We start from the raw sequence: 113,177 nt of genomic DNA on the forward strand, positions 1-113,177 counted from the left end.
ACCACCACCCCTCCACACCCCCTTCATCACCGGCCCGGGGGCTCGGAGATGCGACAAACACACACACTAAGTCAACACGGGCCCGCCCGTATGCGGCTGATCCTTTCGGATCAGCCGCATGGCACGACTTCAACAAAGACGCGTAGTCGATTGTCTTAACTGCAAGTTTGTTGGGACTACGTCTCACCTGATGTTGGCCGAACCTGTTGGTCCGCCATGCGACGTCGGAGTTCACAGGAGCGATTTTTGCCGAGCAGATGCTCTACGTTGCGCTAGGGGCCGAAAGCGAAACGTCCGCTTTTAGGGCGCTGCGCCACGGCGGCGACGAGCCCGACACTGTACCGAAGGCGATCGACGCGACGGGCGCCAAGGGCCTTACCTGACTCTATGTTCCCTTCACGATTCTCGGTTTAGTCGGTCGGCGGGATTGAGCCGCGCTCTCGAGGGCCAGGGCCAACCGCTTCTCGTCTTCGATGGCGCGATCGACTGCCTCAATTTCCTCTTGGAGCACCTTCAGCTCGGCTCCGTAGCTGGAGCCGTCGCTGTCCCCGATCTGAAAGCCACTTGCCCGCATTGCGTCGCGAGTATGGTGCACGTTACGGACTCCTTCGCGCCGCGTCGCGACCAAGATTTCCCTAAACTCTCCAAGACGTTCAACGTGATTGCGAGCCATTGCGTTCTCCTATTTCGTCGTCATCGTCGCCGACGGCGATTCAGAACGGCTAAAACTTACGGAGATACTCTCGACAAAGCATGAGTGCGGAAGCTCAAATTTGAATGTCTTGCAATAGCGTGAAGCGCAGCAGGCGGAAATTGGCTTCGACCCGATCGATCTCAGACCAAATGCCAGACACCTTCGGCCGAGCGCGTCTGCGGCTCCCCCAACGGGGCCATCCGCCCATGTAATCAGTAAAAAGTCGAGTGCGAGAATGACCCGGGCCATGGACGTCCCGCCATTCTGGAAAGCGCGTTGAGTAATGCTCCTCGACAAACAATCATGCTGGCACACTGGCGTCGAAGGTCCGAGGCGAGGCCGGCTAATTCGTGCCGTGTTCGCTGGAGGTATCACTCCTCTCTGAATCCTGCAGTGAGGCGTGGCGAAATCCGAACTCGCCCCGTAGATGCTTGACGTGGGCTTTCACCCCGGCCTGACCCATGGTCGCCGGCCGCTTTATGCCCTTCGGCGGTGGCCCGGCGTGCTCTTGGACACGCTTCCACAGCCGTTCGCGCATCTCCTGGTTCAAGGTGATGAAGGCCGAACCGGCATATTTTCCGGTACCGGGCTTCGCCAGCAAGGCGAATGCCGCCTTGCCCGGCTCGCGCTCGACGCCCAATAGTTCGTATTCCTGGACTGTGAAGCTCTTCGTCTTCAGCCAATTCGTCGTCGGGCCGCTTCGATACGGGCTGTCGGCGCGCTTCGAGACGATGCCCTCAAGGCCCGCTTGGTCGGCAAGATAGGCGGCGGTAAGTGCAATGAGGCTCGCAATCCAAACACCGCGCATCACACGCTCGGGCGGCCTGCGCATTGTAAACACTGAGAACGCGTTGGCTTAAGCGCAAATCCTAGGGAACATGCTAGAATGTGCGGCTTCGCTCAACTTGAGCAAATGTCCCCAACGACATCTAGGACGCGCTGATTTCCGCTTCTTGAAAGCTTGTTATCATGATAATTTTCAGTCTCCTCGCTTAAGAATATATAGACATGTCAGTCAAACCGGCGGGGGATGGGGAGGATAGGATGAAACTGTTATCGCTTGTTGTCGCAGCTACGTTTTCACTTGCTATGTCCGCTTGGGCCGAGGATCTACCAAGTAGCGCGAAGAAAGCATCGATGGAAGAATTTAAGACTTTTGCTAATGGGAAAAAGGTAAATGTAATTATATACGACGCTGGAGCTGCCATAACTGCCACTCTTGTCTGGAACTGGAAGAAAAAACAGATCATTGGCGAAGCTTTGGTGAACAACAAAACTAAGATAAAGGTCAAAGTTCCCTTGACTTTCGACGGTGACAAGGCCTGTTCACAAGACCAAGGTAAACCAGTTTGTCATCTTATCTACATTGACAACGACAAATTTTACGAGGTGCGCGACGACGGCAAAGTCCACGCGACTTCGACGTTGGTTCAATGAGACGGACCACGTCCGAATGGTTTGGTCGGCGTTTGCACGGACCCGCAAATGCCGGCCCTATTCAGTACGCTTGTCAAGTCTTACGACACCTGCACACTCGCCTCCGACTCGAGAAAACTCACCGCTGCCTTTCGCACCTTGAAGCCTGCCGATGATATGGTTTTGCCTTGGCGCACCATCGTCATCGACGAAACTTAAATAGATGTCGAATGCCCCGTCGGCGGTGATTGTTCCGGCCAAAGGCACCATCGCGGAAATTTCCGTTCCATCGATAAAGATTGTCGTTGACTGTTCAGTGTAATCGCAGGCGGAATTACCTGCGCGCCGCGTCAGTGCCCACGCGCCATCAAAAGCCTTTACCTTGACCGGAGCGCAGACACGTTCTGGGATATTCTTGATTGCGCGCAACACCTCTTTCGTCGGCTCCAGGCTGGCAAGCTTCAATCCCCGCTGCTCGGCAAAGGCTTGAAGAGCTTTCCGACTTCCCGGTCCCCATTTGCCGTCTGCCTGTCCGACAAGGCAGCCGACTCGCGTTAGCTCTGTTTGCGTTGCCTTTGTCAACGCGCGCGGATCAGCCAAAGCTTGCGTCACATCTAAATCAGGATGAGCTTCTGCAACCTCCACGCCCTCGATGGAAATCGAGGGGGCTTTGCCACGATCTGTTGCTGCCTGTTCGATCTCGTCGATCTTCAAGCTGGCTAACGCCGCAAAGGCGCCGCTTGGATACTGTCTGAGATAGGCCTCAAAGAAGCGCTTGTCCGTTTTTTCCTTGATGGTCTCCCAATAGGCGACTTCTACGTCCCCTCCTTTCGCACCCGCCGTGACAGCGGTGTTTCCGGACAACGGTTGCAAAATGACGTCGCCCGTCAGCGAGGAGTTGTCCCATGGCACTTGCTTGCCGTCGGTTGCTTCAAGCACATCCCTACGGACGTTGATGAGGTCGCGGGAGATGTCCTGGCCAGGCGTACCAAGATTCTTCAGCAGCGCAGATGTGAACGGCGAGTTCCTTCCCTCGCCGTCCAGCGCAACGTTCCCGGGCTGCGTTGCAAAGGCTATGAGCGATCCAACGCCCGTGCCTAGCTTTGCCAAGCCCCGACCGACCGACCCTGATCGCGTACCCATCGAGCGCCCAAGGTTCTGTGAGAAAGGACTGTCCCGGCAAGCATCCAAAAATACCAGGTTGACCTTCGTGGTTCGCTCCATGGCCGACAAGACGAGGTCCATGGGCACGGCTTCGAAGTCGAGGTCGTTATATGTGGATAGCCGCGCATCAACGGGAGCCATGTAGTTGGTGCCGTTCACCTGGACGCCATGGCCGGCATAGAAGAGAAGCGCCATGTCGGCACCATCCAGCTTGCCGATGAAATCTCGAACCGTGCCGCGCATCCCGCTCAGATCGAGGTCCTCGCCTGCAACCACCTCAAAGCCCAACGCCTGCAGTTTTGCGGTCATATCCACCGCATCATTTTTTGGATTGGAAAGTGGAACCGCGTATCTATAGGCAGAATTACCGATGACCAGCGCGACGCGCCGTTCTGCCCACGCTTGGGCGCTCAGCGAAACTAGAAGAAGCGCAATGGCGAAGCGAAGCGCCATCATGGCTGTATATCCTTAGTCTCAGCTCATGCAGCGGATTCACCAGTCGATGGACAGGATAAAACCGGAGCAGTCTTGCGAGACTGAGCCCGGTGCTTCGCAGTGTCAAGTCCAGCGGATCTAGCGAAGGGCCCACCGCTAGCCCACAGTTCGTCAGCGGTCTATGCTGTGTAGATTCACGCCGATAGACACCGAAACGAATTGCACGCAGCTTGGCCGTCTTCACGCCGATCGGAATGGTTCAAAAAGGGCGCCTTCTCGCGTCGCTCGGATTCTTTTTCATTCTGGGCGCCTGCATTGCCACATTCTCTCCCTCAGGCGAGAAACTGCTGCGCGACGTCTTGATGACGACCATCTCGCCCTTCGTCGCGCCCCCGACAGACATCGTGATCGTAACGATCACAGAGCAGACATTGGAAAGGTTTCCCTATAGATCGCCGCTGGATAGGGGTGCCTTGGCCGACCTTGTGCAGAGAATCGATAAGGCTCATCCGAGAACAATAGGCATTGACTTGCTTTTCGATCAGCCAACCGAGGCAGAAAAGGATCGGCGCCTAGCTGAGGTTATCGAGGCGGCCGAAAGTCCGGTAATTGTCGCATCTGCATCACACGACGACGACCTTACCGACAAGCAACTGTCGTATCTTAGTCGCTTCGCGCCAAGCGCCATCCGCGGACTGGCCGCCCTGTCTCATGATAGGGTCGACGCGGTTGTGCGGGAAGAATTTCCAGGGCGCGTGGTGAATGGCAACTGGCAACCTAGCTTTGCATCAGCGCTCGCGCAGACCGCCGGCATATCGGCATCGCAAGCTGCGGAGAAGATGGTCTACTATCGGGCTACAGGCATTCATCCGGCACGATGGACAATATATCCGGCACACGCCGCCGCTTTCGCGCCCCCGGCCTGGTTCGCCGGGAAGTTCGTTTTGATCGGCGTCGACCTCCCGCTGCAGGATCGTCATGCAACCCCCTTTGCCGTGCTGAACGGCTCTGTTGCCGGAGCGCTGCCGGGTGTCGTTATTCATGCCAATGCGCTGGCGAGATTGATCAAGGGCGACAAAATCATTACGCCAGGGGCGGTGGCGGCGTTTGGGCCCTTCGTTCTCGCGACGGCGCTCTGCATCTGGGTCGCTTGGCTCCGCATATCAGTGCTGGTGAAACCTATGGTCATCATCGGCGCAGTCGTTTCGGTTTTGATCTTAGAAGCAACCGCGTTTGCCAAGGCCGGGATTCTGTTACCAATGGTCGCGCCGTCGATGCTGCTGCTAGGGCTCTCCGGATTCGTCGCAATTCTGGCATGGCACCGGGACTCGAAAGAAAGGCGTTTCGTCCAGAACGCGTTCTCTCAGTATCTCAGCCCGGCAGTCGTGGCAGAGCTAGTCAGCAAGCCGGCGTCACTGCGCCTCGGCGGATCCGAACGCTTGATAACGTGCGTGTTCACCGACCTTGAGGGGTTCACCAGTTTGGGCGAACGGACGGAACCAGAGGTATTTGCTGCGGTTCTGAATGAATACCTCGATGCGGTTTGTGGTCTCTTCATTGAACATGGAGCCACGATAGACAAACTGATAGGCGATGCAGTCATTGGTTTTTTTGGTGCACCGGGTGTGCAGGAGGACCAAGCCGAAAGGGCCCTAAAACTAACGCTCGCTACCGTCGCGATGTCTCGAAGATTTCGGACAGATGTAAAGTCTAGAGGCCACGACGTTGGCGTCACTCGTATCGGCGTCCATCGAGGACCTGCAGTTGTCGGAAATTTTGGGGGCAATCGATTCTTCAACTACACGGCCATGGGCGATACGGTGAACACCGCTGCCAGGCTCGAAGGCGCGAACAAGTTTCTAGGTACCATGAACTGCATCAGCGAGGAGGTGGCGAACTCTTCCGATGACTACCTGCTTCGGCCATCCGGTGTGTTGTGTCTGAAAGGCAAGACTGAGTGGATCTCAGCCTTCGAGTTGCTGGAGGACGGGCGTATGAATCGTGAGATGGTGGAGGCTTACTCGCAAGCTTATTTGCTGATGTCCGCGCGTGACAAGACTGCCGCTGCTGCCTTTGCATCGCTGGCCATTCAATATCCCAACGATGGCCTCGTTGCTTATCACCTTGGAAGACTGAAGCAGGGTGAGGCTGGCGATAGGATCTATCTTGAAGGCAAGTAAAACAAGCGTATGGTTGAACGTGCGTCATGTATCGGCAACCCAAAATCATTTTCCTACTGGCTGCGGCCATCGCAGCAGTTGGTTCTTGCTCGAGCGCTCTTGCGGCCAGCGAGTATGTCGTTGTCGCTGTCGATCCTCCCGCGGACAGGCCTCAGCTCGGCAAACTGTTCAGACTGGGCGACCTCGTGCATATCGAGGGTGGATCGACTGTCACTTTGATGGGTGACGATGGCTCGGTCACTGCGTTGCCGGGACCTGCGGATGTTGTGGTGACTGACGACGCATCGGGTTCTGGATCAACCTCTAACGGGGCGGCGGGCGCTTCTTCGAGTTTGACTGCGATTTCGGATCTATTGGGGAATGCCGCTGGTCAGCTCCAAACCATAGGTGGGTCTCGTGGCGTTTCCGACACGACGGCCGCCACCTTGGAACCTTGGATGGTGCCGGTCGAAAATCGTCTGACAGGCTGCGTTTATGACCTCAAACTGGAGCTTTGGCGCCCACCGGGGCACAGGGCGGATGTTTCGGTTGCCTATAATGAAGAGTCGCTGGCGACAAGCTTGGTCTGGGACAAGGACACCCCAATTTTGGCAATTCCCGGAAACGTGCCACCGGATCTTCGATCCGTTGAGTTGGTGATCGACGATGAGTCGGTTCGAATGCCTATCGTGCATTTGCCCACCGGCCTCAGCCCGTCGGATCATGTGGGACTGTATGCCTGGATGATAGAAAGCGGTTGTCTTCTTCAGGCATCCGCACTGATCCGGAACTTGGCTAACCGATAGACCACCAGGGGCGGTCACTTCACGGCGCACTGGAAGCGGTAGAGGCGCGCCTTCGCGTCAACCACCGCCATATCGAGGCAACTTCTCGATGGCGCGCTAAGGAAAGCGATCGCCTTGTGCCCAGCGGGTACGCCGACTGAAAGTTTGCGGCGCACGAATTTAACGCTTTCGTTGACGTAGACTTGGACGGTTGCCGAATAGCGGCTGAAGTAGATACCCAGGTGGCAAAACGTCGTGCTCTGTTGCGAGGCTATGCTGGATCAGGTGGTCCGTCCAGAAGAGTTCTTCCTGCAGAACCGGCGATCTCGAGATGCCACCGACCCTCCGCATGCCCCCTCGGAACGCTGGAAGAGGGATGGTGCGTCGCACAAAAATATTGCAATGCACTATAAATGCCGTAACGTCAGTTTCGTAAATGAACGAGACGGCTTTTGTGAAAGGCCGTCCACCGGAAAGGATGGAAACTATGGCCAAGACCGCTGACACCGTTGAAAATACCTCATTCCCCACCTTCGACGCGTCGAAGGCTGCCGACCAGGTCCGCGCTGTCGCCGAAAAGGGCGTCGAGCAGTCGAAAGAAGCCTATGCGAAATTTGCGTCAGGCACCGAGACGACCCAGAAGGCTCTGCAGTCGAGCTTCGAAACCGCCAAGACCGTCGGCAACGAGTTGTCGCTGAAGACAATTGCTGCTCTGCGCGCCAATGCCGAAGCCGGCTTCTCGCACCTCGAAGCCCTGGTTGCCGTGAAGTCGCCGTCCGAGTTCATCGAACTCCAGACTGCCTTCTTGCGCACGCAGCTCGAAAAGACCGTCGAGCAGGCCAAGGAATTTCAGGCCGTGACGACCAAGGCTGCCGAAGATGTATCGAGGCCGATCAAGGATGTCGTTGAAAAGGCGATGAAAGATCTCAAAGTCGCCTAATTGAGTCTAAGCGATCGGAAATAACCGCGAAACAACACCTTCTCCAGCCGGTCTTTTTCCTTTTGGCTGGATGCTCTTTGGTGCCTGCGTTGCCATGGCGGTGCGGGCATAGCTCTCTCGGCTGCGATCATCCGCACAATCTGACGGCGGCGAGCGACGAGCCCGGCCAGGGCCTCGGCTTCGGTGCCGCGCAACGGGCACTTGCCGCTTGCTCGACCCAACGAAGGCAGCGTTACAGCAGCATCGGTGGTGTCGGTCCTGGCCCGCTTGCCGAGCGCATTGGCGTAGGCTGTCACCTGCCCCGGATTGACCACGACAACCGCCAGGCTAGACTGGCACCCTGTCCAAAGCGGCAACCGCTAAGCGCGATATCCTGCCCCATTCTTGGCACGTCGAGCCTGCCAGCCGTGATCCGTGGACATTCGCCTGCGGCAAATTCAGCTGGGCCTTCGTTGCACGGATGGCGGTGCGATGCGGCCTTTCGTCTGTGAGTGGCTGCGCGGACGCCGTCAAACGGCAGAAACTTCAAATCCATCATGTTGGCTCATTGCCAAAGCACCGCTTCAAGACAACAATGACCTCGACGCCGGCGCGCCAGACGCGCACAAAAAAGAGCGTTGGAGGAAATGGAGGAGGAAGCCGCTGGCTAAGTCACGGACGCGCTATGCATGCGGCCTTTCGGTGCTCACGACCGACGAATCTGACGCGGATGCGTTCGCCCGGGCGGTGGCAGCGGAAGCAGCGGCCATTGACGCCGGGTTTGCCCTCCTGTTTTTCTCGCAGAGCCTCATAGAGGCCGTCGCCCTGTCGGAAGCGCTGAAGACCCACGCGCCGGCGCTCCACTATGCCGGCTGCTCGACAGCCGGTGAGATAACGCCCAAGGGGCTGGAGGAAGGCCAGATCCTGGCTATGCTGCTTCCCTCCGTATCGTTTTCGGCAGCCAGCACCATGATCGAAAATCTGTCCTCATCAGGCATGGACGGGATTACCGGCGAAGTCGAGGCGCTGAGGCGTTCGTTACACGAGCGCCTCGGGCACGAGCGAGCCGACACCACTTTCGCGCTCTGCTTGATCGATGGCCTGTCTTATGCCGAAGAAGCGGTGACCTCCGCCATCCATTGGGGGCTCGACGACATCCCACTGATCGGCGGGTCGGCTGGCGATGATTTGAAATTCGAGACAACGCGGCTGATCTCGAACGGCAAAGTGACCTCCGACAGCGCCATCATCGTGCTGATCACCACGGAAATTCCTTTCCACGTGTTCAAAACCGACAATTTCGTTCCCACCGACGAGAAGCTGGTGGTGACGGCATCCGATCCCGACCACCGCATCGTGCGCGAATTCAACGCCACCATTGCCGCCGAGGAATATGCCGCCTCGGTCGGCGTCGTCGCGCAGATGCTGACGCCACTGAGTTTTGCCTCACACCCGGTGGTGGTGAAAGTCGGCGGCGAATTTTACTGCCGTTCAATCCAGAAGATGCACGCGGACGGCTCGCTGTCGTTCTTCTGCGCCATCGACGATGGTGTCGTGCTTGCCGTCGCCCAGCCTAAGGACATGGTCGAGGCGACCCGCGCCGCGCTCAGCGACGTCAGCGAAAGGCTTGGCGGCATTGACCTGATCCTCGGTTTCGACTGCGTGCTGCGCCGGCTCGACGCGCGCAATCGGCAGGTCTATCGCGAGATTTCGGAACTCTACAAGGTCAACAACGTCCTCGGCTTCGGCACCTATGGCGAACAGTACCGTTCGATGCATCTGAACCAGACCTTCACCGGCATCGCCTTCGGCGAACGCAAGGCGGCCGAAGCGGCGGAGTAGGAAATCCGGGATGCCGCTCAGGAACATCGACGACCTGGAAAGGCTGAAGAAGATCAACGCCGCGCTGATCAGCCGCGTCGAGCGTTCCATGGACCAGCAAGGCAATGCCTTTTCGCTGTTCCAGACCGCCATTTCGCTTGAAAGCCGGGTGCGCAGCCGCACCGAAGAGCTGCATTCGACCTTGCGCCGGCTGGAGCAGTCGAACATCGACTTGAACGCAGCCAAGGAAAACGCCGAGCTGGCGAACCTGTCCAAGACCAGGTTCCTGGCGGCCGCCAGCCATGACGTGCTGCAGCCGCTGAACGCCGCGCATCTGTCGGTCTCGGCGCTTGCCGAAGTACAGACCAGCGAGGAAGGCAGAAAGCTGGTCCGCCAGGTCGAGCGATCGCTGGAGACGATGGAGGACCTGCTCCGCACCTTGCTCGACATTTCCAAGCTCGATGCCGGCGTCGTGCAGCCCGACATCACCGATGTCAGCCTGGAGACGCTGTTTTCGTCTCTGCGCTCGGATTTTCAGCCGGTCGCGGAGATGAAGGGGCTGACGCTGAAGTTCCGGCCGGTCGATGCGCTCGTTCGTTCGGACCGAACCTTGCTGCGCCGCATCCTGCAGAACATCCTGTCCAATGCACTGCGCTATACCCGCTCGGGCGGCGTGTTGGTCGGCACCAGGCATCGCGGCGACACCATCCGCATCGACGTCGCCGATACCGGCTGCGGCATCCCCGACGACCAGCGCGAGGCGGTGTTCGAGGAATTCCATCGCGGCGTGATCCCGACCGATGCCGGGCTTGCCGCCGGCGGGCTGGGGTTGGGGCTGGCCATCGTGCGCCGCATCGCCGCGGCCCTCGGCCATCCCGTCACGTTTTCGTCGAAGGTCGGACATGGCACGATTTTCCATATCGACGTTCCGGTCGGGATCGGCGACACGGCCGATCCAATCGCCAGCACCGTCGACATGGAACGGCCGCGCGGCTACGGTCTGTTCGGCACAAGGGTGCTGCTGGTCGAGAACGACATCGACGTGCTGCAGGCGATGACCTCCCTGCTCGAGCGCTGGCAATGCCTGGTGCGCCCCGCCACCTCGACCGGTGACGCGCTCGACATGCTTGGCGATACCGACTGGTTGCCAGATATTGTCATAGCCGACCAGCATCTCGACGGCGGCGACCTCGGCACCACCACAATCGCCGAGGTCCGTGATTATCTCGGTCGCGCCGTGCCGGCGCTGATCGTCACCGCCGACGGTTCGGAGACAGTCGCCAACGCCGCCCGCGCCGCCGGCATCGAGCTGATGCGCAAGCCGCTGAAACCAGCGCAATTGAGGGCGTTGCTGGCACATCTGCTGGCTTGAACTGGTCGTATCTTCCCAGCATACGGGTCACCGTATTCCAGCCATTACTTGTGCCTAGGCGGTAATTCATATGAAGCAGATTCACTTCTTCGCGCTAAAGGACGATCTTCTTCCCGTATTGGAGGCAGTAGAACGTGAAATTTCGATAAAATACATCCTCATGGGTCATTTTCCCAAGATGGAATTCGACTCTTTTAGCAATAGAATGCAAATTCCAACTCTTGGGCAATCAACCACTGAATCGGCTTCCAGCGGTCGATCATTTCTTGTCACTGGCCACGCTGTGCCCATTGAGGTGAGGCCGATAAAAACACCTTCCGGCATCCGGTATTCGTTAGATCAGCTTGGCAATCCGGACACAGTAACTTTTTCCCCTGGTGGGCGATGGGCTGAAGATGTTGTGATAAATGGCCGCGTGGCTACGGTCTCCGACACGCCGCTCGCTCAAGAGCTAATGAAGACTTTTAATAGAGCATTCAAAAAGCAATTTAGTAAAATTAAAGCATTCTACGTTGGACCCGGGGCCGCTATTTTACTAGACGCGGGAAAGCGGCTAACTGCTGCAGAGCAATCGCCGCGTGAATTTGATCTGACTAGGGAGGCGCGGGTTGCTTAGCTGGTGTCGGGAACGTGAGAGCCGTGGCTAGTCTAGTCCGATTGCGGTGACACGAGTGCGGTCGACTACGGTGACAGTGCGCTTTTTAGCGAGCGCTCTCAAAACCCCGCCGGATCGCGAAAAAGCTCGGCATTGTCGAGCTTCGAGACCTCGATCACCGCCTGTGTGCGGCTGTAGACGTTGAGCTTGCGCAGGATTTCGGAGACATGCGCCTTGACGGTGGTCTCGCCGACCTGCAGTTCATAGGCGATCTGCTTGTTGAGCAGGCCCTGGCGCAGCATCTGCAGCACTTTGAGCTGCTGCGGTGTCAGCGTAGCCAGGCGCTGCACCATTTCGGCGCGGTCGGTGCTGTCGGCGTCGCGCGGCCGGCCTTCATAAGTCTCGGGAACATAGATCGCGCCTTCCATCACCGAGCGGATGGCGGCCGCAAGGTCGCTCTTGCGCGCCGATTTCGGGATGAAGCCGGCCGCACCGTAGGACAGCGCCTCGGAAATGATCTTCGGTTCCTCATAGCCCGAGACGATGACCACCGGCAGGCGCGGATAACGCGTCCTGAGCTGCAGCAGCCCGTCAAACCCGTGCACGTCGGGCATGCTGAGATCGAGCAGCGCCAGGTCGAACGGCTTGGCATCCGTCAGAAGCTCGAGCGCCTCGGCAATCGAGCGTGCCTCGACCGTGTCGACTTCCGGATAGGCCATCTGCACGGCACTATGCAGCGCCTCGCGAAACAGCGGATGGTCGTCAATGATCAGGAACCTGGCGCGATCGGTCATCAGCTTCATTTCGGTTTGGTCTGGCCTAGAATAGTCCTGCAACCATGGCCAGCTTATTGGCAAATAGTACATTGCCATCTTGGCCGGCTAAAGCAGAATGTGCCCATGATTTCCGCGGCGCCACGCGGCAGATGTGGCCGTTCTGAAATGCAATGCCTTGCCCGGTGGCCCAAATCGGCCGAATGTGCCGGCGACAGATCCATTGAAACAGAGACAGGTCGTGACCGACTTCCGGCTTCGCGTGACAGCCAGTGACCGCCGGCTTTCGCACTGTTGCCGGCCGCCACACGACGCTTCCCCGACGCCCGCCTTGTTCGCGGCCGCACCGATGGTATCGGCTGGTCTGGGGTCGCGCTGGCATACGGGCTGGTTTCCTGGACAAAACGCAGCAAGCTGATGGTGCTGCCGTTCAAGCCCCGCTAGGCGCTCGATATCGTACTGGTAAGGAGCACCACCTTGCCGTCATCGCGCTTTGGGCGCGACTTTGCCCGCGATATCCAAGCTAGTCCACGATCTGGGCCGCGCCAAGCCAGAACCAACTGATCGCAGTCGCTGATCTTGAAGCTGTACGATCCGGTTGGACCAATTTCAGCGTATTCCCGTTGAGCCCAGCGCCCCCCGAGGCTGACAGCACGTCGGCAATGACTTACGAAGCGTGTCCGTCTACGCGCTCGCCTGCGTTCGTTCCAACGCCTGGGACCGGGCGATTTCGTCCGGCCCCAAAGATAGTGTCTGATCACTCGTTAGGCCGGCAACGCGCCGGATCTCTTGGCCGTCCAGGTGGCGATATAGTCCATCAGTCCTGGATTGAGGCAATCATAAGGTTCGAGCCCGATCGACTTCAGCTGTGACCTTATGCCGTCCATGCGGCTCGGATCGACACCGGACTCGATGATCGAAGAGACAAAGGCGGTGAAGCCCGGCGGCGACCAGCCGTCTTCCTGGAAGCGCTCGGGATGGATGAAGGACAGCCCCTTGAAAGCGTGGTCGCGCTCGACCGGGCCGTGCATGTGGACGCCGCAGCCTGTGCAGGCATGGCGCAGGATCAGCGCGCCCGGATCGACGATCTTCAGCTTGTCGCCGTTTTCGGTCACCGTCACGTCGTTTGTACCGGCAACCGCCACGACCGAGAACAGCGCGCCTTCCGGCTTCCAGCATTTGGTGCAGCCGCAGGCATGGTTATGGGCGATCTGGCCCTTGACCTTCACTTTGACCGGGTTGCTGGTGCAGGCGCAGACCAGCGTGCCGCCGGCAAAGTCGGCCTTTTCCCTGGGCAGTCCATTGTCGATTTTAGGATGCAGTTTTTCCGGCATTTTTGTCTCCTCCCTTGTTGAACATCTGCATTTTTCGGCCGTTGGCTGGTTAGCCGGCGGCTTTCTCCTCCTCAGTAAACCACCACGCTCCTGATCGACTTGCCTTCATGCATCAGGTCAAAGCCCTTGTTGATGTCCTCGAGCTTCAGCGTGTGGGTGATCATCGGATCGATCTCGATCTTGCCGGCCATGTACCAGTCGACGATCTTCGGCACGTCGGTGCGGCCGCGCGCGCCGCCGAAGGCGGTGCCCATCCAGGTGCGGCCGGTGACCAGCTGGAACGGCCGCGTCGAGATCTCCTGGCCGGCGCCGGCAACGCCGATGATGACCGACTTGCCCCAGCCGCGATGCGACGATTCCAGCGCCTGCCGCATCACCTTGGTGTTGCCGGTGCAGTCGAACGTGTAGTCGGCGCCGCCGATCTGGTCGGCGCCGCGCTTGGTCATGTTGACGAGATGAGCCACGACATCGCCGTCGATCTCCTTCGGATTGACGAAATGCGTCATGCCGAATTTCTCGCCCCAGGCTCGTCTGTCGTTGTTCAGGTCGACGCCGATGATCATGTCGGCGCCGGCAAGGCGCAGGCCCTGGATGACGTTGAGGCCGATGCCGCCGAGGCCGAAGACGACCGCGGTCGCGCCTTGCTCGACCTTGGCCGTGTTGATCACAGCACCGATGCCGGTGGTGACGCCGCAGCCGATGTAGCAGATCTTGTCGAACGGGGCGTCGGCATTGACCTTGGCCACCGCGATCTCGGGCAGCACGGTGAAATTGGAGAAGGTCGAGCAGCCCATATAGTGGAACAGCTTGTCCTTGCCGATCGAGAAGCGCGAGGTGCCGTCGGGCATCAAGCCCTGTCCCTGCGTGGCACGGATGGCGGTGCACAGATTGGTCTTGCGCGACAGGCAGGACGGGCACTGCCGGCATTCCGGCGTGTAGAGCGGGATGACATGGTCACCCTTCCTGACCGAGGAGACGCCCTTGCCGATGTCGACGACGATGCCGGCGCCCTCATGACCGAGGATCGCCGGAAACAGGCCTTCCGGGTCGGCGCCCGACAGCGTGAACTCGTCGGTGTGGCAGATGCCGGTTGCCTTGATCTCGACCAGCACCTCGCCATCACGGGGACCTTCAAGGTCGACCTCCATGATCTGCAGCGGCTTTCCGGCGGCGACGGCGACAGCGGCGCGCGTTTTCATCAGGCAATCCTCCCATGACGACCCATAGAGTTTCTCATTCCGCCATTGCTGCGGATGAGACCGCAACACGCTCATTCATCGCCGCATCCTCGAAAAGGCATAGGACTAAAGCAGACACGTAAGTCCACTTGCAGGGCTTTGATAAATCTTGTGGCGTCCGCTAAGCTCATTGTGGGCACCTTGAATTCGCGCTGGTCCGGGAACAATCGGACTTTAGTGCAAGAATGGGCAGTTTTATCGATGACGAGCGCGGTGCCAGGCACTCTCGCGGCCTTTTTGTGCTTTTTTTTCCAGACCGCCAACGTTACAGGCGTGATGGCCCAGGAAGTGACGGGCAAGCAACCGGTCGCAGCCGACAGGCCGGAAAGAAAGATAACCGAAATCAGAATAGGTTATTTGCGGGCCTACGCGCCGCAACTGGCGCTTTCCCTGCTGGACCTGCCGCCACGCGACGAAGGTGTCGCCGGCGCCAATGTGGCGATCGGCGACAACAACACGACAGGAAAGTTCGTCAGCCAGAAATTCAGCCTCGACATAGCCGAGGTCAAGCCGGACGCCGACGCGGTTCAGGCGTTCAACGATCTGATTGCCAAAGGTGACCGCTATGTTGTCGCTGACCTCTCGGCCAGGCAATTGCTGTCGATCGCCGACATCGCCCGCGACAAGGGCGTTCTGGTCTTCAATGTCGGTGCCACAGACGACAGCCTGCGCGAGGAAGACTGCCGCATAAACATTTTCCATGTGGCGCCGACACGAAGCATGCTGGCTGACGCGCTGGCGCAGTATCTCGTGATAAAGAAATGGCCGAATTGGGTGCTGCTCTATGGTTCGCATGAGCGGGATCATCTCTATGCGGCCGCGTTGCGCCGCGCGGCGGCTCGCTTCGGCGGTCAGATCGTCGCCGAGAAGGAGTTCAAAGACACTGGCACGGCGCGCCGCACCGACACCGGCGCCACGCAGATACAGCAGCAGATTTCCGTGTTCACGCAGGATCTGCCGGAGCATGACGTGGTGCTTGTCGCCGATGAGAGCGAGGTGTTCGGAACCTATGTGCCCTACCGCACCTGGACACCGCGGCTGGTCACTGGCACGGCCGGTCTTGTCGCATCGTCCTGGCATCCCGCGAGCGAGCAATGGGGTGGCATTCAAATGCAAAGCCGTTTCCTGAGGACGACCGGCCGGCGAATGCTGTCCAAGGATATGTCGGCCTGGACGGCGGTGCGGGCGGTGGGCGAAGCCAGCACACGGACCAATGGCGACGATCCGAAGAAGATCAGCGACTACATCCGCTCGGACGATTTCTCGGTCGCCGCCTTCAAAGGACAGAAGCTGACCTTCCGCAAGTGGAACCATCAGCTTCGCCAGCCAATCCTGCTCGGCGACACCAAGTCCGTGGTCTCGACATCGCCACAGGAGGGTTATCTCCACCAGATCTCCGAGCTCGATACGCTCGGCGTCGATCAGCCGGAAACGAAATGCGTCCTTAAGTAGAACCAATCGGGAGGAATTTTCGTGCAGAGACGAGCTTGCGCACTCGCCATTCTCGGCTTCATGGCCAATCCGGCGTGGGCTTACACCGTTTATGTCTCCAACGAGAAAGACAATACGATAACGGTCGTCGACACGGCGACGATGCAAGTGGTGAAGACCGTCGAAGTCGGCCAGAGGCCGCGCGGTATCACCATCTCGCATGACGGCAAGTTCATCTATTTGTGCGCCAGCGATGACGATACGATCGAAATCATCGATACCGCGACGCTGCAGATCGTTGGCACGCTGCCATCAGGCCCCGATCCCGAACTGTTCGTGCTTTCGCCCGACGGCAAGACGCTCTACGTCGCCAACGAGGACGACAATCTCGTCACCGCGATCAACGTCGAGAGCAAGCAGGTCATGACCGAGATTCCCGTTGGGGTGGAGCCTGAAGGCATGGCCGTCAGTCCCGATGGCAAAACCATGGTCAACACCTCCGAAACCACCAGCATGGCGCATTTCATCGACACCGACAGCCATGAGGTGACCGACAACGTCCTGGTCGACACGCGTCCGCGCTTTGCGCAATTCAAGCCCGACGGATCACAGATCTGGGTCAGTGCCGAAATCGGCGGTACCGTCAGCGTCATCGACAGTCTCAAACGCGAGGTGGTGAAGAAGATCCAGTTCGCGATTGCGGGATTGCGGCCCGAAACCATCCAGCCGGTCGGCATCGCAATCAGCGCCGACGGCAAGAAAGCCTATGTCGCGCTCGGCCCGGCGAACCACGTCGCCGTCATCAACACCGAAACCTACGAGGTGGAAAAATACATCCTGGTCGGCCAGCGCGTCTGGCATCTCGACTTCACCCCCGATCAGAAGACGCTGATCACCACCAACGGCAATTCCAACGACATCACCTTCATCGACACGGCGACGGACGAGCCGGTTCAATCGGTTACGGTGGGCCAGCAGCCTTGGGGCGTGGCCATATCGCCCCATTAGACCGCAGCGATGATCAGGGAGGCCGACGTGATGAATATTTGCCGCCGGGATGTTGCAAGTGCACTAGATGACCAGCGCGCCCCGAAGGAGCCAGCGGCATGCAGCATGTGAGGACAAGCGGAGCTGGAGAGGAGGTGGCAGCGCTCGATGTTGCCGGCATCAGCCATTCCTATGGTCCGAAGCGAGCGCTCCAGGACGTCTCATTCTCGATCGCGCCGGGAACTTTCACCGTTCTGCTCGGCCTCAATGGGGCCGGCAAGACAACTTTGTTCTCACTGATCAGCCATCTTTACGGCACCCGCCGCGGATCGATCCGCATCTTCGGCCATGACGTCAGCCGCGCTTCGGGCGAAGCGCTCAGGCGTGTCGGCATCGTATTCCAGGCACGCACGCTCGACCTCGACCTCAGCGTCTACCAGAACCTCTCCTACCACGCCTCGCTGCATGGCATTGGCGGACACCAAGCCCGGCAGCGCATTGCCGCGCTGCTCGATACAGTCAACATGCAGGGCCGTCAGCATGACAAGGCACGCAGTCTTTCCGGCGGCCAAATGCGGCGCATCGAGATCGCGCGGGCGCTGCTCCACCGCCCTTCCCTGCTGCTGCTCGACGAGGCGACGGTCGGTCTCGACGTCCAGTCGCGTGCGGGCATTTTGGCCACCATCCGCAAACTCGTAGAAACCGAGGGCATCGGTGTGCTGTGGGCGACGCATCTGATCGATGAGGTCGAAGACGGCGACCATGTCGTCGTGCTGCGGCAGGGCGACCTGGTTGCCAAGGGTAAGGTGGCCGATGTCGTTGCGACGAGCGGTGCCAGTTCGATCCGCGACGCCTTTTCCAGGCTCAACCGCATCGAAACAAGCGGCATCGCGGAGATGTCGCCATGAGCGCTCCCGCAATGCCCGCAAAAGTCGCAGCCCTCACGCCGGTGAAGTTCGAACAGTTTGGGCTCCACCACTACCTCGTTTGCCTCAAAGGGATCGTCGTGCGGGAGTGCCTGCGCTTCCTGCATCAGCGCGAGCGCTTTATATCCTCGCTGGTTCGGCCGCTCGTCTGGCTGTTCATTTTTGCCGCCGGATTCCGGCAGGTGCTCGGCGTATCGATCATCCCGCCCTACAAGACCTATGTGCTCTACGAGGTCTACATCACGCCGGGCCTGTGCGGCATGATTCTGCTGTTTTCGGGCATGCAGTCTTCGCTGTCGATGGTCTATGATCGCGAAATGGGCAACATGCGCACCCTGCTGGTCAGCCCCTTCCCGCGTTGGTTTTTACTGATCTCGAAGATGCTCGCCGGTGTCGCCGTGTCGATCGCGCAGGTTTACGCGTTCCTGATCGTTGCCTGGTTCTGGGGCGTCAAGGCGCCGCCGCTTGGCTATCTCACCGTGCTGCCGGCGCTGTTCCTGTCAGGCATGATGCTGTGCGCGCTCGGCATGCTTCTGTCCTCAATGATCAAGCAGCTCGAAAACTTCGCTGGCATCATGAACTTCGTCATCTTTCCCGGCTATTTCGCTTCTCCGGCACTCTATCCCTTGTGGCGTATCCAGGAGGCTAGCCCCCTGCTCTACAAAATCTGCCTCGCCAATCCATTTACTTACGCCGTCGAACTGATCCGCTTCGCCTTCTACGGCCAGGTTGACTGGCTGTCGCTGGGCGTCGTTGCCGGCTGCACGCTGCTGTTCCTTGCCGCCGCCATCATCGCCTACGACCCTTCGCGCGGCCTGATGACCCGCAAACAGGACACGGGAGGAAATGCCTGATGGCGCGAATGATCCATGTTCGCAGTCTGGCTCTGGTCGCCATGCTCGCGCCGGGCGTCAACGCCATGGCAGCCCCCGATCCAGACTGGCCCTGCATGCAGCGCAAGGTGCCGCAACTCTCGCTCGGCCAGATCTGGAGCGGACCGGACCTTCCTTCAGCCGCGAAGGACTGGTCGAAGGACCCCACCATCTCCGCCCTGATCGAGGAAGTGGCAGCTCGCCGGATGCCGATTGCGGAAGCTCAAAAGAAGATCAGGGATTTCGCGGCCTCCTTGCCGGCCGAGCAACTTGCACCCAAAATGGCGATGATGGTGCAAGGCATGTTCGACCACCTGGACGCCGAGCGCTCGCAGGTGATCTCCGGCATTTCCCGCTACGCCCACAAGCAGCTCGAAATGGCCGCCGCGTTGCGCAAGGAAGCGTCCGATGTCGATGCATTGCGGGCAAAGCCGGATGCAGATCCCGAAGAGATCGATCGGCGAACCGAACAGCTGAAATTCGCAACGCGAATTTTCAATGAACGCGTCCAATCACTGACCTACGTCTGTGAAGTGCCGACGATAATCGAGCAGCGGCTTTATCAATTGTCCAAGGCCGTCTCGGAAACGCTCGCCGCGAAGAAATAGAACCTCATTCGATCTTCGCGGCGGATATCACGATCCACGGCCGGGCAGCACGCGCCAGCGCTGAACGAAATAACCGGGATGCGTCTCGATCCACTGGGCTACCAGCGATTGCGCCTGCATGAAGGCGGTCCCGGGATTCATCGCCAGGCCATCCACCATCTGTTCGCGTTGTTCACAGGTCTGCGGCACATCCGTCAGGCAGACCATCATAACGAGCGTGTAGAGCATTACCCCTTGTCCCCTTCGATTCCCGAACCCCATGCCCGGGAGTTTCCGTGATACCGACCAGTCTGCAGGGATCGCACATACGGATCACTTACGGGTGTGAAAGGAACGTGGCCCCCGCTCTTTCGCGCCGCAATATAACATGGCGCTAATCTAACGCCAACGACCGCAGGGCTCGGTCGCGGACGCGCGCGCATCGAAGATGCGCGTCCGGCTGTGCCAGTGCCAAAAAATGTGACTCCTGGAACGCGCTCTCGCATGGGCTCGACCGAAACAGGAATATCATTGTTGTCGACCTCAGACCGGCAGTCCGTTCTGCTTTCGCAGGCTCTTGTCGAAAGCGGATGCGGGGACGAAACGGCGCAGGAAACTGACCTGGCGCGCCATTTTTCCAGCCGCATAGCGCCTCTTCGGAGCGGGATCGGTCGCAGCCACCAAAACGGTCCTGGCCACCACTTCCGGCGCATCGCCTTTTTCCATCGCTTTCCGCACAGCTGCGTTCATGCCGGCGCGCGCAGAGTCATAGATGTCAAGCAACTGATCCGGCCTGGCGAGATTTTCTTCAAATGAGGTGCGGGTATAGGCGGGCTCCACCAACACGACGCGAATTCCGAAAGTACGCAGTTCGTGGTCGAGCGATTCGGAATAGCCCTCAACGGCATGCTTGGTCGACGAATAAAGCGCGAAATAGGGAGCTGGAATGAACCCCTGCACCGAGCTCAAATTGACGATTCTGCCCTTGCCTTGGCGGCGCATTGTCGGCAACACCGCTTTGGTTACTCGCATAACGCCAAAGACGTTCACGTCAAACAACGACTTGGCCTGGGCCATCGAGGACTCCTCCGCGCCACCAAGCAGGCCAACGCCGGCATTATTGACAAGCAGGTCAATGCGCCCGGTCTCGGCCAGCACGTCCTGGACAAGTTTCGCCACGGAAGTGTCATCGGTCACGTCACAGGCCAGCATGGTAACGCCATCGGATCGGTCGACGACCGCGCGACGGCTGGTTCCGAACACGCGAAAGCCCGCGTTCTGCAGGGCTTTGGCCGTTGTGTGCCCGATACCGCTGGATGCCCCCGTCACCAGGGCGACGCCTAGATTGGTCTTGTTCATGGAGGTCACTTCTTTCTTCGTTTTGGATTGGCGTGGGAGAAGCACGACAGGTCGGAGCGAAAGGCGTCAATCATGAGCGCCTCCGGTACTCGCGCCGGCCAGATCATCCGTCCAGCGCCGGAACAGCGCGCTGGCATTAACGCCTCCGAAGCCGAAGCCATTGGAGATTGCATAGCCCATCGCCATCGGCCGGGCCCGGTTTGCGACGAAGTCGATCCCGTCGCCGGCCGGATCGGGAGCGCTCAGATTGAGGGTCGGCGGTGCCATCTGATCCCTGAGTGCCAGGATTGCGAAGATTGCTCCGAGCCCGCCGGCGGCTCCGAGCAGGTGTCCGGTCGCCGATTTCGTTGCACTGACAGCTATCGCGAAATCGCGCCCGAACACGCTCTTGATCGCTTCGATCTCACCCAGGTCGCCCACCGGCGTGGAGGTCGCATGGGCATTGAGATGACGAACCTCGCGGGGCGAAATCCCTGCTTGGGCGATTGCGATCTCCATGGCCCGGCGCGCACCGTCGCCGTCCTCGGGACCGGAGGTGACGTGATGAGCATCCGCCGTCGTGCCGTAGCCGACAAGCTCGGCCAGCGGTCTTGCGCCGCGCGCCAGCGCGTGGCTCAATTCCTCGATGACCAGCATGCCGGCTCCTTCGCCCATGACGAAGCCGTCCCGCGACTTGTCGAACGGTCGGGAGGCCTCATCAGGACGGTGATTAAAGGACGTCGAAAGAGAGCGTGCCGCGGCAAACCCACCGAGGCTGACAAGATTCATGCATGCTTCCGTCCCGCCGCACACGGCAATATCGGCCTCGTTGGCGCGGATTAGGCGAGCCGCATCGCCGATCGCCTGAATGCCGGCCGCGCACGCCGTCACGGGTGCACCGAGCGGACCTTTGAAGCCATAGCGGATCGAGACGTGGCCTGCCGCGAGGTTCACCAGGAAGGACGGCACCGTAAAAGGTGATAGACGGCGGACGCCGCGCCGGTCGACCGTGCGCACCGCCTCGGTTATGGCCGGGAACCCGCCGACGCCCGAGGCGATGATCGTGGCCGTGCGCACGCGATCCGCTTCCGAGACGGGGGCCCATCTTGCTTGGGCGAGCGCCTCTTGTGCCGCGGCCAGCGCAAAGAGAATGAACCGGTCTACCTTGCGCTGATCCTTCGGCGGAAGGATGGCTTCCGGATCGAAACCAGCGTCCGGATCTTCTTCTGTGGAGGGCACCACCCCGCCGACCTTCGCCGGCAGGTCGCACACCACATCATCCGCAAGCCTCCGGATGCCCGAGCGGCCGGCCAGGAGACGCGACCAGGACGTTTCAACATCGGCAGCAAGGGGCGTAACCGCTCCCATGCCCGTAACAACAATCCGTCGCATCTATTTTCCTGTCAGTTTGGGCGCGCCGCAGGCGCCGCGACGCCGTTCAAGTGCCGGCTGATTCACGAACTTGATTGGCCGCCGCATCCAGAAAGGCCTGCGCGAGGTCAGGATCGTTGATGACGCGCGATAACATCAGCGCACCGACCATCGTCGAGAGAATGGCCATGGCCCTGCCATCGAACTCCCCGTCACTGGTCTCAGCAATGAAACGGCCGAGGATCTCGAGATGCTCCTTGATCCCGGCTTCGAACGGCGCTTTCACGTCCTTGCCCTGTCTGGCGGCATCCGAGCCGAGCGCCACGATCGGGCAGCCGTCCATCTTTTCTCCGCGATGGTCCATACTGAGGTAGAACGCGATCACCGCGCCAAGCGGATCATCAGGGTTTGCCGCAGTCGCGGCCGACCATCGACGGGTGGCGCTCTCCATCGCCCGCCTGGACGCCTGCGCCGCCAGGTCGTCCTTGGATGCGAACTGCTTGTAAAACGCGCCTTGGGTCAGTCCGGCACCCTTCATCAGATCCTTAAGGCCGATACCATCAAAGCCGCGCTCCCGAAAAAGGCGGCTTGCCACGTTGATTACGGTTTCTCGGTTTTCCGCTGCCTGAGTACGACTTACGCGCATTGTTGACCTCTTTTTTAGATTGCGTTCGTAATCTATAGCCTATATAGAGTTCGAACGCAATCTAAAAAGGAGATACGAAATGATCCGCAAAACCTTAAGCGCATCGCTCCTGGCTGCGCTGTTTCTTGCGGCCCCGGCTTTTGCCGAGGAGGCCACCATCGGACGCCCGATCGAGGGCGGCAGCCTGCACGAGGGACACCTTGACATGGTGGTCTACTACGTCCCGGTCGACGGCGGCCTCCTGGAGGTCACCGCCACCTTCGCGCCGAAGACCGGGGGCGATCCGCTGCGCGTCGTCATGGGTCTCGCCGACGACGACTCCGTGGCCTTTTCCATGCCGGGCCACCAGGACTCGCTCTACGCGTTCTCAAGGTCCGGAGATGAGGTGACGGTCTCGACCGAGACTGACATGCATCTGCGAGCCGACGCGACAATACGCTGAGCCGAAGTTCAGACCGCAGCCGGCGTGCTGCTGGCCGTGGGCTCTCGCGTCCGCTCGGCTCGCCACACGGTGCCTCGATCACGCCATCGAATAAGTTTGGGGAGAGGTCAAATGCTATACAGTTATTTTGTCGAGAAATCGATCCGAGAGAGCTTCGACCACGTCAACAACCATCGCTGGGATGAGGCGGTGAAGGCACTCGCGCTGCATGTCCATCACCGCGTTTCCGGCGCCCACGCGCTTGGTGGTGAGCGCCACGACAAAGAAGCCATGCGCCGCTGGTTTGAGCGCCTCGGCCGCGTCCTGCCCAATCTCCATCTCACGGTCAACCACATCTGGGTGAAGGGCTGGCCGTGGCATACTACCGTGTTTGCCCAGTGGGACGGCACCGCAACGCTGCTCAATGGCGACGCGTCGTACGTCAACCGTGGTCTCCACGTGTTCACCCTGCAGTGGGGCAGAGTCTATGCACTTGAGGAATTTTACGATTCACAAGCAGCGGCCCGCGGTCTTGCCGCCCAAGCGGCAGCTGGCCTCGAAGAAGCTGTCGCCGAACCAATTGTAGGCTAGCAGACGCTCAGTCAAAGCCCACCCGTTCCGTGAACGCGGGGGCGCTACCCCGTGGCCCAGCGCTTGGAGGGCGGTCGCCTCGGCTCCGCAAATGCGTGCCACCAGCGATGCCTCGGCTCGTGAACATCGGTCAGGAGGTCACAGCCGATCAGCCGCTGATACACACCATCGTTTGTCTGAAGCGTTTGCCTGGACCGCGCGCCCTAACTCGCGCGACCTCTACTGTTCAGTTCCTCGTGCGGATAGAGCTTGCCGAACAGTGGCAGGTACATCGCGCCCTTGCGCATCAGGAAATCGTGGAAGGTCGCCATCGCCGGCGAGATCGCGTGATCGCTGCGCATCACCGAAAACCATTGCCGGCGGATCGGCATGCCGACGACGTCGAGGATGACCAGCCGGCCAGCCTCGATTTCCGCGGCGATGGTGTGGGCAGAGATGAAGGCGATGCCGAGCCCGGCCATCACCGCCTGTTTGATCGTCTCGTTCGAGCCCATCTCGACGCCGAGATCGTCGATGCGGCCAGGCACGTCGCTCAAAAATATTTCCAGCGAGATGCGCGTGCCGGAGCCGGACTCGCGAATGAGGAAATGTTCCTCGGCGATCCGCTCCTTGGAAATGTCGCGTGCCGACGCCAGCGGGTGGTCGGGCGGTGCGATGATGACCAGCGGGTGATCGCCGAAGACCGAAGCACGCACCGGGACTTCCTTCGCCGGGCGTCCCATCAGCGCGATATCGATGTCGTGGTTCTTCAGATTGTCGATCGTCTCGGCGCGGTTGCCGATGGCAAGGCGCATGTCGATATCGGGATGTTCCTTCATGAAGGCGGCCATCAGCCGCGGTGCGAAATATTTGGCCGTGGAAACGACGCCGAGCCGCAAGCTGCCGGCGCGCACGCCCTTGATTGCATCCATCTTGTCTTCGAGCAGACGAAGCCGCTCCTCGATGGCCTGTGCCGTCTCGACGAAGGCCAGACCTGCGGCAGTGGGACGCATGCCGTCCGACGTCCTGTCGAACAAGGCCAGTTGGAACTCCTCCTCCACCTGCCGCAACTGGATCGTTACCGCTGGAGGAGACAGGCCTAACACCTTGGCCGCGCTGACGATTTTTCCGTGGCTGATGATTGCCTGAACGGTCTTGAACTGCTTGAGCGTGAGGTTTCTCATATGGCATACTAAAATTTTTTTACTGCCTGAGTAAAGTTATTGAATTTTACTTATCCAGCGTCGTTTGTTCTCCTTTCCCAATCCGGCCGACCCGAGGAGAGGCGGCTGGATCGGGAGGTTACGATGCCAGCGGCAACGCTCGACGCTTTTCTGAACTCCTATCTTGGCGAGCCGGACGAACTGCGCTCCGCCGTCGTAGCGACCATCCGTCAGCTGACGCAGGCGGCCACCACGATCCGTAACACCATCAATCAAGGGGTGCTCGGCACGGCCTTTGCGGGAACCCGCGGCGTCAATGCTGACGGCGACATCCAGAAGGATCTCGATGTCTTCGCCGATGACATCTTCCTCGATGCCATGCGCCACGCTCCGATCGCGCTCTACGCTTCCGAGGAACTGGAGCAGCCGGTGCTGCTCGACAGGCAAGCGGCTCTTGCCATCGCCATCGACCCGCTCGACGGCTCATCCAACATCGACACCAACGTGTCGATCGGAACGGTCTTCTCGCTTCTCCCTGCAATTGGCGCGCCGGATGGGGATCCGGCCGCCTCGTTTTTGCAGGCAGGGGTGAACCAGCTGGGCGCCGGTTTCTTCATCTACGGCCCGCAGCTGGCGCTGGTTCTGTCGCTCGGCAGCGGCACCCATGTCTTCGTTCTCTCGACCCGGCTCGGCACCTTCGTCCAGGCCTATGAGAGCCGGGTCATCCCCCAGCGTACCCAGGAGTTCGCCATCAACGCCGCCAACTACCGGCATTGGGACGAGGCGGTGCGGCTCTACATCGACGACTGCCTTGAAGGCACCGAAGGCCCACGCGAGAAGGACTTCAACATGCGCTGGATCGCCTCCCTGGTCGCGGACTGTTATCGCATATTGATGCGCGGCGGCGTGTTCCTGTATCCAGGCGACAAGCGCAAGAGCTACAGGCAGGGGCGACTTCGCCTCGTCTATGAGGCAAACCCGATCGCTTATCTCGTCGAACAGGCGGGCGGTGCCGCCACCGATACGGTCACCCGCATCCTCGAAATCGAACCCGAGAGCCTGCACCAGCGCGTGCCCATGGTTTTCGGATCGGCGCGGGAAGTCGCGCGCATCACCCGCTACCACACCGAGCCGAGCGCCATCGGCGAGCGCGCGCCGCTGTTCAGCCGCCGCGGCCTTTTCAGGGCCTGAAGACCATGTCGGCAAAGCACCCCATCATTACCATCACCGGGTCGTCGGGCGCAGGCACCACCTCTGTCAAGCGCATCTTCGAGCTGATCTTCCGGCGCGAGAACATCGGGGCCGCCTTCATCGAAGGCGATGCTTTCCATCGCTACGACCGCGCCACGATGAAGGCGAAGGTGGCCGAGGAGGAAAAGGCGGGCAATCCGAATTTCACCCACTTCCATGCCGAGGCCAATGAACTGGCAATCCTCGAAGAGGTATTCGAGGAATATGGCCGCCGGGGAACCGGAAAGACCCGCACATACATCCATGATGAGGATGAGGAGAAGCAGTACGGCACGCCGCCGGGACATTTCACCGAATGGCGCGAATTTCCGCCGAGCGACCTGCTCTTCTACGAGGGCCTGCATGGCTGCGTCGTCACCGACAAGATCAACCTGGCCAGGCACGCGGATCTCAAGATCGGCGTGGTGCCGGTCATAAATCTCGAATGGATCCAGAAGATCCATCGCGACCGCGCAACGCGCGGCTATTCCACCGAGGCGGTGATGGACGTGATCCTGCGTCGCATGCCGGACTATGTCCGCTACATCGTCCCGCAGTTTTCGCAGACCGCCATCAACTTCCAGCGCGTGCCGATCGTCGACACGTCCAATCCATTCATCGCGCGCTGGATACCGACGCCCGACGAATCGATGCTGGTCATCCGCTTCGCCAATCCCCGCGGCATCGATTTCCCCTACCTGCTTTCGATGATCCACGACTCGTTCATGTCGCGGCCGAATTCCATAGTGGTGCCCGGCAACAAGCTCGACCTTGCCATGCAGCTGATCCTGACGCCGCTCATCCTGCAATTGATCGAACGCAAGAACCGTGTGTCGTGAGGAGGACGCCATGAACAGCCAAGCAGCAGCACTGAAGCCCGTCGCCGCCGTCTCGGAGCGCGACATGGCCAACGCCATTCGCGCACTGGCGATGGACAGTGTCCAAAAGGCCAATTCCGGTCATCCGGGCATGCCGATGGGCATGGCCGATGTCGCAACGGTGCTGTTCAGCCGCTTCATCAATATCGATCCGTCGGCCCCCAACTGGCCCGATCGTGACCGCTTCGTGCTGTCGGCCGGGCACGGCTCGATGCTGCAGTATGCGCTGCATTACCTGCTAGGCTTTGAAGACATGCCTATCGAAGAATTGCAGCGGTTTCGCCAGCTGGGCAGCCGCACCGCCGGACATCCGGAATATGGCCATGCGCTTGGCATCGAGACGACGACCGGCCCGCTTGGACAAGGCATTTCGACCGCTGTCGGCATGGCGCTGGCGGAGCGCATGCTTGCGGCCCGCCACGGCGCCGATCTCGTCGACCATTTCACCTACGCGATCGCCGGCGACGGCTGCCTGCAGGAAGGCATCAGCCACGAGGCGATCGATCTTGCCGGTCACCTGAAGCTCTCCCGGCTGATCGTCTTTTGGGACGACAATGCGATCTCGATCGACGGGCCCACTTCCCTGTCGACATCGATGGACCAGCCGGCGCGGTTCAAAGCCGCTGGATGGCATGTCCAGTCGGTGAACGGCCACGACACCGAAACCGTTGCGGCGGCAATCGAAGCGGCGCAGCAATCGGACCAGCCGTCTCTGATCGCCTGCCGCACGGTGATCGGCAAGGGAGCGCCCAATCTGGGCGGTTCGGAAAAGACGCATGGCGCGCCGCTGGGCGATGCGGAGATCGCCGCGACGCGCGAAAACATCGGCTGGGCCTTCGCGCCGTTCGAGGTGCCGGACGATATCCTTTTCGCCTGGCGCGAGATTGCCGGCCGCGGTCAAGCGGCACGCCGCGCCTGGGAGCAGCGGCTTGCCGCCTCACCACGGCGGCAGGCCTTCGAGAGCGCGGTCGCTGGCGCCCTGCCCGACGCGGTCTTCGAAGCGCTCGGCGCTTTCCGCAAGGAGCATGTCGGGAAGGCCACCAAGGTTGCAACGCGAAAAGCCTCGGAAATGGCACTCGCTGCGATCAATGGCGCAACCGAACTGACCGTCGGCGGCTCCGCCGATCTGACGCATTCGAACCTGACGATCACCAAGGGTATGAACCGCATCGCGCCGGGCGACTACGCCGGCCGCTACATCCACTATGGAATCCGCGAGCACGGCATGGCCGCAGCCATGAACGGCATCGCACTGCATGGCGGCTTCGTGCCTTATGGCGGCACGTTCCTGTGCTTCGCCGACTATGCGCGCGGCGCGATGCGGCTCTCGGCGCTCATGGGCCAGCGCGTCATCTATGTGATGACGCATGATTCCATTGGTCTCGGCGAGGACGGCCCGACCCACCAGCCGGTCGAGCACCTGGCGATGCTGCGGGCGACGCCAAACCTCAACGTCTTCCGCCCGGCCGACATCATCGAAACGGCGGAGTGCTGGGAACTGGCGCTGAGAAGCGAGAAGCGGCCGAGCGTGCTGGTGCTCTCGCGCCAGAACCTGCCGATGCTGCGCCAAGCACCTAGCGGCGAGCCACACAGCGACGAGAACCGGTCGAGCCGGGGCGCCTACATCCTGCGCGAGCCAGCCGGGCACCGCGCGGTGACGCTGATCGCCACCGGCTCGGAGGTCGAAATCGCGGTTGCCGCCGCCCTACGGCTGGAGACCGAGCACGGCGTCGCCGCCGCGGTCGTCTCGATGCCGTGCTGGGAGCTCTTTGAGGAACAGGATGCGGACTACCGCAAGGCCGTCCTCGGCTCGGCGCCGCGCATCGCCATCGAAGCCGCAGCACGGCTCGGCTGGGACCGCTGGATCGGCGACACCGGCGCTTTCGTCGGCATGGCCGGTTTCGGCGCCAGCGCCCCTGCCCCGGATCTCTACCGGCATTTCGACATCACGCCCGAAGCCGTCGCGGCAGCGGCGCTGAAGCTCATTATCTAGGAGGACGACCATGGCCCGCATCACCCTTCGCCAGCTTCTCGACCATGCCGCCGAGTACGGCTACGGGGTGCCGGCATTCAACATCAACAACATGGAACAGGGCCTCGCCATCATGGAGGCGGCCAGGGCCTGCGATGCGCCGGTCATCATCCAGGCCTCGCGCGGCGCCCGCTCCTATGCCAATGACATCATGCTGGCCAAGATGATGGAGGCTTTGACCGAAATCCATCCGGCCATTCCGCTCTGCATCCATCAGGATCACGGCAACAACGAAGCCACCTGCCTGTCGGCGATCCGCCACGGCTTCACCTCGGTGATGATGGACGGGTCATTGATGGCGGACGCCAAGACGCCGGCGAGCTACGATTACAACGTCGCCATCACCGAACGTGTCGCACGCATGGCGCATTGGGTCGGCGCTTCAGTCGAAGGCGAGCTTGGCGTGCTCGGCTCGCTGGAAACCGGCCAGGGCGAGGCCGAGGACGGGCACGGCGCTGAAGGTGCGCTTTCCCACGACCAGCTTTTGACCGATCCCGACCAGGCGGTCGACTTCGTGACCGCCACCCGGGTCGACGCGCTGGCGATCGCCTGCGGTACCTCACACGGTGCCTATAAATTCAGCCGCAAGCCTGACGGCGGCATCCTGGCCATGCAGGTGATCGAGGCGATCCACGAAAAGCTGCCCAACACGCATCTGGTCATGCACGGGTCTTCCTCCGTGCCGCAGGAACTGCAGGACATCATCAACAACTATGGCGGCGAGATGCCCCAGACCTTTGGCGTCCCGGTCGAGGAAATCGAGCGCGGCATCCGCTACGGCGTGCGCAAGGTCAACATCGACACCGATTGCCGAATGGCCATGGCCGGGCAGTTCCGCCGCGTTGCGACGGAGGACCCGCGCGAATTCGATCCGCGTAAATTCCTGAAACCCGCCATGGACGCCCTGCGCGACCTGTGCCGCGATCGCTTCGAACGCTTCGGCACCGCAGGCCACGCGTCGAAGATCAGGGTGATCGCCATGGATGAGATGGCGAAACGTTACGCCGCAGGAAAGCTCGACCCCCAAATCGCAACCGCGAAAGCCGCCTGAGCGGCAAACAGGAGACCTGCCATGAACAAGATCGACATGCCCTCAGCAGGCACGCTCAAGGAAGGCAAGGAACGCTACAGGTCCGGCGTCATCCCCTACAAGAAGATGGGCTACTGGGAGCCGGACTACCGGCCCAAGGAGACCGACCTGATCGCCATGTTTCGGATCACGCCGCAGCCCGGCGTCGACCACGAGGAGGCGGCCGCCGCCATCGCCGGTGAATCCTCTACCGCGACATGGACCGTGGTGTGGACCGACAGGCTGACCGCCTGCGAGCTCTACCGCGCCAAGGCATTCAAATCCGAGCCGGTGCCGAACACAGGTCCAGGCACCAGGATCGAGCAACAGTACTTCGCCTATATCGCCTACGACCTCGACCTGTTCGAGCCCGGCTCCATCGCCAACCTGACTGCATCGATCATCGGCAACGTGTTCGGCTTCAAGGCCGTCAAGGCCTTGCGGCTCGAGGACATGCGCATCCCGGTGGCTTACCTCAAGACCTTCCAGGGCCCGGCGACCGGCATCGTGGTGGAACGTGAGCGGCTCGACAAGTTCGGCCGGCCGCTGCTCGGCGCGACGACGAAGCCGAAGCTTGGCCTGTCAGGCCGCAACTACGGCCGCGTCGTCTACGAGGCGCTGAAGGGTGGCCTCGACTTCGTCAAGGACGACGAGAACATCAACTCACAGCCCTTCATGCATTGGCGCGACCGTTTCCTCTACTGCATGGAGGCAGTGAACAAGGCGTCGGCCGCCACCGGCGAAGTCAAGGGCCATTACCTCAACGTCACCGCCGGCACGATGGAGGACATGTACGAGCGCGCCGAATTTGCAAAACAGCTTGGCTCCTGCATCGTCATGATCGACCTCGTCATTGGCTACACGGCGATCCAGTCGATGGCCAAGTGGGCACGCCGCAACGACATGATCCTGCACCTCCACCGGGCCGGCAACTCGACCTATTCGCGCCAGAAGAACCACGGCATGAATTTTCGCGTCATCTGCAAATGGATGCGGATGGCCGGCGTCGATCACATCCATGCCGGCACGGTGGTCGGCAAGCTGGAAGGCGACCCGCTTATGATCAAGGGGTTTTATGACACGCTGCGCGAGGAGCGCACGCCGCAGAACCTCGAAACCGGGCTGTTCTTCGATCAGGACTGGGCCTCGCTCAACAAGGTGATGCCCGTCGCCTCCGGTGGCATCCATGCCGGCCAGATGCACCAGTTGATCCATTATCTCGGCGAGGACGTCATCCTGCAGTTCGGCGGCGGCACGATCGGCCATCCGGACGGCATCCAGGCCGGCGCGACGGCCAATCGCGTCGCGTTGGAGGCGATGATCCTCGCCCGCAACGAGGGCCGCGACTATCTGCGCGAAGGGACCAAAATCCTCGAACAGGCGGCCAGATGGTGCACGCCGCTCAAGGCGGCCCTGGAGACGTGGAAGGACGTCACCTTCAACTACGAATCGACCGACACGGCCGACTTTGTACCAACCGCAACGCCGAGCTTCTAGACGAAAGGAACCGTCGCCATGATGACCAATCCCGGAAACAAGGTCACGCAGGGACAGTTTTCGTTCCTGCCCGAGCTAACCGATGAGCAGATTTCAGCGCAGATCAAATACGCACTGAAAAACCACTGGGCGGTCAGCGTCGAGTACACGGACGATCCACATCCGCGAAACACCTATTGGGAAATGTACGGCAACCCGATGTTCGACCTGAGGGACCCGGCGGGCATCCTGCTTGAAGTCAACAATTGCCGGAAAGCTATGCCCAACATGTATGTCCGGGTCACCGCCTTCGATTCGACCAAGGGCTGGGAAGCACCGCGCATGTCATTCATCGTCAACCGGCCACCCAATGAACCCGGGTTCCGGCTGCTGCGCCAAGAGCGTGACGGCCGCAGTCAGGGCTATTCGATCGTGCCTTATGCGACCGACAGGCCCGAAGGCGAACGGAGCTAGGCGAACCATGCTGGACGCGATAGCAAAGAGCGCTGCCGCGCAGGGCGAATCGGTTGATCTACAGGCCGAGTTCGAGGCGTCCAACATCGACGAGGTGATGGACAAGCTCGACCGCGAACTCGTCGGCCTGAAGCCCATCAAGAACCGCATCCGCGAGATCGCTGCGCTGCTCCTGGTCGACCGGCTTCGCCGCAAGTTCGGGCTGATCTCTGGCGCACCGACGCTGCACATGAACTTTACGGGAAATCCCGGTACCGGAAAGACCACCGTGGCGCTCAGAATGGCCGAAATCCTGCATCGTCTTGGCTATGTCCGCGAAGGGCACATGGTCGCGGTGACGCGCGACGATCTCGTCGGCCAGTATGTGGGCCACACCGCGCCCAAAACCCGCGAAGTGATCAAGCGCGCCATGGGCGGGGTGCTTTTCATCGACGAGGCCTACTATCTCTACAAGCCCGAGAACGAACGCGACTACGGCCAGGAATCGATCGAAATCCTGCTGCAATGCATGGAAAACAACCGTGACGATCTGGTTGTGATCCTTGCCGGCTACAAGGACAAGATGGACCGCTTCTTCGACAGCAATCCCGGCATGCGCTCGCGCATCGCCCATCACCTCGATTTTCCGGACTACGGCGTCAGCGAACTCAAATCAATCGCCGAGATCATGCTGGCGGAACAGAATTACCGTCTCAGCGAAGCGGCGGCCAAGGCGCTCGAAGAGTATCTCCCGATCCGCATGCGGCTGCCGCATTTCTCCAACGCCCGCTCCGTTCGCAATAGCCTCGACCGGGCGCGGCTTCGCCAGGCCAGCCGGCTTTTCGCATCGCGCGACCGGGCGTTGACGAAAATCGATCTTATCACCATTGAGGAATCCGATATTCGCGGCAGCCGCGTGTTCGCGGAAGGTAAGCTCGAAGGCGAACCGGAGACGAAGGCGCGCTGACAAGATGACGGCGGTTGGTGTGCAGCGACCGGAAACGGACGACAGAATGGGAGCCGACGACCATGGATACCAAGACAATCATCGCGCCCTCGGTGCTTTCCGCGGACTTCTCGCGGCTCGGCGACGAGGTCGAAGCGGTCGTCCGGGCGGGTGCCGATTGGATCCATCTCGATGTGATGGATGGCCATTTCGTGCCCAACATCACCTTCGGTCCGCCGGTGGTCAAGGCGATCCGTAATCGAACGGACAAGGTCTTCGACTGCCACCTGATGATCGCGCCGGCCGACGCCTATCTCGGCGCCTTCGCCGATGCCGGCTGCGACATCATTACGGTGCATGCCGAGGCCGGACCGCATCTCGACCGTTCGCTGCAGGCAATCAGAAATCTCGGCAAGAAGGCCGGCGTGTCGCTGAACCCGTCAACGCCGGAAAGCGTCATCGAATATGTACTCGACCGGCTCGATCTGGTGCTTCTGATGACGGTCAATCCGGGCTTCGGCGGCCAGGCCTTCATTGCGGCGGTCGTCGATAAGGTCAGGCGGGTCAAGGCGCTGGTCGGCCATCGTCCGATCGACATAGAGATCGACGGCGGCGTCACGCCCGAAACCGCTCCGCTTGTCACCGCGGCCGGTGCCAGTGTGCTGGTCGCCGGCTCGGCCATCTTTAAGGGCGGCACCGAGGCGGCCTATCGCGCCAATATCGGCACCATCAGGCAGGCGGCCGACGGGGCGATCCGGAAAGCGGCGTAAACCATTTCATCGGAGGAAATCTTGGCGGCAATCCCACCTGTCTGCGATTTCGGCTGGCGAGCCATCGACGCCGTTTTGCCCGGCGTCGACGGCACATCGCATTCGATCTTAAGCCACGCCGGCCCGAACGGGCTGGTGGTGGCTTTCATCTGCAATCACTGCCCCTATGTGAAGGCGGTGATTTCACGGATGGTGCGCGACGCCAATGACCTCAAGGCCGAAGGCATCGGCTTTGTCGCGATCAACTCCAACGATAGCGACGCCTCTCCAGATGATTCGTTCGACAACATGAAGCTCTTTGCCAGGACGAACGGCTTCACTTTCCCCTATCTCCACGACGAGCACCAGACGGTGGCGCGCGCCTACGGAGCCGTTTGCACCCCGGATTTCTTCGGGCTCAACAGCGAGTTGACGCTGCAATATCGCGGCCGGCTGGACGCGTCGCGACGCGACGCCGAATTGCCCGGGCTGAGGCGCGACCTGTTCGAGGCGATGAAGCAAGTTGCCCGAACCGGGGACGGACCGCTTGACCAGATCGCTTCGATCGGCTGTTCGATCAAGTGGAAGGGTGCCGCATGAACGTCGGCGCAGGCAGGCCGTTTCGCTCGCCCAAGGCGATCCTGTTCGATCTCGACGGCACACTGGTCGATTCGGCGCCTGATATTGCGGCCGCCGTCAACGAATTGCTGGCCGGCCGCGATCTGCCGCCGCTGCGGCTGGATCAGGTCAAGGCCATGATCGGCGGCGGCATCAGGAAACTGGTCGAAAGGGCCGTCGCGGCTTCCGGCACGCCGCTCCTCGGCATCGCACTCGATGAGGCCAACCGCGTCATGGCGCCGATCTATCGCAGGCATCTGACCGGCCGCACGAGGCTGATGCCTGGCGTCAGGGAGGTTCTCACGCACTTGCATTTGAGCGGAATAGCCATGGCCGTGGTGACCAACAAGCCGCAGCTGGCGGCTCGCGAAATCCTGCTGCATTTTCGGCTGACGGAATATCTCGGCGCGATCGTCGGCGGAGACGCGGTGACATCATTGAAACCGGCGCCAGACGCGCTGTTGCTGGCGCTCGACCTGCTTCAGGTCGAACCTCGTGACACGCTGATGGTCGGAGACAGCAGCGCCGACGTGGCCGCCGCCCGCGCCGCCGGCATGGCCGTCATTCTGCTGCGTGGCGGATACAGCCAAATTCCCGTTGAAGAGCTTTGCGCCGACCTCGTTTGCGACAGCCTGTTCGATCTGCCGTCAGCGATGCAGAGGCTGCAAGACGCTGCGTGACCCCATGCGCAAAGCCGAGCCAACGCCGGCCGAGCGCAGTCCAACGGCCGGCGGTACCGCGTTATTTTGAGAATTGTTTCAGATAAGCAATGACGTTGGCGATGTCCTCGTCTTTCTTGAGGCCGACAAACGCCATCTTGGTTCCTTTGACCATCGCCTTGGGATCGCGAAGGTAGGTCGTCAGCGTGGCCTCATCCCATTTGACGCCGGACTTGCCGGCCTCGGTCATGGCCTTGGAATAGCTGAACCCCGGATGCGTCCCGGCCGTTCGGCCGATAACGCCGTTCAAGGACGGACCGATCTTGTTCTGATCCTTGTCTGCGACGTGGCAGACCTTGCATTTGGCAAACACCTTCTCACCCGCCGCGGCATCCTGTGCCTGAGACTGGGTAGTGACAAAGGTGGCGACGGACACGGCGGCGAAAAATGCGACTGCGCGCATGGCATTTCCTCATTGATCGTGTGAGTGCCCGGGACACTTTACGCGTGTCGATGCCTTGATCGCCGGCATTCGTTTTAAAGCGGGAGAGCGAACTATTCGTCCTTCCTCCCCGGACTGGCAGCACCTGCACGCCTCGAAAAGCTAGACTGCCGATGAAAGAAGTCAATCGTACAAAGGTCCTGTTTCGTTTCCCGACTGCGCGAAGGGAAGTGTGTAGCGACACGCGGTCCACATCATTGACGCCTGTTGGCCGAACGCGTAGCCTCACTCCAACCGGTTTGCTGTTTGGGCACCTTCAGGAATCCGCGCAACTCCAAAGCACGAACTCTGGAGAGTTCGCCGCGCAGGCGACGATAAGTGCCAAATGGACATGGTCGATCTCATATTAACGGTGTGCCTTAGCGCCAATCCGGGCAATTGCCGAGATGAACATCTCTATTTCGAGAGCCGCGGCTCTCTGTTCCAATGCATGTTCCTGGCGCCCGCCGAGATCGCAAAATGGTCTCAGGAACATCCGAGTCTCAAGGTCGTGCGCTGGAAATGTGCCGTTCCGAGCAAGGAACGAGCAATTTGATCGACATTCCTGGTTCGTCAAGACCCTAAAAGAGGAGACGCCATGATGATTTCGCGGCGCACGACGCTGCGCTTGGCGGCTCTGGGGGCCATCCTCGCCTCAAAGCCGGTTGCCGTCTTTGCGGCCGCTAAAGTCCGAATTGGTGTCCTGAAGTTCGGCACCGTGAGCTGGGAACTCGATACGTTGAAACGCCACAAGCTCGACGAGGCCAACAGGATCGATCTGGAAATTGTCTACTTCGCCGGGGAGGATGCGACCAACGTCGCGCTGCTGGCCGGCGCGATCGACATGATCGTGACCGACTGGCTGTGGGTCTCGCGCCAGCGCTCCGAGGGCGGCGATCTTACATTGGCCCCTTATTCGACCGCCGTGGGGGCAATCATGGTGAAGGACGAATCGCCGATCCGGACGCTCGCCGACCTCAAGGAAAAGAAAATCGGTGTCGCCGGCGGCCCGCTCGACAAGAGCTGGCTACTGGTCCAGGCGCTGGCCAGACGCGATCACGGCCTCGACCTGCCGACAGCCTGTGACGTCGTCTTTGGCGCGCCGCCGCTGATTTCTGAAAAGGCGATGCAAGGCGAACTCGATGCCGTGCTCAATTTCTGGCATTTCTGCGCCCGGCTCGAGGCCAATGGCTTTCGTCGGTTGATCGGTGCGGATGACGCGACGAAAGCGCTTGGTGCCTCAGGCCCCGTGTCGGCACTCGGCTACGTCTTCCACGAACATTGGGCGAGCGACAATCCGGATGCCGCCCGGGGCTTCGTCAAGGCATCCAAGCAGGCCAAGGACTTGCTAGCCAAATCCGATGATGAATGGCTGCGCCTGGCGCCACTCATTCGCGCAGAAGGCAAGGAGCTGGAAAAACTGCGCGACCGCTATCGCCAGGGCATCCCAAGACGGCCGGTCGCCGAAGAAGCGGGCGATGCGGGCAAACTCTATCACGTGCTGGCCGCGATAGGCGGCGAGAAGCTGGTTGGCAGGGCGCCCGAGATGGCGCCCGGCACGTTCTGGCCGGAACTCGCGAAATGACCGCAACGGAAGACAAGTCGGGTCGATCCGGCTTTGCGACGGCGCTGACGGTAACGGTTTCCCTGATTGGACTTTGCCTGCTGTGGGGCCTCGCGGCTCATCTGTGGCAAAGCCGTGCTTTCCCCCCACCAGGGCAGGTCTGGCAGGTCCTGCTCAGGGAAGCGGCGAGCGGTGACCTTTTTTATCATCTTGGCGCGACGCTCGGACGAGTTGCTGCGGCGTACGTCGTCGCAATGATTATCGGCTCGGTCATCGGCGTCATCCTCGGCAGCTACCGCGGTGCGGACCGGTTCTTCAGTCCGTGGGTGGTCCTGTTTCTCAACATTCCAGCGCTGGTGGTCATCGTGCTCGCCTATATCTGGTTCGGCCTCAACGAGGCGGCGGCGATTGGCGCAGTTGCCGTGAACAAGATCCCGAATGTCGTGGTGACGATGCGCGAAGGCGCCAGGGCGTTTGATCCGCGTTATGCCGAAATGGCCGCCGTCTACCGCTTCGCCCCACTCGAGCGCATCCGCCATGTCCTGCTGCCGCAACTGCAGCCCTATTTTGCCGCGGCCTCGCGGTCCGGCATCGCCCTCATATGGAAGATCGTCCTGGTGGTCGAACTGCTCGGCCGCTCCAATGGCGTCGGTTTCCAGATCTATCTCTATTTCCAGCTCTTCGACGTCGCCGCCATTCTTGCGTACACGCTGGCTTTCGTGGCGGTGATGCTTGTCATCGAACTTCTCCTGGTGCAGCCCATTGAACGACATGCAACCCGTTGGCGCCGCCGTCCCGCTTAGGGTCGACATCGCCGAAAAGACCTTCAGGTCCGCGCAAGGCGTGTCGATCACGGCGCTACAGGGTCTGTCCTTCGAGGTCCGGCCGGGCGAATTCGCTTGCCTGTTTGGGCCGTCGGGCTGCGGCAAGACCACGACGTTGCGCATCCTGCTTGGACTGGACAAAGACTTTTCCGGCTCTTTCCAACTGCCGCAAGGCGGCTCGAACCGCATCGCCGCCGTGTTCCAGGAGCCTACTTTGCTGCCATGGCGCACGGTGGAGCAGAATGTCAGGCTGGCGCTGCCGAAAAGCCTAAGAGCGAAGAGTCTCGACGAGCTGTTTGACACTCTCGGCCTCGCTGGCATGCGCTCGCTCTATCCGGCGGAGCTTTCGCTCGGCCTTGCGCGCAGGGCAGCGCTTGCCAGGGCCTTCGCCACCGAACCGGCGGTACTTTTCCTGGACGAACCCTTTGCCTCCCTCGACGAACAGACCGCCGAGCGGCTTCGGCAATTGCTTTTGACCGTGTGGTCGGCGCGGCCTACGACCGCCCTGATGGTAACGCACAATCTGCGAGAGGCACTGATGCTGTCGGACCGCATCATCGTGCTTGAGCAGCGCCCAGCCCACGTGCTCGGCATGTTCGACGTAAGAGTGCCGAGGCAGCATCGCAATCCACTGGTGATGAGCGACCTTTTGCGGTCATTCCAGCAAAAATTTCCGGGTGTGGCCTGATCGCCTTACGGCTCGAATGCGGATTGCAAGGTATTTTGCAGCCAATAGCCAATAGAAACGGCGAGACTGTGAGGCACCGCCACGCGCGCCTGTTTCGCCTGATTAAAAGCAACGTACGTCGGCTTCAGCCTGCGCGCGTTTCAGTTCCGTGCGCGCCGCCTTCGCTGGCGCGCTTTCGCGAAACAACCCTGCGGCCTCCCCTGTCGTCAGCGACATGCTTTTGAAGGTCTCCGCCCTCTCATAGTGATCGTAGGGAAGGATCGAGGCGATAACATCGATCGAGCAGGAACAGCTTTCAAGCGCCTGACGTGTCTGGCCATTTGTTTGCATGCAGCCGAGCACGTAGTCGGCAATCGTTGCCGTCGGGTAGTCTCCCGCGGCGTTGGCCAAGTTCGCAAAAGCCAGCGTCGCCGCAAAGGCCACCGGCAAGGTGAGAGATCCAACAGACCTTATCATGAGGAACCTCCAGTTGGCCTGGACACCATGCGTCCAGACGGGATCATCGCTCCAATTGGCGACGTGCCGCAAAGCCAGTCAAGCTCCCATGGCCTGCGTATAGGACCAAAGGAGGAATGCCCTATCGACCGACAAGAGCCAGCTTCATGCCCCCCTGCGCACCCTCCTTCACGCGTTCATTTCATGCGTCGCTCACTATCGGCAGCCAGCGAGACGCCCGCATACTTACTCGTAGGTGCCCCGCAGAATATATCGAAATAAAGTCAAATGTGTATCACCTCGAGAATACGCGAACAATATGTTTGCTATATATATCGCGGCTGGCGGTCATCCTCTTATTAGTTTTTCACGCGGCGCTTATTTTAATTATTTCTAAATATTGCATCGCACCATATCGATATTGCAGCGCAGCGACCCATTGTAGGTTTTTGCTTGCCTGGCCTTTTACGATGACATAGCTTTTTCCTGTTTCCGGCTTCAAGAGCGCCACCGTCATCAGGGAGCGGCGGCAGTCTTTCGAAGACCAAGGGGGGCGGGCGGTAACGGTGCCCTCTGCTTCGGGGTAGGTCGTGACAGCTGCCGGAAAATAACTTCCCAACATGAATTGCTTGGGCAAGCCCTTGTGGGGCTTGACGGTCGATTCTTCACTGCGAACCCGGGAGGATTTTGGATGCGTGTACTTGCGAAAACTACCTACATTCTGACGACCGCGGCGTTTTTATCGCTCGGCGCTGCCTATACGGCTTCGGCCAATGAAGACCTTGCAAAGCTCGCATCGGATGCGAAGAACTGGGCGATGCAGACGGGTGACTACGCCAACACCCGCTATTCCAAACTCAACCAAATCACTGCCGACAATGTGAAGAACCTGCAGGTCAAATGGAGCTTTTCCACCGGCGTGCTGCGCGGTCACGAAGGCGGGCCGCTGGTCATCGGCGACGTGATGTATGTCCACACGCCTTTCCCAAACAACGTCTATGCTCTGGACCTCAAGAATGACGGCAAGATCCTGTGGAAATACGAGCCCAAGCAGGACACGAACGTCATTCCGATCATGTGCTGCGACACGGTCAATCGCGGTGTTGCCTATGGCGACGGCAAGATCATTCTCAACCAGGCCGACACCACCGTCGTCGCGCTCGATGCCAAGACCGGCAAGGTCGTCTGGTCTGTCAAGAACGGAGACCAGACCGACGGCGGAAAGGGCGAATCCGGCACGTCGGCACCCGTAGTCATCAAGGACAAGGTGCTCGTGGGCGTCTCCGGTGCTGAATTCGGTGTTCGCGGCTGGCTGGCCGCCTACAATCTGAAAGACGGCAAGCTCGCCTGGAAAGCCTATTCGGAAGGTCCTGATGCAGACACCCTTCTCGATCCCGAGAAGACCACCCATCTCGGCAAGCCTGTCGGAAAAGATTCCGGCACGAACACCTGGGAAGGCGAACAGTGGAAGACGGGCGGCGGCACGACATGGGGATGGTATTCCTATGATCCCAAGCTGAACCTGGTCTATTACGGCACCGGCAATCCCTCGACGTGGAACCCGGTCCAGCGCCCAGGCGACAATCGCTGGTCCATGACAATCATGGCTCGCGATGCGGATACCGGTGTTGCCAAATGGCTCTACCAAATGACCCCGCATGATGAGTGGGACTATGACGGCATCAACGAGATGATTCTCGTCGATGGCATGGAGGTCAACGGCGCCAAGCACGACGTGCTGGTGCATTTCGACCGCAACGGCTTTGCCTACACAATGGATCGAGCCACCGGCGAACTTCTCGTCGCCAAGAAATACGATCCGGCAGTGAACTGGGCGACGGAAGTCAACATGGATCCCAAGAGCGACCAGTATGGCCGCCCGCAGGTCGTCGCCAAGTATTCGACCCAGCAGAACGGCGAAGACACCAACTCGACCGGTATCTGCCCGGCCGCGCTTGGAACCAAGGACCAGCAGCCGGCCGCCTACTCGCCGAAGACCGGGTTGTTCTACGTGCCGACCAACCATGTCTGCATGGACTATGAGCCTTACAAAGTGAGCTACACCGCCGGTCAGCCCTATGTGGGCGCCACCGTGTCGATGTATGCGGCGCCTGGCGGTGACGGTAACATGGGCAACTTCATTGCCTGGGATGCAGCCAAGGGTGAGATCGTCTGGTCGAAGCCCGAGCAGTTCTCGGTGTGGTCGGGCGCATTGGCGACAGATGGCGACGTCGTCTTCTACGGTACCCTCGAAGGCTACATCAAGGCGGTCGATAAGGACGGCAAGGAACTCTACAAGTTCAAGACCCCGTCCGGCATCATCGGCAACATCACGACCTACGAGCATGACGGCAAGCAGTACGTCGCCGTTCTGTCCGGCGTCGGTGGATGGGCGGGTATCGGTCTGGCAGGGGGGCTGCTTTCGCCCGATAACGCCGCTGCCTGGCATGGCGCCGTCGATCAGGGCCGTGCGCAGGGCGACGAGACCGCGGTCGTTGGAACCGCTGGTCTGGGTGCCGTCGGCGGTTACGCGGCACTTGCCGACTATACGACGCTGGGCGGCCAGCTCACCGTCTTCGGCCTCCCGGACTAATAACCGGGAAGAGCCTTACGACTAGGTTCGAAAACGAGAGCCCGGGTCACCCGAAGCCGGGAACCGGGCTCTCGATTGCGCGCCCACCCAACACCGATTAATGCCGAGCACGACGGCAGCCAGTGTCCCTGGCAAATGAAGGAAGAGTCTGAATGATCGTTCGCATTGCAGTTTCCGCTCTCGCTCTGGTCCTGCTGCCTCTGGCCAGCTCAAGTCTGGCAAGGGCCGAAGACAGCATGGAAAAAGCCAAGGCGGTGAAGCAAGAAGGGGGCAAATATTTAGATGCGGACGGAAATCCGACCTACAAGATCGAAAACGGAACCGTCGATTGGTACACGTTCAGCGGGTACCGTCGGTATCACTCCGATTGCCATGTCTGTCACGGACAGGACGCAACAGGTTCGAGCTATGCGCCTGCCTTGGTCAATAGTCTGAAAACCATGGATTACGCCACGTTCCTGTCGATCGTCGCCGAGGGCCGCAAGAATGTCGGCGGCGGCAAGGAAAACGTCATGCCTGCCTTTGGCGACAACAAGAACGTCTATTGTTACCTGGACGATCTCTACGTCTATCTGCGCGCGCGCGCCGATGGCGCGGCACCCCGCGGCAGGCCGCCCAAGCACGAAAACAAGGCTCAGGCAGCCAAGGATGCCGAAGCATCCTGCATGGGTGGATGATATGACCGGCTGCACTGCATCGAAGCTGCGCGTCGTTCTGCCGATCCTCGGCGCGCTCGCCTTGCTGCCGTCGAATGTTCTGGCGCAAAATGCCGGGCTTGGCGCTGCGGGCGAACTGGTCGATCCCGACATTCTGCGCGTCTGCGCCGATCCCTCGAACATGCCCTTTACCGACAAGAACGGCCAAGGCTTCGAAAACAAGCTGGCTGAACTGGTTGCCAAGAAGACGGGGCGGAAATCAGTCGCTTACACGTGGTTTCCCACTGTCACCGGCTTTGTGCGCAATACGCTGGGGGCCAATCGATGCGACATCATCATGGGCTACGCCCAAGGCGATGAACTGGTGCAGAACACCAACGCCTACTATCGCTCCGCCTATGTGCTCGTATACCCCAAAGGCAACGGCATGGAAGGCATCGAGACGCTCGAAGACCCGAAACTTTCCGGCAAGAGAATCGGCGTCGTCGAAAGCACGCCGCCAACCGCCAACATGGCCGCCAACAAGCTTCTGCGGACCGCCAAGATCTATCCACTCGCGGTGGATACGCGCGTCACTCCTTCCATGGGGGAGGTCATGATCAGGGACATGTTCGCCGGCGAGATTGACGCGGCGGTCCTGTGGGGGCCGATGGCAGGTTACTATGCCAGGGAACTCGGAGCCGATGTCACCATTGTTCCGCTGCTGAAGGAAAAAACCGGCTCGCGCATGTCCTACCGCATCACCATGGGCGTACGTCCGTCCGACCAGGAATGGAAACGGACGCTCAACCGGGTGATCAGGGAAAACCAGGCGGAGATCACCAAGCTCCTGCTGGGTTACAATGTGCCGCTGATCGACGAGCACGACAATCCGATTACGCAATAGTTGGGATGGGTCAGGAGGAGGAAAAACCTACGCGATGAACAATTGAAGAGAAGACTACAGCTACTTTCGATAGTTTTGTTTTTCGGTCTTTCAAAACCTTGCGTTCATTTGTCCATTTTGAGAACGTGATGGACGAGCCATTGCTTCGGTGCGCTGCAATGGTTGGCTAACCACCGGATCGGCCCCTTCGGGCTGGTAGAAGAGGAGAAATGTTATGAAGAAGAGCTGGACAAAACCGACCATGTGTCAGGTTGCTGCGGGCTTTGAAATTTCGCGCTATCTGCCTGCTGAAATTACTCCCAAGAAGTAGGCCGCAGAGGTGCGTGTCCCTGGCAACAGGGGCACGCATCCCCTTGCCGCATGGGATTTTCGTGAAAGAGTTTGAGGCGCGCAAAGCGGGCGGGCCGTTTTTTGCGGCTGCAAATTGGCTGCTGGTCAGAGAAGCCGCGGGGCGGGCGTTTTCATGCGCTTGAGAATCATCGGATCGGCGGCCGGCGGCGGCTTTCCGCAATGGAACTGCAATTATCGTCTGAGCCGTGCGGCTCGCACCGGGGTGGCTGGTGTGCATTCACGAACCCAATCGAGTGTCGCCGCGTCGGCGGATGGACTCGGCTGGGTTCTGTTCAACGCCTCGCCCGACATTCGCCAGCAGATCGCGGCAACGCCTGAATTGCAGCCCGTGCACGATGCGCCGCTGCGCTCGACACCTATTCGCGCGGTGGTGCTGACCAATGCCGATGTCGATCATGTGGCCGGCCTGCTCAGCCTGCGTGAGCGGCAGCCTTTCGCTATCTATGCAACGACACAGGTTCTGGCGACGCTGAAGGCGAATTCGATTTTCAATGTCCTCGATCCGGCGCTCGTGCCGCGACGCATCTTGCCGCCGGCGCAAGAACTGTCGATCTGCGACGCAGACGGCCACGACACCGGGGTGGCTGTCGAGAGCTTTCCCGTGCCCGGGAAGATAGCCCTCTATCTCGAAGAAAGAGGCCAGCCGGATGCCAATTTCAGCTCCGATGCCGGCGACACGATCGGCGTCCGTATCGCCGGTGCCGGCAGTCGCGGCTCCGTCTTCTACATCCCCGGCTGCGCCCGCATCGATGCGACCCTGCGCACGCGTCTGGCCGATGCCGCATGCCTTCTGTTCGACGGCACGGTCTTCACCGACGACGAGATGATTGCTGCCGGCGTCGGCCAAAAGACCGGTGCGCGCATGGGGCATCTGGCAATGTCGGGAGACGCGGGGTCGATCGCCGGCTTGGCCGATGTGAGGATCGGCCGCCGTGTCTTCGTCCACATCAACAACACCAATCCTGTTCTGGACGAGAATTCTGCCGAGCAGGCAGCAGTCAAAGCGGCTGGCTGGGAAGTGGCCCGCGACGGGATGGAGATGGAATTTTGAGTGATTTCCACGACGCAGCCAGCAACGGCCTGTCCTCAAGCGAGCTCGAAGCCGTGCTGCGGCAGGTCGGTGCCGAGCGCTATCACAACCACCATCCTTTCCATCACAGGATGACCAGCGGTGCGCTGTCGAGGACCGAGATGCAGGCCTGGGCGCTGAACCGCTATTGCTATCAGGCTGTCATTCCGCGCAAGGATGCCATGATCCTCGCGCATGCCGAGGATCCGGCGTTTCGCGCCGCCTGGCGCAAACGCATCGAGGATCATGACGGCGAAGACGGCTGGAGCGGCGGTATTGCGCGCTGGTTGCACCTGGCGACCTCGCTCGGTCTCGATGCCGACGCGGTGAAGAGCGAGAGGCTGGCCCTGCCGGCGACACGTTTTGCGGTTGGCGCTTACCTCTCCTTTTGCACGAACCGGACCCTGCTGGAGGCGGTCGCGTCGTCGCTGACCGAGATGTTCTCGCCGCTCATCATCGGCGAGCGGGTACCCGCGATGCTGGCCAGATACGATTATATCACCGAGGACACGCTGGCCTATTTCACCCGACGGCCCGAACAGGCCTCGCGCGACGCCGACTTCGCCCTCGCCTATGTGCTCGAACATGCCGACACGGCGGAACGCCAGCAGCAGGTGATCGATGCACTGGTGTTCAAATGCGATATACTCTGGGCCATGCTCGACGCGCTTCAACACGCCTATGGCGAGCCGGGCAATATCCCGCCCGGCGCCTTCCGTCCGGAGGCAGCCCAATGATGGCACTGCGCGAAAGGGCCATGGTGTCGCTGCAGTCGGTTCCATCGCTGCCGAAGCACGTGCGCATACAGTATGACCCCGTGCGCCAGGCGTTCGCCGTGCTGTCGCCCGAAAAGGTGTTCTGGCCAAACGAGATCAGCCTCGACATATTGCGCCGCTGCGATGGGCGGTCCACGGTCGGCCACATCATTGCCGGCCTTGCCGCAGATTATGATGCCGAACAGGAGGCTGTGGCGGCCGATGTCGCCGCCTTCCTGCAGGAATGGTCTGACAAGCTGCTGGTGAAGCTATGAGCGAGCCCCGTCTCCCCCCGATCGGCATGCTGGCGGAACTGACGCATCGCTGCCCGCTGCAATGCCCCTATTGCTCCAATCCGCTCGAATTGCTGAAGGCCAATCGCGAACTCGACACGCAGAGCTGGCTCGACCTATTCTCGCAGGCCACCGATCTTGGCGTTCTCCAGGTGCATCTGTCCGGCGGTGAACCGACGCTGCGTCGCGATCTCGAGCAATTGATCGCCGGGCTTTCGGCGCGCGGCGTCTACACCAACCTGATCACCGCCGGTGTCGGCATTGCGGATGGCCGCATCGAGGCATTTGCCGAAGCCGGGCTCGACCATCTGCAACTGAGCTTTCAAGGTGCACGGCCGGCGACCACCGAGCGCATCGGCAATCACAGGGGCAGCCACGAAAAGAAGCTGGAAACGGCACGCCGCGCTCACGCGGCCGGCTTGCCGCTTACCATCAACGCGCCTATCCATCGCCACAACATCGAGGAGGTACCGGAATTCATCGATCTGGCCCTTTCGCTGGGTGCGGAGCGTCTCGAGATCGCCAACGTGCAGTACGCCGGCTGGGCGCTGACCAATCGCGATCAACTGATGCCCGAGCGTGCTGCCGTCGACCGCCAGGCGGAGATCGTCGCGGCGGCGCGCGAACGGCTCACCGGCATCATGAACATCGATTTCGTCACGCCGGATTATTTCGCCATCTATCCCAAGCCGTGCATGGGCGGCTGGGCGCGCGACGCCTTCATGGTGACGCCGGACGGCACCGTACTGCCATGCCATGCCGCCCAGACCATACCGTCGCTCGGCTTCGAGCGTTTTGGATCACGCAGCCTGGCCGCGATCTGGACCGATTCCCCGGCATTTAATGCCTTTCGAGGCACGGACTGGATGCAGGAGCCCTGCCGCAACTGTGAGCGGCGCGAGATCGACTGGGGCGGCTGTCGCTGCCAGGCGATGGCAATCGCCGGCGATGCCGCCGCGACGGACCCGGCTTGCGCGAAATCGCCGATCCATGCGCGCATGGCAATGCTGATCGACGAGGCCCAGCGCGCTGCGACGGTTCCTTCGAAGGACGAACCATTCGTCTACCGGCGCATCGGCGTCGTCACCGAGCCCGCCTGACTGCCGACTATTCCTACGGCCTACCCTCGTGAAAGCCGTTCGGCATGCCACGTGATATGGTCATGCATGAATGTCGAAATGAAAAAATAGGAGTGATCGTATTCGTCCTGCATCCGCAATTTCAACGGAATGCCTGCCTTGGAGCAGGCGTCTTCGAGCAGCCAAGGCCTGAGGCCCTCCTGGAGGAAACCGTCTGACGTTCCCTGATCGACCAGGAATTCCGGGAAACGGTGTCCATCCTCGATGAGCGAAGTGGCATCGTAGCGCCGCCACGAGGCCTCATCCAGGCCGAGATATTTTTCGAAAGCCGGCTTCGACCAGCCGGCTGTGCTTGGCTGCACGATCGGCGCAAAGGCCGAGCAACTTCTGAAACGCGCGGGATTGTTCAGTGCGATCGTCAGCGCGCCATGCCCGCCCATCGAATGGCCGAAGATCGACTGGCGCGCCATATCGGCGGGAAATTCGCGCCCGATCACGGCTGGCAGCTCCTCGACGATATAGGAATACATGCGATAGTTCTTGGCATACGGCTCTTGCGTCGCGTCGAGGTAGAAACCGGCGCCGCTGCCGAACTGCCAATTGTCCTTTTCATCCGGAATGTCGGCACCACGCGGGCTGGTGTCGGGACAGACAACGATCAAGCCAAGTTCGGCGGCAATACGTCTGTATTCGCCTTTTTCCATTACATTCGCATGGGTGCAGCTGAGTCCGGAGAGGTACCACACCACGGGGCAACGGCTTTCCCGTGCCTGCGGAGGCACGAAAATGGCAAACGTCATTTCGCACGAGCAGCTCGTCGAGAGATGAGAGTAAACATGCTGGGCGCCGCCATGCGACTTGGCAGTCGAGACGAGTTTCGGGTGCTCTGGCATATATTCTTCTCCACCAATTTTAACCGCCGACCGTAGGCTCTACGACATCAAGGGTGATCGCGGCAACCTTGGTGGGCCGGCTGGCGCGCGGGGCTCTTGATCGGAGCCGGGATGGCCTGCCGTCGCCGACCGTCTTGGCGCAGCAAGGCGCGAGAGGCCACTCGCTGGCGCACCGTTGCCCAGCAAGCCATACGGGCCAGGCTGGGCGACTGTTGGCGATGCTGGCTATAACAAGGACGCAGTCACTGCGCAGGCATCGGCGATGCTTCCGGAGCGCCGAACTCTGCGCAAATGCACTTGCCATGGCTTTCAGTGGCGACAGCCGCTTCGACGCGGCTATGGCGGACGAGCACGCACGCGTCATCGCGTGGGCTCGCAGCAAGCGCGCCAGGGTACCGAGCAAGAACTGGTGGAACCGACGGCTATTCCCGACCGTCGAAAGCCACGGACAGGCCCAGGGCAGTTGCTGCCTCGACGCTCGCCTCGGTTAGCTCTTCGTCGGATGCGACCAGATATGGGGCGGCTTGCCGTGCTGCGTTTAATGTCGCTGTGATCGAGATGGTGTCACCACGATCCTCCCTATTGAGGACTGCGCCGATTGCTTGCTCTACTACCGGACTGACCCTTTTCACCTTACTCATCCACCCTCCCCATACGCGGCCCAGGGCGATGGTAATCTATCCACGGTTGTGTTCAATTCGATGTACGGAACGTACAGACTCGGCCGGCTGGACCGCGACGGCCAAACATCTCTAATTCCGACGGCATTCTAGATCGACCAAGCCTCCCTACCGGGCCTCGACCGGGTTTCTCAGCAGATGGCCCGCACGCTGCGGAGGGCAATTGCCAGGTTCGTATGTGAGCCCGGTCCAGGAGCTCGGCTCGGCCCACGGGCGCGCCCCCTGCGCTGGGCGAAGATGTCGCCTAGAAATAGCCGAGGATGGATTTTACCTCGAGATACTCCAACATGCCCTCGATTCCATATTCGCGTCCGTTTCCGGACTGCTTGAAACCGCCAAACGGGGCGTGCGGATCCCAGGCCGGGTAGTTGAGATGCACCTGACCGGAGCGGATCCGCGAGGCCACGTCCCTGACGGCGTCCACATCCTTGCCCTGCACATGAGCCCCCAGACCGTAGACCGTGTCGTTGGCGATGGTGACGGCCTCCTCGATTGTGTCGTAGGGGATGATGCAGAGAACTGGCCCGAAGACCTCTTCCTGGGCAATACGCATGGTTGTGCGCACGTCGGAAAAGATGGTCGGCCTCACATAGAACCCGACGTTCAGATCGTGCGCACGGCCCGGTCCGCCGGTGAGGAGCCTGGCGCCCTCAGAAATGCCGACGCCGATCATGGTTTGGATGCGGTCGAATTGGGCACGGTTTGCGATTGCACCATGAGTTGTGGCTTCGCAAAGCGGATCGCCAATGACGATCTGGGCTGCTGCCCTTTTGGCGATTGCCTCGATCTCGGAGAGCAGCGAGCGTGGCACGATCATGCGCGTCGGGGCGCTGCATGACTGGCCGAGATTGCGGAAGGCGGCGGCTACGCCCAGAGAAACGGCGCGATCGAGATCTGCGTCCGGCAGGATCACGTTCGGCGACTTGCCGCCCAGCTCCTGCGCGACACGCTTGACCGTGGTCGCCGCCGCCTGGGCCACAGCAATGCCCGCGCGGGTGGACCCGGTAATGGAGATCATGTCGACATCCGGATGGGAGGCGAGACCCATACCCACGCCTGGACCATGACCTTGCAGGAGGTTGAAAACCCCAGCAGGGAAGCCGGCTTCCTCGATTGCCTCGGCGAATAGCAGGGCGTCCAAGGGAGAAAGCTCACTCGGCTTCAGCACGATCGTGCAGCCTGCAGCGAGCGCCGGCGAAACCTTGGCGGTGATCTGGTAAAGTGGCCAGTTCCACGGAGTGATCAAGGCGCAGACACCGATCGGTTCGTGGGTGACGGCGGTTTGCCCCCGTTGCTTGACGAAGCGAAAGTCTGTCAGCACATCGCGAGCGACCTTAACATGCGTGATCGCCAGCGGCACCTGGGCGCTGCGCGCATAGCCGATCGCCGCGCCCATTTCGAGGCTCAGGCATTGAGCCAGCAGTTCGCCGCGCGCCTCGAGCAGCGCTCGCAGGCGATCGAGCAGACCCGCGCGGTCTTCTGGCGTAGTCCGACTCCAGGTGGCGAATGCCCGGCGAGCCGCTGCAACGGCCGCGTCAACGTCCTCGCCATTTCCAAGCGGAAACTGGCTCACAACCTCTTCTGTGGCGGGATTGACGACGACGCCCGTCGCGGTGCCGCTCGGCTCAACCCATTGACCGTCGATGAAGAACTTGTCCAGGTGGCCGTTGCGGGCCAGGCGTTCGAGGGGCGTCATCACCCTACAAGGTCCTTCATGCGGTAATAGGCGCCGAGAATCGGCAGGAACCAGGGGCGCCCGAAATAACCGGGGATCGCTGGCCAGTCGAAATCCTTCCAGGGATTGAGCTCGGGGTGCCCGTCCATGACGTCGGCCATGATGGTGCCCATCAACGTCGACATTTGGGTCCCGTGTCCGCTATAGCCCATCGAGTAATAGATGCCATCGCGCTCTCCGGCGCGCGGCAGGCGATCGCGGGTCATATCGACCATGCCGCCCCAGCAGTAGTCGATGCGGGTGCCGGCCAGTTCCGGAAAGACCTCGACCATCGCCGCCTTGAGTATCCGGCCGCTTTTTTCGTCGGATTGAGGGTTGGACACGGCAAAGCGCGCCCTCCCGCCGAACAAAAGGCGATTGTCCGGCGTGAGCCGCCAGTAGACAACGAGATTGCGCGTGTCGACGACCATGCGCCCAGTCGGCATGAGACGCCTAAGGTGGTCGGGCGACAGCGGCTCGGTCACGATCAGAAATGCGCCGACCGGGATCATGCGCCGGCGGATCCAGCCGAGCGGGCCAACCTGGGAAATGCCGCTTGCCAACAGGACCTGCCGCGCGACGATCTTGCCCTTTGGCGTCGTTACCTCATGCCCGCCTGAAACCTTGCGCATCGCCATGACGGGCGAGCGTTCATGGACCTCTGCGCCACGCCGGGCAGCGGCGGTCGCGAGGCCCCGGACGAACCGGCCGACATGCATGCCCGCGCTCTTGGGAAAGAGCAGCCCGCCATGGTAGCGGTTGGTGCCGACTTCGGTTCGCAGGTCCTCGCGCGCGATCATCCTGGTGTCGGGATCGATATTGGCAGCCAGTAGTTCCTGGCTGCGCGCCAGCATGTCGTAGTGTTCGGGCTTGGCGGCAAGCTTGAGCTTGCCGACGCGGGAGAAGCTGCAGTCGATCTTCTCTTCCTGCACCAGCCGCTCGACCATATCGACGCCGGCGTCAAAAGCCTTGTAGAGCGCATTTGCGGCCGGCTTGCCGTGCTTGCCAGCCATGATTGCATAGTTCTGGGCAAAGCCGTTGTTGCACATGCCGCCATTGCGGCCGGACGCGGCATTGCCGATCGTTTCGGCCTCCAACAGGGCAACCCGGGCGCCCTTTTTGGCAAGGGCCAGCGCGGCGGAGGAGCCGGTCAAGCCGCCGCCCACAATCGCCACGTCGTAGTGGCCTTCGAGCGGTTTGGACGACCCTTCATTGAACGGCTGAGACGTATCCAGCCAGTAAGAGGTAAACATCATTTTCTTGACCACCAGTGTTGATTTGAGTGGGGCGACATCCGAGCGTAGTCGCGCGCCTACCAGCCGCGCATCCGCTCCCAACGCGCTTCAATCTTGGGGCTGTCCCCGTTGACAACGCTGTAGAAATCATGCTGGGCGGCCATCGCACACGCATGGTTGGGCAGAATGCGGACCCGAGTCCCGAGCGGCAGCTCGGGCATGGACTTTCCAGAGCCGGCACGAATGGCGAGAATACCGTGTTCCTGGCTGGCCTGGGCCACGATCACATCTTCAAGCACCCGCCCCTTTTCGTCGCAGACTACGCCGTAACCCCGGTCGATCTGCTGGTTTGCGGTTCCCCGGTCGCGCGAAAGCGCCATCCACCCTGCATCGACCAGCACCCATCCCTTTTCCGGCTTGGACCCGATCACCGTGGCCAATACGGAAATCGCGATATCGTCGAGTTCGCACACCCCAACGCCGTGCTGGACCAGGTCGAAGAACATGTAGACCCCGGCGCGCAGCTCCGTGACCCCCTCAAGATTGCTGGCGAAATGCGCTGTCGGCGTTGAGCCGACGCTGACGATCGGGCAGGCATGGCCATGGGCGCGCAGGATTTCAGCGGCGCGCACCGTGGCTGAACGCTCGTTCTCGCCTGCCTTGACCAGCGCATCGGGCGTGTTCAAGCCATAGGATTCGCCTGCATGGGCGAGAACGCCGACGAGATTGGCACTGGCCGCGACGACACTGCCGGCCACGTCGAGCAACTTCGGGTCGTCCGGCCTCAAGCCACCGCGATGGTCATCGCAGTCCAGTTCGATGAAAACAGATGGGGTCATACCGGTGGCTTGGCGGACGCTGGCCAGGGCATCGGCCTGCCCGACCGAATCGAGCAACAGCTTCACATCAGCGCCGGTGCGGCGACAAAGCTCCATGGCCCGCCTGGCCGAGGCCGGCGAGATGCCGACCGCGTAGGTCATGTCTCGAAAGCCATGGCCCGCGAAATACTCCGCCTCGGCGATGGTCGAGACCGTGATCGGACCGCGTTCGCGATGGAACGCGTATCGGGCGACATCGATGCTCTTGGCCGTCTTCATATGCGGGCGCAGCACCACGCCAAGCTTCCTGGCGCGCTCAGCCAGACCCTTGATGTTGTGCTCGAGCCGGCCACGGTCTAGAAGCAGCGTCGGGGTGACCAAGGCGTCGATCGTCCTAGCCGTCTCGCTCACCGCCAGGCTTGCCGCCATCTTATTCATAGTCTCGTTTCCTAAGTGAACGACTGGTTTGCCAACGCATACATATGGGCTGGCCCCTCGGCGACGGGTCGTTGTCCTTTGACCATGGCGGTCGCACTGCCGGACCGCTGCAGGCCAAGGCTCGCAAGCCAGTCGCCCAATCCATCCTCGGCATAGACGTCGATGCGAACGAATTGATTGTGAAGCTTCGAAAGCTGGGCCAGGATCAGAAGCCGCGCGTCGTGGTCGCTCTCGGCTGCACAAGGGCCGACGACATAGCCGCGGCCAAACCTCCTCGCGACAGCGTAGCCTGCAATCCGTCCCCTGCGCTCAATGACCAATGCGTTGCCCACATTGGCGAGCGCAGCCACCATCGGCAGCCGGGGCATGCCCGTGGCCCGTTCGTCGAAGGCCTGGATTGCCGCGAGGTCAGAGGCTGTCGCTTGACGGATGTCGTCGCGGGTACTCCGCGTCACGGCGACAGCCAGCGAGCCCTGGTGCTGAAGCACCGTGCCCCATGCAGTGAAGCCGCGTCGCTTGTAGAGCGCCAGCCCCTCTTCGGTTGAGTTGAGCAGCAGGTTGCGACCGTGTGTCGCCTCAAGCAATCCATCAAAGAGCCGGGCGCCGTTGCCACCGCCTTGCGCGGAGCCAGTAACTATGATCATCCCGACCGAGGCATAGGACTGTCCGTAATTCCAGGACATGGCCGTGCCAATCACCTGTCCTGCCCGCTCAAGGACCAGGCCATTGCCGACCATCAGGGCAAATTCCCAATCCTCCTGACGGTAGGGCCAGGCCATCTCCTGCGACAGCTTCAGTGCGCTCGGCAAATGGCGGGTTTCCAATTTCATCAGCTCGATCGGGGCGCTGACGATATCTCTGTCATGCTCAAAGGCCATAAGGTGCAACGCTGTCAGTTGATCCAGAGTCGGATTGAAGTCGGATCTTAGAGTCGCGCCCGGCGGACAGATTTCGCTGCTGTTTTGCCCCTTCAAATCAGCGGTATTATTCGTTTTATGCAGTTCCTCGGCATGCCAAATCGTGCAAATCGGGCGAGGAATACCTGGCACCTTGAATCGCCGCTTCGTGGTTGCCCGATCGGCGATGCCCAGGAGGAATTTTGGATGATCTACATCAGCGAAGAGGAGTCAGCCGCCCTCGTCACGCATGAACTTGCTTTCGAGGCGGCGCGCGAGGCTCTCGTGGCGGCAGCATCGCGGCAGAGCTGGGTCTTTCCGGCTGTTCTCGGGCGCACACAGGAGGTGACCAATACCTTCTCAATCAAATCCGGTTCGTCGGGCGAGCTGACCGGCGTGAAAATTGGCTCCTTCTGGTCGGGCAACTCGGCACGTGGCCTTCCCCGCCACAACTCGACCATCGTGCTGCTCGATCAGCATACAGGTCGGCTCGGCGCCGTAGTCGAGGCCGGGAAGGTCAACGCCTACAGGACGGCCGCCGCCGACGCGGTTGCGGCCGATCTTCTTGCGCGCAAGCAAGCCAAGGTTCTGGCGATCTTCGGGGCCGGCAACCAGGCGAGCTTCGAAGTGATGGCGCTGGCACGCATCCGCCCAATCGAAACCGTGCTGGTCGTGGCCCGGCCTTCGCCGCGGCGCGACGCTTTTGTCGATCAGATCGGCGAAAGGGGACTGAAGGCGCGCGCTGCCTTGCCCGAAGAAGCCGTGCGCACGGCCGACATCGTGGTGACGGCGACACCCGCACGCGAACCGCTGTTCGATGCCGCTTGGGTGGGACCCGGAACCCATATCGTCAGCATCGGGTCGGATGCTCCGGGTAAACGCGAATTGCCGAGCGAATTATTTCCCAAGGCACGTCTGTTTTGTGATCTGCTTTCCCAGTCCGTCCAGATCGGCGAGTTCCAATATGTGCGCGACGAGATCGACGTCGGCGTGCTTGTGGTAACACCAATCGGCGACGTTATTGAAAGGCGTGCGCCCGGACGCCGCTTCGACAATGAGATCACGGTCTTCGACAGTTCCGGCATCTCCCTGCAGGACCTCTACATGGCCGACGCGCTGATCCGCGCAAAGGCGTCCCACCGCTGATCAGTTTCGCACCAGGCCCCAGTCCCGACGGATTTTTCGACACTCTCCGGCAACAAGGTGACCCCGCGCGATCCTGCAGTCGTGTCAGCGGCGGGCGCGCCAAAGGGTTGCCCGCATGAACCACGGATCGCCCCCGATGTCGGCGACTAGCGTCTGGCGCGCCAGAAGGCGAGACGGTCCTGCAACCGATAGCCCTGGATAATCGCCGGCATGAACCACGGATTGCCACGATAGAGCGGGACGGCCGAAGGCGGTCGAAAGTCGAACGCAGTGCGCGACTGCTCGCCATGCCCCATCAACTTGTGGGCCGCACGCATGCCAATCCATGGCGCCCAGACCACGCCCGAACCGCAGAAGCCAGTTGCATAGACCACGCCGTCCTTCTCGAAGATGCGGGGCAGCATGTCTCGGTTCATCGCCACGTTGCCGAACCAGCAATGCGAAAGGCGCACGTTCTTCAACTCCGGGAAGAGGTTCACCAGGCCCTTGCGAAGGAGAAGTTTCGGCGCCGCCGGATCGCCGACGCGGGAACTGTCACGGCCCCCCAGCAGGATACGTTTCCCGTCGGGCGACGGGCGATAATAGAAACCGAGTTGCCGGTTCTCGGTGATCGTCATCAGCTTCGGCATCAGCCGCGCCATGATATCGGGCGCAAGTTCCTCGGTGACGATGATCCGGCTGCGGACCGGAACCAGGCGGCGGCGCAGGAAGGGAGCGGCGCCGTCGGTATAGCCGTTGGTGCAGACCAGAACCTGCCGTGCGTCCACCGTCCCTGCCGAAGTCGCGACCCGGAAGCCCGAACCGTTCCTCTCGATCGACTTGACCACCGTATGCGAATGAACCGTCAACCCGGATGCGAGCGCCACCCGCAGGAGCTCAGCATGGAATTTTGCGGGGTGCAGCCCGCCAATGTCCATCCGAACGGTTCCGCCGCGGTAGAAGTCGGTGCCGATATAATTTCGCTGCTCGGCATGCGGAACCGCGTAGGACTCGATCCCCAGTTTCTTCGCCAGCGTCTCGGCGCCGCGCGCCATCTTCCCATATTGTTCGTATCCGAAAGCGCCTTTGAACTGGCCAACCCGTCGGAAGTCGCAGTCGAGCCCTTCGGTCTTGATGAAGTCGTAGAGGAATTCGCGTGCGACCTTGCCCTCGGTCTCGATCGCCATGGCCTTCTCTTCCCCGAAGCGCCGGGTGATCGTGGCATGGTCCGGCCGGATGGTCCCGCTCGTAATCCCGCCGTTGCGCGTGGAAGCACCCTCGCCCGGATTCATCGCATCAAAAGCGGCGACCGAGCGTCCCTCGCGCGCCAGCGCAAGCCCGGCCGAAAGCCCGGCATAACCGGCGCCGATAATTGCCACGTCAAGGTTCTTTGCGACTGGCTGCCGCGGCAGCGGCATGACGGGCGCTGCTTCCCACCAGTAGGGTGTGTTCTTGTCGGCGATATGAGGCTCTTGCACGTGGCTGACTTCTCGCTGCATTGCAGGGGTAATCTACGGTGGGTGAAACTTCAGATGTGGTCGTCTCGGACGTCGAGCGCATCACGCAGCCCGTCACCGATGAAATTGAAACTGGTTACCGCGATGGTGATTGCAGCTCCGGGAATGATTGCCAGCCAAGGTGCGCTGCCCAGATATTGCTGGGCGCCATTGAGCATGTTGCCCCAGCTGGGCAGTGGCGGCTGGATCCCGTAGCCGAGGAAACTGATGTAGGCTTCCATGAGAATGGCGCGCGCGACCGTCAAGGTGGAAGCGACGATAATCGGCCCCATGGCGTTGGGCAGTATCTCGCGGAACATGATGTGGGTGCCGCTCAATCCCAGCATTCGCCCGGCTAGGACGAACTCGCGTTCGCGTAACGAGCGGACTTCCGCTTCGACTATGCGGGCAACCTCCATCCAACTGGTGAGGGCGATAATGACGGTGATCATCACAGGACTGGGCTTCAGTGCGGCAGCCAGCGCCAGCAGCAGAAAGATCGATGGGAATGACAGGAATCCATCGACCGTGCGCATCAGCGTGGCCCCGACCCAGCCGCCGCGATAGCCGGCAATTACGCCGACCAGGGTGCCGATGAGTGTCGACAAAACCATGGCAAAGAAACCCACCAGCAGCGAGATTCGTCCCGCCATCAAAAGCCTTGCCGCCACGTCGCGGCCAAGCGGATCGGTACCTAGAAAGTGGTAGCCCGTCAGCGGAGGGGCAAAGCGGGCCCGCAGATCGATATACAGTGAGTCATAAGGCAGGAGATGGGGGCCGAGGACGCAAGCGAGGCTCAGGAAGATGATCATCGCCAGCCCGAGCAGCGCCAAGCGATGACGCATGAAACGACGTGCCGCGCGGTTGTTTCTCCATCGGCTTGGAGCTGCATTTGCGGTGAAAGCGGTCATATCGGCTGTCTCCTGTCGGGGAAGTTGCGCGCTCAAGCCAGACGAATGCGCGGATCGACAATAGCGACGACAATGTCGGCGATCAGGTTTCCAAGCAGAACGAGGATGGCGGAGAACATCAGCAGCCCCATCACAACCGGATAGTCGCTGTAACCAAGGCTATCGAGGAACAACCGTCCCATTCCTGGCCAGGTAAAGACGGTTTCGGTCACGAGCGCGCCAGTGAGGACACTGGGAAGCTGCATCCCGGCCAGGGTAATCATCGGCAAAAGTGCGTTGCCGACGACATGCTTCATCAGAATCCGGCGTTCACTCAACCCCTTGGCCCGGGCCGTCTTGACGAAGTCCTGGCTAATGGCGTCGAGAGTGGCCGTCCGCATGTAGCGGCTCCAGATCGCGACATGGACCAGCGACAGCACGATACTTGGCAGGATCAGATGGTGGAGGTAGCCCAGGATTGAGGCGTCGCCGATCTCGGACATATTACCCGCAGGCAGCCAGCCCAACTTCAGGGAAAAGACGTAGATGCCGACGAGTCCGAACCAGAAGGTGGGGACCGACAACGCAACCATGGCCCCGACAGTTGCAAGATAATCGAACAGCGAGTAGCGGCGCGTGGCGCCTCGGATTCCAATCCAGGCGCCAATGGAGATCGCAATTGCGGTTGAGGACCCCATCAGCAGCAGCGTGGCAATGAGATGGCTGCCGATCACCTCCAATACCGGCGCTCCGTCGCGGAAGGAGTGACCCCAGTCGCCCCGCACCAGCCGCCATGCCCAGTCCAGATATTGGATCCATATGGGTCGATCGAGGCCCAGCAGCCCCTTGAGACGCTCGATATCCTGCTGGGTCATTCCGGGATCGAGCCCGAATTGCGCCAGCGGGCCGCCGGGAAGGAGGTTCAGAATGCCGAAGCCGATGATCGAAACGATCACAAGCAGCACCAGGCTCTGCGAGAGGCGATTGAGCAGGAAGCCGCGCATTCGAGTCCCTCCATTGTGGGTTGATGATTTTAGTCTGTTGCCGCCGCCGCGGCGGAATCGGCGGGGCGGCGGCAACTGCGTGGATTAGGCCTTCCACTGCCAGGCTGCGGCATCCCACGACGCGGTGCGGGTGTTGGCGTTGGGCTCGAAGCCGTCCAACCCTTTCTTGCGCCCGAGGACGATTGTGTACGCGAACAGCGGCAGGAAGGGCAGATCATGGCGCACCACTTCCTGCACGCGATTATAGATCCCGCGTCGTTCTTCCGGATCGAAGCTGCGAGCACCCTTTTCGAGCAGGGCATCGACCTCAGGATTGGAATATTGCCCGGTGTTCGAACCGTGTCCGCCTTGAGCGGCGATTGCCTTCGTATGGAGCCGGTTTGTGGCGTCGGGGTCCGCGGCAATCAGATAGGTGACGCCCACCATGGCGGTGTCGAATTGCGATTTCAGCCAGAACTCGCCCCACATGACTGCAGCCGGCAAATTCGAGATCGTCATCTCGACGCCGATCTCGGCAAACGTCTGCTGCAGGAACTGCTGCGTCTGCTCGCGGAGGTTGTTGCCAGAAGTTGTCGAGTTGGAGAAGGACAGTCGCACCCCATCCTTGGCGCGGATTCCATCCGGCCCCGGCGCCCAGCCGGCCTCATCAAGGATTTGGCGCGCCCGGTCCAGATTGAACTCCTGAACCGGCAGGTTCGGGTCGTAGTAGTAGGACTCCTTCGGCATGAAGGTCTCGGTGAGAGTGCCCACGCCGTAATAGATCGTGTCGACGATCGCTTTCCTATCCAAGGCGGCGTAGAGCGCCTGGCGCACTGCCAACTCCTTGAACTGCGGGCGGCCCAAATTGAGGTAGATCGACTCCAGGGATGACCCGGTCTCAAGTGTCACCACGCGGTCTGCTAGTTCGCGGGCTTCAGTATAATGGTCGGCGGTGATGTACGACTGATCGACCAGGTCCACGTCGCCGCTCTTGAATTGCGTGTAGAGCACCGTCATGTCGGGGATGTATTTGAAGATGAGCTGCTCGACATAGGGGCCTTCGCCCGCGTACTCAGGATTGGCGACGAGCTCGATGTGATCACCTGCGACGCGCTCGCTCCATTTAAATGCGCCGGTGCCGACCGGCGCCTGGTTGAACGCAGCTGTATTCGGATCGGCCTCTTTCTCCAGAATGTGCTTGGGCACGATGAACGTTTCGGCCAAGAACGAAAGATAGGGCGCAAAAGCCTCCTTCATCCGCCATGTGATCTCGGTGGGCGAAACCACTGTGATGTCCTGCACGAGCGAATGGCCGCTCGTGCGCCAAGCGCGAAACTTCGGGTTCGTGATGAGTTCAAGGGTGAATTTCACGTCCTCGGCCGTGAAGGGCTCACCATCGTGCCAGCGGGCATTGTCACGCAACCGAATGCGCCAGTTGAGACCGTCCTCCGAAATGCCGCCGTTCTTTTGGCTTGGCACCTCGGCTGCGAGGTTTGGATGTAGGCCACCTTCGGGATCCATGCGGACCAGCGCGTCGAAAACCGAGAAATGGACCGCGTCATCGACTTCGATATGCGCCATCAGCGGATTGAACACGGTCGGCTCTTGGGAGAGGCCGACGATGACGCGACCGGCCGGGCCTGCAGGAGGGGTCTTGGCGAAGGCGGGCTTGCCCAACAGATTGGGCGCGATGAGGCCTGCAGCCCCACCTATCGCCATCAGTCGCAGCGCTTCGCGCCTCGAGTAGTTGGACGTAGTCGATGAATTTTTGGTCATGGTAGTTCCTCTCTTGTTATTGCTTATGCGTTTGCTGCTACTGAACGGGCATTGCCCGGCCGCTCTCCTGGAATTGCCGCTACCAGTTGGCGCGTGTAGGCTGCTTGCGGGTTCAGGAATATTTGCGAGGGCGGTCCGCGCTCGACGATCCGGCCCTTCTGCATCACCGCGATTTCGTCGCAGATCTGGCTGGCGACGCGCAGGTCGTGCGTGATGAAGACCATCGACACGCCCGTCTCGCGCTGGATCTGGTCCAGAAGCTGCAGGATCTGCGCCTGGATCGACACGTCGAGTGCGGAGACCGCCTCGTCGGCAATCAACAGCTTCGGCTTGAACATCAGCGCACGAGCGATGCCGATGCGCTGGCGTTGCCCACCCGAGAACTCGTGCGGGTAGCGGCCAAAAGCGCCGGCATCGAGACCGACATGGGCCAGAAGCGCACGCGCTTCATCGCGCGCTTGGACATAAGGCATCCCGTGTGCCATCGGGCCTACCGTCATGATGTGACCGACCGTCGAGCGTGGGTTCAGAGAAGCGAAGGGATCCTGGAAGATCATCTGGATCCGCGGTCGAAGCGGGCGGAACTTCGCTTCGGAAAGCCTGGCTATGTCACAGCCCTCGAACAAGATCCCGCCGCCGTCATTGTCCAGCAGCTTGATCAGCAGCCGGCCCAGCGAGGATTTCCCCGAACCGCTCTCGCCTACGACCCCAAGCGTGCGGCCGGGCGCCAGTTCGAACGAAACCTCGTTGACCGCTGTCACAACTCGTTGCGCGCCGAACAGCGCGCTGCCGCCGCGATAGGTCTTCACCAGACCCTCAACCTTCAGGATCGGCTCCTTGCTGGCAGCCTCCGGACGAGGGCGATCTTCGCCGGTCAAATGCGGTACGGCTGCAATCAGGCGCTGGGTATAAGGGTGCTTGGGCGACTTCAGCACCTGCTCGGCGCTGCCCTGTTCGACGACATGGCCCTTTTCCATCACCACGACGCTGTCGGCGATCTCGGCCACCACGCCGAAATCGTGGGTGATGAACATCACGCTCATGCCCTTGCGCCGCTGAATGTCACGGATCAGTTGCAGGATCTGAGCCTGGGTGGTGACGTCGAGCGCGGTGGTTGGTTCATCCGCAATCAGCACCGTCGGCTCGAGCGCCAGGGCCATGGCGATCATGACGCGCTGCCGCTGCCCGCCCGAAAGCCGGAAAGGGTACTGGTAATACATGAGTTCGGGATCTGGCAGGCCTACTTCAGTGAGCAGTTCGATTGCGCGGCTTCGACAGGTTTGTGGCGTGCCGAAGCCATGCGCTGCCATGACCTCGTCAATCTGCGCGCCCACCGTCATCAGGGGATTGAGCGCCGAGAGCGGGTCCTGAAAGATCATCGACACGACCCGTCCACGCAGGTTGCGCAGCTTGTCTGGCGACATGCCGACGATGTTCATCCCCTCCAGCTGGATTATTCCCGATGAGAGGTGGATCACCTTGGGCAGTAGCCCCATGATCGCGTTCGCCGTGACCGACTTACCCGATCCGGACTCGCCTATGATGCAGAGTATCTGGCCGCGTTTCAGATCGAAGGAAATATCTTTGACAGCATGGGTCCGTTCCATGCCTTGCGGCAAATTCACCGTGAGGTCGCGCACCGAAAGCGCCACATCGTGGGGGGCTACAGCCTGGATGCTTGCGACCATCGAGATCACCTCCCCTTTCAACCGAGCGCGTCCACCCCGTTGCGGACCGCTTCATCGCCCTTTGAGCAGAAGCGCCTCACCGTAGCGGCCGTAGTCTGGCCTTCTCGGCGCTTCGCGCGCTGAGTCTGCGAGAGACGGGTTCTGCTCATCCTGGCGGTTCCCTTATGAAATCCGGTCCGTGTACCGGACTCTGTTCCCTTTTTTCTTGGAGAACTCTCCGAAGGGGCAAGCCCTGCCTGTCGGATGTCCTCTGGAGCCTGCCTACCATAAGGAAGGGTTGCTCCGTTCTTCCAGCCAGTTTGACTGTTCTGTTTCCGCAGAGTCTTCGAAACTTGGCCCTCGCGCGGCAGGAACTTCTGAAAAGAACATCCAGTTCGGCATTTCACTCTGTTCCCGTTTCGGCGCGGAAACCGGGATCAGGCAACCATATCCTTCATCCGGCAATACGCGCCCAAGAGGGATAGGACCAAGGCTTTCCGGTGTACATCGGCACATGTGCAGGCCATGCCGCCGAGCGGATTGGTGGCCGTGCGGCCCATCACAATGTCGGCCAAGGCGCTGCCGATCAAGGTCGACAACTGCGCCGTGTGCCGCCCATGCCGCAGATGACGCGACTGCATGAAGTGTACTCCTGCTTGGCTCGCAGCGAGCCTTTCGCGCAATAATTGCCTGTCCTGGAGGCTGCTAAACGCAGGAAATTCCGTCCAGGCACAAACTCCGCAGCCTGCCTCTGCGGGCGGCAGGTTAGGATGCTTCAAATTACCGGAGTCCCATCCATGCCCGCGCCGCTCATGCACATCGACTGCAGCCCTTCCCTCCCTCGCGAGGCGGACGTCGTCGTTATCGGCGGCGGCGTGGTGGGCGTGTTCAGCGCATACTATCTGGCGCGCCGCGGCCTCAAGGTCGCCCTGGTCGAGAAGGGGCGCATCGCGGCCGAGCAGTCCAGCCGCAACTGGGGCTGGTGCCGCCAGCAGAACCGCGATGCGCGCGAGCTGCCGATGGCGACCAAGAGTCTCGACCTCTGGGACAAGGTGGCACAGGAGACCGGCCAAGACACCGGCTTTCGCCGCTGCGGGCTCCTCTATCTCTCACAAGACGAAAATGAGCTGGCAGGCTGGGCGAAGTGGCGCGATTTTGCGAGAACGGTCGGGATCACCACGCACATGCTGAGCGCGGAAGAAGCCACCGAACGGGGCAAAGCGACGGGCCGCAAATGGAAAGGTGGCGTGTTCTCGCCAACTGACGGAACGGCGGACCCTTCCAAGGCAGTGCCGGTTGCGGCGCGCGGCATCATGGCGGCGGGCGGCACCGTACATCAGCTTTGCGCGGCGCGCGGGCTGGAATTGAGCGCCGGCCGGGTGAGCGCTGTGGTGACCGAAGCGGGCACCATCCATACAAAGACTGTTGTCATGGCCGGGGGCGCGTGGGCTTCTTCCTTCTGCAACCAGCTTGGTGTGCGTTTCCCGCAAGCTGCCGTGCGTTCGTCCATTCTGGCCGTGGCACCCGGCGCAAACAGCCTGCCGGATGCCCTGCATACCACGCGCGTCTCTCTGACGCGGCGCAGCAACGGTGGATACGCGCTGGCGATCAGCGGGCGGGCGCGTGTCGATCCAACGCTGCAGCAGTTCAGGTTCAGCCGCGAGTTTGTACCTATGTTCGCCCGCCGCTGGCGCAATCTCGCCCCGGGCGCCTTCGAGGGCTGGCGTCAAGGCCATGAAAGCCTGCGCAAATGGGCCCTCGACGACATCACGCCAATGGAACGGAACCGCATTCTCGACCCGAAGCCTGACATGGGACAGATTCGGCTGACATATCGAAGAGCCTGCGAATTGATCCCCGAACTCCAACGCGTCGCGATCTCCGATGTATGGGCGGGTTATATCGACAGTACACCCGATGGCATTCCCGCAGTCGGCGAAGTGGAGGGGATTCCGGGCTTCATCCTGGCGGCGGGATTCAGCGGTCACGGCTTCGGGATCGGCCCCGGCGCGGGGCATATGATCGCCGACATCATTACAGGCAGCGAGCCTATCGTCGATCCGCGTCCTTATAGGCCCGAGCGCCTGAAGACTGCTGCGTGGGGCAAGGTCGCTGAATTCTGAGAAGACCGTCTTGCCAACATACAATCGATCGCACACGAGATTGAGGTCACGAGGCGGCCAGCACCAAAAAACAGGGAAGTGACGATGCGCGAATATGAGATTGCCGCCATTCCTGCCGACGGGATCGGCCCAGAGGTGATTGCCGCAGGTCTCCAGGCGCTTGAGGCGCTGCAGCAGCGCTGCGGCGACTTCAAGCTCCGCGTCCGGCACTTCGACTGGGGCTCAGACTATTACAAGGCCCATGGTCGGATGATGCCCGAAGATGGGGTGGCGCAACTGAAGCGCTTCGACGCCATCTTCTTTGGCGCGGTCGGCGCCCCCGATCTGCCTGACGACATCACGCTCTGGGGCCTCCGGCTGCCGATCTGCCAAGGCTTTGATCAGTACGCCAACGTGCGGCCGACCAGGATATTGCCCGGGATTGTTTCGCCGCTGGCGGGCGTTGGCCCTGGCGATCTGGATTGGGTGATCGTGCGGGAGAATTCCGAGGGTGAGTATTCGGGCCACGGCGGCCGCGCCCATCGCGGACTCCCCGAGGAGGTCGGAACCGAGGTCGCGATCTTCACGCGCGTCGGCGTCACCCGCATCATGCGCTATGCATTCCGGCTGGCGCAGTCACGGCCACGAAAGCTCCTGACAGTTGTTACGAAATCCAACGCGCAGCGTCACGGCATGGTAATGTGGGACGAAATCGCAGCCGAGGTGGCGCGGGAATTCCCGGACCTCGCGTGGGACAAGATGCTAGTCGATGCTATGACAGTGCGTATGACGTTGAAACCTCGGAGCCTCGATACGATCGTCGCCACCAATCTTCACGCCGACATATTGTCGGACCTTGCAGGCGCGCTCGCGGGCAGTCTCGGCGTTGCACCGACCGCCAACATTGATCCCGAGCGGCGCTATCCCTCGATGTTCGAGCCAATTCACGGCTCGGCATTCGACATCGCCGGCAAAGGTATTGCCAACCCGGTCGCCACCTTGTGGACCGCTGCCCAGATGCTCGAACATCTGGGCGAGAGCGCAGCGGCCGTGCGGTTGATGAGCGCTGTGGAAGCGGTGACGAGTGAAGGCGTGCTGACGCCGGACGTAGGAGGGACAGCGACCACGCAGGAGGTGACGGACGCCGTCTGTCGGGCGATCCGCGGTTCGAACGCGTGACAGGTTTCCAATGAAGCTCGACAGGATCGACATCAAGATCTTATCCCAACTGCAAAAGAACGGGCGGGTCACGAATGTCGAGCTTGCCGACCTGGTCAACCTTTCGCCGAGCCCTTGCCTGATGCGGGTGAAGAAGCTTCAGGCGGAAGGCTTCATCACCGGCTATTCCGCCCAGATCGATGTGTCCAAGCTCGGACAGACTCTAACGATCTTCACCGAAGTCACGCTCAAGCACCATCAACAGAACGACTTCGCGAGATTTCTCACCGCAATTCAGAAAGTCGATTCTGTCATCGAATGCCATCTGGTTTCAGGCGGTTACGACTATCTTGTGAAGTTTGTCACAGCGGGCATCAGCGAGTACCAGACGATCATGGAGCGCATGATCGAATTGGATATCGGAATCGACAAATATTTCAGCTTCGTCGTGCTGAAGTCACCGATCGTGAAATCCCATTTGCCTCTCGACATCATTTTCGACAAATGAGAAAGCTGCTCCGGCTCGGTCCTCATGCGGCGGCGCTCGTGCCAAGCTCCATCTTGTTGCGCGCGCGGCATTTGTCGAATGACGGTGTCACGATTCGGCGGAGGCCGTCATTGCCACTCGCCTGAACGGCGCTTGGCCTAAAACTTCGACTGCATCTGGACATTTCCAGCGAACGCCTGTTTTCGCCTTGTCCTCGTCAAATGGCTTGAATATATCATGCAATGATATATAGGCAGGTAGCACGCACAGCTTGCGGAGTTGCGACAATCTCGCCTCGGGTCACCAAAGGCAACAGGCGAAAAGATGAACAAGATCAACACTTTGATCCACCGAAGAGCTGACGATCGCCGGAAGACCGCGCAAGCCTGTGTATCGCGTATTCTCCGGAACGCCAAAGCCCGCGGCGTCGATATCTCTGTTGTCGGATCCCTCGCGAAAAGCCGTTTCCGCGTCCACTCGGACGTAGATCTGCTGGTGCACGGACGCACTGATCCCGCGCGCCGGGCCATGGTAGAGCGCTTGGTCGCAGACCAGCTTCGGGGAACGAACATTCCTTATGACCTGATCTTTGCCTCAGACGTTTCGTCCGAACGAGTGCAGGAATTACTTAATTACTTAATGACAGCGTTTAAGCATCCGGCATTCGCAAAACTGTCGCCAAAAATCGACCGCGCTGCGAAGGAACTGCAGCAAATCGAGGAATATCTGGCGGCTCATCGGAGTGAGCTGTCACGCGGCGAATGGGGCGCGGTCGCAGTAGTTTCGCTGGGAGTCCACAATGTCTACAACGGCATCGAGGACATCCTGCTCAGCCTTTCCAACGACATAGACGGCCTCGTTCCCCAAGGGCCCACGATGCACCAGGACGTGCTCGATCAGATGTCGGCGGAAATTGCAGGCATCCGGCCGGCTGTGCTCGACCCCGAGCTTTATCAGTCCTTGAGTGAGCTAAAGGGATTCCGTTACCTGGTGAGGCATCGGTACGGTTTTGACCTGAAAACAGACAAGGTGCAGGAAAGCCTCGACAGGGTAAAAGAGGCATTTCCGTCTTTCGTCGAGGCCATTGTTTACTTGGAAAGCACCCTTACTGAGGAAAACACGCACGACAGTGATGGCGGCGGCGACGGCTCAGGCGGCGGGGCATCTGGTGGTCCCTGAACCAATGGCTCGGTCGTGCGCGCCGGAAGAGGTTCTGCGGGCGTTGACCCCTGAGAATTGTCGGCTGGTGGCGCTGATCCATCGGTATCGACCGCAAAGCATCACGGAACTGTGCAGGTTGGCGGCGCGTCCGCAGCCGAACGTATCCCGCTCCTTGGCGGCCCTTGAGCGGGCGGGAATTGTCGCAATGACGGGCTCCAGGCCGAAGAGACCCGAACTCGCCGTGCAACGAGTCACGATCGACCTCGCTGAGCTTCAGAATGGCCGATGCGAGGTCGACGATTCGTGGAGACAAATCGCCGGCCCATCATCTTTGCCGCGCGATGGGTGACAGCGGCAAAAGTCGATCAGTGGGATGCGAAACCGCCGCTGACCAGGTTTGGCAAGTATTGGACGTGAAGCCTCGGTGACGCCGAGCCGATCGCCAAGCTAGTCCCAAAAGGAGGGCCGGAGATTTTAGCGGTTTTCATTTGGCCCAGGAAGATATCACGACAGGCGCGTCCTGCCTGTAAGCGGGTTTCGCCGGAAATCTTGGGCCGGGCCACCTGGCGTTGAATGTCGTTCTCGGAGCCGTTCGTATAGCGGAGAAAGAAGCGTCTGGGCTGATATTTAGGCCGGGAAACATGCGAAAGACCCGGACGGCGTGAGTTTAGCCCTGGTCGATGCAATGCGCCCGCTGATCAGCCCTTCATCGCTGCCCGCACATCCTTATCTTCGAGGGTTTGGTCCAGCGTCATCCGCGTGCGTTCGAGGATTCCATCAATATCGTCGTCCGTGCAGCAGAGCGGCGGCGCATAGCCGAGAATGCCGCTGTTGAAGGCACGGATGACAAGGCCGTTCGCCCACGCGCGCTCGAAGATGCGGCGCCCCGGGTCGGCCGCCACCGGCAGCGGCGTCTTGCGTGCCTTGTCAGTGACCAACTCGATTGCTGCCAGCATGCCGCGACCGCGAATGTCGCCCACCAGCGGGTGGTCGGCGAGCGAGCGAAGGCCTTCCATCAAGCGCTTGCCCGCCTTCCGCCCATTCTCGAGCAAGCCATCTTCATAAAGACGCAGGCATTCGAGCCCGACCGCCGCGCTAACGGGATGGGCCGAATAAGTATAGCCATGGCCGACAGCCGCTTTGCCGGCTCCGTCCGCGATCGTATTGTACACCTGGTCCGACATAAAAACGGCGCCCATCGGCACGTAGCCCGAGGTCAGTCCCTTCGCCGTGGTCATGAAATCCGGCACGACCTCGTCTTCCTCACACGCGAAGAGCGGGCCGGTACGGCCAAAGGCAGTGATGACTTCGTCGGCAACGAACAGAATGTCGTGTTCCTTGCACACGGCGTGCAGAGCCTTCAGCCAACCTGTCGGTGGAACGAGGACACCGCCCGAACCCTGGATGGGTTCGGCGTAAAAGGCCGCAACGCGGCCCGCGCCGAGTTCCGCGATTTTGGACCGCAGCGCCGCGACCGATGCATCGATGATCGACTGCGGGTCAGAACCGACCGGATTGCGATAGGCGTAGTGCGAGGGAATCTTGTGCTGCCAGTCGTAAGGCACGCCGAAACCCGCATGGAAGGCCGGGATCGCTGTCAAACCTGACCCTGCCGTCGAGGATCCATGGTAGCCATACTCGACCGAGATGAACTGGTCCTTTTGCGGCGTACCCGTGGCATGGTGGTAATAGCGAATAAAGCGGATCGTACTGTCGACTGCGTCGGAGCCGCCAAGCGTGAAATAGACATGGTTCAAATCGCCGGGCGCCAGTTCGGCAAGCCTGGCAGCAAGGCGAATGGCAGGCTCGGATCCCAGCCCGAAATATCCCGTCGCATAGGGAAGCTCGCTTAGCTGCTTTGCGGCTGCTTCAACGACGCTTTCCTGGCCGTATCCGATGTTGACGCACCATAGACCGGCAAATCCGTCCAGCAGGGTTTTCCCGCTTGCATCGGTCACGGTTGCGCCCTTGGCGGATTTGAGCACCCGCACGCCCGTGTCCTCGTGGCTCCGATAGCATGAAAACGGGTGAACCAGGTGTGCGCGATCGAGTTCGATCAGTGAGTTTGCCAGCATTTCTTCCTCCGATTCAGCGTAGTGCCTGACTGACGAGAGCATAAGTCCGATGTGGTGTGGGTTTCGTCCTTCAGCTCGTTTTCCAGCGTGATCTGCTGCGCGGTCATGGTTCATTCCGGGCCTGAATTCGCCTAGGCCGAAGATAGGCGGCCGCGGACAGCAGTTCCTCCCGACCAGAACCTGAGCGATAGGCGTTTTGACTTTCCATTGCCGCTGGCACCGCATCTTATGCCACGCACGGCTGAGAGATCGCGCTCCCGCCGAAGCTCGAAACGAACTCAGGCGCAACTCTCTGCCAAAGCTCTCACGCACTACAAAACAATCTGCTTCAGGACGCATCGAATGCGGCGACTAGTCTTCTCCGGTTCTCATTATGATCCTTGCTGTTAAAGGCACGCAGTGCCGACAGGATTGGAAGGATCGACGCCCATGACCCAGTTCAGACCGAAATACATCACCTTCGACTGCTATGGCACGCTGACCAACTTCGACATGTCCGGCGCGGCGAGACGCGTATATGGTGCGCAGCTCTCCCCAGCTGGGATGGCGCAGTTCATCAGGGATTTCTCGGCCTATCGCCTCGACGAGGTTCTTGGCGCCTGGAAGCCGTACAGCGAGGTCGTGCACAATTCCGTGGAACGGACCTGCAAGCGCAACGGCGTCGCATTCCGGCCCGAGGATGCCCAGCGCATCTATGCGGAAGTGCCGACATGGGGTCCGCACCCGGATGTGCCGGTGGGCCTGGCCAAGGTCGCCAAGGAGATTCCGCTGGTGATCCTGTCGAACTCCATGAAGAGCCTGATCATGTCGAACGTGGAGAAACTCGGCGCACCCTTTCACATGGTCATCACGGCCGAAGAGACGGGCGCCTACAAGCCGCAGATGAAGGGCTTCGAATATATGTTCGACAAACTAGGCTGCGGCCCGGAGGACATTACGCACGTGTCGTCCTCATTTCGCTACGATCTCATGACCGCCTATGATCTCGGTATCAAGAGCAAGGTCTGGGTGAACCGCGGCCACGAGCCTGCGAACCCCTTCTACGAATATACCGAAATCAAGGATATCGGCGGTCTGGCCGGCGCCGTCGGACTGGAGCCCGTTCGGGAATTCGCCTAAACGTTTGTTTGTTGGCGCAGTCGCACCAGACTGAGGCGCTCCCAAAACGTTAATGCTCACTGGTCGCAATAGAGAAAGGGACGGTTTTCACCGCCCCTTTCTTTGTTGTTCCAACGCTTTAGGGGCTGTAAGTGTTTCCACCTGCGTGCAAGATAACTAGTTAAGCCCGCCAACATGAAGCGCCTTGACCTCGAGATATTCCTCGATGCCGAGCTGCGATCCTTCGCGCCCCACTCCCGACTGCTTGACACCGCCGAAAGGCGCAACCTCGGTCGAGATCATGCCTGTGTTGAGCCCGACCATACCGAACTCCAGCGCCTCGGCAACACGCCATGAGCGCTTGAGGTTGTCGGTGTAAAAGTAGGCGGCAAGGCCGAACGGCGTACCGTTCGCGATGGCGATGGCCTCTTCCTCCGTCTCGAAGCGAAAAAGCGGCGCCACCGGACCGAACGTCTCTTCCGATGCCAGGAGCATCCCCGTAGTAGCCCCTCCCAGCACGACGGGCCGTGCATATTGCTTACCCTCCGGCACCGTCTCGCTTTGAGCGATGATCTGCGCACCTTTCGCCTGTGCATCCGCGATGTGACGCTCGATCTTGTCGATCGCGGCCGCGTTGATCATCGGGCCGATCTCAGTGCCCTCGTCGGTCCCTGCGCCAACCTTCATCCGCGTGACGCGCTGGCTCAGCTTTTCGGCGAAAGCATCGTAAACGCCTTCCTGCACGAGAATCCGGTTCGCGCAGACGCAGGTTTGACCGCCATTTCGGAACTTGGATGCGATCACCCCTTCAACTGCCTTATCCAGATCGGCGTCGTCAAAGACGATAAAGGGTGCGTTGCCGCCAAGCTCCAGGCTCAGCCGCTTGATGCTATCGGCCGCGCCACGCATGAGCAGCGCACCGACGCGGGTCGAACCGGTGAACGAGATCTTGCGCACCGTCGCGTTGGCCATCAGTTCGTTGCCGATTTCGATGGGCATGCCGGTCACAATATTGATCACGCCGGCAGGGATACCTGCCCGTTCCGCCAGAACGCCGAGCGCCAGCGCCGAGAATGGCGTAAATTCCGACGGCTTGATGACAACCGTACAACCTGCGGCCAGCGCCGGTGCCACTTTGCGTGCGATCATGGCGTTGGGAAAATTCCACGGCGTGATGATGGCGCAGACGCCGACGGGTTCTTTCAGCAGCAGAATGCGGCGATCGGCCGTGGGTGACGGAATGGTCGAGCCACCGATCCGGCGCGCCTCCTCCGCAAACCATTTCACAAAAGATGCGCCGTAGCGGATTTCCGCCAACGCCTCGGCAAGCGGCTTGCCCTGTTCCAGCGTCAGCAGGAGCGCGAGATCCTGTTCGTGCTGGCGGATGAGGTCGTGCCAGCGCTCCAGAAGTCCTGCACGCTCGGCATGGGTCTTCTTCTTCCAGCTTTTGAAGGCCCCAGCCGCAGCGTCGATTGCGGCTCTCGTCTCGTTCTCGCCCATTGCGGGAACTGTGCCGAGAACACTTTGGCTGGCAGGGTCAATGACATCGACCACGCCCTTCGTTTCGCCATCCCGCCAGACACCGCCAATCAGCGCCTGCTGGCGGAAAAGGTCGGAATCGTTGAACATGCCAATCTTCGTCATCGCATTCATGGTCTTTCCTCTGCTCTTTCAGCTCAATCGTGCCAGCACGGCCTGCGTGATTGTTTCAGTCCTGTCCTTGCCCGCGATCGTGCCAATCCCCCGCGCGGTTGCGGACTCGATTGCCGACATCACTTCGGCCGCAGCCTGCCCCTCACCCAGATGCTCGAGCATCATCGCACCGGACCAGATCGCGGCGATCGGATTGGCGACGCCGAGATGCGCGATGTCGGGCGCCGAACCATGGACCGGCTCGAACATGGAAGGCGCGCTGCGATCGGGATTGATATTGGCGGAGGCGGCGTAACCCAGCCCGCCCTGAATGGCCGCTCCAATATCCGTGAGGATGTCGCCGAAAAGGTTCGATGCGACGATAACGTCGAGGCTTTCCGGCGCCAGGACCATACGGGCGGCAATGGCGTCGATGTGGTAGTGCGAGACCTCCACATCGGCATAATCTTTCGCCACCTCGCGCGTGACCTCATCCCAGAAAACCATGGTGTGTTTCTGCGCGTTGGATTTGGTGACAGATGCGAGCTTCCTGCGACGCGCCCGCGCCTGTTCGAAACCGAAACGGATGATCCGTTCGACACCCGTACGCGTGAAAATCGCGGTCTCTACCGCGACCTCATCGGCCGTGCCGGAATGAACGCGCCCACCGGCGCCGGAATATTCGCCTTCCGTATTCTCGCGGATGCACAGGATATCGAAACCATCGGAGCGGAGGGGCCCCTGAACGCCCGGCAACAGCCGGTGCGGTCGTATGTTGGCGTACTGCGTGAACCCTTTCCGGATCGGCAGGAGCAGTCCGTGAAGCGATACTGAGTCGGGCACTTCCGCGGACCAACCCACAGCGCCGAGATAGATCGCATCGAATTTTCGAAGTGTCTCGATGCCGTCTGACGGCATCATTGCACCGGTCTCCAGGTAGTAGGCGCACGACCATGGGAATCGTGTGTCATCAAGGGCGAAACCGCTCCGCTTTGCCGCCGCCTGCAGCACCTGCCATGCCGCCTGCGTCACGTCTTTGCCGATGCCGTCGCCGGGGATGAGCGCTATCTTGTAGGTCTTCATTGATGGAGGTCCTCATTTCCACTAGCGTCATCGGAACAATAGTCGACCGCCCGCCGCATTTTCCGTCGAGGATGAACCGCCCGGCGGCGTCGAATCGTGTCAGGCGGAACCTGGAAAGCCGATTGTTCTGGAACCGCCGCGCGCTATTCGGCGGGACTTTGAGCGCTGAACTCAGTCATAAACGCAGACGTAGATCTTGCGCACGGTCTCGATAGTGCGCCAGACGCCGACGAAACCGGGCTTCATCACGAAACTGTCGCCGGCGCGGTAGGTCTTGGTCTCACCGCCCTTCTCCTCGATTTCGACGAGACCCGAAACGATGTGGCAGAACTCGTAGATCGTGCCCTTGATCGAATGCGTCTCGCCGGGCGTCGCCTCCCAGACACCGGTGAGCACCTTTTCTCCCTTCGAGGCATCCTGCGCCCAGATCTTGAAGGATGGATTGCCGGAAATGAGCCGCTCCGGAGCCGGTAGTGCCTCCTTCGGCGCGAAGTCTGGAACTGTGTCGATCGTGATCAGAAGTGACATGTGATGTTTCCTGGTTAGTAGCCGAGTGTCCGATCGACGAGGCCGATCAGTTCTTCTCCGGCGCGGTGGCGCCGGATGTTGTCAACGACGGATTGTGCCGCCGTATGCGGTTGCGTCACCGAGGCGATGTGCGGCGTTATCATGACCTTCGGATGCGACCACAGCGGATGATCTTCCGGGAGCGGTTCTGGATCGGTGACATCAAGCATCGCCGCAGATACGTGACCGGTGTCGAGCGCGTTGATCAGCGCGGCCTGGTCCAGTTGCGGACCCCTGCCGACATGCAGCAGCTGCGCCCCGACGGGCAGTAAGTCGAAGAACTCTGCATCGAGCATGCCGTGCGTTTGTTCCGTGAGCGGAAGCAGGCAGACGAGAATATCCGTTTGCCTGAGAAAGCCCGCGAGTTGGTCCGTGCCGTGAAAACAGGCGACGTCCTCTATCCGCTTTTCGCTGCGGCTCCACCCGGCAAGCGGAAACCGGAAGGGCTTCAAGCGCTCGATAGCCGCCTGCGCCAGCATGCCAAGGCCGAGGAAGCCAACCCGGCGTTCGGCCGCCTGTCGAGCGGCAATCGGTTGCCAGAGGCATCTTTTCTGCTGCTCGAGATAGGCGGGCATCTCCCGGTGGAGCGCCAACACGCCGAGCGCGACGTATTCCTGCATCATGCGTATGATGCCGTCCTCGACCATGCGCACAAGCTTCACATGGCTTGGCACCACGTCCTGCTTGAACTGGTCGACGCCCGCTCCGATGGAAAACACCACTTCCAGATTGCGGTAGCGCGAGATCTCGTCCGGCACCGTCCAGGTGATGAGATAGCGCACCTTCTCCGGCTCCATCTCGTCCCCGGAATGGACGAATTCCAGATCCGGGAGCTGGCGCGCAAAGATCTCGCGGAAGACCGCAGCACGCGCCGCATCGGAATTGAAAAGAAACGCCATGGTGACCGCCCTTCCTTCAGGCCGCAAGACGCGCGCCGAGCCCCTCGATCATCTTCCGGCAAGCGGCGAGTTCACCAATCTCGATATATTCGTCTGGACGATGGGCGCGGCCGATGTCGCCGGGTCCGCAAACGACCGAATCGATGCCGGCCTGCTGATAAAGTCCGGCCTCCGTGCCGTAACTCACAGCTGTCAGCGGCTCCTGCCCCGTCAGCTCCGTCAGAACGGCCGCTAGCGCGCTCCCGTTGGCGGGCGCAAGGGCGGGATAGGTGCTCAACTCGTGCCACGCCACATCGAAGCCGCTGTCTCGCAGAGCGAAAAGCCGGGTCTTGACCGGCTCAAGCAGGGAGGCTGGAGAAACGCCGGGCACGGCGCGCGCCTCGATATCGGCTGTGCAGTGGCCAGCGATGATGTTGACCGCCTGTCCACCGGCGATGACGCCCACCTGCAAGGAAGAATACGGGGGCTCGAAATTTTGATCGAGCGGCCCGTCGGCGAGGGATTGGCCGTAGGCCACGGCGTGCGCGATGACGCCGGCCATGGCGTGCACGGCGTTGAGTCCGAGATCGGGGCGTGAGGAATGGCCTGATCGCCCGATCACCTCGAGCCGCGCGGCGGCCTTCCCCTTGTGCGCGCGCACAGGCTGCATCCGGCTCGGCTCGCCGACAATCGCGCCAAGCGGCCTCTCGCATAAGCTCGGCAACGCGGCTAGCAGATGCGGCACACCACGGCACCCCGCCTCTTCGTCATATGAGAATGCGAGATGAACTGGCTGCCGCAGGTTCATCGCCGCAAGTCCTGGGAGCGCCGCCAATGCGCAGGCGAGGAAGCCCTTCATGTCGGAGGTGCCGCGGCCGTAAAGCCTGCCGCCCTCGCGGCGCAGAACGAACGGGTCTGAGCTCCATTCCGGCTCGCCGGCCGGGACGACATCCATATGCCCGGAGATGATGTAGCCCCGACCCTGGCGCGGGCCGATCGTGAGGAAAAGGTTGGACCGGTCGCCCTCGGGACCGGGGAGAACCGTCACCTCGGCTCCGGCTGCCTGACAGTAGTCGCGGATCCAATCGACGATCGCGCCGTTTGGCGTGCCCACAACAGAGGGAAATGCAACCAGGGTGGCGAGGATTTCTTCCACGTTCATGGCGGTCCGCTCTGCTTGCACACTATCACCGGGTGCAACCAGCCTATCCGCAGGCAGCAGTGTTCCCTGCCGAATTGCGTCGTGCTTTGGCCGAAGATTGCGAAAAAGCACCTCGAACCAGCGAAACCTGCTGGCTTTCCCGTATAATGCTGCGGCAAAAGAGGTATGTCGCGACATGGCGATCGATGACAGGATCAACACCGCGTGCCTTGCGCATTCGTTGAAGGAGCGGATCGATTGAGATGCAGAGATCAGTACGCCTGAAATCCTTCGAACTGGTCGCGCGGGACATTGATGATGTCGACGTCAAGCTACTGCACGCGCTGTCGATCTCAGTCCGCTGGCCTCACCGGCCGAAGGATTGGGACTTTCTGCGCCGTGCCGGACGCGGCATTGTTGCCGTTGATGGTATTGGACGCGTTTTCGGGAGCGCGATGTGGTTTCCCCACGGGGACGACTTTGCCACCATTGGCCTGGTGATCACAACACCACGCACACAAGCGCAAGGAGGCGGCCGATGGCTCATGGACCTAGTCCTTGAGCAGTGCGGCGATCGCAATTTGGCACTCAACGCGACCCATGCTGCCTACCCCCTCTACGTTTCACTCGGCTTCACGACCGAGGCGATCGTATACCAGCGCCAGGGGGAGGTCCCACAAACACTCCCGGCTATGCCGGCCTTGAACGGTGAATTGCAGGCGCTGTCGAGCGACAGGCTTAAGGACATCACGCCGCTGGATACGCGCGCGTTAGGGATAAACCGCGAGAGGCTGCTCGCGTTGCTCGCAGCGGATGCCTCAATCTGCACTTTGAGCCGCGGCGGCGAAATCGTCGGCTATTCCATGTGTCGCGAGTTCGGACGTGGCCATGTGATCGGCCCCATGGTCGCGCGCAGCGATCTCGACGCGGTCCACCTCACAGCCGTGCATCTGAAGGAACTGGCAGGACGATTCGCCCGCGTCGACACCCGCGAGAAGGATGGCGTGTTTGCCGCGTTTCTCCAGCAGAGCGGCCTCGGCATTGCCGAGACCGTTACGACCATGTCCAAAGGGCGCCGCTTCCTGAACCGGCAAGACAATGGGCCTTGGGTCTATGGATTGGCCGGCCACGCCTTGAGCTGAATGCAAGCATACTGTCGCCTTCAACCAGCCGTCAGAGAATCAGGTCGATCAGTGGGCGCGTCGATCAACCGGCATAATGCGGTTGCCGTCACGCGGCCGGAACGGCTGCCGCTTCGAATCTGCGCCTAATCCCGGATTCGGTTTCCGCTGCCGACATAATGCCCGTCCGACGCCCATCCGCCACGCCATCCACGATGACATGGCCGATGCCGCGCGAGCACGGCTCGATGCGCGCGTTGAGGTGATAAATGTCCCGCAGCAGATCGGATGTGATGACGTCCGGCGATGACCCGCATGCGACCAGCCGGCCGTCCGCGATGACCATTGTCTGATCGCTGAAGCGCAGGGCGTGATTGAGGTCGTGCAGGGCGATCAGCACGACCATGCCTCGCGCCTGAGCAAGTTGCCGCATGAGACCGAGCACTTCCACCTGCCGCGACAGATCGAGTGCTGATGTCGGTTCGTCCATCAGCAGGATCTCCGGCTCGCGCACCAGCGTTTGTGCCAAGCTGGCCAGTTGCCGCTGGCCGCCGGAAAGTTCGCCAATGTTGCGGAAAGCGATGTCGGCGATGCCTAGCGCCGCCAGCGTCTCGTCGATGCGAGCCAGATCATCGTCGCCCACAGACCAGCCCATACCCTGCTTGCGGGCGAGCAACACTGACTCATAGACGGTGAGCACCGCGTTGGCGGACGTTTCCTGTGGCATGTAGCAGATGCCGCTCTTCCCGCGAATGGCCCCCTCGACATGCATTGCTCCCGGTCCGTGCAGGAGGCCGGCGATGCGCCTGAAGAGCGTCGACTTCCCGGCGGCATTCGGACCGATCACGGCCACGATGTCTCGGCCCTCGAACGCAGGTGTCGTCACATCCCGAAGCCGGAGGCTCGTGCCGTAGCGCGCGCCGAGCGCCTCGAGCCGGATCGTCACCATGAGCGCCTCGTGCTGGACAGGATGAGCGAGATGAAGAACGGGATGCCGATCAGCGAGGTGACGATGCCGATCGGGAAGACCGTCCCAGGGATAAGCGACTTGCTGACGACCGAGCTAGCCGACAGGATGAGCGCGCCCGCAAGGGCCGAAGCGGGCAGGAAGAAGCGTTGGTCCTCGCCGATGACCATGCGCGCAATGTGCGGGCCTACGAGACCGATAAAACCTATGGTGCCGACGAAGGCGACGGGAATGGCGGCGAGGAGGCTCACCAGAGTGAGTGTCTCGAGCCGCAGGCGGCCGACCTTGACGCCGAAGCTGGCCGCCTTGTCCTCACCGAGCCTCAACGCCGTCAACGCCCAAACGCGCCGGGCGAAAATGGGTAAGACTGCGAGGAGAATGAATGTGGTGACTGCAAGCTTGGGCCAGGTGGCCTTGGTGAGGCTGCCCATTGTCCAGAAGACGACCGCTGCCAGGGCTTCCGCCGACGCGAAAAACTGGACGAGCGCGAGCAGCGCGTTGAAGGTGAAAACCAGCGCGATGCCGAGCAGCACGATGGTCTCCGCGCTGACGCCGCGCTTTACGCTCAGCACGTGAATAAGGAAGGCCGCCAGCATCGCCATCATGAAGGCGTTGATCGGCACAACATACTCTACCGCGGCGGGGAGAAGCCTCACCCCGAAGGCAAGTGCAAGCGCGGCGCCGAAGCTCGCGGCGGCGGATATGCCGAGCGTGAAGGGGCTGGCCAGCGGGTTGTTGAGGATGGTCTGCATCTGCGCGCCGGCCACGGCGAGCGCCGCCCCGACGACAATGGCCATCAGGGCCACCGGCATGCGGATGTCCCAGAGCACCACGCGCACCTGCTGCGGCACCGTGTCGGGAAACACAAGCGCCCGCACGACCTCGCCAAGTCCGTAGCGGGCGGGACCGACCGCAAGGTCGACGCACAAACTGAAGAGCAGGGCAGCGCTGAGGCCGGCAAGGATCAACTGCCGCCGCCAGACGAGAGCGCGGTAACGCCCTCGTCCATCGGTGCTGTCGAGCGCGGTGTTGACGGCCGTCGATTCAATCGACATCGGTCAGCGAGACCCAGTGGCCGGGCCGGTATGCGACGGGCAGGAATTTCTCGTGCAACTCCCTGAAGGTCGCCTCGGGATCGAGATCGGCGAAAAGATCCGGATGCAGCCACTTCGCCATCTGCTGGATGGCCACGAACTGATAGGGGCTGTTGTAAAACTGATGCCAGATGGCATGCACCGTGCCGTCCTCGACGGCCTTCACGCCAGTCAGCGCCGGCCGCTCGGTCAGCGCCTTCAGCTTGCGCAGCGCCTCTGCCTGATCACGGCCGGGCCCGACGCCGACCCAGGCACCGCCCGGCACATAGGCTTCCCACCATCCGCCGGTGACGATGATCTGATCCGGGTCGGATGCGATGATCTGTTCGGGATTGAGCGTGCCGAACGTGCCGGGGATGATGTCCTTGGCGATGTTGTCGCCGCCTGCCATCTCGACGAATTTGCCGAAATTGTCGTCGCCGAAGCTCATGCAGCAGTCATCGGAATAGCCGCCGGCGCGTTCGATGAAGACCTTGGGCCTTTCCGGCTTGGCCTTCTCGATGACATCGGTAACGCGCGCGATCTCGGCGGCGCGCCAGGTGATGAATTCCTCGGCGCGCCCCTCCTTGCCAAACAGCTTGCCAAAGAGGCGCATGCTGGGTTCGGTGTTGGTGAAGGGGCGCTCGCGGAAATCGACATAGACCAACGGAATGCCGGCAGCGGCGAGCTTCTCGATATACTTGCCGTCTTCCGTAGCCTGCTTCGATTCGATATTCATCAGGATGACGTCGGGCTTGAGCGACACCGCCTGCTCGACATCGAAAGTACCGTCCTTGAAGCCGCCAAAAGTCGGGATCTCCGCCATCCTGGGGAATTTTTCCAGATAGGCGGCGTAATTGTCCGGATCCGCTTGGCTGAAATCCTCGCGCCAGCCAGCGATGCGCTTGAACGGATCCTCGGTGTCGAGTGCCGCGACGAGATAGACCTGCCGGCCCTCACCCAGGATTACCTTCTCGACCGGGACGTTCACCTCGACCTGGCGGCCCGTAATGTCAGTCACTGCAACCATTTCGGCCTTGGCGGCCAGCGTCATCGACAGGGCGACGATAACGGCCGACATCGTCCCTGCTGGGATCTTTCCAAAATTCATCGCGCCCTCTCTTGAAGTGGATTAGCCAGAGGTGCCTTATAAAAGATGACTTCAATTCTCAAGAAATATCTTTTAGAGCCATTCCAGACTGGTGCGACGACAAGAGGTATGGAATGGCGGGCGAGCCCAATTATTCGCTGCGGGACGAGATACGCGACTATTGGTCGACGCGCGCCGGAACATTCGACCTTTCGGTGGGGCATGAAATCTTCTCACAGCGGGAACGCCTGGCCTGGCACAGGCTGATGCTCAAGCACTTGGGGCGCGGGGATGGGCGTCGCGCGCTCGACCTCGCGTGCGGCACCGGGGTCGTATCTCATCTTATGCACGACCTGGGTTATGCGGTGACCGGGCTCGATTGGTCAGAGACCATGCTTGCTCGCGCGCGTGCAAAGGCGACGCAGAGGGAAAGCGGCATCCGGTTTCTGATCGGCGACGCCGAGCGCACCCTTGAAAACGGAGAAAGCTATGACGTCCTCGTCACTCGTCATCTCGTCTGGACGTTGGTGGATCCGCGAGCGGCATTCGCCGAATGGTTCTCGCTGCTCAAGCCTGGCGGACGGCTGCTGATCATTGATGGTGATTTCGTCAGTAAGACCTGGGTAACCTCTCTGCGACAAGTCCTGGAAAGGGCCGTTGGCCGGACAGTCGGGCCCGTCCACGGACTGGATCAGGTGATGGCGGACCGCCATCGCAGCATCCTGTCGCGGCTGCCCTTTTCGCACGGCGCCAAAGCGGACGAGGTCTGCGCGCTTCCGTGGAGGCTGGCTTTGAGATGCCTGTGGTCGACACCCGGCTCGGCGCGATTCATCGCGCGCAGGCACGGCACATGAACTTCCTCAGGGCGCTGGAACGCTCGACGCAGCATCGCTACGCGATCTGCGCGACCAAGTCGGCCTGGTAGTTGGGGAATTTCTAACGATTTCCACAACCATCTATCGGCGATTGTCGGCTCTCACCGCGCCATTCTTGATCTGACATCCGTACCGCAGACAGAATCCGATTGCTCGCAGCGGCCTCTAAAGACGCGACAGCACAGGGCGAAAGACCACCGCGGAAAGACTTAGAAAAGAAGCTGTACGGATTGTCCCTGCGCCGAGAGCAGTTTGACGGCCTTCCGGTCAAACGAGACGAAAGTCTCCCCGCCAAGCCAGCCGCCGTCAAAAGCGATCACGCCGTCCGCGAAATCGCCGCCGGCATCGAGGACTGACAGCCCTGCGTCAACTGCCGGCCGGTTGACGACAACATTCGCGGTGTTCAGCAACGCCCGGATCGCCGCGGCAATATTTTCGCGCTCTGTCTGGTACTGCCGGGCCAGAACCCAGGCGAACTCGCACAAGGCCTGCAAGCTCACGGCCACGATGTCCGCTTTGGCCAGCAGGTCGACGGCAATGGCCGCCTGCCCCTCATCATCGGCGACATAGGCGCGCAGCAGCACATTCGTGTCGGCCGTAACCCTCATTCCTTGCCGGACCCGGCGGCAGCGCCCGCTTCCGCTATCGCCTCGTTGATCTCCTCGATGCTGAGCACCCGGCCGTTCGTCTTGCCTCTGAGGAAGCCGTGGAGGTCCCGGAACGACCCCTTCGCCCGTGCAGCCCTCAATTCCGCCCGACCGTCGGGCAGCAGATCTAGCTCGATCTTCTCGCCCGGTTTGATGCCCAGATGTTGCAGCACGTCCTTGCGGAACGTCACCTGTCCCCTTGTCGTCACTGTCAGCGTTGTCATGTTAAACATTTCCTGTTCATCGCGATAGATAATGCGAATCTGCATTATTATCAATGCAGATGGTCGGGGCCAAGCTTGGCCACGGGCGATGGCTATGGAGATTTCGATTTTCGGCTGGTGTCGGAAATGGCGCGACCGCCGCCGGGAAGCGAGGGAAGGCAGCGTCAAGTTCGAGCCAGAGATTAACCAGAGATTAACAAGAACGAAGCCATCGCCGCATAGCGTCTGCCTACGTGGCTATGGACGGATTCACTCATGCGCAATATGAATTATGAATGGAGATGAGGCCTGCCGTGGCGCTCACATTTTCGCCGTGTCGCTGAGGCAGGTGACGCTCGTTCAATGACGCTGCGCAGGGCAGGTTGGCCTTCTGGTCTAACGCCGCCCGCAGAAGTGTCGATATCAGGGGATCTGGTCAATGACCGACAACAAGCCAGACGTTACCAAGGATTGGCAAGCGACGCAGGGCCAGAAGTCCTCCGCCACGCGTCTTCGCCTTTTCGCCGCACTCTCGTGGATCGTCGCCATTGGCGGCGAGATCTACGGAATTATGCTGCTTCGCCAGAACAAGTTCGACCAGGGACACCTGCCGCTGGTCATCGGCCTTCTGGTCGGCATCGCGATTTTCGCAATCGCCGGCAACTTGCTATGGAAGGCGGCCAACAGGCACGATCCGGCTCGTGCATCCGACGCGGCCAGGTTCTTCTTCCAAAACCAGCTCGGCGCAATCATCACACTGATTGCCTTCCTCCCGCTGGTTTTCCTTATCCTCACCGACAAAAACATGGATCCGCGGACCAAGAAGGTTGCCGGCGGCGTCGGCGCTGCGCTGGCCGTGCTCGCGACGGTCATGGGGATCAGTTTCAAACCCCCGTCGGTCGAACAGTACACCCAGGATATGAACGCATGCGCAGCCCAGATCAAGTCGGGGCAGCCCACCACCGCCTGTTCGCCCGATGTCGCCGCTCAGGCGCAGGCGATCGCGACGGACACCGCCGCGGTGGCGGCGGCGACGCGGGACGCGAGCCACCCCGCCGGTCAGGATGTCGTCTACTGGATCGCGCCCGAAACCGGAGCCGCGAAGTCCGCCGAGCCGCATGTTTTCCACCTCTGCGCAGGCGTGAGCCCGCTGAAGGACAAGACTGTGAATAGTGGCTCCGTGACGGAGGCCTACGCACAGAACGCCGTCCGCATCACGAAGCAGATCGATATGGAACAGAAGCAGTGCGGTTTCACCGCCACAACCAGCACCAACTGAACCCGCCTGCACTCGATCGCGTCTATCGGCGCCACAGCGCCACTGCTCGCCTCAAATGTGGACCGGATGGACGACATCATCGCCCTGAACGTTGTTGCACTGATGCGGTTGACCTATGCCATTGCCCCAGCACTCGTGAGCAAGGGTGGCGGGGCGATTATCAATCTCGCTTCCGTTCTGGCCATAACCCCGAGATCCTGAACGGAGTCTACGGCGCCTCAAAGGCTTTCGTCCTTGCCCTTGGGCTTTCGCTTCACAAGGAACTCGGCGAGAGAAACGTCCGGGTTCAAACCGTGCTTCCGGGGGCCACGGCTGCCGATTCTGGGAAACAGCCGGAATGTCGCTTGACCATCTTCCCGGCGAAGTCGTCATGAAGGCAGAGGCAATGGTCGACGCTGCATTCGCAAGTTTCGACCAAGGTGAATCGATCACCATCCCCTCGCTCCCCGATGCGGCCGATTGGGACGCATACGAGGGCGCCCGGAGAACAATGATGCCTAACCTTTCCCTCAAACTTCCCGCCGCCCGCTACGGATAGCAGCCGATCTCTATCTTCTCCGGGCAGCGCAGTGCTTCACATGTTCGTTTGCGGACGGGTGGTCGCTTTCGCTTGCCGCGAAATGGACGGTGTGTATACCCGTGGAAGGTCACGAAGGCCCCTACAATCAGCTTAGAGGAGACTACGTCGATGACGAACGTGCGCGCCCTTGTCCTCGAACGCCAACACGAACTCAAACTGCGTGACATCGATCTGCCACAGACCGTCGGCCCGGGCGAAGTTCGCATCAAGATGCATACGGTGGGCATCTGCGGCTCCGACGTGCACTACTACACGCATGGCCGCATCGGCCCGTTCGTGGTCGAAGCGCCGATGGTCTTGGGCCATGAAGCCGCCGGCACCGTCGTCGAAACGGGGGAAGGCGTCGAGCATCTGAAGGTCGGCGACCGCGTCTGCATGGAGCCGGGTATTCCCGATCCCAATTCGCGGGCGAGCCGGCTCGGCCTCTACAACATCGATCCAGCGGTCAGGTTCTGGGCAACGCCGCCGATCCACGGCGTGCTGACGCCCCATGTCGTCCACCCCGCCAACTACACTTTCAAACTGCCCGATAATGTCAGCTTCGCCGAAGGCGCCATGGTGGAGCCCTTCGCTGTCGGCATGCAGGCGGCTGCCAAAGCAAAGATCGCGCCGGGCGACACGGCGGTGGTGATTGGCGCAGGGCCGATCGGCACGATGGTGGCGATCGCGGCGCTCGCCGGCGGCTGCGCCCGCGCCGTTGTTGCAGATCTCGCCCAACCCAAGCTCGACATCGCCGGCGGCTATCAAGGCGTGATCCCGATCAACGTCCGCGACAAGAACGTGGCGGCGGAGGTAAAGCGCCTGACCGATGGCTGGGGCGCCGACGTGGTGTTTGAATGCTCGGGCTCGTCCAAGGCATGGGAGACCCTGCTCGATCTGCCGCGGCCCGGTGGCGCGGTGGTGGTGGTCGGCCTGCCAGTGGCGCCGATCGCATTCGATGTCGCCACCGCCTCGACCAAGGAAGTCCGCATCGAGACTGTGTTCCGATATGCCCACCAATATGAGCGGGCAATCGCGCTAATGGGGTCGGGCCGGGTCGACCTAAAGCCACTCATTTCGGCGACCTTCCCCTTCGAAGATTCCATCACCGCCTTCGACCGCGCAGTCGAAGCCCGGCCGGCGGACGTAAAGCTTCAGATCCGATTGCCGGATTAAGGCGAGTTCCAAAGCCCCCGGGCTGTCCTCCCGATCTCCTCAATGCGTTGCGTAGCTTCTTGGGCAGCCAAGGCTGGCTGACGGCGGCCCTGAGCGCTTTTGATGCTGGTACACGGCATTTGCCGGCGGCGCTCCCTCCAAAAACAACCCCGTACCCGGCGATTACGGCATCCTCTGGGACTACGACCAAAACCCCTGAGCCTGACGGAACCGACACTTGACAAATCGGCGGCCGTCCGACACGTTCTTAACAAAAGGCACAACAAACTTACAAAAGTTCAAGTTGGCACAATCTGGCCGATAGGGAGAAGGCCGATGCGTCTGTGTGGCCGAGCGGAGATTTGCGCGTGAGCACGGTGACCGTGACCCGCGAAACGCCCAGATGGGCCCTGCCCCGGTTCATGACGGCCGAGCATCCTTTCCCCTGGCTCGCGCCGATCACGGTGATGCTTCTCGTTTTCGGCATCTATCCCTTCGCCTATTCGGTTTGGCTGTCGTTTCACAAACGCAATGTCGTCTCCCGGCAGCTCGACTTCGCCGGGCTCCACCAATGGACGCGCGCCTTCTCGGATGCGCGTATGTGGCATTCGCTGGAAACCACGCTGATCTATACCTTCGTCGCGCTTGCGGTTCAGCTTGCGCTCGGCATCCTCATCGCGCTTCTGCTTGACACCGATCGCAAAGGTTACGGGGTGCTGCGGGCGCTGATGACACTGCCGCTGGTGGTGCCGCCGGCGGTGACCGGAATGATGTTCCTGCTGATGCAGGACGGTTCTTTCGGTGTCCTGTCGTTCTACCTCTATGCCCTCGACCTGATCTCGCCGGCACAGCCGATCCTGACGCAGCCCGGAACCGCATTAGCGGCGATCCTGCTGGCAGACATATGGCAGTGGACGCCGTTCATGGTGCTCATCATCCTGGCAGGGCTCAGGGCGCTGCCGAAGGAACCTTTCGAGGCCGCGGCGATCGACGGTGCCAACGGCATCCAGACGTTCTTGCGCCTCACATTGCCGATGCTGCGCAAGGTGATAGCGGTCGCGGTGCTGATCCGCGGCGTCGATCTCTTTCGCATCTACGACTACGTCTACATCATCACCGCCGGCGGGCCTGGCACGGCCACCGAGACGCTTTCATTCTACGCTGGCCGCATCTACTTCACCGGAGACTTTCCCTACGCCGCGACCCTGTCGCTGATCGTGCTCGTCGTCTTGATCGTCGTGTCGAACCTCTTCGTCAGGCTGTTCAAGGTGAGGTTCTGATGGAGTCGTCGCGCGCCCAAACGATCGCCCGTGACGTGCTCGCAGTCCTGGTGGTGGCGATCTTTATGTTCCCGATCGCGTGGTGGGCCCTGTCGTCCATCAAACCCTATTCGGCGATCTTCGACCGCAGCGGACCGGTCTACACCGGTTTCACGCCGACGCCGGACAATTACCGCGTGACGTTGCTTGGCGTTTCGCGCGTCGACATCGGCATGGAACAGGGCGGCGAGGCGGCCGGGGTCATCAAGGGTGGCGCCAGTTCCTACGATTCCCGTCAGTCGTTGCTCGACAGCGCCATTATAGCCGTCGGATCGACGGCGCTGACGCTGCTGCTGGCAACTCTGGCCGCCTATTGCCTGTCGCGAATGCAGTTCAGCGGCCAGCAGTCCTTCCTGTTCTGGATTCTCTCGCAGCGCTTCATGCCGCCAATCGCGATCGTCATTCCGATCGTTTTCATGTTCCGCGATCTCGGCTTGCGCGATACTTATACGGGGCTCATCCTCGTTCACAGTTTGATTAACCTGCCGCTGGCGGTTTTGCTTTTGAAGTCGTTCTTCGACGATGTTCCGCGCGAGGTTGATGAGGCGGCGCTGATTGACGGCGCGACGCGCTGGCAGACGTTTCGACGCGTCGTCCTTCCCATGGTCAAGGGCGGCATCGCTGCGACGGCCGTGCTGTGTTTCATCTTTTCGTGGACCGAGTTCCTGCTCTCACTGTTCCTGACAACGTCGATCCGCACTGTGCCGGTGAAGATCTCGACCTTTGTCACATCGACCGCGACCGAGTGGGGCTACATCACAGCGCTCGGCACATCCGCGATCATACCCAGCTTCATCTTTATCCTGCTGGTTCAACGACATCTGGTCCGCGGCCTCACCCTCGGATCGCTGAAGGAGTGAGGCGCAGACGAGAAGAACGACGACAAAACGCAATGGAGGAACGATCATGAGCTTCAGTGAACACGACAAGAAGACATTCGTCGCCGATACCTGCAATGACTTTACGGCGCGCCGAATAACCAAACGCGACTTCATGAGGAAGATGGCGCTCGCTGGTGTCGGCTTTTCCGCCTTCGGATCGGCCATGCTAGGTGGGGGCCGCACCAATCGGGGGATGCTGGGCCTCGGGGTTGAAGAAGCCCGCGCCCAGGACGCCGATATGCTGAAGTGGCTGGCCGACGTCGGCAAACCATATGCCGGCACCAAAATCCGCTACACCTCGGAAGCGACGCCGCCAACGATTGTTGCCAACCAGCTTGTCGCAGGTGAATTCACCAAGGCAACCGGCATTGAGGTGGAAGTCGAGATCGTGCCGCTGGAGCAGGTTCTCGCCAAGGCGACGCAAGACGTACAGGGCCAGCTTGGCACCTACGACGTCTACTATCTCGACCAGTCCTGGATGGCGACGTTTGCCCAGGATGTCGTCGATCCGCGCGAGTATTATGACCAGAACAAAGAACTGGCAATGCCCAACTTCGACTGGGACGATTTCTCCAAGCCGCTGGTCGACGGCATTGCCATGTACAACGGCAAACAGTGCGGAATTCCATTCGATATTCCGATCTTCATCCTGATGTACCGCAAGGATCTTTTCGACAAACACAACATTGCGCTGCCGACAGACCTCGACGCCTACCTCAAGGCCGTGCAGGCGCTCACAGAGGCAGAAAAAAGCAACGGCATCTTCGGCACCGCGTGCCAGGCGAAGTCCGGCCACTATTCGCTGGAATGCGACTGGACCTTCGCATTGTGGGGCCATGGCGGTTCTATCTTCAACAAGGACAAGAAGTTTGTCGGCAATGACGAGCGCGGCGTGGCCGGGCTCAAATTCTATCAGGAGCTGGTGAAGAACTCGCCGCCCTCCGCGACGACGTGGACCTGGGATGGCCAAGGACAGGCCCTGACACAGGGACAAGCCGCCATGGCAATCACCTGGGGCGAGGATTTCCCCGGCTTCGACGCCAACGATTCCAAGGTCAAAGGCCTGTTCGAGGCCCTGCCCGCGCCCAAGGAGGTTCCTGGCCGTCGCGCCGCTGCCGATTGCGGCTTCAACGAAATCCCGGCCGTCGGCCACCAGGGTGGCTCGACGATTTCGCTGTCGCAATATTCCAAGAACAAGGAAGCGGCATGGCTGTTCATGCAGTGGGTCTGCTCGAAGGATGTGATGGCGCGGGTGTCGACGCTCGGCGGCGGCGCGTCGCCGATGCGCAATTCCTCTTTTACAGATCCTCGGGTCAAGACGAAGGCCGTTGTTGGCCCCGGAACGACACGCCATTTCGACGCGATCAAATACACTATCGACAACCAGATGGGATCGGAGCCGGACATGCCGATCTGGGCGGACCTGTCGAACAACGACATTCCGGTTGAGCTCGGCAAATTGCTTACGGGCCAAGACTATGGCGGCGACGCCAAGGCATGCCTGGATGCCATTGCCGGCATTGTCGACGGCAAAGTCAAGGATGCCGGTCTTTAGCGGGTAATCGGTGATTTGGGCGAAGGCGGTTCGACCGCCCTCGTCCGTTGGCAACGTGGCGGCAATGGTTCCTGATCTCGTCATCGGCATTGATTCCTCGACCTCGGCAACCAAGGCGATCGCCTGGGACCGCAATGGTCTGGCCGTGGCCGAAGGTCGTGCACCGCTTGCAATGTCCAACCCGCGTTCGGGCTATTTCGAGCAGGATCCGGCCGAATGGTGGGCCTCGACGGTCACGGCGCTTCGTGGTGTCGCGGCAACAGTTTCGCCGGGACGCATTGCCGCCCTTGCGATTGCCAACCAACGCGAGAGCTTCGGCCTTTTCGACGAGCAGGGCCAGGCGGTCGGGCCCGCAACGCTCTGGCTCGATGAGCGCGCCCGTGGGAAAGCACGGCGCTTCGGCGAGAGTTTCGGCGCGGCACGCGTCCACGCAATATCCGGCAAGCCACTGGACGTTATTCCTTGCCTTTACCGCATGATCTGGTTCCGCGAGCAAGAGCCCGAGATTTTTGCCCGGGTGGAGCGAATGGCCGAAGTCCACGGCTATCTGGTCTTTCGCTTGAGCGGCCGGTGGGTGACGTCCACCGCATCCGCGGACCCGATGGGCATACTCGATATGCGAGCTATGGACTGGTCGAACGATATACTGGACGCAGCCGGCGTCGCCCGGCGCATGATGCCGGACCTGGCGCGGCCCGGCACCGTTCTGGGCCAACTGACTTCGGAAGCGGCCATGCTGACGGGCTTGCGGGAAGGCACGCCGATCGTCGCCGGCGGCGGCGACGGTCAATGCGCCGGCACGGGCGCGGGTGTGTTGCAGCCGCGATGCGCTTACATCAACCTCGGCACGGCGGTCGTCTCCGGCAGCTTCGGCACGGACTACGTCCACGACCAGGCCTTCCGCACCGAAACGGCGGTTGCCGATGATGGCTATATCTACGAGACGTGCCTTCGCGCCGGCACTTTTCTCGTCGACTGGATGGCGCGCGAAATGCTTGGCGTCGATCTGCATGGCGCAAATGATGCCCTGGAGACGCTCGAGGCCGAAGCCGCTGCCAGCCCGATCGGCGCAGGCGGCATAATGCTCCTGCCCTACTGGCAGGGCGTCATGGATCCGCACTGGGATAGTGCTGCCCGTGGTGTTATTGCCGGGCTCTCCGGCTCGAGCCGCCGCGGTGACATGTATCGCGCCGTACTGGAAGGCATAGCTCTGCATCAGGCCGCGACAAGTCAGCGGGCGGCTGCGGCTGCCGCCCAGACCATCGACCAGTTCATAGCGATCGGCGGAGGAGCGAAGTCCGACCTGTGGATGCAAATTCTGGCGGATGCACTCGATCGTCCCATAAAGCGTTCGACGACCGTCGAAGCCTCCTCGCTTGGCGCGGCGATGGCGGCGGCAAAGGGCGTGGGCTGGTTTTCCACCATCGCCGAAGCGTCACTCGCAATGGCCAGCGAGCCGGCCAAAACCTTCGAACCGGACACGAAACGGGCCGCGCTTTACGCCGAACTTCTTGCGATCCATGCCGATCTTTGGCCAACGCTTTCAGCCTGGAACCAGCGCCTCGCGGCCTTCATGGAGGCCGATCATGGCTGAAACGACCAACTGGAACGCGTTGATCGAGGACGTTGTCGCGGGACGCTGGACAGATCCCAAGACCGGCGCGGCCGCGGTCCTGCCGTTCCAGACGATCGAACTGCTGGAGACGACGGAGGGCCGCGAGTCGGATCTCGTTGCGCCCCTGGCGCTAGGCAGCCGCATCGCTGTTGTGTCGGATATCAACACCGTCGATGTGATGGGCAGGCGCGTCGCGAAGGCGCTGCGTACCATCGCCGACATCGATGAAATCGTGCTGCCTGACGGCCTCGACTGCGATGAGGCAATGATCCAGATGGTCAGGGAGAAGACGCGTCACGCCGACGGGGTCGTGGCCGTCGGGTCGGGCGTCCTCAATGACGGCTGCAAGCATGCAACCTTTCTCGACGAGCGGCCCTATGCCGTCTTCGGCACGGCAGCCTCGATGAATGGCTACGGCGCCTCGACAGCGTCGGTGACCTTGGCCTCCGGGCTCAAGATCTCGCTGCCCTCGCATGCTCCGCGGGGCATCTTCCTGGACCTTGGCGTGTCGGCCGCAGCGCCCGCCTGGCTCAGCGCCGCCGGGCTTGGCGACAGCCTCTGCCGCTCAACCGCCCAGATCGACTGGTGGGCTTCGCATCGGCTGTTCGACACTTACTATTCCGAGGTGCCCTACCTGCTGCAGGCGGGCGATGAGGAACCGATGCTGGCCCATGCGCCTGGCCTTGCCAGGCATGACATCACCGCCGTCGGGCATCTCCAGCGCGTCCTGACGCTGTGCTCGATGGGCGTGTGCTTTGCCGGCGTTTCCCATCCCGGGTCCATGGGAGAGCACCAGATTTCCCATTGGGTCGACATGTTCGCGGGAGAGCGTCATCCCGGCACCACGCATGGTCAGCAGGTTGGGGTTGCCTCGCTGGTCATGGCTCGTCTGCAAGCGCGGCTGCTGGACATGAAAGAGCCGCCGCAGGTGAAGCCGACCGCCATCAACGAAGCGGCGATGCTGGCCCGCTATGGCGCGCAGCTTGGACCACTTTGCATTGCCGAGACGAAGAAGACGGCACTCGACGCCAGCCAGACGGAAATCTTCAACCGCAGGCTTGCGGAAATCTGGCCGGCGCTGCGCCAGGAGGTTCGGCCGATGGCAATGCCGGTCGCCCGCATGGAAACGGCGCTCAAGGCTGCCGGGGGGCCGGTCACCGGCGCGGAACTAGGCCTGCCGCGAGCGCTTTGGCACGACGCCATTCGCTATTCGCGGGAAATCCGCGGTCGATGGTCCTTCATCAATCTGGCCGCCGATGCGGGACTCTTGGAAGAGTTTCTGGAGAGCGAATGGTGAGAGCGCATCCGATCGCCAATAGCTCGCATGGCGAAAATGCGATCCAACCGGCAAGGGCAATCGAAGGGTAGCAATTTATGGCGTCTGTCACCATCAGCAACATAAAGAAGGACTATGGCGCCCTCTCGATTATCGATGGACTCGATCTCTCGATCGAGGATGGCCAGTTCGTCGTTCTGTTGGGGCCGTCCGGCTGCGGCAAGTCCACGCTGTTGCGCATGATAGCCGGTCTCGAGCCCATCACGTCCGGTGAGATCGCCATAGGCGACAGGGTCGTCAACACGCTCCACCCCAAAGACCGCAACATCGCGATGGTCTTCCAGAACTACGCGCTTTACGCGCACATGACCGTCTTCGACAACATGGCCTTTTCCATGCAGTTGAAGAAACGCCCAACCGAAGAAATCAAACAGAAGGTCGGATGGGCGGCATCGATCCTCAATCTGACCCCCTATCTGGAACGGTACCCTCGCCAGCTTTCGGGCGGTCAGCGGCAGCGCGTCGCCATGGGCCGCGCCATCGTGCGGGACCCAACTGTGTTCCTGTTTGACGAACCACTGTCCAATCTCGATGCCAAGCTGCGGGTGCAGATGCGCACCGAAATCAAGGAACTCCACCAGCGGCTGAAGACCACCACCGTCTATGTCACGCATGACCAGATCGAGGCCATGACCATGGCCGATGTCATCGTCATCATGCGCGACGGCCATATCGAGCAGATCGGGCGCCCGCTCGATGTCTACGATCGCCCGGCAAACCTCTTCGTCGCCTCTTTCATCGGCTCGCCCGCAATGAACATGTTCCATGGCGAGGTGGCTTCCGAGCGCGACGCCTGGGTGGTGCGGACCGACGAGCTATCCCTCCCGCTCCCGCCAGGGGCTGCGGTCCGGCCCGGCCAAAAGGTGATCTATGGCATTCGGCCCGAACATCTTCGACCAGTGGCTGACGGGCGCGGCATCCCGGCGAGGATTACGGTTGTCGAGCCGACTGGCCCCGAAATCCACATCTTTGCCAGCATGGGCAACACCGCGATCTGCTCGGTGCTGCATGACCGCATGGAGCTCTCTCCAGGAGCTGTAATCCATTTGGAGCCGGCGCCTGAGCGAATCCACCTGTTCGACGAAGATAGCGGCGAGCGGCTGGACAAGGGAAGAAGTTGAATGGCGCGGATCATCATCCTCGGCGCCGGCGTCATGGGCTCTGCCATGACGCTTCCGGCCGCTCACGCGGCTAACCGCATCACTCTTGTCGGGACCCATCTCGATGAGGAGATCGTCGGCTCGGTGGCCAGCACAAGTCATCATCACCCACGCCTCAACATCACTCTGCCTGATGTGGTAACCGCCTGTTCCTGGACCGAATTCGGGGCGGCGATGAACGATGGACCCGATCTGCTTGTACTCGGCGTCTCGTCGGCCGGCATTCCTTGGGCGATCGACCGCATTGCAGAAAGCATCAAGTCGCCCGTACCGATACTGATGATTACGAAAGGACTTGCAGCAAGCGACGAAGGCGTGGAAATCCTGCCACATCTGCTTGCCCACGAGGTCGAGCAACGCACTGGCTTGTCTGTTCCGGTGATGGCCGTCGGCGGACCGTGCATTGCCGGCGAACTGGCCGCACAGCGCGACACCTCTGTGATCGTGGCCGGGCATGATCCCGACCAGGTGGCCGCGGCGTCCCGCATTCTGCGCGCGCCTTTTTATCATGCGCGATCGTCATCCGATCTCGTCGGCGTCGAGATCTGCGCTGCGTTCAAGAATTTCTACACACTCGCCGTTGGGGCTCCCGTCGGGCTGCTCGAGCGCGACGGCAAGGCGCCCAATGGCGCACTCATGCACAACCTAGCCTCGTCACTTTTCTCGCAGTCCCTCGCCGAAATGGCGATTCTGGTCGAAGCTCTGGGTGGAAAGGTCGAAACAGTGCTGGGGCTGGCCGGCTCCGGCGATCTTTATGTGACCTGCCAGGCGGGCCGTAACGGTCGCATGGGGCGCCTGCTCGGCCGCGGCCTGCCATATTCGGTGGCGAAGCGCGAACATATGAGTTCGGACACGGTCGAGGGCGCGCAACTGGCGCTGGACCTTGGTCCGACTTTGAAGAATATGATGGCCCGGGGTGTACTTCCCCACGATCGCCTGCCGCTGACGAGGGCCATCATCGACGCAATTTGCCATGATGCTCCGCTGGTTTTGTCCTTCGACCGCTATCATCGAGGCTAGCGGAGCCGGGAAACTCGATTGATGCCTCATATCGATGAGCACATGGCTCCGCCGAGCCGCTCTGGACCCGCTGCCGCGGAGTGGACAGGATGATCTGATGGAGAAACCCGCACGAAAGAAACGCGACGGCCGCCAAGCCGTAACGAGTTCCGTCACGTCCGATCGCGAGGAAGGGCTGCTCGTGCGCGCCGCCTGGCTTGCTTATGTCGGTGACCTCACCCAGGCGCAAATCGCCAAGTCTCTTGGCCTGACACGCCTTCGCGTCAACCGGATGCTGGCGCATGCCCGTCAGCGGGGGATCGTTCAGATTCGCATCAATTCCAAGGTGGCGAACTGCATCGAGCTGGAGAACCGGCTGCGGGACGCCTATGGCGTTTCCGACCCAATCGTGGTTCCGACACCGCCCGATCCTACCCTGGTGCCACAGGTCATCGCGGCCGCCGCCGGTGAAGCCCTGTCGCATAGAATCCGTGACGGGATATCGGTGGGCGTGGGATGGGGACGGACGCTCCAGCTTAGTCTGCGGTCAGTGACCGTACGCCCCGTCAGAGGGATGTCGGTCGTTTCCCTGCTCGGCGGGCTCACGCGTGGATCGGCGATCAACATCTATGAAATCGCCTCGCGGCTCGCGGCGCTTTTCGATGCGGAATGCTTCTACATCGCGGCACCGGTGTTCACGGATACGGAGGCCACGCGCGATCTGCTTATGCGCCAGTCCATTCTGGAAGACGCCTTCACCCATGCCCGCGACGTTGACGCCGCTTTCGTTTCTGTAGGCGCGGTGCACAAGGACGCCACCATCTTTCGGATCGGACTGGTAGGAGACGATGATCTCAGATCGCTGCGCGAAGCCGGAGCCGTCGGCGATATTTGCGGCCACTGGATCGGCGCCGACGGACAACTCGTCGATCACCCGCTAAACAGCCGTGTCATCGGCCTCGCCCCCGAACATCTGCGCGACGTCGACACTGTGATCCTGCCCTCCGGCGGCCTCGACAAGGTTCCGGTGCTGCGCGCCGTGTTGCGTCTGGGAGTCGTCGATGTGCTGATCACCGACGAGAAAACCGCTGAGGCGATCCTTGCGGAAAAGCCGTAGCGCAGACTGACCTCTACCAGCAGAGCGGCTCGCGAGTGATCGCTTCTTCGCGTCACAGAACCTCGTGGATTTCCTCGATCGAAGTCTCGCCGATCCGCTTGTCGAGAACGATCTCGCCGCGCGCCATCGCCACGACCCGGTCACAGCATTCGAAAACATGATGCATGTTGTGGCTGATGAAGACGCTGGTGATGTTCTGGGCCTTGAGGGCGCGAACGAAGCCGATCACCTTTCGCGTCTCCTTCACCGAGAGATGATTGGTCGGCTCGTCGAGGATCATGACTTTCGACTTGAAGTGCATGGCCCGGGCGATCGCGACGCCTTGGCGCTGGCCGCCCGACAGTTCGCCGACCAGCGCATCGGGCGACCTCAGATGCAGATCGACGTCGGCGATCGCCTTGACGCTTTCGTCACGCATGCGCTTCTGGTCCAGGATGCCGATGCCGAAAACCGAGCCCTTCACCGGCTCGCGTCCGATGAAAACATTGCGGGCGATGGTCATGGTCGGGACCATCGAATTGTACTGGTAGATCGTCTCGATGCCGCGATCCATGGCGTCGCGCGGGTTCGAGAAGCGGACCGGTTCACCGTCGATCCTGATCTCGCCGCCATCGGGCTTTTGGGTGCCTGACAGGATGTTGATCAGCGTCGATTTGCCGGCGCCGTTGTCGCCGACGAGGCCCAGCGCCTCGTCTGGATAAATGTCCAGAGTGACGTTCTTCAAGGCGTGGACGCCGGAATACCATTTCTGGAGTCCCTTGATCGCGATGATGGGTGCCGCCATGATCAGGTCTCCACCTTCATTGCCCTGCCCCGCTTTCGAAGCCAGGCGTTCACGACGACCGCGAAGATAGTCAGGAAGCCGATTGCCATCTTGAACCAGTTGGCGTCAACCTGGCTCAGCACCAGTCCGTTGTCGATGACGCGGATCAGGGCAGCCCCGATGATGCCGCCGAAGATGGTGCCGATGCCGCCAGCCAGCGAGGCGCCGCCGATGACGGCAGCTGATACGGCCTGCAACTCCAGCCCCTCGCCGATCGAGGGCAGCGGCGCGCCGAGCCGCATCACCTGAATGGTGCCGGCAAAGCCGGCGAGCACCGAACAGATCATGAAGCAGGCGACCTTCACCCGGGCCGTCGGGATGCCCATCGATTGCGCGGCGGGCAGAAAGCCGCCGGTGGCGCGCACCCAGTTGCCGAAATTCGTGCGCGACAGAAGCACCGTCGCCAGGATTGCCACGGCGACAAACCAGAAGAACGACATGCGAAAGAGGTCGCCCGGCCCCACATAGATCGTAAACAGCCATTTGGGCAGAGCGTTGGCTGGGATAACAGGAGGGAAGCCACCGGAGATTACCACCGTCAGCGAACGCGCGATGAACAGCATGCCAAGCGTGGTGATGAAGCTTGGTATCGCGAAACGAATCGTTATGAACCCGTTGAAGAAGCCAATCAGGGCGGCGATCGCGAGCCCGGCGGCAAAGGCCGGCGCGAACGGCACGCCTGCCGCCAGCATCACCGCCATGGTCATCGGGGTCAGCGCAAATACCGAGCCTACGGAAAGATCAAACTCGCCGCATATCATCAGCAGGGTCACGCCGATCGCGACCAGCCCCATTTCGGGCAGCAGCCCAAGCATTCCGCGCACGTTCTGTGTGTTCAGAAATACGCCGTTCGAGCGAATCTGAAAGACGAGGAGGAGGAGGAGCAGGAACACGACCGCCGCAAGCTCCGGCTTCTCCAGATAAATCTTCATCAAGCGCTTCATCATTCGCTCCGGCTTGGGATTGTTTGCGCTGGCTTGTCGCATCGGCAAGGGGATGGCGGCAGTCTGTCTTCTACCGCCTTTGACGGGGGAGATGCCGTTGGAGGATGGGACGGAGCCGACGCCCAAGGCCGTGCTGCCTGGGCCCTCGCCCTTGCCCTCTCCGCGTAAAGAACGAGGAGAGGACGCCGGCTTCGCGCCTACCGCACGCCTTGTGCGGCCAGTTCCTTGAGCTTTGGCACGTCTTCCTTGACGATGATGCCCTTGCCGGTGTCGATGTCTGCCGGCAGCAGACCGACGTTCTTGGCGAGATAGGCTTCCATCACCGGCATGAAGCCCTGCATGTAGGGCTGCTGGTCGACCTGGACCTGGATGTAACCCGCTTCCATCTGTTGCAGGACTTCCGAGACGATGTCGAAGCCGCCCATCAGCACCTTGCCCGGCTCGATGCCGCGATCGATCAGGACCTGGGCCACGTAGGCATGCCAAAGGCCGGTGTCGAAATACACCGTGGTGTCCGGGTGGGCAGACAGATAGGCGCCAACACGATCGGCGACGACGGCGCCATCTGTGCCGGTGTCGAGCCGTTCAATGACCACTTCGCGTCCGGCATTCGCGGCCTTGTATTCCTCAAGGAACTTCATGACGCCGGCAGCGCGCTGTTCCGACCAGTTCTGACCGGGCGCGGAGACGCCGACGAGCGCCCTGATCTTGCCTTCCTTGGGGAAGAACTCGGACATCTTCTTGCCGAGTTCGTAGCCGGCGGGAATGAAGCCCTGACCGATGAAAGCCTGGCGGGCATTGCCGGCTGCACCCTCGGTGTCGTCGACGTTGGACGCGATGACCGTGACGCCGGCAGCGCGGGCGTCGGCGATGATCTGGTCGAAGGCATTGTTGTCGACGATCGAGGTGATCAGCGCGTCCGGTTTTGCCGCGAGTGCCGCCTGCATGTTGGCCGATTGTTGCTCGATCGAGCCTTCGGTCTGCGTGAAGACCATCTGGCAATTGGCCTGGATCTTGGCGCAGGCGTCGTCAAACCCCTTCTTCACCGCCTGCCAGAACGGGTTCGACGCCGACGAATGATGCGTGAAGACGATGTTCATCGGCTCCTGTGCGCGTGAGCCGATTGCCGAGCCTCCAGCCAGTACTGCTCCCAAGGCTGCCGAGATAAGTAACTTCTTCATGGTTCTCCTCCTCCGTAGAAAGCTGCTTCAGGTTCATTTTCAGAGAGTAGATGCGTCAGTCACCCGTCGAAGCGCCGTGAAGGCGCGATCGATCTCCGGGTTCAGTTCCATGCCGAGGCCCGGTCCGGGAGGCACGGTGATCATGCCGTTCTTCACCTGCGGCAAAGCGGTCACAAGGTCGCGGTACCAGGTCTTGTAAAAGGCCCTGACACTCTCCTGGACAAGCGCGTTCGGCGCATTCAGCGACAGGTGGGTCGATGCGCCGAGCACCACTGGACCGGTGCAGTCGTGTGGCGCGACCGGCAGGTGCCATGCTTCAGCCATGGCAGCGATCTTGCGCGCCTCCGAGAGCCCGCCGCACCAGCTGATATCAAGCATGATGACACCGGCCGCTCCGGTTTCGAGAAGGTCGCGGAAGGCCCACCGGGAACCGAGCGTTTCCGAAGCCGATATCGGCGCCAGCGAAGCCTCGGCATAGCGTTTCAGGCTGGACAGGCTGTCCATCCTGATCGGATCTTCGTGCCAGAAGGTCTTGTAGGGGGCAAGCTCGCGAGCGATCTGCATGGCCGGCAGCAGCTGCCACATTGAATGGAATTCAACCATGATGTCCATCTTGTCGCCGACCGCATTGCGGATTTTCTCGAATGGCGCCAGCGCGGAATTCAAGTCGGGCTGCGATATATAGTGGCCGCGCGTTTTCTCGGCGGCCATGTCGAAGGGCCAGATCTTCATGGCCGTGATGCCTTCCTCCAATAACGAATGCGCCAGTTCGTCGGCGCGGTGAAGGAAGCCGTTCAGATCATCATAGGCGTCGCCGGGCTTATCGAGCCCGTAGTTGGCCGTCGTCTGCCCGGTGGCCTTCTTGATGTATTCGGTTCCGGCACAGGTGTTGTAGGTCCTGATCTCGTGCCTGGTTAACCCGCCGAGGAGTTGTGCGATCGGCTGACCCGTCGCCTTTCCGAACAGATCCCAAAGCGCGATATCGAAAGCGGAATTGCCCCTGACTTCCGCGCCCGTCGATCGGAAACCGAGATACCCGACGAGGTCGGCGGCAAGCAGGTCGATCTGCAAGGGGTCGCGCCCGATCACGCACGGCGCGACATATTCGTGCAGATAGGTCTCGACGGTCTCGGCCATGAAGAAGGTCTCGCCCAGTCCCACGAGGCCTTCGTTCGTGTGAACCAGGATCCAGAGAAGGTTCGGCCGCTCTTTGAGCCGCAGCGTTTCCAGTTTCGTGATCTTCATTGCGCCCCTGCTCCTCAGGCGATGCCGGCCGCCAGCAGGGCCTTGACGCTCTCGTCAAAATGCCTCGCCATCAGGTCACGCGCCGACTGGGGATCACCGGTCTCGATTGCTTCGGCGAGGTCGATATGGATCTGGATCATCTCCAACTGCTTGGCATCCGAAGGGCGGGTCCGCCAGCCGATCGGCCAGGTCTGCCGCGATACGCGCTCGAACGCGCCGACGATGAGGCTGAAAACCGGATTCTTCGCAGCCTTGGCGATTTCGAGGTGAAAGGCGAGATCGTGCTCCATGACCTGTTCCGGCCGCTGGAAATTCTCGCGCATGGCGAGCGCGTGCGTCCTGATCCTTTCCACTTCGTCAGCCGTTCTGCGCAAGGCCGCCAGCGTGGCGGTGCGGGTCTCAATCGTGCGGCGCACGTCGTAGATTTGCTGCACCGTGATCTGCTCGGTGTGGACGCCATGCTCGATCACCAGTGACATGGCGCCATAATCCAGCTCGGCGACGGTAGCCCGTCTGCCCGCCCTCAGGTCGATAAGCCGCATGGCGGCGAGCGAGCTGAAGGCCTCGCGAACCACGGTACGCGAGACGCTCAATTGTCTCGAAAGCGCGGCCTCGCTGGGCAGCCGGTCGCCGGGCCCGAGCTCATGCGCGCGGATATGGCGCGTGATCTCGCCGATCGTATTGCTGACCAGGCTCGCTGCGTCGGAATGTTTTGCGGGTACGGCCGTGCTCACGCAATCTCCAGTTCAGGGCAAACCTGTATGGCAGGTTTTCCAGATATGTTGATAGTACACAGGAAAGCTGTATGTCAACCGAGCCGTCGCCGAGAGACCCTCGGCATCATCGCCGGGGAGACCGATGACCAGAGGCTTGCATGACCGATGCTGTTGACGCGACCGATGCCGGTCGGCCGGGTGCGGGAGCCTGCGTGATCGAACAGCGATCATCGCGCTTGGGTAGGGCAGACATTCTCGTCGTGAACACCGGCGGGCGGCCGACCATGCCGCCCGAAAATATCTCGGCGGACGATTCACTGATATTTCGATCGACGCACCCCATATGAGCGGAAAGAGTGTCACTTGAGGACTTGCCTATGCTGATTTCGCGTTGGGGACGGTTTGCAGTTTTGTTTGCGGGGTTGTTCCTGGCATTTTCCATAGTCGCTGTGGATCACGCCGATGCGCGCCGTGGCGGCAGCTTCGGCAGTCGTGGCATGCGCACTTTCCAGCCGGTTCCGCCGACCAGAGTTGCGCCGCAACCGGCCGCACCGGTCGAGCGCTCGATGACGCCCAATGCGGCCACGAACAATGCGGCCCGTCAGCCGCAGGCATTCCAGCGCCCGGGCTTCTTCAACGGCCTCGGCGGATCGATGATGCGTGGGCTGCTTCTCGGCGGTTTGATCGGTGTTCTTCTGGGCCATGGGTTCGGCGGCTTGGCCGGCATGTTGGGTCTTTTGCTCCAAGTACTGCTGTTCGGCGGCGCGATCATGCTGGCGATCCGCTTTTTCCGCTCGCAATCGGCGTACAACCCAACGTCTGCTATGGCCGGTGCCTCGCGAGGTGCTGGCAGCTTTGGGCGAAGCGCAGCAGCCCGGCCCGAAACGAGCAACGCCCGAGCTTCCTCCATTCCAGGCATCGGGTCGGGATTTGGCGGAACGAGCCAAGCCAATGCTTCCGATGAGATCACTCTCACCCAAACCGATCTGGACACGTTCCAGCACCGGCTGACGGAAGTTCAGGAAGCATTCGGGCGCGAGGACCATGCTGCATTGCGCCGGTTGGTGACACCCGAGATGGTGTCCTATCTGTCCGAGGAACTTGCCGACAATGCCAAAAAGGGCGTCAGGAACGACGTATCGGACGTCAGCCTGTTGGAGGCCGATATTGCGGAAAGTTGGCGGGAGGGTGATCGCGACTACGCGACGGCTGCTTTGCGCTATGAGTCTCGCGACGTGACCCGCGACCGCATCAGCGGCAAGATCGTTGAGGGCCAAGCCGATCGGCCGACGGAGACAACCGAACTGTGGACCTTCATGCGCCAGGACGGCGGGGACTGGAAGCTCGCCGCGATCCAGCAGCCTGGCTGATGTGCCGGCCTTGATGTCTGCCAAGAGTTTTGTTCAGGTTTCTCGCTAGCACTCGAAGGCCAGCCCGCCCCTTCCGCGCGCTTCTTTCCCCCAACGCGCGTTGAGGTAACAATATACCACCGGCTTCAAGCGGGACCGGACAATCAGCATCGCACAGCGCGACTTTTTGCGTTTCCGGTCTGGTGTAACCCAATCGACGACCTCCTGCCGGGTCGCAGCCCGCCACCCCTCGATGCTCAGGCAGCAGGCTCTTTGACAGCCTGCCTCTTCTTTCTCTATTGTGGTTCACGTGCGGCCCTCAAGAAGGTTCAACGCGTAACGTGTGTGTCGCCGTTCGCCGGTTCTTATCAGTGCACCGTTGGCAACGAGGTCCTGCAAATCTCTTGTTGCCGTCGCGCGCGATGCCTGGGTGATGGCGATGTAATTCTCGGCGCTGAGCCCCCCTTTGAACCCGTCGATGCCCGCGCGGAACATCCGGGCGATGACCTTTTCCTGGCGCTCGTTGAAGTGATCCCGGTAGCGTTCGTAAAACTTGGCTTTGGCGACGGAGAATTCGACACGGGCAAGCGTTACGCGCTGCGCTTCAAGGATCGTTTTAGCGAAGTAGAGCAGCCAATCTGTTACCGCGTTGCTCGTGTTGCTGGCCTCCAGATGGTCGTAGTAGGCCTTGCGGCGGCGCTCTATCGTGTAGGCCAACGCGATGAGGCTGGGCTCACCCAGGTTTTGCGCCAGCGCCTTTTCGCAGAGGGCGCGGCCTATGCGGCCGTTCCCATCTTCGAACGGGTGAATGCTCTCGAAATAAAGGTGCGCGATAGCGGCACGCGTCAACGCTGGGAGCGGCGTCTTGCCTTTGGGTGAGGTATCGTTGAACCAAGCGGCGAAGGCGTCCATTTCGGGTTTCACCCGCGCGGAGGGCGGCGCTTCGAAATGAACTTTGGGCTTATCCAGCCGATTGGAAGCGATCTGCATGGCATCGGCATGCTGGCGGTAGTTGCCGATGGTCTCGATACGACGCTCACCCGACATCACCATCGTATGCCAAGCGTAAAGAGTGCGATGCGTCAGCGCATCGGCAAAATGCAAGTAGACATCGGCCATCATTTCAGCGATGCCCCGCTCGGCAGGCGGAATGCGCCTGGTCTCGCTGCTCAGACCAAGTTGCTGGCGCAGGGATGATTGCAGGCTTTCGCGGTCGAGGTACTCCCCCTCAATCGCGGATGTCTTCAAGGCCTCTTCGCTGATAAGATCGATACGGATCTGGTCGCGATCATCGGAACCGACATGACGAAAGACGCCTAGGAACTCGCCCGATCGCAACAGGAACTCGCTTTCCAGCGGTTCCAATGCCTTCTTATCGTAGGTAAAATGCGGCCAGTCCGCTTGCTCCCAATTCCATATCATGAGTTACAGGGCACCTTTCTATAACTCACGATAGCAACAATTGTGAGCTATAGCAATCTTCTCTATGCCTCAGAAGTCGCGGCTTTGCCCCCGGCGCGATCCAACGCCTAACCATCCAGATCAATCTCATCATGCTTGTAGGCCGCCGCATTGCGGGCCGCGCTCAATCGTTGCTCGAACGTTTCGGTTTTTTCCCAGCTCAATGAGCGGCTTAAGTTCTTCATACCCCGCACGTGCAGCGACACGCGACGTCGTGCGACGGGATGACAACGGCGTGTGACCAGGCCGCATGTTCCAGCCGCTTGAGCAACGGCGTCAGCGTCGCCGAATCCAGCCCAAGCGCTTCGCCAAGCTCGCCCACGTGCTTGGCGCTCGCTCCCATAGCGCGAGCATCGCCAGATATTGCGGGTAGGTCAGCCCCAGCGGATCGAGCAGCGGCCGGCAAAAGCCGGGTCATCAGCCCGCTTGCCGAATAGAGCGCAAAGCAGAGCTGCTGATCAAGCCGCAGGATCCCGCCGGAAGCCGCCGGAAGGTCCTCGGGTCCGGTTGTGAATGGCGCCTGCATCGCGAGTCATAGGCTGATAACCGTGGGAAGCGGTGATCCGTGCCATTCAACACGCCTCAAGGCCCCGATCAGCCACCCTCGCTTAAACCCAGGACAACTTTGTTGAGGCTCCACAAATTAGATAGGGGCAAGGTAACCCATTTTGTTAAATTGGTAACGACGCATGAAAAGGCCTACAATTCACTCCAGCCGGCAGAGCCACTGACACCCGGTAGGCCCGGCGGCACACTGGTTTCCCAATACTGTCGCGACGGCCTATCAAAGTTACGCACCGCTGTAACCAACGTGAAACGCTATCGAACCAACACCCCCGCAACCGGTAAGCGCCACGAGCCGCCGGCCAACGACGAAGCAGGCTATTTCGAGTTCTGCCCCGTTTGTGGCCAGACGTTCGACAAGCGAAACGTTAATGAGGTGCTGCATCACTATCTTCCCGACCATGAGCCGTTGAAGTCAATGGACAGGTAACCAGCCTTCGACAGACGACTCCAGCATCCAAGATCGTGATCGGTCCTCAACCCGTGCCGGTGCTTCGAATCTGCCCGCGCGACCACCTTTCGCCACGTTCTTTTGAGGCCATGCGTCGGCTTGGCAAGTGTGATGAGCGTGCCGTTCGACGCACACCTGGTCTGCCCTTGCCAGGATTGCTGCGATTGTAGCTGAAGATCACGTCGGACCCCGCAATGCCTGAAATACGCATCGGAACGATCTACACATTGCGCCCTGGGCTGGTAACCCGTCACGGGGTGATCACATAGCCCTGGGCGCCCACTCTCCGTGGGCGCTGACCCGCGCCGGCGCAACTTCCTTCGGCTTGCGACCGAGCCCGATGGACCTGGCCAGTGCCGAGCCAGAAGCGGCGTAGACCCATGTTGCCAACTAATCGAGCGGGCTAACCTTGCTCTGTGGCGCTCACGCTCCTTATTCGAAGGAATAGGTGAACGCTTGGCCAGCGGCGCCAACCGTCACCTTCGTCATCTTTTCACCAGCGAGCGACCGGTTCAGCACGCCGCGGCTCAGTTCCGGAAGAAGCGTGTTGGTCAGAATTGCGTCAATCATCCTGCCGCCCGATTCGATTTCCGTGCAGCGGGCCTTGACCAGATCCATGACACCGTCGCCGATTACCAATTCCGCATCGTTGGTCGCACGCAGCCGGCGAGCTATCTTGGCGAACTGGTGACGGGTGATCGCTTCGATCATCGAATCCGAAAGCGGAAAGTAGGGGATGGTCACCACCCGGCCGAGAAAGGCCGCAGGGAAGACTTTCAGCAATGGGCTGCGTAACGCGGCGTCCAGTTGGTCGAGCCCTGCCCGGACCGCACCATTCCGTGTCCGGTCCATGATCACTTCTGAGCCGACATTCGACGTGAGAAGGATCAGCGTGTTCTTGAAATCGATGCGTCTACCTTCACTGTCGTCCATCATCCCTTTGTCAAAGACCTGGAAGAAGATTTCGTGCACGTCCGGATGCGCCTTCTCGACCTCGTCGAGCAGGATCACCGAATAGGGTTTGCGTCGCACCGCCTCGGTGAGAATTCCTCCCTTGCCGTAGCCGACATAGCCGGGCGGCGCGCCCTTCAAGGTAGAGACCGTATGCGCCTCCTGGAATTCAGACATGTTGATCGAGATCAGGTTCTGCTCTCCGCCGTAAAGCGTTTCGGCCAGTGCCAAGGCGGTTTCGGTCTTGCCGACGCCCGAAGGGCCGCAGAGCAGGAATACACCCACCGGCTTTTCCGGAGCGCCGAGACCGGCGCGGCTGGTCTGCACGCGCTTGGCGATCATCTCCATGGCGTGATCCTGTCCGACAACGCGCTCGGACAGAGTGGCCGCGAGCCGCAGCGCCTTCTCGGTCTGACTCGACAGCATCCGCCCCGTCGGGATGCCCGTCCAGTCCTGGACCACGGCCGCCACGGCGTTGCGGTCGACCGATGGCAGGATCAGCGGTGTTTCGCCTTGCGCCTCGGCCAGTTCGCTCATCAGTTCGCGCAGCCGAGCGAGATCGGCAGCCGGATCGGGAGGAGAAGTACCGCCTCCCGCCGGAACCTTCGTCCCGGCGTTGGACCGTTCGGTCTCCGGCAGGTCCACGCTCTCTGTCTCAGTGGCGGCCTCCTGCCCTTCCACGGCATCGAGCGGCACGCCGTCACCGCGCAGCCTGGCGCGCAGTTCGAGTATCTCGGCCACCAGCGCCTTTTCGCGCTCCCAGCGCTGTTGCGCGGCTGCTAGCGTGCGTTCGGTCTCGGCAAGCCCAGCCTCGACCCGTGCCTGCCGCTCAGCCACCTCGATGCCGATTGCAGCCTCGCGGCCGATGATGCCGCGCTCGACCTCCAGCGCCTGGCGACGGCGCATGATGTCCTCGACCTCGGCGGGCGTGGCGTGCTGCGATACGGCGACACGCGCGCAGGCGGTGTCGAGAAGGCTGACCGCCTTGTCCGGCAACTGCCGCGCCGGGATGTAGCGATGCGACAGGGCGACCGCCGCGTCGATCGCCTCGTCCAATATCTGCACCTCATGGTGCTGTTCCAGGACGCCGGCCACCCCGCGCAACATGAGAATGGCCACCCCTTCCGACGGCTCGTCGATCTTTACCACCTGGAAGCGGCGGGTCAGCGCCGGGTCTTTCTCGATGTGCTGTTTGTATTCCGCCCACGTCGTAGCCGCTATCGTGCGAAGCTCGCCGCGCGCCAACGCCGGTTTGAGCAGATTGGCAGCGTCGCCGGTTCCGGCAGCACCACCGGCGCCTATCAGGGTATGGGCTTCGTCGATGAAGAGGATGACCGGCGCCTCGGACGATTGAACCTCGTCGATTACAGCCTTCAGCCGCTTTTCGAATTCACCTTTTACGCTTGCGCCTGCCTGCATCAATCCGACGTCGAGCATGCGCACGCTCACTCCCTGCAGTGGGGGCGGCACATCGCCTTTGGCGATGCGCAGAGCAAAGCCCTCGACGACTGCGGTCTTGCCGACACCCGCTTCGCCGGTCAGAATCGGATTGTTCTGCCGGCGCCGCATCAGTATATCGACGATCTGTCTGATCTCCGGATCGCGGCCGACCACCGGATCGATCTTTCCAGCCCGGGCGCGTTGGGTCAGGTCGGTGGCATATTTGGCCAGTGCCGAATCCCCGCCCGAAGCCCGCCGCGGCGCCTCTGTCGCGGTGACCGTTGGCGCAGCGCCAGCTTCGAGTGAGCCCTCCGTAACATCGGCGAAGCGCGCCACGACGGCGTCGGCGTCGATCTTGTCGAACTCGCCGCTGATCTTCGACAGCAGGCCTTCCAGCACCGGTGTCTTCAGGCAAGCAAGCAGAACATGGGCGCTGCGGACCTCCTCCACGCCGAATTCCAGTGTTGCCAGATTCCAAGCCTCCTGGATGGCGTGGAAGATATGGTCGGAAAACTCTTCGATGGAGGTTGCGCCATAAGGCAGCTTGTCCACCGCACGCGTCATATCGGCCGTAAGTCGGCCCGCATCCAGTCCCGCATCGGCGATCATCATTTGCACATCCGAGCGGTCGGAGAGCACCAACTGCTCGATGAAGTGGACGAGTTCGACGTAAGGATTGCCGCGCAGTTTGGCACTGTCGGCCGCTGCCTTGAAGGCGCGCAACCCTACAGGATTGAGCTTTCCGACCAGTTCCTTGCGCTTGAAACTCTGCGATGACCGGCGCTGTTCCATCGAACGTGCTCCTGCACTCTGCAAGTCGATAACCTGCCACATAAGCAGCCGCTTGACAAAGTACAGGATGAACAAAGGTTTCGATCCCCGATTATGCGGGCTCCCATCATTGGCGGAAGATCCTGCGTCGCCGGCTGCAAACAACCACGAACCTGACATCCCAGGCACGACATTTCCGGTCCAGGGCTCGGCAATCACGCCTTTCGGATTCCACAATCAAGACAAGGCTGCATTAGCTTTTGTTAATTTTTTCCGCACTCGCTGAATTGTGGAAAAGCGCAACCGTGTGATAACGTAGGGGCAGGTCGGCCTCAGGGCCGGTGACTGGGGGATCGGTGTGATCGACGTCGCACTCTGGCTTGCTCCGCTCGACGGTGAAAATCCGTCGGGAGAGGATTTGCGTAACGATCCGGCGTTTCACGAACTGGAGCGCCTGACGGAGCCCCAGGTCAAGGTTGTCCATAACGGCAACAACAGGCCGGTCTCGCAAAGCACCATTCCCGTCGACTGGCCAGCAGTGCTCACCAAGGCCGAGGAATTGCGCGCGCGTGGTCGCGACCTGCGCCTGATTGTCATTGTCACACGCGCACTGGCCAACGAACAGGGACTGGCCGGCTTGGCGCAGGGTCTGACGCTTGTTGGGCGGACATTCGACCAGCATTGGGAATCCATGCACCCGGCGCTGCGGCCCAACACGTCGCCTCGCGAGGCCGCCTTGCGCCGCATCAACGCGCTGCTCGATCTTCAAAATGGCCAGGTCGGGCTGCTGGCCAACCTGCGTCAAATGACTTTCTTTGCGCCACGCTCGATCGGGCCGATCAGCGGACGCGACCTGGAACACGCTGCACTCGACGACCGCGTCATGCTGCAAGAAGCAGCGTCAGGATTGAATGCGGCCGAAAAGGCAGCGCTTGTCAGTGCGCACGGACAACTGTTGAACCGGGTTCGTGCCGGGTGCGCGGCACAGGCGGATCAAGCCAATGAGGAAATGCAGTCGCTCATCGCCGATGCGCGCGCGGCGGTCGCGGCACTGGATACGGTCGAGACAGCCCTCAATGCTCGCCTTGAAGGCAGCGGCGGGACCACCATTCCGGAATTAAAACGGTTCCTGCAGCGTTTGCTGACAACCCTCGAGCGCAACTCGGCTGCCGGCGCGATGGCGAATGGCTCGGCAAAGCCGTCCCCTTCGCCTGCAGAACCGGTAATGCCTGCCCGAAACGGTCATGGAGCCGATACAATGGCAAGTGTGGCTAGCTACGCGGACTCGAGCACCGGACTCCCCGACCGGATTTCTTCGCGCGACGACGTGGTGAAATGCCTGGACCTCGTCGTCGCCTTCTATGACCGTACCGAACCGTCGAGCCCGATTCCCCACCTCGCCCGCCGTGTGCGCCGGATGGTGCATATGGATTTTGTTGAACTGATGGAAGACCTCGCCCCGTCGGGACTGAAGGAGTTCCGGCTTCTTGCCGGCGTTCCCGATGCCAAGAAGACGGCTCAGAAGGATGAAAGGTAGCAAGCAATGCCAGCCGAAAGCAAAGCCAAGGTCATCGAACGAAATCGCGCGCCGCGGGTGCAGATCGCCTATGACGTGGAAACCTATGGCAGTCCAACGACAATCGAGCTGCCGTTTGTCATGGCCGTCATGGCCGATCTTTCGGGGGCTTCGCAGACGAAGGAAGCGGCCAAGTCGGTGCTGGACCGCTCGTTGGTCGAGACCGATGCGAACCGGTTTCCGCGTTTCATGGAGGCACTTGGACCACGCGTGAAAGCCCGCGTGAAGAATACGCTGCCACAGGCTGAAGGCGCCGAGCGGGACGAGGAGCTGGCGCTCGACCTTACCTTCACCAAGATGGGCGATTTTGCGCCGGACAAGATTGCCGAGCAGGTGCCCCAATTGGCCGAAATCCTCAAGATGCGCCGCCAACTCGAGGAACTTCTCGGCTTCATGGACGGGCGCGTCGACGCCGAAAAGCGCATTGCGCAACTGCTGAACAATGAACCGCTTCTTGGCCAGATCGCCAGCCAGGCACTGGCGGACGACAAGGCAGGGGAATGACCATGGCCGAACAGCAAAAAACCGCCGCCGTCGCCGAGGCGGAAACCATCGATCTTGGAGAATTCAGCGGGCTCCTCGAGAAGGATTTCAAGGTCAAGAAGGACGACAGCGAAAAGCTGCAGCAATTGGTGCGCAATCTCGCACTTGCAGCGCAGACACGTTCCGATACCACGACCATATCGTCGAATGCGATCAAGTCGATCAAGTCGCTGATTGCCGGAATCGACAAGATGCTTTCCGAACAGGTCAACGAGATCCTGCACGCGCCGGAAGTGCGCGAAATGGAGGGCACATGGCGTGGCCTGTGGTATCTCGTAAACAATACCGAGACGGATCAGAAGCTGAAGATCCGGGTGATGAACATCTCCAAGGAGCAGCTGGCCGACACGCTTGAGGATTATGAGGGCCAGATGTGGGATCAGAGCCCGATCTTCAAGAAAGTCTACACGGACGAGTATTCGATGCTTGGCGGCGAGCCGATCGGCTGTGTGATCGGTGCCTACGAATTCTCCAACCACCCGCGCGACGTCGGTCTGCTGCGCAACATCTCCGGCGTCTGCGCCTCAGCGCACACGCCTTTTATCGCAGCTGCCTCGCCTCGCCTGTTCCGCATGGATAGCTGGCAGGAATTGCCGAATCCGCAGGACCTGCAGCAGATCGTCTCCAACCCCGCCTATGCCTCCTGGCAGTCGCTGCGCGAGAGCGAGGATGCACGCTACATCGGCCTGACCATGCCTCGCGTTCTGGCGCGGCTGCCCTATGGTACCGATACCGTTCCGGTGAAGGGCTTCACCTTCGAGGAGGAGGTGCATGGCGACCACAACAAATATGTCTGGATGAACGCTGCCTTCCCGATGGGCGTGAACATAAACCGCAGCCACAAGCTCTATGGCTGGGGTACGCAGATCCGCGGCGTCGAAAATGGCGGCACGGTCCTCAACCTGCCCGTGCACAGCTTCCCGACCGATGATGGCTCGATAGCGATGAAATGTCCGACGGAGGTCGCCATCGACGACCGGCGCGAGGCGGAGCTGGCCAAGCTCGGCCTGATGCCCATCCTGCATCGAAAGAACACCGATCTCGCCGCCTTCATTGGCGCCCATTCGCTGCAGGACGACGAGACAAGGGCGGGACGGCTGGTCGACCCCGATGCGCAGGCCAACGAGCGGCTGAGCGCCAACCTGCCCTACCTTTTCCCGGTCTCGCGCTTTGCCCACTACCTCAAGGCGATCGCGCGCGACAAGGTCGGTTCGTTCAAGGAGCGCTCCGACATGCAGATCTGGCTGACCGAATGGATCAACCGGTATGTGCTGGCCAACCCGGCCTTTGCCGACGACAAGGCGCGCGCCAAGCGCCCGCTCGCCGCCGCCGAGGTTCAGGTGGACAGCGTGGAGGGACGCCCAGGCTACTACAATGCCCGCTTCTATCTGCGCCCGCATTATCAGCTGGAGGGTATCAATGCCTCGCTCCGGCTGGTTTCGGAACTTCCGTCCGTAAAGACTTGATTTGCAGCAACAACATCTCGGTTTTTGAAAGCGGTGGAGAAAGACAATGCCCACAAATACGAAGATTGATGGCTTTCTAAAGGTTCCGGATATCAAAGGTCCAAGCACTCGTGATGGCCATGAGGACGAAATCGAAATCCATGGCGTCGATTACAAGATGATCGCACCCTATGATCCAAACTCGCTCTCGCGCCGCGGTCGTGTGTCCTTGGGTATGATCAAGTTCACCAAGCATTATGACAAGTCCTCGCCCTACCTGAAAAAGGCGCTGTTCGAAAACAAGGCCCTGGACGAAGTCGTGTTTTCGGCACGGCGGACCATTGATGGCGAGACCAAGGATTACCTGGTCGTCACACTCACCGACGCCTCGATCATGGAATACGACATGTCGCAGGCCGAGGATGAGGAGGACCTGATCGAGGAAGAGGTCAGCTTTGCCTACAAGAAAATAAAGTTCGTCTACGACGACAACGACGAAATCGAAATGGATGTCTATGTCGGCAAGTGAGGCCCGGCGGCCCGGCGCGGACAAGTCGCTGGGTAGCGGCAGCTCGCGAGCAAAGCGCGAAGCCGTCCAGCCCTCTCTATGGGACCGCCTCGTAAACGATCTGCCGGGTATGACCTCCGAGATAGACGGGCTGCGCCAGGCACTGCAGGACGAGCTTGGCGCGGAGCGGCTGGACAATCTTGTTGCGGCCAGCGCGCGGCTCATCGACGCCGACGCGGAGTTGACGGCCGACCAGAAGCGGCGTCTGCATCGCCTGGCCTTTCAGAGCCAGCACCGCGCTGAAATCGAAAGCCGCGGCGTGGTGGTGTCGGCGCGTGTGCTCAAGGAAGCCGTGCGGCGCGATGTCGAGGCTTTGTTCAATACCGAGCGCTTCGAGGCCGTTCCGCTTCTTTCCGACCTTGAAAGCGAACAGGCCACGGACAACCCACCTTCGCTCGCCGATTTTCCGGAGGTGCGTCGCAGCGTCGTCAATTACGGAGTGCCTTCCTTCTCGGGCCGTTCTTCCCGCGACTTTGATCGCGAGGCCCTTGCGCGCGAGATCCGCTCGGTGCTTGCCACCTTCGAGCCGCGTCTCAAGGACAGTACAACAAAGGTTGCGGTAACCCTTGGCGACAAAACCGTGGGCCTGAAGATCGAGATAGATGCGGTGTTGATCATGACGCCCACGCCCGAACGCATGCGCCTGCGCACCACGATCAATCTCGATAACGGCTTGGCTCGGACCGAATTTAGGGAAGCCTGAGATGGACCGGGTCTTCGTAGAATATTACGAGGAGGAACTGACCCATATCCGCGCGCTCGCGGCAGAATTTGCCGACATGCATCCCGCGGTGGCGCGCAACCTTTCACTCGATACGGTCCCCTGTCCGGACCCTTACGTCGAGCGGCTGCTTGACGGCGTTGCTTTCTTGGCCGCGCGGACCCGACTCAAGGTCGATGCGGAACGCTCGCGTTTCTCGCGCGCCGTCCTTGATGTTCTCTATCCCGATCTTGTCACGCCGGCGCCGGCAACGGCCGTGGTGGTGTTCAAACCCGGCCAGCAGGTCCAGACAATGATTGGGGGCCATGTCGTCAAACGCAATACGCGTCTGGTTTCCAGCCTCCAGCCAGGCCTGTCGACGCGTTGCACGTTCACCACCGCCCAGGACACCACGCTGTGGCCGATTGCCATCACCTCGGTCGGCTATTTTCAGGATCGCAGCGCCTTGGCTGCAGCCGGCATCGCGCGGATCGGCGGTGTGGATGGCGAGGCGGCGCTTCGCATCACGCTGGCTCGGACCGGAAAAGGCAAGCTCGACGAACTGTCGCTCGACCGGCTTGATCTCTACTTTTCCGCGCGCACCAAGGCACCACTGCTTTTCGACGCGATTTTCGGCGCCTGCGCGGCCGTTGGTGCACGGCCGGAAGGCAAGGCCAACCCGATATCGCCGTTGCCGGTACCTGAAATGGTCGGCATCAACGATGACGAGGCGCTGATGCCTCGTACACGTCCGACCTTCGAAGGGTACCGTCTTCTGCGCGAATATTTCATGATGCCGGAGCGCTTTCATTATGCTCGGGTTTCGGGATTGCAGCCCATCGTGCGCACATGCACAGCCGAACTCGAGATCATCTTCATCTTCAGGCGTCCGGTGCCTGAAGTTGCCGATGTGACGGCGGCCGATTTTGAACTTTTCGCAACGCCGATCATCAATCTGTTCGAACGTGAGTGCAACGTCGTCGAGCTCGATCCACGCAAGACGCGGCAGGTGCTGCATGCCGACCGCACGAGAGCGCGGGACTTCGAAATCTATCGGGTTATCCGCGTCGAGGACGCCGACAGCGAGGGGAGCGACGCCGCAATCCCGGAGCTCTTCAGCCTGGGACAGAACCGCGGCAGCGGTTGGGTTTATTCCACCGAACGGCGCCCACGCCGCCCGACGGAGGAGGAACGGCGCGACGGCCTCACCCGTACTTCATACACGGGCGACGACGTTTTCCTGGCGATTTCGCGTCCCGCGGAAAGTCCTCCGAACCGGCCGCTGAAGCGCGTCGACGTCGTGGCGCTCTGCACCAACCGCGATCTGCCGATTCTTGACGACAACCCTACCTTGACTCTGGAAGCCGGCGATCCGGTCGAGACGATCCGGCTTCTCGGCGCATTGCGCCCGCCTCGCCCAGCCATCCCCGCAGCGCTGCCGGCGGGCGCGGCGGGTGAATCGCGAGCCGACAATCTCGCCTGGCGGCTTGTAGCGCAGCTCGCGCTCAACTTTCTAAGCCTTGCAAAGGAAGGTCGCGGCGTCGATCCGCTGCATGCGCTGCTTGAGCTTTACGCTGACAGGGGAGACCCGAGCCTCGCCCGCAATGTGCACTCGATCGTGCGCATCGACTCCCGGTCAGTCATCGAACGGCTGCAGATCGATGGGCCGATGTGCTTCGGACGAGGCACGGAGGTGACATTGCATGTCGATCAATCGGTTCTGGCGGGGCAAAGTACCTTGCTGCTTTCGGCCTTGCTGGCACGGCTGTTTGCCCGTCATGCCGGAATAAATGGCTTTGTGCGAACCCGCACATGGCTGCTGCAGAAGCAGGAGGATGTGCCATGGCCGATGACGCCCGGCAATCGCTACCTGATGTAGACAAGCCTGGCCGGTCCGAAGAGCTGTCGGATGCATTCGACTTCTTCGAGTTGTTGCGGCGACTCGAACGAAGAGGCGGGCTGTTCGGCTATTCCGGCCCGCCGGAGCGCGAGCCCTCGCGGCTCGGGCAGCATGTCCGTCTAAGCTTTTTCGCCAAGGACTTGGCAGAATTCCGCGAAGCGACTGACAAAGCGCCCGCTCGGGTCACGGTCGCAAACATTGGTCTGATGGGACCTGAAGGTCCGATGCCCCTGCATTTGACGCGCTGGGTACTCGATCGCCTGTCGCAACGCTGGTTCACCGGCGCCGATGCGCAGCAGACCAGCGACACGACGTTCATGGACTTCGTCAACATTCTTCAGAACCGCATGATTGCGCTGTATTACAGGGCGTGGGCGGATGCGCATCCGGCGGTTCAGGTCGAGCGCCCGGTAGGTGGGCGCGTTCGCGCCATGCTTGAAGCCATGGCGGGAATAGGGCTTCCCGGCACCCACAACCCCGAACTGGACGCAGTGAAGCTGCGCCAGGCCGCTTCGCTTGCCAATCAGGTCGACGGCCCCGAGCGGCTGACGCTGTTCCTGGCTGAGGCGTTCAAGGTGCCGGTCCAGATCAGGGAGTTCATCGCTGCCTGGATGACCATACCAGCCGCGCTCCAGACCCGCGTTGGCAAAGCCTACGCAGGGCTCGGTCGGGGAGCGACGATCGGTCCGCGCGTCTTCAACCGTCAAAGCAGGATCGAGCTCCGCGTCGGCCCGCTGGGCTATGAGGAGTTCAAGGCGTTCCTGCCGGGCGGTCAACGCCTCAAATTGTTCAAGCAAGCCGTTA

Annotated in this window: 110 protein-coding genes and 2 pseudogenes (1 of these 112 running past the window's edge); 65 read left to right on the forward strand and 47 right to left on the reverse strand. The window is 61.1% G+C overall.

Going from position 1 to position 113,177, the window contains the following annotated elements:
• Positions 1-206: 206 nt before the first annotated feature.
• On the forward strand, positions 207-383 hold the full coding sequence (locus tag NKI67_RS17590; RefSeq protein ID WP_352646155.1) for a hypothetical protein: 177 nt from the start codon (positions 207-209) through the stop codon (positions 381-383).
• Positions 384-385: 2 nt separating this feature from the next.
• Here NKI67_RS17590 and NKI67_RS17595 read toward each other — a convergent pair whose 3' ends face one another.
• Together NKI67_RS17595 and NKI67_RS17600 are read right to left on the reverse strand one after the other, a co-directional pair.
• On the reverse strand, positions 386-673 hold the full coding sequence (locus NKI67_RS17595) for a hypothetical protein (protein ID WP_023679221.1): 288 nt from the start codon (positions 671-673) through the stop codon (positions 386-388).
• A 364-nt stretch (positions 674-1,037) separates the two neighbouring features.
• On the reverse strand, positions 1,038-1,502 hold the full coding sequence (locus tag NKI67_RS17600) for a hypothetical protein (protein ID WP_245274788.1): 465 nt from the start codon (positions 1,500-1,502) through the stop codon (positions 1,038-1,040).
• 236 nt (positions 1,503-1,738) lie between these two features.
• On the opposite strand from NKI67_RS17600, the gene NKI67_RS17605 reads away from it, so the two are divergent.
• Positions 1,739-2,131 (forward strand): hypothetical protein, encoded by a 393-nt coding sequence (locus tag NKI67_RS17605; protein ID WP_031212493.1) that lies wholly within the window; start codon positions 1,739-1,741, stop codon positions 2,129-2,131.
• A gap of 57 nt (positions 2,132-2,188) precedes the next feature.
• Here NKI67_RS17605 and NKI67_RS17610 read toward each other — a convergent pair whose 3' ends face one another.
• Positions 2,189-3,730 (reverse strand): caspase family protein, encoded by a 1,542-nt coding sequence (locus NKI67_RS17610; protein ID WP_051406215.1) that lies wholly within the window; start codon positions 3,728-3,730, stop codon positions 2,189-2,191.
• 209 nt (positions 3,731-3,939) lie between these two features.
• Between NKI67_RS17610 and NKI67_RS17615 the strand changes: the two genes are divergently transcribed.
• The 3 genes from NKI67_RS17615 (at position 3,940) to NKI67_RS17625 (ending at position 7,593) form a co-directional block, all read left to right on the forward strand.
• Complete coding sequence (locus tag NKI67_RS17615) at positions 3,940-5,889, forward strand: adenylate/guanylate cyclase domain-containing protein (protein ID WP_156937424.1); 1,950 nt, start codon at positions 3,940-3,942, stop codon at positions 5,887-5,889.
• A 26-nt stretch (positions 5,890-5,915) separates the two neighbouring features.
• Positions 5,916-6,674, forward strand: a complete 759-nt coding sequence (locus tag NKI67_RS17620) for a hypothetical protein (protein ID WP_352646158.1) — start codon at positions 5,916-5,918, stop codon at positions 6,672-6,674.
• A 457-nt stretch (positions 6,675-7,131) separates the two neighbouring features.
• Positions 7,132-7,593, forward strand: a complete 462-nt coding sequence (locus tag NKI67_RS17625; RefSeq protein ID WP_352616184.1) for a phasin — start codon at positions 7,132-7,134, stop codon at positions 7,591-7,593.
• Here NKI67_RS17625 and NKI67_RS17630 read toward each other — a convergent pair.
• On the reverse strand, positions 7,590-7,907 hold the full coding sequence (locus tag NKI67_RS17630; RefSeq protein WP_023679214.1) for a hypothetical protein: 318 nt from the start codon (positions 7,905-7,907) through the stop codon (positions 7,590-7,592). The two genes, NKI67_RS17625 and NKI67_RS17630, sit on opposite strands and share 4 nt — an antisense overlap.
• A 367-nt stretch (positions 7,908-8,274) precedes the next feature.
• On the opposite strand from NKI67_RS17630, the gene NKI67_RS17635 reads away from it, so the two are divergent.
• The 3 genes from NKI67_RS17635 to NKI67_RS17645 all read left to right on the forward strand — a co-directional run bounded on the left by NKI67_RS17635 (position 8,275) and on the right by NKI67_RS17645 (position 11,381).
• Entirely contained in the window at positions 8,275-9,414 is a 1,140-nt protein-coding gene (locus tag NKI67_RS17635; protein WP_352646160.1) for an FIST N-terminal domain-containing protein, read from the forward strand.
• A gap of 10 nt (positions 9,415-9,424) precedes the next feature.
• A complete protein-coding gene (locus tag NKI67_RS17640) occupies positions 9,425-10,765 on the forward strand; it encodes an ATP-binding response regulator (protein WP_352646163.1) in 1,341 nt (446 codons plus the stop codon).
• Between the two features lie 70 nt (positions 10,766-10,835).
• Positions 10,836-11,381, forward strand: coding sequence for a hypothetical protein (locus NKI67_RS17645; RefSeq protein WP_352646165.1), 546 nt, complete (start codon positions 10,836-10,838; stop codon positions 11,379-11,381).
• Positions 11,382-11,479: 98 nt separating this feature from the next.
• On the opposite strand, the gene NKI67_RS17650 is transcribed toward NKI67_RS17645, so the two are convergent.
• The 3 genes from NKI67_RS17650 to NKI67_RS17660 form a co-directional block, all read right to left on the reverse strand.
• On the reverse strand, positions 11,480-12,163 hold the full coding sequence (locus NKI67_RS17650; RefSeq protein WP_023679211.1) for a response regulator: 684 nt from the start codon (positions 12,161-12,163) through the stop codon (positions 11,480-11,482).
• 734 nt (positions 12,164-12,897) lie between these two features.
• Complete coding sequence (gene gfa, locus NKI67_RS17655; protein WP_352451333.1) at positions 12,898-13,467, reverse strand: S-(hydroxymethyl)glutathione synthase; 570 nt, start codon at positions 13,465-13,467, stop codon at positions 12,898-12,900.
• A 71-nt stretch (positions 13,468-13,538) separates the two neighbouring features.
• Positions 13,539-14,666 carry an S-(hydroxymethyl)glutathione dehydrogenase/class III alcohol dehydrogenase gene (locus NKI67_RS17660; RefSeq protein ID WP_352646167.1) on the reverse strand — a complete coding sequence of 376 codons (1,128 nt, stop codon included), beginning with the start codon at positions 14,664-14,666 and terminating at the stop codon, positions 13,539-13,541.
• Between the two features lie 315 nt (positions 14,667-14,981).
• Here NKI67_RS17660 and NKI67_RS17665 point away from each other — a divergent pair, with 315 nt between their 5' ends.
• The 5 genes from NKI67_RS17665 (at position 14,982) to NKI67_RS17685 (ending at position 19,529) form a co-directional block, all read left to right on the forward strand.
• A complete protein-coding gene (locus NKI67_RS17665) occupies positions 14,982-16,157 on the forward strand; it encodes a lanthanide ABC transporter ABC transporter substrate-binding protein PedA1 (protein WP_352646367.1) in 1,176 nt (391 codons plus the stop codon).
• A gap of 21 nt (positions 16,158-16,178) precedes the next feature.
• Positions 16,179-17,144: a YVTN family beta-propeller repeat protein gene (locus tag NKI67_RS17670; RefSeq protein WP_352541893.1), complete on the forward strand. Its 966-nt coding sequence runs from the start codon at positions 16,179-16,181 to the stop codon at positions 17,142-17,144.
• Positions 17,145-17,242: 98 nt separating this feature from the next.
• The gene (locus NKI67_RS17675) at positions 17,243-18,031 is read left to right on the forward strand and encodes a lanthanide ABC transporter ATP-binding protein PedB/LutE (protein ID WP_352646169.1); all 789 of its coding nucleotides are present in this window, start codon (positions 17,243-17,245) and stop codon (positions 18,029-18,031) included.
• 11 nt (positions 18,032-18,042) lie between these two features.
• Positions 18,043-18,903: a lanthanide ABC transporter permease protein PedC gene (locus NKI67_RS17680; protein WP_352458846.1), complete on the forward strand. Its 861-nt coding sequence runs from the start codon at positions 18,043-18,045 to the stop codon at positions 18,901-18,903.
• Complete coding sequence (locus NKI67_RS17685; protein WP_352646171.1) at positions 18,903-19,529, forward strand: hypothetical protein; 627 nt, start codon at positions 18,903-18,905, stop codon at positions 19,527-19,529. Before NKI67_RS17680 ends, NKI67_RS17685 begins: the two co-directional genes overlap by 1 nt.
• 27 nt (positions 19,530-19,556) lie before the next feature.
• On the opposite strand, the gene NKI67_RS17690 is transcribed toward NKI67_RS17685, so the two are convergent.
• From NKI67_RS17690 to NKI67_RS17705, 4 genes are all read right to left on the reverse strand, one after another.
• Entirely contained in the window at positions 19,557-19,757 is a 201-nt protein-coding gene (locus NKI67_RS17690) for a hypothetical protein (RefSeq protein ID WP_023678847.1), read from the reverse strand.
• A 294-nt stretch (positions 19,758-20,051) separates the two neighbouring features.
• Positions 20,052-20,867: an oxidoreductase gene (locus NKI67_RS17695; RefSeq protein WP_352646173.1), complete on the reverse strand. Its 816-nt coding sequence runs from the start codon at positions 20,865-20,867 to the stop codon at positions 20,052-20,054.
• Positions 20,868-20,933: 66 nt separating this feature from the next.
• The gene (fabF, locus tag NKI67_RS17700; RefSeq protein WP_352646175.1) at positions 20,934-22,238 is read right to left on the reverse strand and encodes a beta-ketoacyl-ACP synthase II; all 1,305 of its coding nucleotides are present in this window, start codon (positions 22,236-22,238) and stop codon (positions 20,934-20,936) included.
• 46 nt (positions 22,239-22,284) lie between these two features.
• Positions 22,285-22,863, reverse strand: a complete 579-nt coding sequence (locus tag NKI67_RS17705; protein WP_352646177.1) for a TetR/AcrR family transcriptional regulator — start codon at positions 22,861-22,863, stop codon at positions 22,285-22,287.
• 79 nt (positions 22,864-22,942) lie between these two features.
• Between NKI67_RS17705 and NKI67_RS17710 the strand changes: the two genes are divergently transcribed.
• On the forward strand, positions 22,943-23,305 hold the full coding sequence (locus NKI67_RS17710; protein ID WP_023678843.1) for a hypothetical protein: 363 nt from the start codon (positions 22,943-22,945) through the stop codon (positions 23,303-23,305).
• Positions 23,306-23,416: 111 nt separating this feature from the next.
• Positions 23,417-23,875: a nuclear transport factor 2 family protein gene (locus NKI67_RS17715; RefSeq protein ID WP_352646180.1), complete on the forward strand. Its 459-nt coding sequence runs from the start codon at positions 23,417-23,419 to the stop codon at positions 23,873-23,875.
• A 203-nt stretch (positions 23,876-24,078) separates the two neighbouring features.
• Here the strand turns inward: NKI67_RS17715 and NKI67_RS17720 are convergent, their stop codons facing one another.
• Complete coding sequence (locus tag NKI67_RS17720) at positions 24,079-25,038, reverse strand: LysR family transcriptional regulator (protein WP_352450677.1); 960 nt, start codon at positions 25,036-25,038, stop codon at positions 24,079-24,081.
• A gap of 123 nt (positions 25,039-25,161) precedes the next feature.
• Here NKI67_RS17720 and NKI67_RS17725 point away from each other — a divergent pair, with 123 nt between their 5' ends.
• The 10 genes from NKI67_RS17725 to gph all read left to right on the forward strand — a co-directional run bounded on the left by NKI67_RS17725 (position 25,162) and on the right by gph (position 35,148).
• Complete coding sequence (locus NKI67_RS17725; RefSeq protein WP_352646183.1) at positions 25,162-26,208, forward strand: class 1 fructose-bisphosphatase; 1,047 nt, start codon at positions 25,162-25,164, stop codon at positions 26,206-26,208.
• Between the two features lie 5 nt (positions 26,209-26,213).
• Positions 26,214-27,086 (forward strand): phosphoribulokinase, encoded by an 873-nt coding sequence (locus NKI67_RS17730; RefSeq protein ID WP_023678839.1) that lies wholly within the window; start codon positions 26,214-26,216, stop codon positions 27,084-27,086.
• Between the two features lie 10 nt (positions 27,087-27,096).
• Positions 27,097-29,118 (forward strand): transketolase, encoded by a 2,022-nt coding sequence (tkt, locus tag NKI67_RS17735; protein ID WP_352646185.1) that lies wholly within the window; start codon positions 27,097-27,099, stop codon positions 29,116-29,118.
• 10 nt (positions 29,119-29,128) lie between these two features.
• Positions 29,129-30,208, forward strand: a complete 1,080-nt coding sequence (gene fba, locus NKI67_RS17740) for a class II fructose-bisphosphate aldolase (RefSeq protein WP_352646187.1) — start codon at positions 29,129-29,131, stop codon at positions 30,206-30,208.
• A gap of 21 nt (positions 30,209-30,229) precedes the next feature.
• Complete coding sequence (locus NKI67_RS17745) at positions 30,230-31,723, forward strand: ribulose-bisphosphate carboxylase large subunit (RefSeq protein WP_084641467.1); 1,494 nt, start codon at positions 30,230-30,232, stop codon at positions 31,721-31,723.
• Positions 31,724-31,741: 18 nt separating this feature from the next.
• The gene (locus NKI67_RS17750; RefSeq protein ID WP_023678835.1) at positions 31,742-32,176 is read left to right on the forward strand and encodes a ribulose bisphosphate carboxylase small subunit; all 435 of its coding nucleotides are present in this window, start codon (positions 31,742-31,744) and stop codon (positions 32,174-32,176) included.
• Positions 32,177-32,183: 7 nt separating this feature from the next.
• On the forward strand, positions 32,184-33,122 hold the full coding sequence (cbbX, locus tag NKI67_RS17755; protein WP_023678834.1) for a CbbX protein: 939 nt from the start codon (positions 32,184-32,186) through the stop codon (positions 33,120-33,122).
• A gap of 62 nt (positions 33,123-33,184) precedes the next feature.
• Positions 33,185-33,871 (forward strand): ribulose-phosphate 3-epimerase, encoded by a 687-nt coding sequence (gene rpe, locus NKI67_RS17760; protein WP_023678833.1) that lies wholly within the window; start codon positions 33,185-33,187, stop codon positions 33,869-33,871.
• Between the two features lie 21 nt (positions 33,872-33,892).
• Complete coding sequence (locus NKI67_RS17765; RefSeq protein ID WP_352646189.1) at positions 33,893-34,450, forward strand: thioredoxin family protein; 558 nt, start codon at positions 33,893-33,895, stop codon at positions 34,448-34,450.
• Positions 34,447-35,148, forward strand: a complete 702-nt coding sequence (gph, locus tag NKI67_RS17770; protein WP_352646192.1) for a phosphoglycolate phosphatase — start codon at positions 34,447-34,449, stop codon at positions 35,146-35,148. The genes NKI67_RS17765 and gph overlap by 4 nt, the downstream gene beginning before the upstream one ends.
• Positions 35,149-35,209: 61 nt before the next feature.
• Here gph and NKI67_RS17775 read toward each other — a convergent pair whose 3' ends face one another.
• A complete protein-coding gene (locus NKI67_RS17775) occupies positions 35,210-35,590 on the reverse strand; it encodes a c-type cytochrome (protein ID WP_352578022.1) in 381 nt (126 codons plus the stop codon).
• A gap of 364 nt (positions 35,591-35,954) precedes the next feature.
• On the opposite strand from NKI67_RS17775, the gene NKI67_RS17780 reads away from it, so the two are divergent.
• Genes NKI67_RS17780 through NKI67_RS17795 form a run of 4 tightly spaced genes read left to right on the forward strand, consistent with a single transcriptional unit; the run spans position 35,955 to position 38,684 of the window.
• Positions 35,955-36,164, forward strand: a complete 210-nt coding sequence (locus NKI67_RS17780) for a hypothetical protein (RefSeq protein WP_023678830.1) — start codon at positions 35,955-35,957, stop codon at positions 36,162-36,164.
• 42 nt (positions 36,165-36,206) lie between these two features.
• On the forward strand, positions 36,207-37,193 hold the full coding sequence (locus NKI67_RS17785; protein ID WP_352646194.1) for an ABC transporter substrate-binding protein: 987 nt from the start codon (positions 36,207-36,209) through the stop codon (positions 37,191-37,193).
• The gene (locus NKI67_RS17790; protein ID WP_352646196.1) at positions 37,190-37,975 is read left to right on the forward strand and encodes an ABC transporter permease; all 786 of its coding nucleotides are present in this window, start codon (positions 37,190-37,192) and stop codon (positions 37,973-37,975) included. Before NKI67_RS17785 ends, NKI67_RS17790 begins: the two co-directional genes overlap by 4 nt.
• Positions 37,944-38,684: an ABC transporter ATP-binding protein gene (locus tag NKI67_RS17795; protein ID WP_352646369.1), complete on the forward strand. Its 741-nt coding sequence runs from the start codon at positions 37,944-37,946 to the stop codon at positions 38,682-38,684. Before NKI67_RS17790 ends, NKI67_RS17795 begins: the two co-directional genes overlap by 32 nt.
• Positions 38,685-38,786: 102 nt before the next feature.
• On the opposite strand, the gene NKI67_RS17800 is transcribed toward NKI67_RS17795, so the two are convergent.
• Together NKI67_RS17800 and NKI67_RS17805 are read right to left on the reverse strand one after the other, a co-directional pair.
• Complete coding sequence (locus tag NKI67_RS17800; RefSeq protein WP_023678826.1) at positions 38,787-39,140, reverse strand: hypothetical protein; 354 nt, start codon at positions 39,138-39,140, stop codon at positions 38,787-38,789.
• Positions 39,141-39,486: 346 nt separating this feature from the next.
• A complete protein-coding gene (locus NKI67_RS17805) occupies positions 39,487-39,741 on the reverse strand; it encodes a hypothetical protein (protein ID WP_352646198.1) in 255 nt (84 codons plus the stop codon).
• 69 nt (positions 39,742-39,810) lie between these two features.
• Between NKI67_RS17805 and NKI67_RS17810 the strand changes: the two genes are divergently transcribed.
• The 8 genes from NKI67_RS17810 to pqqE all read left to right on the forward strand — a co-directional run bounded on the left by NKI67_RS17810 (position 39,811) and on the right by pqqE (position 46,822).
• A complete protein-coding gene (locus tag NKI67_RS17810; RefSeq protein ID WP_023678825.1) occupies positions 39,811-41,712 on the forward strand; it encodes a methanol/ethanol family PQQ-dependent dehydrogenase in 1,902 nt (633 codons plus the stop codon).
• Positions 41,713-41,864: 152 nt separating this feature from the next.
• Positions 41,865-42,389, forward strand: a complete 525-nt coding sequence (locus NKI67_RS17815) for a c-type cytochrome, methanol metabolism-related (RefSeq protein ID WP_352622911.1) — start codon at positions 41,865-41,867, stop codon at positions 42,387-42,389.
• Between the two features lies 1 nt (position 42,390).
• On the forward strand, positions 42,391-43,254 hold the full coding sequence (locus NKI67_RS17820; RefSeq protein ID WP_352646200.1) for a substrate-binding domain-containing protein: 864 nt from the start codon (positions 42,391-42,393) through the stop codon (positions 43,252-43,254).
• 214 nt (positions 43,255-43,468) lie between these two features.
• Positions 43,469-43,564 carry a pyrroloquinoline quinone precursor peptide PqqA gene (locus NKI67_RS17825; protein WP_101918690.1) on the forward strand — a complete coding sequence of 32 codons (96 nt, stop codon included), beginning with the start codon at positions 43,469-43,471 and terminating at the stop codon, positions 43,562-43,564.
• A 153-nt stretch (positions 43,565-43,717) separates the two neighbouring features.
• On the forward strand, positions 43,718-44,656 hold the full coding sequence (pqqB, locus tag NKI67_RS17830) for a pyrroloquinoline quinone biosynthesis protein PqqB (RefSeq protein ID WP_352646202.1): 939 nt from the start codon (positions 43,718-43,720) through the stop codon (positions 44,654-44,656).
• A complete protein-coding gene (gene pqqC, locus NKI67_RS17835) occupies positions 44,653-45,411 on the forward strand; it encodes a pyrroloquinoline-quinone synthase PqqC (RefSeq protein ID WP_352646204.1) in 759 nt (252 codons plus the stop codon). The genes pqqB and pqqC overlap by 4 nt, the downstream gene beginning before the upstream one ends.
• Positions 45,408-45,704, forward strand: coding sequence for a pyrroloquinoline quinone biosynthesis peptide chaperone PqqD (gene pqqD / locus NKI67_RS17840; RefSeq protein WP_352646206.1), 297 nt, complete (start codon positions 45,408-45,410; stop codon positions 45,702-45,704). The genes pqqC and pqqD overlap by 4 nt, the downstream gene beginning before the upstream one ends.
• Positions 45,701-46,822 (forward strand): pyrroloquinoline quinone biosynthesis protein PqqE, encoded by a 1,122-nt coding sequence (gene pqqE, locus NKI67_RS17845; RefSeq protein ID WP_352646209.1) that lies wholly within the window; start codon positions 45,701-45,703, stop codon positions 46,820-46,822. The genes pqqD and pqqE overlap by 4 nt, the downstream gene beginning before the upstream one ends.
• A 20-nt stretch (positions 46,823-46,842) precedes the next feature.
• On the opposite strand, the gene fghA is transcribed toward pqqE, so the two are convergent.
• From fghA to NKI67_RS17875, 6 genes are all read right to left on the reverse strand, one after another.
• Positions 46,843-47,694, reverse strand: a complete 852-nt coding sequence (fghA, locus tag NKI67_RS17850) for an S-formylglutathione hydrolase (RefSeq protein WP_352646211.1) — start codon at positions 47,692-47,694, stop codon at positions 46,843-46,845.
• 422 nt (positions 47,695-48,116) lie between these two features.
• Entirely contained in the window at positions 48,117-48,335 is a 219-nt protein-coding gene (locus NKI67_RS17855) for a hypothetical protein (protein WP_352646213.1), read from the reverse strand.
• A gap of 283 nt (positions 48,336-48,618) precedes the next feature.
• Positions 48,619-50,073, reverse strand: a complete 1,455-nt coding sequence (locus NKI67_RS17860; RefSeq protein ID WP_352646215.1) for an aldehyde dehydrogenase family protein — start codon at positions 50,071-50,073, stop codon at positions 48,619-48,621.
• Positions 50,070-51,344 carry an NAD(P)/FAD-dependent oxidoreductase gene (locus tag NKI67_RS17865; protein ID WP_352646217.1) on the reverse strand — a complete coding sequence of 425 codons (1,275 nt, stop codon included), beginning with the start codon at positions 51,342-51,344 and terminating at the stop codon, positions 50,070-50,072. The genes NKI67_RS17860 and NKI67_RS17865 overlap by 4 nt, the downstream gene beginning before the upstream one ends.
• 56 nt (positions 51,345-51,400) lie before the next feature.
• Positions 51,401-52,579: an alanine racemase gene (locus NKI67_RS17870; RefSeq protein WP_352646223.1), complete on the reverse strand. Its 1,179-nt coding sequence runs from the start codon at positions 52,577-52,579 to the stop codon at positions 51,401-51,403.
• Between the two features lie 11 nt (positions 52,580-52,590).
• Positions 52,591-53,628, reverse strand: a complete 1,038-nt coding sequence (locus NKI67_RS17875; RefSeq protein ID WP_352646225.1) for a GNAT family N-acetyltransferase — start codon at positions 53,626-53,628, stop codon at positions 52,591-52,593.
• 54 nt (positions 53,629-53,682) lie between these two features.
• On the opposite strand from NKI67_RS17875, the gene NKI67_RS17880 reads away from it, so the two are divergent.
• Positions 53,683-54,621 (forward strand): ornithine cyclodeaminase family protein, encoded by a 939-nt coding sequence (locus tag NKI67_RS17880; RefSeq protein ID WP_352646227.1) that lies wholly within the window; start codon positions 53,683-53,685, stop codon positions 54,619-54,621.
• A 146-nt stretch (positions 54,622-54,767) separates the two neighbouring features.
• Here NKI67_RS17880 and NKI67_RS17885 read toward each other — a convergent pair whose 3' ends face one another.
• The 6 genes from NKI67_RS17885 to NKI67_RS17910 all read right to left on the reverse strand — a co-directional run bounded on the left by NKI67_RS17885 (position 54,768) and on the right by NKI67_RS17910 (position 62,053).
• Positions 54,768-56,099, reverse strand: coding sequence for an NAD(P)/FAD-dependent oxidoreductase (locus NKI67_RS17885; protein WP_502909348.1), 1,332 nt, complete (start codon positions 56,097-56,099; stop codon positions 54,768-54,770).
• A gap of 29 nt (positions 56,100-56,128) precedes the next feature.
• A complete protein-coding gene (locus NKI67_RS17890; RefSeq protein WP_023678809.1) occupies positions 56,129-57,007 on the reverse strand; it encodes an ABC transporter permease in 879 nt (292 codons plus the stop codon).
• A 32-nt stretch (positions 57,008-57,039) separates the two neighbouring features.
• A complete protein-coding gene (locus tag NKI67_RS17895) occupies positions 57,040-57,990 on the reverse strand; it encodes an ABC transporter permease (protein WP_352646231.1) in 951 nt (316 codons plus the stop codon).
• Between the two features lie 84 nt (positions 57,991-58,074).
• Positions 58,075-59,745: a peptide ABC transporter substrate-binding protein gene (locus NKI67_RS17900; protein WP_352646233.1), complete on the reverse strand. Its 1,671-nt coding sequence runs from the start codon at positions 59,743-59,745 to the stop codon at positions 58,075-58,077.
• Positions 59,746-59,768: 23 nt separating this feature from the next.
• The gene (locus NKI67_RS17905; RefSeq protein ID WP_352646235.1) at positions 59,769-61,433 is read right to left on the reverse strand and encodes an ABC transporter ATP-binding protein; all 1,665 of its coding nucleotides are present in this window, start codon (positions 61,431-61,433) and stop codon (positions 59,769-59,771) included.
• A 416-nt stretch (positions 61,434-61,849) separates the two neighbouring features.
• Positions 61,850-62,053, reverse strand: coding sequence for a hypothetical protein (locus NKI67_RS17910; RefSeq protein ID WP_352646237.1), 204 nt, complete (start codon positions 62,051-62,053; stop codon positions 61,850-61,852).
• A 156-nt stretch (positions 62,054-62,209) separates the two neighbouring features.
• Between NKI67_RS17910 and NKI67_RS17915 the strand changes: the two genes are divergently transcribed.
• The 5 genes from NKI67_RS17915 (at position 62,210) to NKI67_RS17935 (ending at position 66,669) form a co-directional block, all read left to right on the forward strand.
• Entirely contained in the window at positions 62,210-63,535 is a 1,326-nt protein-coding gene (locus tag NKI67_RS17915; RefSeq protein ID WP_352646239.1) for an NAD(P)/FAD-dependent oxidoreductase, read from the forward strand.
• Between the two features lie 84 nt (positions 63,536-63,619).
• Positions 63,620-64,693: a tartrate dehydrogenase gene (locus NKI67_RS17920; RefSeq protein ID WP_352646241.1), complete on the forward strand. Its 1,074-nt coding sequence runs from the start codon at positions 63,620-63,622 to the stop codon at positions 64,691-64,693.
• Between the two features lie 10 nt (positions 64,694-64,703).
• The gene (locus NKI67_RS17925; RefSeq protein WP_023678802.1) at positions 64,704-65,180 is read left to right on the forward strand and encodes an Lrp/AsnC family transcriptional regulator; all 477 of its coding nucleotides are present in this window, start codon (positions 64,704-64,706) and stop codon (positions 65,178-65,180) included.
• A 303-nt stretch (positions 65,181-65,483) separates the two neighbouring features.
• Complete coding sequence (locus NKI67_RS17930) at positions 65,484-66,338, forward strand: nucleotidyltransferase domain-containing protein (protein ID WP_352646243.1); 855 nt, start codon at positions 65,484-65,486, stop codon at positions 66,336-66,338.
• Between the two features lie 4 nt (positions 66,339-66,342).
• The gene (locus NKI67_RS17935) at positions 66,343-66,669 is read left to right on the forward strand and encodes an HVO_A0114 family putative DNA-binding protein (protein ID WP_352646371.1); all 327 of its coding nucleotides are present in this window, start codon (positions 66,343-66,345) and stop codon (positions 66,667-66,669) included.
• Between the two features lie 349 nt (positions 66,670-67,018).
• Here the strand turns inward: NKI67_RS17935 and NKI67_RS17940 are convergent, their stop codons facing one another.
• Entirely contained in the window at positions 67,019-68,395 is a 1,377-nt protein-coding gene (locus NKI67_RS17940; protein WP_352646373.1) for an aspartate aminotransferase family protein, read from the reverse strand.
• A gap of 429 nt (positions 68,396-68,824) precedes the next feature.
• On the opposite strand from NKI67_RS17940, the gene NKI67_RS17945 reads away from it, so the two are divergent.
• Complete coding sequence (locus NKI67_RS17945) at positions 68,825-69,514, forward strand: haloacid dehalogenase type II (RefSeq protein WP_352646245.1); 690 nt, start codon at positions 68,825-68,827, stop codon at positions 69,512-69,514.
• A gap of 156 nt (positions 69,515-69,670) precedes the next feature.
• Here the strand turns inward: NKI67_RS17945 and NKI67_RS17950 are convergent, their stop codons facing one another.
• From NKI67_RS17950 to argE, 5 genes are all read right to left on the reverse strand, one after another.
• Positions 69,671-71,146: an NAD-dependent succinate-semialdehyde dehydrogenase gene (locus tag NKI67_RS17950; RefSeq protein WP_352646247.1), complete on the reverse strand. Its 1,476-nt coding sequence runs from the start codon at positions 71,144-71,146 to the stop codon at positions 69,671-69,673.
• An 18-nt stretch (positions 71,147-71,164) separates the two neighbouring features.
• Positions 71,165-72,208, reverse strand: a complete 1,044-nt coding sequence (locus NKI67_RS17955; RefSeq protein WP_352646249.1) for a tartrate dehydrogenase — start codon at positions 72,206-72,208, stop codon at positions 71,165-71,167.
• A gap of 171 nt (positions 72,209-72,379) precedes the next feature.
• The gene (locus tag NKI67_RS17960; RefSeq protein ID WP_352646251.1) at positions 72,380-72,736 is read right to left on the reverse strand and encodes a cupin domain-containing protein; all 357 of its coding nucleotides are present in this window, start codon (positions 72,734-72,736) and stop codon (positions 72,380-72,382) included.
• Positions 72,737-72,750: 14 nt separating this feature from the next.
• Positions 72,751-73,674 (reverse strand): 2-hydroxyacid dehydrogenase, encoded by a 924-nt coding sequence (locus NKI67_RS17965; protein WP_352646253.1) that lies wholly within the window; start codon positions 73,672-73,674, stop codon positions 72,751-72,753.
• Positions 73,675-73,690: 16 nt separating this feature from the next.
• The gene (argE, locus tag NKI67_RS17970) at positions 73,691-74,815 is read right to left on the reverse strand and encodes an acetylornithine deacetylase (protein WP_352646375.1); all 1,125 of its coding nucleotides are present in this window, start codon (positions 74,813-74,815) and stop codon (positions 73,691-73,693) included.
• A 242-nt stretch (positions 74,816-75,057) separates the two neighbouring features.
• Here argE and NKI67_RS17975 point away from each other — a divergent pair, with 242 nt between their 5' ends.
• Positions 75,058-75,936 (forward strand): GNAT family N-acetyltransferase, encoded by an 879-nt coding sequence (locus NKI67_RS17975; RefSeq protein ID WP_352646255.1) that lies wholly within the window; start codon positions 75,058-75,060, stop codon positions 75,934-75,936.
• An 88-nt stretch (positions 75,937-76,024) separates the two neighbouring features.
• Here the strand turns inward: NKI67_RS17975 and NKI67_RS17980 are convergent, their stop codons facing one another.
• Genes NKI67_RS17980 through NKI67_RS17990 form a run of 3 tightly spaced genes read right to left on the reverse strand, consistent with a single transcriptional unit; the run spans position 76,025 to position 79,036 of the window.
• Complete coding sequence (locus NKI67_RS17980) at positions 76,025-76,864, reverse strand: ABC transporter ATP-binding protein (protein ID WP_352646257.1); 840 nt, start codon at positions 76,862-76,864, stop codon at positions 76,025-76,027.
• Complete coding sequence (locus tag NKI67_RS17985; protein ID WP_352646259.1) at positions 76,858-77,937, reverse strand: FecCD family ABC transporter permease; 1,080 nt, start codon at positions 77,935-77,937, stop codon at positions 76,858-76,860. Before NKI67_RS17985 ends, NKI67_RS17980 begins: the two co-directional genes overlap by 7 nt.
• Complete coding sequence (locus NKI67_RS17990) at positions 77,927-79,036, reverse strand: ABC transporter substrate-binding protein (RefSeq protein ID WP_352646377.1); 1,110 nt, start codon at positions 79,034-79,036, stop codon at positions 77,927-77,929. Before NKI67_RS17990 ends, NKI67_RS17985 begins: the two co-directional genes overlap by 11 nt.
• Before the next feature lie 143 nt (positions 79,037-79,179).
• On the opposite strand from NKI67_RS17990, the gene NKI67_RS17995 reads away from it, so the two are divergent.
• The gene (locus NKI67_RS17995) at positions 79,180-79,899 is read left to right on the forward strand and encodes a class I SAM-dependent methyltransferase (protein WP_502909349.1); all 720 of its coding nucleotides are present in this window, start codon (positions 79,180-79,182) and stop codon (positions 79,897-79,899) included.
• 230 nt (positions 79,900-80,129) lie between these two features.
• Here the strand turns inward: NKI67_RS17995 and NKI67_RS18000 are convergent, their stop codons facing one another.
• Entirely contained in the window at positions 80,130-80,528 is a 399-nt protein-coding gene (locus tag NKI67_RS18000; RefSeq protein WP_352646262.1) for a type II toxin-antitoxin system VapC family toxin, read from the reverse strand.
• Positions 80,525-80,791, reverse strand: coding sequence for an AbrB/MazE/SpoVT family DNA-binding domain-containing protein (locus NKI67_RS18005; RefSeq protein ID WP_352474931.1), 267 nt, complete (start codon positions 80,789-80,791; stop codon positions 80,525-80,527). The genes NKI67_RS18000 and NKI67_RS18005 overlap by 4 nt, the downstream gene beginning before the upstream one ends.
• Before the next feature lie 418 nt (positions 80,792-81,209).
• On the opposite strand from NKI67_RS18005, the gene NKI67_RS18010 reads away from it, so the two are divergent.
• The 11 genes and pseudogenes from NKI67_RS18010 (at position 81,210) to NKI67_RS18060 (ending at position 93,745) form a co-directional block, all read left to right on the forward strand.
• On the forward strand, positions 81,210-82,049 hold the full coding sequence (locus NKI67_RS18010) for a succinate dehydrogenase/fumarate reductase transmembrane subunit (RefSeq protein WP_352646392.1): 840 nt from the start codon (positions 81,210-81,212) through the stop codon (positions 82,047-82,049).
• Positions 82,050-82,587, forward strand: a pseudogene (locus NKI67_RS18015) (SDR family NAD(P)-dependent oxidoreductase); the annotation flags it as partial.
• A gap of 150 nt (positions 82,588-82,737) precedes the next feature.
• A complete protein-coding gene (locus tag NKI67_RS18020; RefSeq protein WP_352646264.1) occupies positions 82,738-83,784 on the forward strand; it encodes an NAD(P)-dependent alcohol dehydrogenase in 1,047 nt (348 codons plus the stop codon).
• Between the two features lie 347 nt (positions 83,785-84,131).
• Positions 84,132-85,043, forward strand: a complete 912-nt coding sequence (locus tag NKI67_RS18025; protein WP_352646266.1) for a carbohydrate ABC transporter permease — start codon at positions 84,132-84,134, stop codon at positions 85,041-85,043.
• Positions 85,043-85,942, forward strand: a complete 900-nt coding sequence (locus NKI67_RS18030) for a carbohydrate ABC transporter permease (RefSeq protein WP_031212286.1) — start codon at positions 85,043-85,045, stop codon at positions 85,940-85,942. Before NKI67_RS18025 ends, NKI67_RS18030 begins: the two co-directional genes overlap by 1 nt.
• A 46-nt stretch (positions 85,943-85,988) precedes the next feature.
• On the forward strand, positions 85,989-87,518 hold the full coding sequence (locus tag NKI67_RS18035) for an ABC transporter substrate-binding protein (RefSeq protein ID WP_023678778.1): 1,530 nt from the start codon (positions 85,989-85,991) through the stop codon (positions 87,516-87,518).
• Between the two features lie 64 nt (positions 87,519-87,582).
• Positions 87,583-89,112 carry a xylulokinase gene (locus NKI67_RS18040; RefSeq protein WP_023678777.1) on the forward strand — a complete coding sequence of 510 codons (1,530 nt, stop codon included), beginning with the start codon at positions 87,583-87,585 and terminating at the stop codon, positions 89,110-89,112.
• Positions 89,105-90,430 carry an iron-containing alcohol dehydrogenase gene (locus NKI67_RS18045; protein WP_023678776.1) on the forward strand — a complete coding sequence of 442 codons (1,326 nt, stop codon included), beginning with the start codon at positions 89,105-89,107 and terminating at the stop codon, positions 90,428-90,430. Before NKI67_RS18040 ends, NKI67_RS18045 begins: the two co-directional genes overlap by 8 nt.
• Positions 90,431-90,507: 77 nt before the next feature.
• A complete protein-coding gene (locus NKI67_RS18050) occupies positions 90,508-91,590 on the forward strand; it encodes an ABC transporter ATP-binding protein (protein WP_023678775.1) in 1,083 nt (360 codons plus the stop codon).
• Entirely contained in the window at positions 91,591-92,649 is a 1,059-nt protein-coding gene (locus NKI67_RS18055) for a hypothetical protein (RefSeq protein ID WP_023678774.1), read from the forward strand. It begins immediately after the preceding gene.
• 97 nt (positions 92,650-92,746) lie between these two features.
• Positions 92,747-93,745: a sugar-binding transcriptional regulator gene (locus NKI67_RS18060; RefSeq protein WP_198023607.1), complete on the forward strand. Its 999-nt coding sequence runs from the start codon at positions 92,747-92,749 to the stop codon at positions 93,743-93,745.
• Positions 93,746-93,797: 52 nt separating this feature from the next.
• Here the strand turns inward: NKI67_RS18060 and NKI67_RS18065 are convergent, their stop codons facing one another.
• From NKI67_RS18065 to NKI67_RS18085, 5 genes are all read right to left on the reverse strand, one after another.
• Positions 93,798-94,529, reverse strand: a complete 732-nt coding sequence (locus NKI67_RS18065; RefSeq protein ID WP_023678772.1) for an ATP-binding cassette domain-containing protein — start codon at positions 94,527-94,529, stop codon at positions 93,798-93,800.
• 2 nt (positions 94,530-94,531) lie between these two features.
• Positions 94,532-95,512, reverse strand: a complete 981-nt coding sequence (locus tag NKI67_RS18070; protein ID WP_023678771.1) for an ABC transporter permease — start codon at positions 95,510-95,512, stop codon at positions 94,532-94,534.
• Positions 95,513-95,709: 197 nt separating this feature from the next.
• Positions 95,710-96,693, reverse strand: coding sequence for a sugar ABC transporter substrate-binding protein (locus tag NKI67_RS18075; protein ID WP_023678770.1), 984 nt, complete (start codon positions 96,691-96,693; stop codon positions 95,710-95,712).
• A gap of 39 nt (positions 96,694-96,732) precedes the next feature.
• Positions 96,733-97,938, reverse strand: coding sequence for a mandelate racemase/muconate lactonizing enzyme family protein (locus tag NKI67_RS18080; protein ID WP_352646270.1), 1,206 nt, complete (start codon positions 97,936-97,938; stop codon positions 96,733-96,735).
• 14 nt (positions 97,939-97,952) lie between these two features.
• A complete protein-coding gene (locus tag NKI67_RS18085; protein ID WP_352646272.1) occupies positions 97,953-98,672 on the reverse strand; it encodes a FadR/GntR family transcriptional regulator in 720 nt (239 codons plus the stop codon).
• 362 nt (positions 98,673-99,034) lie between these two features.
• Between NKI67_RS18085 and NKI67_RS18090 the strand changes: the two genes are divergently transcribed.
• Entirely contained in the window at positions 99,035-100,024 is a 990-nt protein-coding gene (locus NKI67_RS18090) for a Tim44 domain-containing protein (RefSeq protein ID WP_352646379.1), read from the forward strand.
• A gap of 285 nt (positions 100,025-100,309) precedes the next feature.
• On the opposite strand, the gene NKI67_RS18095 is transcribed toward NKI67_RS18090, so the two are convergent.
• The 4 genes and pseudogenes from NKI67_RS18095 to tssH all read right to left on the reverse strand — a co-directional run bounded on the left by NKI67_RS18095 (position 100,310) and on the right by tssH (position 105,662).
• Complete coding sequence (locus NKI67_RS18095; RefSeq protein WP_352646274.1) at positions 100,310-101,425, reverse strand: Fic family protein; 1,116 nt, start codon at positions 101,423-101,425, stop codon at positions 100,310-100,312.
• A gap of 107 nt (positions 101,426-101,532) precedes the next feature.
• Positions 101,533-101,670, reverse strand: coding sequence for a hypothetical protein (locus tag NKI67_RS18100; protein ID WP_198023606.1), 138 nt, complete (start codon positions 101,668-101,670; stop codon positions 101,533-101,535).
• Positions 101,668-101,990, reverse strand: a pseudogene (locus tag NKI67_RS18105) (MarR family winged helix-turn-helix transcriptional regulator); the annotation flags it as partial. The pseudogene NKI67_RS18105 and the gene NKI67_RS18100, both read right to left, overlap by 3 nt.
• Before the next feature lie 921 nt (positions 101,991-102,911).
• Positions 102,912-105,662: a type VI secretion system ATPase TssH gene (gene tssH / locus NKI67_RS18110; protein ID WP_352646276.1), complete on the reverse strand. Its 2,751-nt coding sequence runs from the start codon at positions 105,660-105,662 to the stop codon at positions 102,912-102,914.
• A gap of 337 nt (positions 105,663-105,999) precedes the next feature.
• Here tssH and tssA point away from each other — a divergent pair, with 337 nt between their 5' ends.
• The 7 genes in view from tssA to tssG are tightly spaced (at most 46 nt apart) and all read left to right on the forward strand, a layout consistent with a single transcriptional unit that may run on beyond the window.
• On the forward strand, positions 106,000-107,178 hold the full coding sequence (tssA, locus tag NKI67_RS18115) for a type VI secretion system protein TssA (RefSeq protein ID WP_352646278.1): 1,179 nt from the start codon (positions 106,000-106,002) through the stop codon (positions 107,176-107,178).
• Between the two features lie 6 nt (positions 107,179-107,184).
• Positions 107,185-107,721 (forward strand): type VI secretion system contractile sheath small subunit, encoded by a 537-nt coding sequence (gene tssB, locus NKI67_RS18120; protein WP_023678574.1) that lies wholly within the window; start codon positions 107,185-107,187, stop codon positions 107,719-107,721.
• Positions 107,722-107,723: 2 nt separating this feature from the next.
• Entirely contained in the window at positions 107,724-109,226 is a 1,503-nt protein-coding gene (tssC, locus tag NKI67_RS18125) for a type VI secretion system contractile sheath large subunit (RefSeq protein ID WP_023678575.1), read from the forward strand.
• 46 nt (positions 109,227-109,272) lie between these two features.
• Positions 109,273-109,734: an Hcp family type VI secretion system effector gene (locus NKI67_RS18130; RefSeq protein WP_023678576.1), complete on the forward strand. Its 462-nt coding sequence runs from the start codon at positions 109,273-109,275 to the stop codon at positions 109,732-109,734.
• Entirely contained in the window at positions 109,721-110,476 is a 756-nt protein-coding gene (tssE, locus tag NKI67_RS18135) for a type VI secretion system baseplate subunit TssE (RefSeq protein ID WP_352646281.1), read from the forward strand. Before NKI67_RS18130 ends, tssE begins: the two co-directional genes overlap by 14 nt.
• 1 nt (position 110,477) lies before the next feature.
• Entirely contained in the window at positions 110,478-112,352 is a 1,875-nt protein-coding gene (gene tssF, locus NKI67_RS18140) for a type VI secretion system baseplate subunit TssF (RefSeq protein WP_352646284.1), read from the forward strand.
• On the forward strand, positions 112,316-113,177 hold the 5' portion of the coding sequence (gene tssG / locus NKI67_RS18145) for a type VI secretion system baseplate subunit TssG (protein ID WP_352646287.1). 200 nt of this gene lie beyond the right edge of the window; only the first 862 of its 1,062 coding nucleotides appear in the window; it begins with the start codon at positions 112,316-112,318; the stop codon falls past the right edge of the window. The genes tssF and tssG overlap by 37 nt, the downstream gene beginning before the upstream one ends.

This window comes from Mesorhizobium sp. M0408 (genome assembly GCF_040321495.1).
In the GTDB taxonomy this organism is placed as follows: Bacteria; Pseudomonadota; Alphaproteobacteria; order Rhizobiales; family Rhizobiaceae; genus Mesorhizobium.

Bases quoted from the DNA above. Each gene is read 5' to 3' on its own strand.
- fabF (WP_352646175.1), bottom strand. From the start codon at position 22,238: ATGCGACGGATTGTTGTTACGGGCATGGGAGCGGTTACGCCCCTTGCT.
- NKI67_RS17855 (WP_352646213.1), bottom strand. From the start codon at position 48,335: ATGAGTAAGGTGAAAAGGGTCAGTCCGGTAGTAGAGCAAGCAATCGGC.
- tssH (WP_352646276.1), bottom strand. From the start codon at position 105,662: ATGGAACAGCGCCGGTCATCGCAGAGTTTCAAGCGCAAGGAACTGGTC.
- cbbX (WP_023678834.1), top strand. From the start codon at position 32,184: ATGCTGGACGCGATAGCAAAGAGCGCTGCCGCGCAGGGCGAATCGGTT.
- NKI67_RS17820 (WP_352646200.1), top strand. From the start codon at position 42,391: ATGACCGGCTGCACTGCATCGAAGCTGCGCGTCGTTCTGCCGATCCTC.
- NKI67_RS17910 (WP_352646237.1), bottom strand. From the start codon at position 62,053: ATGCAGTCGCGTCATCTGCGGCATGGGCGGCACACGGCGCAGTTGTCG.
- NKI67_RS18055 (WP_023678774.1), top strand. From the start codon at position 91,591: ATGGCGCGGATCATCATCCTCGGCGCCGGCGTCATGGGCTCTGCCATG.
- NKI67_RS17895 (WP_352646231.1), bottom strand. From the start codon at position 57,990: ATGCGCGGCTTCCTGCTCAATCGCCTCTCGCAGAGCCTGGTGCTGCTT.
- NKI67_RS18065 (WP_023678772.1), bottom strand. From the start codon at position 94,529: ATGGCGGCACCCATCATCGCGATCAAGGGACTCCAGAAATGGTATTCC.
- NKI67_RS17645 (WP_352646165.1), top strand. From the start codon at position 10,836: ATGAAGCAGATTCACTTCTTCGCGCTAAAGGACGATCTTCTTCCCGTA.
- NKI67_RS17600 (WP_245274788.1), bottom strand. From the start codon at position 1,502: ATGCGCGGTGTTTGGATTGCGAGCCTCATTGCACTTACCGCCGCCTAT.
- NKI67_RS17750 (WP_023678835.1), top strand. From the start codon at position 31,742: ATGATGACCAATCCCGGAAACAAGGTCACGCAGGGACAGTTTTCGTTC.
- NKI67_RS17665 (WP_352646367.1), top strand. From the start codon at position 14,982: ATGGCCCAGGAAGTGACGGGCAAGCAACCGGTCGCAGCCGACAGGCCG.
- NKI67_RS17715 (WP_352646180.1), top strand. From the start codon at position 23,417: ATGCTATACAGTTATTTTGTCGAGAAATCGATCCGAGAGAGCTTCGAC.
- NKI67_RS17870 (WP_352646223.1), bottom strand. From the start codon at position 52,579: ATGAATAAGATGGCGGCAAGCCTGGCGGTGAGCGAGACGGCTAGGACG.
- fba (WP_352646187.1), top strand. From the start codon at position 29,129: ATGGCCCGCATCACCCTTCGCCAGCTTCTCGACCATGCCGCCGAGTAC.
- NKI67_RS18030 (WP_031212286.1), top strand. From the start codon at position 85,043: ATGGAGTCGTCGCGCGCCCAAACGATCGCCCGTGACGTGCTCGCAGTC.
- NKI67_RS17690 (WP_023678847.1), bottom strand. From the start codon at position 19,757: ATGCTCTACACGCTCGTTATGATGGTCTGCCTGACGGATGTGCCGCAG.
- NKI67_RS17640 (WP_352646163.1), top strand. From the start codon at position 9,425: ATGCCGCTCAGGAACATCGACGACCTGGAAAGGCTGAAGAAGATCAAC.
- NKI67_RS17890 (WP_023678809.1), bottom strand. From the start codon at position 57,007: ATGACCGCTTTCACCGCAAATGCAGCTCCAAGCCGATGGAGAAACAAC.
- NKI67_RS17775 (WP_352578022.1), bottom strand. From the start codon at position 35,590: ATGCGCGCAGTCGCATTTTTCGCCGCCGTGTCCGTCGCCACCTTTGTC.
- NKI67_RS17935 (WP_352646371.1), top strand. From the start codon at position 66,343: ATGGCTCGGTCGTGCGCGCCGGAAGAGGTTCTGCGGGCGTTGACCCCT.
- NKI67_RS17610 (WP_051406215.1), bottom strand. From the start codon at position 3,730: ATGATGGCGCTTCGCTTCGCCATTGCGCTTCTTCTAGTTTCGCTGAGC.
- pqqE (WP_352646209.1), top strand. From the start codon at position 45,701: ATGAGCGAGCCCCGTCTCCCCCCGATCGGCATGCTGGCGGAACTGACG.
- NKI67_RS17885 (WP_502909348.1), bottom strand. From the start codon at position 56,099: ATGCAGCGAGAAGTCAGCCACGTGCAAGAGCCTCATATCGCCGACAAG.
- NKI67_RS17595 (WP_023679221.1), bottom strand. From the start codon at position 673: ATGGCTCGCAATCACGTTGAACGTCTTGGAGAGTTTAGGGAAATCTTG.
- pqqB (WP_352646202.1), top strand. From the start codon at position 43,718: ATGCGCTTGAGAATCATCGGATCGGCGGCCGGCGGCGGCTTTCCGCAA.
- NKI67_RS18130 (WP_023678576.1), top strand. From the start codon at position 109,273: ATGCCCACAAATACGAAGATTGATGGCTTTCTAAAGGTTCCGGATATC.
- NKI67_RS17825 (WP_101918690.1), top strand. From the start codon at position 43,469: ATGAAGAAGAGCTGGACAAAACCGACCATGTGTCAGGTTGCTGCGGGC.
- NKI67_RS17915 (WP_352646239.1), top strand. From the start codon at position 62,210: ATGCCCGCGCCGCTCATGCACATCGACTGCAGCCCTTCCCTCCCTCGC.
- fghA (WP_352646211.1), bottom strand. From the start codon at position 47,694: ATGCCAGAGCACCCGAAACTCGTCTCGACTGCCAAGTCGCATGGCGGC.
- NKI67_RS17695 (WP_352646173.1), bottom strand. From the start codon at position 20,867: ATGAACAAGACCAATCTAGGCGTCGCCCTGGTGACGGGGGCATCCAGC.
- NKI67_RS18045 (WP_023678776.1), top strand. From the start codon at position 89,105: ATGGCTGAAACGACCAACTGGAACGCGTTGATCGAGGACGTTGTCGCG.
- NKI67_RS17905 (WP_352646235.1), bottom strand. From the start codon at position 61,433: ATGGTCGCAAGCATCCAGGCTGTAGCCCCCCACGATGTGGCGCTTTCG.
- NKI67_RS17745 (WP_084641467.1), top strand. From the start codon at position 30,230: ATGAACAAGATCGACATGCCCTCAGCAGGCACGCTCAAGGAAGGCAAG.
- NKI67_RS17780 (WP_023678830.1), top strand. From the start codon at position 35,955: ATGGACATGGTCGATCTCATATTAACGGTGTGCCTTAGCGCCAATCCG.
- NKI67_RS17725 (WP_352646183.1), top strand. From the start codon at position 25,162: ATGCCAGCGGCAACGCTCGACGCTTTTCTGAACTCCTATCTTGGCGAG.
- NKI67_RS17815 (WP_352622911.1), top strand. From the start codon at position 41,865: ATGATCGTTCGCATTGCAGTTTCCGCTCTCGCTCTGGTCCTGCTGCCT.
- NKI67_RS17685 (WP_352646171.1), top strand. From the start codon at position 18,903: ATGGCGCGAATGATCCATGTTCGCAGTCTGGCTCTGGTCGCCATGCTC.
- tssE (WP_352646281.1), top strand. From the start codon at position 109,721: ATGTCGGCAAGTGAGGCCCGGCGGCCCGGCGCGGACAAGTCGCTGGGT.
- NKI67_RS17975 (WP_352646255.1), top strand. From the start codon at position 75,058: ATGCAGAGATCAGTACGCCTGAAATCCTTCGAACTGGTCGCGCGGGAC.
- rpe (WP_023678833.1), top strand. From the start codon at position 33,185: ATGGATACCAAGACAATCATCGCGCCCTCGGTGCTTTCCGCGGACTTC.
- tssC (WP_023678575.1), top strand. From the start codon at position 107,724: ATGGCCGAACAGCAAAAAACCGCCGCCGTCGCCGAGGCGGAAACCATC.
- NKI67_RS17675 (WP_352646169.1), top strand. From the start codon at position 17,243: ATGCAGCATGTGAGGACAAGCGGAGCTGGAGAGGAGGTGGCAGCGCTC.
- NKI67_RS17920 (WP_352646241.1), top strand. From the start codon at position 63,620: ATGCGCGAATATGAGATTGCCGCCATTCCTGCCGACGGGATCGGCCCA.
- NKI67_RS17660 (WP_352646167.1), bottom strand. From the start codon at position 14,666: ATGAAAACGCGCGCCGCTGTCGCCGTCGCCGCCGGAAAGCCGCTGCAG.
- tkt (WP_352646185.1), top strand. From the start codon at position 27,097: ATGAACAGCCAAGCAGCAGCACTGAAGCCCGTCGCCGCCGTCTCGGAG.
- NKI67_RS17620 (WP_352646158.1), top strand. From the start codon at position 5,916: ATGTATCGGCAACCCAAAATCATTTTCCTACTGGCTGCGGCCATCGCA.
- gph (WP_352646192.1), top strand. From the start codon at position 34,447: ATGAACGTCGGCGCAGGCAGGCCGTTTCGCTCGCCCAAGGCGATCCTG.
- NKI67_RS17960 (WP_352646251.1), bottom strand. From the start codon at position 72,736: ATGTCACTTCTGATCACGATCGACACAGTTCCAGACTTCGCGCCGAAG.
- NKI67_RS17950 (WP_352646247.1), bottom strand. From the start codon at position 71,146: ATGAATGCGATGACGAAGATTGGCATGTTCAACGATTCCGACCTTTTC.
- NKI67_RS17705 (WP_352646177.1), bottom strand. From the start codon at position 22,863: ATGCGCGTAAGTCGTACTCAGGCAGCGGAAAACCGAGAAACCGTAATC.
- NKI67_RS18035 (WP_023678778.1), top strand. From the start codon at position 85,989: ATGAGCTTCAGTGAACACGACAAGAAGACATTCGTCGCCGATACCTGC.
- argE (WP_352646375.1), bottom strand. From the start codon at position 74,815: ATGAACGTGGAAGAAATCCTCGCCACCCTGGTTGCATTTCCCTCTGTT.
- NKI67_RS17720 (WP_352450677.1), bottom strand. From the start codon at position 25,038: ATGAGAAACCTCACGCTCAAGCAGTTCAAGACCGTTCAGGCAATCATC.
- NKI67_RS17965 (WP_352646253.1), bottom strand. From the start codon at position 73,674: ATGGCGTTTCTTTTCAATTCCGATGCGGCGCGTGCTGCGGTCTTCCGC.
- gfa (WP_352451333.1), bottom strand. From the start codon at position 13,467: ATGCCGGAAAAACTGCATCCTAAAATCGACAATGGACTGCCCAGGGAA.
- NKI67_RS17730 (WP_023678839.1), top strand. From the start codon at position 26,214: ATGTCGGCAAAGCACCCCATCATTACCATCACCGGGTCGTCGGGCGCA.
- NKI67_RS17990 (WP_352646377.1), bottom strand. From the start codon at position 79,036: ATGTCGGCCGTTATCGTCGCCCTGTCGATGACGCTGGCCGCCAAGGCC.
- NKI67_RS17945 (WP_352646245.1), top strand. From the start codon at position 68,825: ATGACCCAGTTCAGACCGAAATACATCACCTTCGACTGCTATGGCACG.
- NKI67_RS17625 (WP_352616184.1), top strand. From the start codon at position 7,132: ATGGAAACTATGGCCAAGACCGCTGACACCGTTGAAAATACCTCATTC.
- NKI67_RS18000 (WP_352646262.1), bottom strand. From the start codon at position 80,528: ATGAGGGTTACGGCCGACACGAATGTGCTGCTGCGCGCCTATGTCGCC.
- NKI67_RS17865 (WP_352646217.1), bottom strand. From the start codon at position 51,344: ATGATGTTTACCTCTTACTGGCTGGATACGTCTCAGCCGTTCAATGAA.
- NKI67_RS17880 (WP_352646227.1), top strand. From the start codon at position 53,683: ATGATCTACATCAGCGAAGAGGAGTCAGCCGCCCTCGTCACGCATGAA.
- tssF (WP_352646284.1), top strand. From the start codon at position 110,478: ATGGACCGGGTCTTCGTAGAATATTACGAGGAGGAACTGACCCATATC.
- NKI67_RS17785 (WP_352646194.1), top strand. From the start codon at position 36,207: ATGATGATTTCGCGGCGCACGACGCTGCGCTTGGCGGCTCTGGGGGCC.
- NKI67_RS18050 (WP_023678775.1), top strand. From the start codon at position 90,508: ATGGCGTCTGTCACCATCAGCAACATAAAGAAGGACTATGGCGCCCTC.
- NKI67_RS17955 (WP_352646249.1), bottom strand. From the start codon at position 72,208: ATGAAGACCTACAAGATAGCGCTCATCCCCGGCGACGGCATCGGCAAA.
- NKI67_RS17795 (WP_352646369.1), top strand. From the start codon at position 37,944: ATGCAACCCGTTGGCGCCGCCGTCCCGCTTAGGGTCGACATCGCCGAA.
- NKI67_RS17800 (WP_023678826.1), bottom strand. From the start codon at position 39,140: ATGATAAGGTCTGTTGGATCTCTCACCTTGCCGGTGGCCTTTGCGGCG.
- NKI67_RS18060 (WP_198023607.1), top strand. From the start codon at position 92,747: ATGGAGAAACCCGCACGAAAGAAACGCGACGGCCGCCAAGCCGTAACG.
- NKI67_RS17940 (WP_352646373.1), bottom strand. From the start codon at position 68,395: ATGCTGGCAAACTCACTGATCGAACTCGATCGCGCACACCTGGTTCAC.
- NKI67_RS17810 (WP_023678825.1), top strand. From the start codon at position 39,811: ATGCGTGTACTTGCGAAAACTACCTACATTCTGACGACCGCGGCGTTT.
- NKI67_RS18095 (WP_352646274.1), bottom strand. From the start codon at position 101,425: ATGATATGGAATTGGGAGCAAGCGGACTGGCCGCATTTTACCTACGAT.
- NKI67_RS17680 (WP_352458846.1), top strand. From the start codon at position 18,043: ATGCCCGCAAAAGTCGCAGCCCTCACGCCGGTGAAGTTCGAACAGTTT.
- NKI67_RS17925 (WP_023678802.1), top strand. From the start codon at position 64,704: ATGAAGCTCGACAGGATCGACATCAAGATCTTATCCCAACTGCAAAAG.
- NKI67_RS18005 (WP_352474931.1), bottom strand. From the start codon at position 80,791: ATGACAACGCTGACAGTGACGACAAGGGGACAGGTGACGTTCCGCAAG.
- NKI67_RS17710 (WP_023678843.1), top strand. From the start codon at position 22,943: ATGATCCGCAAAACCTTAAGCGCATCGCTCCTGGCTGCGCTGTTTCTT.
- NKI67_RS18070 (WP_023678771.1), bottom strand. From the start codon at position 95,512: ATGAAGCGCTTGATGAAGATTTATCTGGAGAAGCCGGAGCTTGCGGCG.
- pqqD (WP_352646206.1), top strand. From the start codon at position 45,408: ATGATGGCACTGCGCGAAAGGGCCATGGTGTCGCTGCAGTCGGTTCCA.
- NKI67_RS18080 (WP_352646270.1), bottom strand. From the start codon at position 97,938: ATGAAGATCACGAAACTGGAAACGCTGCGGCTCAAAGAGCGGCCGAAC.
- NKI67_RS18040 (WP_023678777.1), top strand. From the start codon at position 87,583: ATGGTTCCTGATCTCGTCATCGGCATTGATTCCTCGACCTCGGCAACC.
- NKI67_RS17980 (WP_352646257.1), bottom strand. From the start codon at position 76,864: ATGGTGACGATCCGGCTCGAGGCGCTCGGCGCGCGCTACGGCACGAGC.
- NKI67_RS18020 (WP_352646264.1), top strand. From the start codon at position 82,738: ATGACGAACGTGCGCGCCCTTGTCCTCGAACGCCAACACGAACTCAAA.
- NKI67_RS17805 (WP_352646198.1), bottom strand. From the start codon at position 39,741: ATGTTGGGAAGTTATTTTCCGGCAGCTGTCACGACCTACCCCGAAGCA.
- NKI67_RS17930 (WP_352646243.1), top strand. From the start codon at position 65,484: ATGAACAAGATCAACACTTTGATCCACCGAAGAGCTGACGATCGCCGG.
- NKI67_RS17650 (WP_023679211.1), bottom strand. From the start codon at position 12,163: ATGAAGCTGATGACCGATCGCGCCAGGTTCCTGATCATTGACGACCAT.
- NKI67_RS18075 (WP_023678770.1), bottom strand. From the start codon at position 96,693: ATGAAGAAGTTACTTATCTCGGCAGCCTTGGGAGCAGTACTGGCTGGA.
- NKI67_RS17900 (WP_352646233.1), bottom strand. From the start codon at position 59,745: ATGACCAAAAATTCATCGACTACGTCCAACTACTCGAGGCGCGAAGCG.
- NKI67_RS17790 (WP_352646196.1), top strand. From the start codon at position 37,190: ATGACCGCAACGGAAGACAAGTCGGGTCGATCCGGCTTTGCGACGGCG.
- NKI67_RS17985 (WP_352646259.1), bottom strand. From the start codon at position 77,937: ATGTCGATTGAATCGACGGCCGTCAACACCGCGCTCGACAGCACCGAT.
- NKI67_RS17605 (WP_031212493.1), top strand. From the start codon at position 1,739: ATGAAACTGTTATCGCTTGTTGTCGCAGCTACGTTTTCACTTGCTATG.
- NKI67_RS18010 (WP_352646392.1), top strand. From the start codon at position 81,210: ATGACCGACAACAAGCCAGACGTTACCAAGGATTGGCAAGCGACGCAG.
- tssB (WP_023678574.1), top strand. From the start codon at position 107,185: ATGCCAGCCGAAAGCAAAGCCAAGGTCATCGAACGAAATCGCGCGCCG.
- NKI67_RS17995 (WP_502909349.1), top strand. From the start codon at position 79,180: ATGGCGGGCGAGCCCAATTATTCGCTGCGGGACGAGATACGCGACTAT.